This is a genomic window from Cupriavidus sp. NPDC089707 (assembly GCF_044748965.1).
Taxonomy (GTDB): Bacteria; Pseudomonadota; Gammaproteobacteria; order Burkholderiales; family Burkholderiaceae; genus Cupriavidus.
On record NZ_JBIVHB010000020.1, the window covers coordinates 1 to 114,459 of the forward strand.

At 66.3% G+C, this 114,459-nt stretch carries 99 protein-coding genes and 1 pseudogene (1 of these 100 only partly in view); 31 read left to right on the forward strand and 69 right to left on the reverse strand.

Annotation, left to right across the window (positions count from 1 at the left end; genetic code table 11):
- Together ACIP1U_RS24940 and ACIP1U_RS24945 are read left to right on the forward strand one after the other, a co-directional pair.
- Positions 1-368, forward strand: a 368-nt coding sequence (locus tag ACIP1U_RS24940; protein WP_400320739.1) for a hypothetical protein, incomplete at its 5' end; no start/stop codon positions are given.
- A gap of 193 nt (positions 369-561) precedes the next feature.
- Positions 562-747, forward strand: a complete 186-nt coding sequence (locus ACIP1U_RS24945; RefSeq protein WP_400320741.1) for a hypothetical protein — start codon at positions 562-564, stop codon at positions 745-747.
- Between the two features lie 257 nt (positions 748-1,004).
- Here ACIP1U_RS24945 and fdhF read toward each other — a convergent pair whose 3' ends face one another.
- From fdhF to ACIP1U_RS24970, 5 genes are all read right to left on the reverse strand, one after another.
- Positions 1,005-3,821 carry a formate dehydrogenase subunit alpha gene (gene fdhF / locus ACIP1U_RS24950; RefSeq protein WP_400320743.1) on the reverse strand — a complete coding sequence of 939 codons (2,817 nt, stop codon included), beginning with the start codon at positions 3,819-3,821 and terminating at the stop codon, positions 1,005-1,007.
- 9 nt (positions 3,822-3,830) lie between these two features.
- Complete coding sequence (locus tag ACIP1U_RS24955; protein ID WP_400320745.1) at positions 3,831-5,540, reverse strand: NADH-ubiquinone oxidoreductase-F iron-sulfur binding region domain-containing protein; 1,710 nt, start codon at positions 5,538-5,540, stop codon at positions 3,831-3,833.
- A gap of 180 nt (positions 5,541-5,720) precedes the next feature.
- Entirely contained in the window at positions 5,721-7,040 is a 1,320-nt protein-coding gene (gene oxlT, locus ACIP1U_RS24960; protein WP_400320747.1) for an oxalate/formate MFS antiporter, read from the reverse strand.
- A gap of 692 nt (positions 7,041-7,732) precedes the next feature.
- On the reverse strand, positions 7,733-7,951 hold the full coding sequence (locus ACIP1U_RS24965; RefSeq protein ID WP_400320749.1) for a hypothetical protein: 219 nt from the start codon (positions 7,949-7,951) through the stop codon (positions 7,733-7,735).
- Between the two features lie 139 nt (positions 7,952-8,090).
- A complete protein-coding gene (locus tag ACIP1U_RS24970) occupies positions 8,091-9,023 on the reverse strand; it encodes a LysR family transcriptional regulator (protein WP_400320752.1) in 933 nt (310 codons plus the stop codon).
- A 374-nt stretch (positions 9,024-9,397) separates the two neighbouring features.
- Between ACIP1U_RS24970 and ACIP1U_RS24975 the strand changes: the two genes are divergently transcribed.
- Entirely contained in the window at positions 9,398-10,339 is a 942-nt protein-coding gene (locus ACIP1U_RS24975; RefSeq protein WP_400320755.1) for a LysR family transcriptional regulator, read from the forward strand.
- A gap of 120 nt (positions 10,340-10,459) precedes the next feature.
- Positions 10,460-10,765 (forward strand): LysR family transcriptional regulator, encoded by a 306-nt coding sequence (locus ACIP1U_RS24980; RefSeq protein ID WP_400320757.1) that lies wholly within the window; start codon positions 10,460-10,462, stop codon positions 10,763-10,765.
- A gap of 105 nt (positions 10,766-10,870) precedes the next feature.
- Here ACIP1U_RS24980 and ACIP1U_RS24985 read toward each other — a convergent pair whose 3' ends face one another.
- The 3 genes from ACIP1U_RS24985 to ACIP1U_RS24995 all read right to left on the reverse strand — a co-directional run bounded on the left by ACIP1U_RS24985 (position 10,871) and on the right by ACIP1U_RS24995 (position 11,886).
- The gene (locus ACIP1U_RS24985) at positions 10,871-11,185 is read right to left on the reverse strand and encodes a HigA family addiction module antitoxin (protein ID WP_400320759.1); all 315 of its coding nucleotides are present in this window, start codon (positions 11,183-11,185) and stop codon (positions 10,871-10,873) included.
- Between the two features lie 11 nt (positions 11,186-11,196).
- A complete protein-coding gene (locus ACIP1U_RS24990; RefSeq protein ID WP_400320761.1) occupies positions 11,197-11,475 on the reverse strand; it encodes a type II toxin-antitoxin system RelE/ParE family toxin in 279 nt (92 codons plus the stop codon).
- 267 nt (positions 11,476-11,742) lie between these two features.
- Positions 11,743-11,886 carry a DUF2269 family protein gene (locus ACIP1U_RS24995; RefSeq protein WP_400320764.1) on the reverse strand — a complete coding sequence of 48 codons (144 nt, stop codon included), beginning with the start codon at positions 11,884-11,886 and terminating at the stop codon, positions 11,743-11,745.
- Between the two features lie 336 nt (positions 11,887-12,222).
- On the opposite strand from ACIP1U_RS24995, the gene ACIP1U_RS25000 reads away from it, so the two are divergent.
- Positions 12,223-12,753, forward strand: a complete 531-nt coding sequence (locus ACIP1U_RS25000) for a hypothetical protein (protein WP_400320767.1) — start codon at positions 12,223-12,225, stop codon at positions 12,751-12,753.
- A gap of 216 nt (positions 12,754-12,969) precedes the next feature.
- Here the strand turns inward: ACIP1U_RS25000 and ACIP1U_RS25005 are convergent, their stop codons facing one another.
- The 9 genes from ACIP1U_RS25005 to ACIP1U_RS25045 all read right to left on the reverse strand — a co-directional run bounded on the left by ACIP1U_RS25005 (position 12,970) and on the right by ACIP1U_RS25045 (position 24,826).
- Entirely contained in the window at positions 12,970-13,407 is a 438-nt protein-coding gene (locus ACIP1U_RS25005) for a PAS domain-containing protein (RefSeq protein WP_400320768.1), read from the reverse strand.
- 150 nt (positions 13,408-13,557) lie between these two features.
- Positions 13,558-14,808, reverse strand: coding sequence for a formyl-CoA transferase (gene frc / locus ACIP1U_RS25010; RefSeq protein WP_400320771.1), 1,251 nt, complete (start codon positions 14,806-14,808; stop codon positions 13,558-13,560).
- A gap of 40 nt (positions 14,809-14,848) precedes the next feature.
- Positions 14,849-16,588 carry an oxalyl-CoA decarboxylase gene (oxc, locus tag ACIP1U_RS25015; RefSeq protein WP_400320774.1) on the reverse strand — a complete coding sequence of 580 codons (1,740 nt, stop codon included), beginning with the start codon at positions 16,586-16,588 and terminating at the stop codon, positions 14,849-14,851.
- Between the two features lie 727 nt (positions 16,589-17,315).
- Complete coding sequence (gene pntB, locus ACIP1U_RS25020; RefSeq protein WP_400320776.1) at positions 17,316-18,713, reverse strand: Re/Si-specific NAD(P)(+) transhydrogenase subunit beta; 1,398 nt, start codon at positions 18,711-18,713, stop codon at positions 17,316-17,318.
- Between the two features lie 25 nt (positions 18,714-18,738).
- Positions 18,739-20,304: a Re/Si-specific NAD(P)(+) transhydrogenase subunit alpha gene (locus tag ACIP1U_RS25025; RefSeq protein ID WP_400320778.1), complete on the reverse strand. Its 1,566-nt coding sequence runs from the start codon at positions 20,302-20,304 to the stop codon at positions 18,739-18,741.
- 44 nt (positions 20,305-20,348) lie between these two features.
- Positions 20,349-21,131 carry a fumarylacetoacetate hydrolase family protein gene (locus tag ACIP1U_RS25030; protein ID WP_400320781.1) on the reverse strand — a complete coding sequence of 261 codons (783 nt, stop codon included), beginning with the start codon at positions 21,129-21,131 and terminating at the stop codon, positions 20,349-20,351.
- Positions 21,132-21,300: 169 nt separating this feature from the next.
- Entirely contained in the window at positions 21,301-22,533 is a 1,233-nt protein-coding gene (gene frc / locus ACIP1U_RS25035) for a formyl-CoA transferase (protein ID WP_400320784.1), read from the reverse strand.
- A gap of 313 nt (positions 22,534-22,846) precedes the next feature.
- Entirely contained in the window at positions 22,847-23,566 is a 720-nt protein-coding gene (locus ACIP1U_RS25040) for a GntR family transcriptional regulator (protein ID WP_400320787.1), read from the reverse strand.
- A 282-nt stretch (positions 23,567-23,848) separates the two neighbouring features.
- Positions 23,849-24,826 (reverse strand): 2-dehydropantoate 2-reductase, encoded by a 978-nt coding sequence (locus ACIP1U_RS25045; RefSeq protein ID WP_400320790.1) that lies wholly within the window; start codon positions 24,824-24,826, stop codon positions 23,849-23,851.
- 184 nt (positions 24,827-25,010) lie between these two features.
- Between ACIP1U_RS25045 and ACIP1U_RS25050 the strand changes: the two genes are divergently transcribed.
- From ACIP1U_RS25050 to ACIP1U_RS25060, 3 genes are all read left to right on the forward strand, one after another.
- A complete protein-coding gene (locus ACIP1U_RS25050) occupies positions 25,011-25,766 on the forward strand; it encodes a TerC family protein (RefSeq protein ID WP_400320793.1) in 756 nt (251 codons plus the stop codon).
- A 130-nt stretch (positions 25,767-25,896) separates the two neighbouring features.
- Positions 25,897-27,498 (forward strand): glucan biosynthesis protein, encoded by a 1,602-nt coding sequence (locus tag ACIP1U_RS25055; RefSeq protein WP_400320796.1) that lies wholly within the window; start codon positions 25,897-25,899, stop codon positions 27,496-27,498.
- 137 nt (positions 27,499-27,635) lie between these two features.
- Positions 27,636-28,328: a GntR family transcriptional regulator gene (locus tag ACIP1U_RS25060; RefSeq protein WP_029047007.1), complete on the forward strand. Its 693-nt coding sequence runs from the start codon at positions 27,636-27,638 to the stop codon at positions 28,326-28,328.
- Between the two features lie 19 nt (positions 28,329-28,347).
- Here ACIP1U_RS25060 and ACIP1U_RS25065 read toward each other — a convergent pair whose 3' ends face one another.
- The 7 genes from ACIP1U_RS25065 to ACIP1U_RS25095 form a co-directional block, all read right to left on the reverse strand.
- Positions 28,348-29,229 carry an EamA family transporter gene (locus ACIP1U_RS25065; RefSeq protein WP_400320799.1) on the reverse strand — a complete coding sequence of 294 codons (882 nt, stop codon included), beginning with the start codon at positions 29,227-29,229 and terminating at the stop codon, positions 28,348-28,350.
- Positions 29,230-29,464: 235 nt separating this feature from the next.
- Complete coding sequence (locus ACIP1U_RS25070) at positions 29,465-29,650, reverse strand: hypothetical protein (RefSeq protein WP_135702917.1); 186 nt, start codon at positions 29,648-29,650, stop codon at positions 29,465-29,467.
- A gap of 191 nt (positions 29,651-29,841) precedes the next feature.
- Positions 29,842-30,768, reverse strand: coding sequence for an SMP-30/gluconolactonase/LRE family protein (locus tag ACIP1U_RS25075; protein ID WP_400320802.1), 927 nt, complete (start codon positions 30,766-30,768; stop codon positions 29,842-29,844).
- A 52-nt stretch (positions 30,769-30,820) separates the two neighbouring features.
- Complete coding sequence (locus tag ACIP1U_RS25080; protein WP_400320805.1) at positions 30,821-31,801, reverse strand: Bug family tripartite tricarboxylate transporter substrate binding protein; 981 nt, start codon at positions 31,799-31,801, stop codon at positions 30,821-30,823.
- A 41-nt stretch (positions 31,802-31,842) separates the two neighbouring features.
- Entirely contained in the window at positions 31,843-32,787 is a 945-nt protein-coding gene (locus ACIP1U_RS25085) for an NAD(P)-dependent oxidoreductase (RefSeq protein WP_400320808.1), read from the reverse strand.
- On the reverse strand, positions 32,787-33,470 hold the full coding sequence (locus tag ACIP1U_RS25090) for an RraA family protein (protein WP_400320811.1): 684 nt from the start codon (positions 33,468-33,470) through the stop codon (positions 32,787-32,789). Before ACIP1U_RS25090 ends, ACIP1U_RS25085 begins: the two co-directional genes overlap by 1 nt.
- A gap of 46 nt (positions 33,471-33,516) precedes the next feature.
- The gene (locus ACIP1U_RS25095) at positions 33,517-34,494 is read right to left on the reverse strand and encodes a Bug family tripartite tricarboxylate transporter substrate binding protein (RefSeq protein ID WP_400320813.1); all 978 of its coding nucleotides are present in this window, start codon (positions 34,492-34,494) and stop codon (positions 33,517-33,519) included.
- Between the two features lie 96 nt (positions 34,495-34,590).
- Between ACIP1U_RS25095 and ACIP1U_RS25100 the strand changes: the two genes are divergently transcribed.
- Entirely contained in the window at positions 34,591-35,361 is a 771-nt protein-coding gene (locus tag ACIP1U_RS25100; RefSeq protein WP_400320816.1) for an IclR family transcriptional regulator, read from the forward strand.
- Positions 35,362-35,363: 2 nt separating this feature from the next.
- On the opposite strand, the gene ACIP1U_RS25105 is transcribed toward ACIP1U_RS25100, so the two are convergent.
- From ACIP1U_RS25105 to ACIP1U_RS25120, 4 genes are all read right to left on the reverse strand, one after another.
- A complete protein-coding gene (locus ACIP1U_RS25105; protein ID WP_400320818.1) occupies positions 35,364-37,655 on the reverse strand; it encodes a molybdopterin cofactor-binding domain-containing protein in 2,292 nt (763 codons plus the stop codon).
- 70 nt (positions 37,656-37,725) lie between these two features.
- Positions 37,726-38,724, reverse strand: a complete 999-nt coding sequence (locus ACIP1U_RS25110; protein ID WP_400320821.1) for an FAD binding domain-containing protein — start codon at positions 38,722-38,724, stop codon at positions 37,726-37,728.
- Positions 38,721-39,377, reverse strand: coding sequence for a 2Fe-2S iron-sulfur cluster-binding protein (locus ACIP1U_RS25115; protein WP_400320824.1), 657 nt, complete (start codon positions 39,375-39,377; stop codon positions 38,721-38,723). The genes ACIP1U_RS25110 and ACIP1U_RS25115 overlap by 4 nt, the downstream gene beginning before the upstream one ends.
- Positions 39,378-39,510: 133 nt before the next feature.
- A complete protein-coding gene (locus ACIP1U_RS25120) occupies positions 39,511-40,257 on the reverse strand; it encodes a helix-turn-helix domain-containing protein (protein ID WP_400320827.1) in 747 nt (248 codons plus the stop codon).
- A gap of 24 nt (positions 40,258-40,281) precedes the next feature.
- Between ACIP1U_RS25120 and ACIP1U_RS25125 the strand changes: the two genes are divergently transcribed.
- A complete protein-coding gene (locus ACIP1U_RS25125) occupies positions 40,282-40,416 on the forward strand; it encodes a hypothetical protein (RefSeq protein ID WP_400320830.1) in 135 nt (44 codons plus the stop codon).
- Positions 40,417-40,531: 115 nt separating this feature from the next.
- On the opposite strand, the gene ACIP1U_RS25130 is transcribed toward ACIP1U_RS25125, so the two are convergent.
- Complete coding sequence (locus ACIP1U_RS25130) at positions 40,532-40,879, reverse strand: hypothetical protein (RefSeq protein ID WP_400320833.1); 348 nt, start codon at positions 40,877-40,879, stop codon at positions 40,532-40,534.
- 286 nt (positions 40,880-41,165) lie between these two features.
- On the opposite strand from ACIP1U_RS25130, the gene ACIP1U_RS25135 reads away from it, so the two are divergent.
- Together ACIP1U_RS25135 and ACIP1U_RS25140 are read left to right on the forward strand one after the other, a co-directional pair.
- On the forward strand, positions 41,166-41,849 hold the full coding sequence (locus tag ACIP1U_RS25135; RefSeq protein ID WP_400320835.1) for a heavy metal response regulator transcription factor: 684 nt from the start codon (positions 41,166-41,168) through the stop codon (positions 41,847-41,849).
- A complete protein-coding gene (locus ACIP1U_RS25140; protein WP_400320838.1) occupies positions 41,846-43,264 on the forward strand; it encodes a heavy metal sensor histidine kinase in 1,419 nt (472 codons plus the stop codon). Before ACIP1U_RS25135 ends, ACIP1U_RS25140 begins: the two co-directional genes overlap by 4 nt.
- A gap of 198 nt (positions 43,265-43,462) precedes the next feature.
- Here the strand turns inward: ACIP1U_RS25140 and ACIP1U_RS25145 are convergent, their stop codons facing one another.
- The 7 genes from ACIP1U_RS25145 to ACIP1U_RS25175 all read right to left on the reverse strand — a co-directional run bounded on the left by ACIP1U_RS25145 (position 43,463) and on the right by ACIP1U_RS25175 (position 51,394).
- Positions 43,463-43,828 (reverse strand): hypothetical protein, encoded by a 366-nt coding sequence (locus ACIP1U_RS25145; RefSeq protein ID WP_400320841.1) that lies wholly within the window; start codon positions 43,826-43,828, stop codon positions 43,463-43,465.
- 48 nt (positions 43,829-43,876) lie between these two features.
- Positions 43,877-45,016, reverse strand: a complete 1,140-nt coding sequence (locus ACIP1U_RS25150; RefSeq protein WP_400320843.1) for a porin — start codon at positions 45,014-45,016, stop codon at positions 43,877-43,879.
- A 44-nt stretch (positions 45,017-45,060) separates the two neighbouring features.
- A complete protein-coding gene (gene yddG / locus ACIP1U_RS25155) occupies positions 45,061-46,005 on the reverse strand; it encodes an aromatic amino acid DMT transporter YddG (RefSeq protein WP_400320989.1) in 945 nt (314 codons plus the stop codon).
- Positions 46,006-46,184: 179 nt separating this feature from the next.
- Complete coding sequence (locus ACIP1U_RS25160; protein ID WP_400320846.1) at positions 46,185-47,693, reverse strand: aldehyde dehydrogenase; 1,509 nt, start codon at positions 47,691-47,693, stop codon at positions 46,185-46,187.
- Positions 47,693-48,601 carry a dihydrodipicolinate synthase family protein gene (locus ACIP1U_RS25165; protein WP_400320849.1) on the reverse strand — a complete coding sequence of 303 codons (909 nt, stop codon included), beginning with the start codon at positions 48,599-48,601 and terminating at the stop codon, positions 47,693-47,695. Before ACIP1U_RS25165 ends, ACIP1U_RS25160 begins: the two co-directional genes overlap by 1 nt.
- 47 nt (positions 48,602-48,648) lie before the next feature.
- Complete coding sequence (locus ACIP1U_RS25170) at positions 48,649-49,977, reverse strand: MFS transporter (RefSeq protein ID WP_400320852.1); 1,329 nt, start codon at positions 49,975-49,977, stop codon at positions 48,649-48,651.
- Positions 49,978-50,074: 97 nt separating this feature from the next.
- The gene (locus ACIP1U_RS25175) at positions 50,075-51,394 is read right to left on the reverse strand and encodes an NAD(P)/FAD-dependent oxidoreductase (RefSeq protein ID WP_400320855.1); all 1,320 of its coding nucleotides are present in this window, start codon (positions 51,392-51,394) and stop codon (positions 50,075-50,077) included.
- A 278-nt stretch (positions 51,395-51,672) separates the two neighbouring features.
- Between ACIP1U_RS25175 and ACIP1U_RS25180 the strand changes: the two genes are divergently transcribed.
- A complete protein-coding gene (locus ACIP1U_RS25180) occupies positions 51,673-52,404 on the forward strand; it encodes a GntR family transcriptional regulator (protein ID WP_400320856.1) in 732 nt (243 codons plus the stop codon).
- A gap of 149 nt (positions 52,405-52,553) precedes the next feature.
- On the opposite strand, the gene ACIP1U_RS25185 is transcribed toward ACIP1U_RS25180, so the two are convergent.
- Genes ACIP1U_RS25185 through ACIP1U_RS25200 form a run of 4 tightly spaced genes read right to left on the reverse strand, consistent with a single transcriptional unit; the run spans position 52,554 to position 57,302 of the window.
- Entirely contained in the window at positions 52,554-52,814 is a 261-nt protein-coding gene (locus ACIP1U_RS25185; protein ID WP_400320859.1) for a hypothetical protein, read from the reverse strand.
- Positions 52,811-54,100, reverse strand: coding sequence for a hypothetical protein (locus ACIP1U_RS25190; RefSeq protein ID WP_400320862.1), 1,290 nt, complete (start codon positions 54,098-54,100; stop codon positions 52,811-52,813). Before ACIP1U_RS25190 ends, ACIP1U_RS25185 begins: the two co-directional genes overlap by 4 nt.
- Before the next feature lie 2 nt (positions 54,101-54,102).
- Positions 54,103-57,039, reverse strand: a complete 2,937-nt coding sequence (locus ACIP1U_RS25195) for a metallophosphoesterase (protein WP_400320864.1) — start codon at positions 57,037-57,039, stop codon at positions 54,103-54,105.
- Positions 57,036-57,302 (reverse strand): hypothetical protein, encoded by a 267-nt coding sequence (locus ACIP1U_RS25200; protein ID WP_400320866.1) that lies wholly within the window; start codon positions 57,300-57,302, stop codon positions 57,036-57,038. The genes ACIP1U_RS25195 and ACIP1U_RS25200 overlap by 4 nt, the downstream gene beginning before the upstream one ends.
- A 526-nt stretch (positions 57,303-57,828) precedes the next feature.
- On the opposite strand from ACIP1U_RS25200, the gene ACIP1U_RS25205 reads away from it, so the two are divergent.
- On the forward strand, positions 57,829-59,082 hold the full coding sequence (locus tag ACIP1U_RS25205; RefSeq protein ID WP_400320868.1) for an alkyl sulfatase dimerization domain-containing protein: 1,254 nt from the start codon (positions 57,829-57,831) through the stop codon (positions 59,080-59,082).
- 61 nt (positions 59,083-59,143) lie between these two features.
- On the opposite strand, the gene ACIP1U_RS25210 is transcribed toward ACIP1U_RS25205, so the two are convergent.
- The 6 genes from ACIP1U_RS25210 to ACIP1U_RS25235 all read right to left on the reverse strand — a co-directional run bounded on the left by ACIP1U_RS25210 (position 59,144) and on the right by ACIP1U_RS25235 (position 67,041).
- On the reverse strand, positions 59,144-60,157 hold the full coding sequence (locus tag ACIP1U_RS25210) for a Bug family tripartite tricarboxylate transporter substrate binding protein (protein WP_400320871.1): 1,014 nt from the start codon (positions 60,155-60,157) through the stop codon (positions 59,144-59,146).
- 2 nt (positions 60,158-60,159) lie between these two features.
- The gene (locus ACIP1U_RS25215) at positions 60,160-61,497 is read right to left on the reverse strand and encodes a DUF1254 domain-containing protein (protein WP_400320874.1); all 1,338 of its coding nucleotides are present in this window, start codon (positions 61,495-61,497) and stop codon (positions 60,160-60,162) included.
- A gap of 13 nt (positions 61,498-61,510) precedes the next feature.
- Complete coding sequence (locus ACIP1U_RS25220; protein WP_400320875.1) at positions 61,511-62,833, reverse strand: DUF1254 domain-containing protein; 1,323 nt, start codon at positions 62,831-62,833, stop codon at positions 61,511-61,513.
- Between the two features lie 46 nt (positions 62,834-62,879).
- Positions 62,880-63,878, reverse strand: coding sequence for a Bug family tripartite tricarboxylate transporter substrate binding protein (locus ACIP1U_RS25225; protein ID WP_400320877.1), 999 nt, complete (start codon positions 63,876-63,878; stop codon positions 62,880-62,882).
- 95 nt (positions 63,879-63,973) lie between these two features.
- Positions 63,974-66,154, reverse strand: a complete 2,181-nt coding sequence (locus ACIP1U_RS25230; protein ID WP_400320880.1) for an acetate--CoA ligase family protein — start codon at positions 66,152-66,154, stop codon at positions 63,974-63,976.
- 80 nt (positions 66,155-66,234) lie between these two features.
- Positions 66,235-67,041, reverse strand: coding sequence for an IclR family transcriptional regulator (locus ACIP1U_RS25235; protein WP_400320883.1), 807 nt, complete (start codon positions 67,039-67,041; stop codon positions 66,235-66,237).
- A gap of 163 nt (positions 67,042-67,204) precedes the next feature.
- Here ACIP1U_RS25235 and ACIP1U_RS25240 point away from each other — a divergent pair, with 163 nt between their 5' ends.
- The 3 genes from ACIP1U_RS25240 (at position 67,205) to ACIP1U_RS25250 (ending at position 70,875) form a co-directional block, all read left to right on the forward strand.
- On the forward strand, positions 67,205-68,203 hold the full coding sequence (locus ACIP1U_RS25240; RefSeq protein ID WP_400320886.1) for a Bug family tripartite tricarboxylate transporter substrate binding protein: 999 nt from the start codon (positions 67,205-67,207) through the stop codon (positions 68,201-68,203).
- Between the two features lie 22 nt (positions 68,204-68,225).
- On the forward strand, positions 68,226-69,212 hold the full coding sequence (locus ACIP1U_RS25245) for a LysR family transcriptional regulator (protein ID WP_400320889.1): 987 nt from the start codon (positions 68,226-68,228) through the stop codon (positions 69,210-69,212).
- Positions 69,213-69,342: 130 nt separating this feature from the next.
- Complete coding sequence (locus ACIP1U_RS25250; protein ID WP_400320892.1) at positions 69,343-70,875, forward strand: diguanylate cyclase; 1,533 nt, start codon at positions 69,343-69,345, stop codon at positions 70,873-70,875.
- 170 nt (positions 70,876-71,045) lie between these two features.
- Here the strand turns inward: ACIP1U_RS25250 and ACIP1U_RS25255 are convergent.
- From ACIP1U_RS25255 to ACIP1U_RS25265, 3 genes and pseudogenes are all read right to left on the reverse strand, one after another.
- Positions 71,046-71,426: pseudogene (locus ACIP1U_RS25255) on the reverse strand (YihY/virulence factor BrkB family protein); the annotation flags it as partial.
- 146 nt (positions 71,427-71,572) lie between these two features.
- Positions 71,573-72,592 (reverse strand): Bug family tripartite tricarboxylate transporter substrate binding protein, encoded by a 1,020-nt coding sequence (locus ACIP1U_RS25260; protein WP_400320894.1) that lies wholly within the window; start codon positions 72,590-72,592, stop codon positions 71,573-71,575.
- 67 nt (positions 72,593-72,659) lie between these two features.
- Complete coding sequence (locus ACIP1U_RS25265) at positions 72,660-74,261, reverse strand: sulfatase (RefSeq protein ID WP_400320897.1); 1,602 nt, start codon at positions 74,259-74,261, stop codon at positions 72,660-72,662.
- A 139-nt stretch (positions 74,262-74,400) separates the two neighbouring features.
- On the opposite strand from ACIP1U_RS25265, the gene ACIP1U_RS25270 reads away from it, so the two are divergent.
- Positions 74,401-75,309, forward strand: a complete 909-nt coding sequence (locus tag ACIP1U_RS25270) for a LysR family transcriptional regulator (RefSeq protein ID WP_400320899.1) — start codon at positions 74,401-74,403, stop codon at positions 75,307-75,309.
- Positions 75,310-75,327: 18 nt separating this feature from the next.
- Here the strand turns inward: ACIP1U_RS25270 and ACIP1U_RS25275 are convergent, their stop codons facing one another.
- From ACIP1U_RS25275 to ACIP1U_RS25310, 8 genes are all read right to left on the reverse strand, one after another.
- The gene (locus ACIP1U_RS25275) at positions 75,328-76,365 is read right to left on the reverse strand and encodes a LacI family DNA-binding transcriptional regulator (RefSeq protein ID WP_400320902.1); all 1,038 of its coding nucleotides are present in this window, start codon (positions 76,363-76,365) and stop codon (positions 75,328-75,330) included.
- A gap of 703 nt (positions 76,366-77,068) precedes the next feature.
- Complete coding sequence (locus tag ACIP1U_RS25280) at positions 77,069-78,061, reverse strand: tripartite tricarboxylate transporter substrate binding protein (RefSeq protein ID WP_400320904.1); 993 nt, start codon at positions 78,059-78,061, stop codon at positions 77,069-77,071.
- Between the two features lie 42 nt (positions 78,062-78,103).
- The gene (locus ACIP1U_RS25285) at positions 78,104-79,207 is read right to left on the reverse strand and encodes a porin (RefSeq protein WP_400320906.1); all 1,104 of its coding nucleotides are present in this window, start codon (positions 79,205-79,207) and stop codon (positions 78,104-78,106) included.
- A gap of 100 nt (positions 79,208-79,307) precedes the next feature.
- Complete coding sequence (locus tag ACIP1U_RS25290) at positions 79,308-79,649, reverse strand: cupin domain-containing protein (RefSeq protein WP_400320909.1); 342 nt, start codon at positions 79,647-79,649, stop codon at positions 79,308-79,310.
- Positions 79,646-80,623 (reverse strand): zinc-binding alcohol dehydrogenase family protein, encoded by a 978-nt coding sequence (locus ACIP1U_RS25295; RefSeq protein WP_400320912.1) that lies wholly within the window; start codon positions 80,621-80,623, stop codon positions 79,646-79,648. Before ACIP1U_RS25295 ends, ACIP1U_RS25290 begins: the two co-directional genes overlap by 4 nt.
- 42 nt (positions 80,624-80,665) lie before the next feature.
- The gene (locus tag ACIP1U_RS25300; RefSeq protein WP_400320914.1) at positions 80,666-81,550 is read right to left on the reverse strand and encodes a 3-keto-5-aminohexanoate cleavage protein; all 885 of its coding nucleotides are present in this window, start codon (positions 81,548-81,550) and stop codon (positions 80,666-80,668) included.
- Between the two features lie 83 nt (positions 81,551-81,633).
- Positions 81,634-82,383 (reverse strand): SDR family NAD(P)-dependent oxidoreductase, encoded by a 750-nt coding sequence (locus tag ACIP1U_RS25305; protein ID WP_400320917.1) that lies wholly within the window; start codon positions 82,381-82,383, stop codon positions 81,634-81,636.
- A 40-nt stretch (positions 82,384-82,423) separates the two neighbouring features.
- A complete protein-coding gene (locus tag ACIP1U_RS25310) occupies positions 82,424-83,368 on the reverse strand; it encodes a dioxygenase (protein WP_400320920.1) in 945 nt (314 codons plus the stop codon).
- A gap of 443 nt (positions 83,369-83,811) precedes the next feature.
- On the opposite strand from ACIP1U_RS25310, the gene cqsA reads away from it, so the two are divergent.
- Together cqsA and ACIP1U_RS25320 are read left to right on the forward strand one after the other, a co-directional pair.
- Positions 83,812-85,116, forward strand: a complete 1,305-nt coding sequence (cqsA, locus tag ACIP1U_RS25315; RefSeq protein WP_400320923.1) for an alpha-hydroxyketone-type quorum-sensing autoinducer synthase — start codon at positions 83,812-83,814, stop codon at positions 85,114-85,116.
- Positions 85,117-85,125: 9 nt separating this feature from the next.
- Positions 85,126-86,454 carry a sensor histidine kinase gene (locus ACIP1U_RS25320; RefSeq protein WP_400320926.1) on the forward strand — a complete coding sequence of 443 codons (1,329 nt, stop codon included), beginning with the start codon at positions 85,126-85,128 and terminating at the stop codon, positions 86,452-86,454.
- 17 nt (positions 86,455-86,471) lie between these two features.
- On the opposite strand, the gene ACIP1U_RS25325 is transcribed toward ACIP1U_RS25320, so the two are convergent.
- Together ACIP1U_RS25325 and ACIP1U_RS25330 are read right to left on the reverse strand one after the other, a co-directional pair.
- A complete protein-coding gene (locus ACIP1U_RS25325) occupies positions 86,472-87,065 on the reverse strand; it encodes a uracil-DNA glycosylase family protein (protein ID WP_400320929.1) in 594 nt (197 codons plus the stop codon).
- A gap of 71 nt (positions 87,066-87,136) precedes the next feature.
- On the reverse strand, positions 87,137-88,084 hold the full coding sequence (locus ACIP1U_RS25330; protein ID WP_400320931.1) for an IclR family transcriptional regulator: 948 nt from the start codon (positions 88,082-88,084) through the stop codon (positions 87,137-87,139).
- A gap of 142 nt (positions 88,085-88,226) precedes the next feature.
- Between ACIP1U_RS25330 and ACIP1U_RS25335 the strand changes: the two genes are divergently transcribed.
- A complete protein-coding gene (locus ACIP1U_RS25335) occupies positions 88,227-89,885 on the forward strand; it encodes a GMC family oxidoreductase (protein WP_400320933.1) in 1,659 nt (552 codons plus the stop codon).
- A gap of 118 nt (positions 89,886-90,003) precedes the next feature.
- Complete coding sequence (locus ACIP1U_RS25340; RefSeq protein WP_400320935.1) at positions 90,004-91,320, forward strand: MFS transporter; 1,317 nt, start codon at positions 90,004-90,006, stop codon at positions 91,318-91,320.
- A 34-nt stretch (positions 91,321-91,354) separates the two neighbouring features.
- Here the strand turns inward: ACIP1U_RS25340 and ACIP1U_RS25345 are convergent, their stop codons facing one another.
- The 3 genes from ACIP1U_RS25345 to ACIP1U_RS25355 form a co-directional block, all read right to left on the reverse strand.
- On the reverse strand, positions 91,355-92,494 hold the full coding sequence (locus ACIP1U_RS25345) for a DSD1 family PLP-dependent enzyme (protein ID WP_400320938.1): 1,140 nt from the start codon (positions 92,492-92,494) through the stop codon (positions 91,355-91,357).
- A 90-nt stretch (positions 92,495-92,584) separates the two neighbouring features.
- The gene (locus ACIP1U_RS25350) at positions 92,585-93,337 is read right to left on the reverse strand and encodes a BON domain-containing protein (protein WP_400320941.1); all 753 of its coding nucleotides are present in this window, start codon (positions 93,335-93,337) and stop codon (positions 92,585-92,587) included.
- A gap of 137 nt (positions 93,338-93,474) precedes the next feature.
- Positions 93,475-94,146, reverse strand: coding sequence for an alpha/beta hydrolase (locus ACIP1U_RS25355; protein WP_400320943.1), 672 nt, complete (start codon positions 94,144-94,146; stop codon positions 93,475-93,477).
- 495 nt (positions 94,147-94,641) lie between these two features.
- Here ACIP1U_RS25355 and ACIP1U_RS25360 point away from each other — a divergent pair, with 495 nt between their 5' ends.
- From ACIP1U_RS25360 to ACIP1U_RS25375, 4 genes are all read left to right on the forward strand, one after another.
- Positions 94,642-97,101 carry a DUF3772 domain-containing protein gene (locus ACIP1U_RS25360; protein ID WP_400320946.1) on the forward strand — a complete coding sequence of 820 codons (2,460 nt, stop codon included), beginning with the start codon at positions 94,642-94,644 and terminating at the stop codon, positions 97,099-97,101.
- Positions 97,102-97,276: 175 nt separating this feature from the next.
- The gene (locus ACIP1U_RS25365) at positions 97,277-97,465 is read left to right on the forward strand and encodes a hypothetical protein (RefSeq protein WP_400320949.1); all 189 of its coding nucleotides are present in this window, start codon (positions 97,277-97,279) and stop codon (positions 97,463-97,465) included.
- A gap of 159 nt (positions 97,466-97,624) precedes the next feature.
- Positions 97,625-97,978 (forward strand): mechanosensitive ion channel protein MscS, encoded by a 354-nt coding sequence (locus ACIP1U_RS25370; protein WP_400320951.1) that lies wholly within the window; start codon positions 97,625-97,627, stop codon positions 97,976-97,978.
- Between the two features lie 2 nt (positions 97,979-97,980).
- A complete protein-coding gene (locus ACIP1U_RS25375; RefSeq protein WP_400320953.1) occupies positions 97,981-98,565 on the forward strand; it encodes an SAM-dependent methyltransferase in 585 nt (194 codons plus the stop codon).
- Positions 98,566-99,571: 1,006 nt separating this feature from the next.
- Here the strand turns inward: ACIP1U_RS25375 and ACIP1U_RS25380 are convergent.
- The 4 genes from ACIP1U_RS25380 to ACIP1U_RS25395 all read right to left on the reverse strand — a co-directional run bounded on the left by ACIP1U_RS25380 (position 99,572) and on the right by ACIP1U_RS25395 (position 105,936).
- Positions 99,572-102,688 carry an efflux RND transporter permease subunit gene (locus ACIP1U_RS25380; protein WP_400320956.1) on the reverse strand — a complete coding sequence of 1,039 codons (3,117 nt, stop codon included), beginning with the start codon at positions 102,686-102,688 and terminating at the stop codon, positions 99,572-99,574.
- 6 nt (positions 102,689-102,694) lie between these two features.
- Positions 102,695-103,855, reverse strand: a complete 1,161-nt coding sequence (locus ACIP1U_RS25385; protein WP_400320959.1) for an efflux RND transporter periplasmic adaptor subunit — start codon at positions 103,853-103,855, stop codon at positions 102,695-102,697.
- Positions 103,856-103,857: 2 nt separating this feature from the next.
- Complete coding sequence (locus ACIP1U_RS25390) at positions 103,858-105,321, reverse strand: TolC family protein (RefSeq protein ID WP_400320962.1); 1,464 nt, start codon at positions 105,319-105,321, stop codon at positions 103,858-103,860.
- Positions 105,322-105,534: 213 nt separating this feature from the next.
- Complete coding sequence (locus tag ACIP1U_RS25395) at positions 105,535-105,936, reverse strand: cobalt-zinc-cadmium resistance protein (RefSeq protein ID WP_400320965.1); 402 nt, start codon at positions 105,934-105,936, stop codon at positions 105,535-105,537.
- Positions 105,937-106,287: 351 nt separating this feature from the next.
- Here ACIP1U_RS25395 and ACIP1U_RS25400 point away from each other — a divergent pair, with 351 nt between their 5' ends.
- Both ACIP1U_RS25400 and ACIP1U_RS25405 read left to right on the forward strand, forming a co-directional pair.
- Complete coding sequence (locus ACIP1U_RS25400; protein ID WP_400320967.1) at positions 106,288-106,875, forward strand: nucleotidyltransferase domain-containing protein; 588 nt, start codon at positions 106,288-106,290, stop codon at positions 106,873-106,875.
- The gene (locus ACIP1U_RS25405) at positions 106,841-107,302 is read left to right on the forward strand and encodes a hypothetical protein (RefSeq protein ID WP_400320974.1); all 462 of its coding nucleotides are present in this window, start codon (positions 106,841-106,843) and stop codon (positions 107,300-107,302) included. Before ACIP1U_RS25400 ends, ACIP1U_RS25405 begins: the two co-directional genes overlap by 35 nt.
- Before the next feature lie 165 nt (positions 107,303-107,467).
- On the opposite strand, the gene ACIP1U_RS25410 is transcribed toward ACIP1U_RS25405, so the two are convergent.
- The 3 genes from ACIP1U_RS25410 to ACIP1U_RS25420 all read right to left on the reverse strand — a co-directional run bounded on the left by ACIP1U_RS25410 (position 107,468) and on the right by ACIP1U_RS25420 (position 111,025).
- Positions 107,468-109,096, reverse strand: a complete 1,629-nt coding sequence (locus ACIP1U_RS25410; RefSeq protein ID WP_400320977.1) for a rhodanese-related sulfurtransferase — start codon at positions 109,094-109,096, stop codon at positions 107,468-107,470.
- Positions 109,093-109,710: a cysteine dioxygenase gene (locus tag ACIP1U_RS25415; RefSeq protein WP_400320979.1), complete on the reverse strand. Its 618-nt coding sequence runs from the start codon at positions 109,708-109,710 to the stop codon at positions 109,093-109,095. The genes ACIP1U_RS25410 and ACIP1U_RS25415 overlap by 4 nt, the downstream gene beginning before the upstream one ends.
- A 103-nt stretch (positions 109,711-109,813) precedes the next feature.
- Positions 109,814-111,025: an acyl-CoA dehydrogenase family protein gene (locus ACIP1U_RS25420; protein WP_400320981.1), complete on the reverse strand. Its 1,212-nt coding sequence runs from the start codon at positions 111,023-111,025 to the stop codon at positions 109,814-109,816.
- 228 nt (positions 111,026-111,253) lie between these two features.
- Here ACIP1U_RS25420 and ACIP1U_RS25425 point away from each other — a divergent pair, with 228 nt between their 5' ends.
- The 3 genes in view from ACIP1U_RS25425 to ACIP1U_RS25435 are tightly spaced (at most 57 nt apart) and all read left to right on the forward strand, a layout consistent with a single transcriptional unit that may run on beyond the window.
- Positions 111,254-112,351 (forward strand): LLM class flavin-dependent oxidoreductase, encoded by a 1,098-nt coding sequence (locus ACIP1U_RS25425; RefSeq protein ID WP_400320983.1) that lies wholly within the window; start codon positions 111,254-111,256, stop codon positions 112,349-112,351.
- 57 nt (positions 112,352-112,408) lie between these two features.
- Positions 112,409-113,422 (forward strand): ABC transporter substrate-binding protein, encoded by a 1,014-nt coding sequence (locus tag ACIP1U_RS25430; protein ID WP_400320984.1) that lies wholly within the window; start codon positions 112,409-112,411, stop codon positions 113,420-113,422.
- A gap of 3 nt (positions 113,423-113,425) precedes the next feature.
- A protein-coding gene (locus tag ACIP1U_RS25435; protein ID WP_400320987.1) for an ABC transporter permease crosses the window boundary here: on the forward strand, positions 113,426-114,459 show its 5' portion. 22 nt of this gene lie beyond the right edge of the window; 1,034 of the gene's 1,056 nt are visible here — the first part of the coding sequence; it begins with the start codon at positions 113,426-113,428; the stop codon falls past the right edge of the window.

The window sequence follows — 114,459 nt, forward strand, 5'->3', positions numbered from 1 at the left end:
GGTCGCGCTCGCTCGCCCGCAATCCGTTTGTATCGCCTGAGTTCAGCCTCACCAAGGAGCCCCTGTTTTCAATCTCGATTTATGCAACAACGCCGATCAACTGTAGCCTTCGTTGGGAAATTTTTGAGACTCCGGCCTGCCGTGATTCCTGCAAGCCTGCCGCGCCAAGCTTGGCCGTACTTCCCGCCTTCATCGCCCGCTCCACTTTCAAGACTCAGCGATTTCCCAGGGAACCGCGTTCCTGCAAGCTTCGCTTTCCCAACAGGAATGCGACATGTCTTATCGTCTTGATGGCTCATCCAGGAAATACCGGTTTCGTCATCGGAGTTCCGGTGACCGGGCGTGGAAACCCGAGTAGCAGGAGATAGGACATGCGTTGCTCATCTGACGCGCAACGTGTTTGTACTCGCATGGACGTGTCTGGTTCCACGGCGGGTCGAGCGGGACAGCCGCAAGGCTGGGCCGGTTTGCCTATCTCCGACCGGTATTTCCACCCTCGCCTCTGACCCGCCACCCTCACTTACCTGGGTGGCGTGCACCCCACTTAGTGAGGAGTCATCCATGACGATCGATCCAGTCGAGACCAATGTTTGCCTGCATCAAATCCGCGCCGGCATTGAAGGCGTGCTCGCGCTATTAGAACAGCTGAGCGTACGTTCCGAAGAATGCTTCAGTGCGCTGTGCTTGCTTGGCATGGTGCAGGCGAGGCTGGCCGAGTTGATGGACGCGGATCCGCTTGCAACGTAGTGGTGCAAAGATGGCGGGAGGCCTGCTTTTGGCTGCCCGCCTGTAGAAGTTGAGCGACAAACTTGCCTGAACTCCCCTACCCATTTTCCGCATTTTCTCCAGATATTCCGGATTTGCCCGATCGGTCCACGGCACAGCCATTTCCATGATCCATCCGGATGCATCAATGCGTTGATGGCGCGGCGATGATCGGTCTCCCGCGCGGGAGACGGGCCGGGGGCGAGGGCCGAAGGGTCAATTGCCACAGGCCCCCAGCCCTAAACAGCCTCCAGTATCTGCCCGCCCCCATAGCTGGACTGCACCGGCACCTGCCCGCCCACCGTCATCCTGATCGCGCAGTACTTGAACTCCGGGATCTTGCCGAACGGGTCCAGTGCTGCGTTGGTCAGCTTGTTGATCGCCGCTTCGTAGTAGCAGAACGGCACGAACACGGCGCCGCGTGGCGTGCCGGCGTCGGCGCGCGCATACAGCGTGACTTCGCCGCGTCGCGACGACAGCGTGACCACATCGCCGGGCTTGCCGCCCAGTGCATCGAGATCCAGCGGATGCACCAATGCCACCGGGTCCGGCTCGATCGCATCGAGCACGCCTGCCCGCCGCGTCATGCTGCCGGTATGCCAGTGCTCCAGCTGGCGCCCGGTGATCAGCACCATCGGGTAGTCCGCATCGGGTCGCTCCGCGGCCGGAATGATGTCGGCGGGCACGAATCGGCCACGGCCGGTGGCGGTCGGGAAGCTGTCCGTGAAAATCACGGGCTCGCCCGGATCACCCTCTTCCATGCATGGATAGGTCACGGCGTGCTCGCGCTCCAGGCGCTCCCAGGTCATGCCGCCAATGCTCGGCATTGCCTTGCGCATCTCGTTGAACACGTCCACCACGCTGTCGTAGTGCCAGTCCAGGCCGAGCTGCGCCGCCATCTGCCGGATGATCCACAGGTCCTGCCGCGCCTGCCCGGGTGGTTCGAGCGCCTGCCGCCCGAGCTGCACGGTGCGGTCGGTGTTGGTGAAGGTACCGGTCTTCTCCGGGAACGCCGATGCCGGCAGCACCACGTCCGCCAGGTACGCCGTCTCGGTCAGGAAGATGTCCTGCACCACCAGGTGATCGAGCGACGCCAGCGCCTCGCGCGCATGCTCGGCGTCGGGGTCGGACATCGCCGGGTTCTCGCCCATGATGTACATGCCGCGCACTTCGCCGCGTTCGATCGCCTGCATGACCTCCACCACGGTCAGGCCTGGCTGGCGGTCCAGCGGCATGCCCCATAGCGCCTCGAAACTGGCGATCGCCACCGGATCGTCGACGCGCCGGTAGTCGGGATACATCATCGGGATCAGTCCTGCGTCGGAGGCGCCCTGCACGTTGTTCTGCCCGCGCAGCGGATGCAGCCCGGTGCCGGGCCGGCCGATCTGGCCGGTCATCAGCGCCAGCGCGATCAGGCAGCGCGCGTTGTCGGTGCCGTGCACGTGCTGCGACACGCCCATGCCCCACAGGATCATCGAGCCCTTCGAGGTGGCATAGAGCCGCGCGACTTCGCGGATGGTCTCGGCGTCGATGCCGCAGATCGGCGCCATCAGCTCCGGACTATACGCGGCAACATTGCGCTGCAGTTCGTCAAAGCCGATGGTGCGGCTGTCGATGAAGTCGCGGTCGACCAGCCCCTCGTTGACGATCACATGCATCATCGCGTTAAGCAGCGCCACGTCGGCATCGGGCTTGAACTGCAGGAAGCGCCAGGCGAAGCGCGCCAGGTCAGAGCGGCGCGGATCGGCGACGATCAGCTTGGTGCCGTTCTTGACGGCGTTCTTGATCCAGCTGGCCGCGACCGGATGGTTCACGGTCGGGTTGGCGCCGATCACGATCACGACCTCGGCCTTGTCGACATCCATCACCGGGTTCGACACCGCACCCGAGCCGATGCCCTCCAGCAGCGCCGCCACCGACGAGGCATGGCACAAACGCGTGCAATGGTCGACGTTGTTGCTGCCGAAACCGGTGCGCACCAGCTTCTGGAACAGATAGGCCTCTTCATTGCTGCCCTTGGCCGAGCCGAAGCCCGCCAGCGCGCGCTTGCCATGCGTGTCGCGGATCCGCGCGAGCTTGCCGCCGGCGAGCGCCAGCGCCTCTTCCCAGGTGGCTTCACGGAACACGTCCATCACATGGTCGGGGTCCATGACAAAATCGCCGCTTTTGGGCACGCCCGCGCGACGCACCAGCGGCACCGTCAGCCGCTGCGGGTGCTGCACGTAGTCGAAGCCGTAGCGGCCTTTCACGCACAGCCGCTGGTGGTTGGCAGGGCCGTCGCGGCCTTCCACGAACAGGATACGGTTGTCCTTGACGTTGTAGGTCAGCTGGCAACCCACACCGCAATACGGGCACACCGATTCAACCTGCTTGTCGGGAACAGCCAAAGCCACGTCGCGCGCGGGCATCAGTGCGCCGGTCGGACAGGCCTGCACGCATTCGCCACAGGCGACGCAGGTGGAGGCGCCCATGGGGTCGTCCATGTCGAACACGATGCGGGCTTCGTCGCCGCGCAAGGCCAGTCCGATCACGTCGTTGACCTGCTCGTCGCGGCAGGCACGCAGGCAGCGGGTGCACTGGATGCAGGCATCAAGGTTGACGGCGATGGCCGGATGCGACAGGTCCGCCGCCACGCGCGCGCGCGGGGCGAAGCGCGGCTTGCCGACTTCCAGCTTCGCGGCCCACTGGTCGAGTTCATTGTGGCGGGTGTATTCCGTTTCCGGCATGTCCGACTGCAGCAGCTCCAGCACGGTGCGCTGGGCGCGGCGGGCGCGCTCGGATTCGGTCTGCACCTGCATGCCTGCGGCGGGATAGCGGCAGCAGGACGGGGCCAGCACGCGCTCGCCCTGGATCTCCACCATGCAGGCGCGGCAGTTGCCGGCGGGCTCGAGGCCGTCCTTGTAGCACAGGTGCGGGACGTCGAAGCCTTCGCGCTGCGCGATCTTGAGCAGGCTTTCGCCGGGCTGCGCGGTAACTTCGCGGCCGTTGAGCGTGAAGCTGACGGCTGGCTCGGCGGATTCGACAAGCGCGCGTTCGGCGCGGGTCAGTGCATTCATGTCAGTGTCTCACGCGAGTTCGTGCGGGAAGTACTTGATCACGCAGTCGACGGGATTAGGCGCGGCCTGCCCCAGCCCGCAGATCGATGCATCGCGCATCACCGCGGACAGGTCGTCCAGCGCGGCCAGGTCCCACTTCTGCTGCCGGATCAGGTCGAGCGCCTTGGCCGTTCCGGTGCGGCACGGCGTGCATTGCCCGCACGACTCATGCTTGAAGAAGTGCATCAGGTTGCGCGCCGCCTGCGTGGCGCTGTCGTGGTCCGACAGGATCACCACCGCGGCCGAGCCGATAAAGCAGCCATAGGGCTGCAGCGTGTCGAAATCGAGCGGGATATTGCCCAACGACGCGGGCAGGATGCCGCCCGACGCGCCGCCCGGCAGGTAGGCGTAGAACGCGTGGCCATCGAGCATGCCGCCGCAGTATTCGTCGATCAGCTCGCGCACGGTGATGCCCGCTGGCGCCAGGTGAACGCCCGGCTTCTTGACGCGGCCCGAGACCGAGAACGAACGCAGGCCCTTGCGCCCGTTGCGTCCCTGCGCGGCGAACCACTCCGCGCCCTTCTCGATGATGTCGCGCACCCAGTACAGGGTCTCGAAGTTGTGCTCGAGGGTGGGCCGGCCGAACAGGCCCACCTGCGCCACATACGGCGGGCGCAGCCGGGGCATGCCGCGCTTGCCCTCGATCGACTCGATCATCGCCGACTCTTCACCGCAGATATACGCGCCCGCGCCGCGGCGCAGCTCGATCACCGGCAGGCCGGGAACGGGCGGATCGTCCCGCAGCTGCCGCAGTGCCTCGGCAAGCAGCGCACGGCAGCCGGCATATTCGTCGCGCAGGTAGATGTAGATCGCCGATACGTTGACCACCGTCGCCGCGATCAGCATGCCTTCCAGGAAGCGGTGCGGATCGCGCTCCAGGTAGACGCGGTCCTTGAAGGTGCCAGGCTCGCCTTCATCGATATTCACGGCCATCAGGCGCGGCGCGGGTTCCTTCTGCACGATGCGCCATTTGCGGCCAGTGGGGAAACCCGCGCCGCCCAGGCCGCGCAGGCCGGAATCTTCCATCGTGCACAGCACGGCGTCGGGATCGAGAGTGCCGTCGGCAAGCGACTGCAGCAGTCCGTAGCCGCCGCCGGCACGGTACGCGCCGTAGCCGATATGGGGCTCAGGCTCGTGACGCACGGCCTTGGCCCGCACCGCGGCGGCCACCGTATCGGCGGTCGCACCGTCCACGGGGTTCTGCCCGACCAGCGCCGCGGGCGCCTTCTCGCAGCGGCCGATGCACGGCGCGGCGACAACGCGCACGTCGGTGCCGAGCAAGGCGGGCAGCTTGTCGATCAGCGCCCGGGCACCAGCCAGTTCGCAGGCGATGCCCTCGCACACGCGCACGGTCAGCGCGGGCGGCGCGGCGATCTGTCCGTCCGCATCCTCGCGGACCACGTCGAAATGGTGATAGAAGCTAGCGACCTCGTACACCTCGGTCATCGACAGCCTCAGCTCGCTCGCGAGCGCCACCAGATGCGGCATCGCAAGCTGGCCATAGCGGTCGTTGATGCAGTGCAGGTGTTCGATCAGGAGGTCGCGGCGGCGCGGCATGTCGCCCAGCGCCCCGCGCACTTCGGCCAGCGCGGCCGCGTCGACCTGACGGCCCTTGGGCTGGCGGCGCTTGCGCTGCCGGCCGAGCCCTGTCGCTTCAAGGGGGATAACAACCTGGTTCATGGCGGTGCCTGGATCTTTCGTGGATGTCGGAGGGCCGATCAGGAAGGTGCCTCGCGGGCCACCCTCCTGTCGAGCTTCATTTTTCTCATATTGTGCTACCGGGACGGGCGGCCGTGCAGGCATCGCGGCCGCCTGGCCCGGATACTACCGGCGCCCGGGGGCGCCGCAAGGCTCTCTTCATCAGGTCAGGTCTTCCGGCACGGCGCGGTAGCCCATCGGCGCCGCGGTGTAGGCATGCACATACTTGCGGGCATGCGCCTCGCGCATCGGCTTGAGCACGAACAGCGCCAGCACCGCCGACAGCGCCGCCATGCCCGAGGCGAGCATGAACACCGCGTGCCAGTCGCCGGTAGCGGCGGTAATCACGCTGGAGAACGGCACCAGCAAAGCGGCCGTGCCCTTGGCGGTGTACAGCAAACCGGCGTTGGTGGCGGCGAACCTGGGCCCGAAGGTATCGCCACAGGTGGCCGGGAACAGGCTGTAGATCTCACCCCAGGCAAAGAACACGATGCCGGTCAGCACCACGAACGCCACCGGGTTGTGGCCGTACTTGGACAGCAGCAGGATGCCGACCGCCTCCACCGCGAAGGCGAAGAACATGGTGCGCTCGCGGCCGATATGGTCGGAGATCCAGCCGAAGAACGGACGGGTCAGGCCGTTGAGCACGCGGTCGATGGTCAGTGCGAAGGTCAGCGCGGGCAGCGTCAGGCCGAGGATCGACACCGGCGAATCATGCAGGCCGAAGTCCATGGCAATCGGGCCCAGTTGCGCGGTGGCCATCAGCCCGCCGGCGGCCATCATCACGAACATGGCGTACATGACCCAGAAGATGGGGGACTTCAGCACCTGGCGCGGCGTGGCGTTGTAGGTCGCGGCGGCCTTCAGCGTGGTCTTGACCTCGCTGAGGATCTTGGCCGACGGCGGATACAGGGCCAGGCCGAGGATGAAGACGATCAGGCCCTGCCCCAGCCCGAACCACAGGAAGGTGGCTTCATAGCCCGAGGTCTTGATCATGTTGGCGATCGGCACCACGGTCAGTGCGGAACCCGCGCCAAAGCCCGCCGCGGTAATGCCCGCCGCCAACCCGCGCCGGTTGGGGAACCACTTGAGCGCATTGCCCACGCACGTGCCATAGACCGCGCCGGCACCCACGCCGCCGATGGCGGCCGCGAAATACAGCATCGGCAGCGAGGACGCCACCGAGTTCAGCGCCCACGCGACGGCGCACAGCAGGCCGCCGCCCACCACTACCGGGCGCGGGCCATATTTGTCGACGAGGTAGCCCTCGATCGGTACCAGCCAGGTTTCCGTCACGACGAAGATGGTGAATGCCACCTGGATCGCCGTGCGGCCCCAGTGGTATTTATCGTCGATCGGGTTGACGAACAGCGTCCAGCCATACTGCATGTTGGCGATCATCGCCATGCAGATCACACCGAAGACCAATTGCACCCACGGCGACGCAAAGCGCGACGTGGACTCCCTTTGCTGCAGTTCCATGATGTCTCCTTATAGCGGCAAGCCGCCAAGGTGGAAGATTGGGCGCCTGAAGACGCCTCTGCGTGACTCTCGGTCTCGAACAGCTTAGCCGTTCTAGCGCTATACGGTATGTGATATATCACACAAGTCAAGCGTATTCGTTGCGGCCCTGCAGCAAACGCGTCCGCAAGCCACGCCGGCATGGCCGATGCTGCAGCGCCACTGTTGCGCGCGAAGCATCAACGGCCGTGCCGCTGGTACCGGGAATCCTTGGAAATCAAGCAGTTGCCTTGAGTCGACGCATCAATCCGCGCGCCGGTGGCAACCATCAGCATGCCGGGGATTGCGGCGCTGGGAAACCCGGGAAAGCAGTCAGTTGGGGAAAGTCCCTAGTTTGATACATTTAGAACAACGTGACGTTCGCTTGGCGCCGGGATGGTGAATTGCCAGGCTGGTGGTTGTGGTACCGGACAGGAAAGGAAGAAGGCACGCGCCAGCACGGAAGGCTTGGCGGGACTGTTAGCGCGCTTCAGCAAGACAGTGCGCAGGACAGCGCACAGAAGAACGGAGAGATGGCGGCCGTGGGTCTCATCAAGCGACGCTTGAGAGGACAGGCTTGGCGACAAGGGATGCCGGCCGCTACATCCTTGTCAAACGCGCACAAGCACTAGCCCATGCGCGACACGCACAGGCGGCGCCCGGCGCAGCGCGGATCAGGCGTACGCCAGTTCGCCGGCAGCGGGCACGACACGCGCCTGGCGTGCCCGGCCCACTCCGTCGCTTTCCTGGCTCGATCCCAGTCCGGCAAAGCGGCCATGTTCCTGCGCGGTCACCAGCACGTCCATCGGCAGGCGGGTAGCCAGCAGGATGGTCATGGCGACACCGCCGGCAAGCGCGGCCAGGCCAAGGACGAAGAGCAGTGCGACTTCCATTTGAAAACTCCAGTTGCGTTGTGGTCAGGAGTTTTCATTATATGCTGCGCCGCACTATGTGTAAATATCCTGTATGTAATATATCAGTAGAGAGTTTGCTCCAATACAACAGCGGTTGGGATGGCGATCTCGCATCGGTTCACACGGTGATGATGTCCCGGCGTGCCACTGTCGCCGTGGCCGGGGGGTCGTACTCCAGGCCGCGCAATGCGTCCCAGATCGCGGCGGCGTTGGGCTTCAGCGACCGGCTCTTGCGCCGCACCAGCATGACGGTCGACGTCACCTGCGGCCGCAATGGCCGCATCACGGCGGCCGGGCTCAGGCCGGCTGCCTGCGCGCGCGACGGCACTACGCCGATGCCAAGCCCCAGCGCGACCATGCCGAACACCGCGGCAAAGTGCCCAAGCAGCTGCAGCGAACTGGTCCGCACGTGGTAGCTGCTGAGCGCTTTCTCCACCGCCGGCTGCATGCCGCACTGCTGGTCCAGCGTCAGCACGCTGGCATCGCTGAGCTCGCCCCACCCTACCGAGTCGCGCGCCGCCAGCGGATGCTGCGCGGGCAGCACGGCGTGATAGGGGTCGATGCACAGCGGCTCGCAGTACAGGTCATCGGCGGCGTGCGGATCGGTGGCGATGCCGAAGTCGACCTCGCCGCTGCGCACGCTCTGCAGCACCGATTCCTGCGAGCGGTCCTTCAGGTGGATCGCGATCGCGGGCCACGCCTGCCGGCAGCCCGCCAGCCACGCCGGCAGAGACATCGAGCTGAGCACAGGGTCCGACGCGATCTGCACCAGGCCCTGGCATGGGCGGCTCGCGCTCTGGCTGTCGCGCAGCGTCTGCTCGACTTCCTCGATCAGGTGGCAGATGCGCTGCGACAGGTGCAGGCCGGCTTCGGTCAGTTCCACCTGCCGCGTGGTGCGGTCGAACAGGCGCTGGTCGATTTCTTCTTCCAGTTCGCGCACGCTGCGGCTCACCGCGGACTGCGTCAGGCCGAGTTCGGCGGCCGCGCGGGTAAAGCTCTTGTGCCGCGCCACCGCGGCGAACGCCTTCAACTGGGGCAGCGAGATGTTCATGGCCGCCCTCCCTGAGACGCGACGGCGTGGCTCAGGCGCAACCCGTGGTCGGGCGCGACGGGATGTCGCGGTGCGGGCATCGATGCATGCGGTCGGGTCATGGCAGTCTCCTTGATGGGGCGTGGCTGTGTGCAGCCATCGTTTATGTGGGTAAGGATTGGCTTGTGTCGCGCAGTCGTTGGGCCTGATGTCATGGCAACGGCCTGCCTGCATGCGGGCCGTGCTTGCGGGGGTGCTTGGTCACGATGAGATCGGCGCCTGACATTGCGACATGCAAATCCGGGATTGATGCTACTTGAATCTAAGATCAGCACTGCATAAAGTTTTTTATCGTTTGTATTGATGACCGTTTATATATTGCACGGGACGATTGAATGAAGAACGCCACGCTGCGGCAACTGAAGGTCTTTGAAACCGTCGCCCGCCATATGAGCTTTTCGCGCGCCGCCGAGGAGCTGCACCTGACGCAGCCGGCCGTGTCGACCCAGGTCCGGCAGCTGGAACACCATGTCGGCCTGCCGCTGTTCGAGCAGCTCGGCAAGAAGATCTACCTGACGCCGGCCGGGCACGAGATGCTGCACTACAGCCGCAGCATCATCCAGCAGTTCCGCGAGGCCGAAGACGCCATGTCGCAGCTCAAGGGCATCTCCGGCGGGCGCCTCAACGTGGCGGTGATCAGCGCCGGCGACTATTTCTTTCCACGGCTGCTGGCGGAGTTCATGGAGCGCCATGAAGGCGTGACGCTGAACCTTGCGGTGCACAACCGCGAAGAATTGCTGCACCAGCTGGCCGGCAACCTGACCGACCTGGCGGTGATGGTGCGCCCGCCTGAAGGCATGGACACCATCAACGAAGCCTTCGCGCCCCACCCTTACGTCATCGTCGCGGCACCCAGCCATCCGCTGGTGGGCAAGCGCAACATCCCGCTGGCGGATCTGGCCGACGAGGCCTTCGTTTCGCGCGAAAAGGGCTCTGATACGTGGAATTCCATGCAGGAAGGCTTTGCCGGGCGGCTGTCCAACCTGCGCATCGCCATGGAGATCAAGAGCACCGAAACCATCAAGCAAGCGGTGATCGCCAACATGGGCATCGCATTCCTGTCCGCGCACACGGTCGGGCTCGAATTGCAGGCGGGGAAGCTGGCCGTGCTCGATATCGAGGGTTTTCCGGTGATGCTCAACTGGTATGTTGTGCATCGCAAGAACAAGCGGTTGCCGCCGGTGGCGCTGGCGTTCAAGCAGTTTCTGATGGAGGAAGGGGCCGGACTGATCCAGCGGATCACAGGCGTGGAAGGGCTGATTCGCCTGGACGCCTAGCAGTTTTCACCTATAAACGATAATTTATGGTTAGACGATGAAACTTTAATTATCGTAAATCATTGCCCATCCCTATGCTTGTCTCAACCCCACCGCTACAGCGCATCGAGGAGACAAGCCATGAACCAGGTCCAGACTGACAGCCGCCCCGCAGCCATCACGGTCGGCACCGACAACCAGCCCATCCCGCGCGAGACGCAGCTCGCGGCCTATAACGCCGCCTTCATCGAACTGGACCTGAGTTTCCGCTGGGACGCTGAGATGTACGAATGGTTGTGCGGCATCGAATGCGAAAAAGCCCGCGTCGCACGCTATATCGAAGAGCACCACGCCCACTTGCTCGCCGCCTATGATGCGAGCTTCCTCAGCGGGCTGATCTTCGAGAAAAAGAACGAATACCTGCGCGCGGTCGGCCATCTCAACTGAGCGGTCCGATCGGTTACAGGCGAGGCGCATGGGCGGCCTCGCCTTTTTTATTCCGGCGCTTGTCGCCGCTCCCGCGTTGGCATTGGGCCTCGTACGCGGCGAAGCTCACGCCGCTATGTCTTCCGCTTCGGCAGTCCGCCGGATCAACCGCTTGATACGCGGACGAGGCCTTTGTGCCGCAAGCCAAAGGTCATAGGCCATCTGCATGCCGCTCCACATCTCGCGGCTTGCCCCAAGCGCGTCTTCGAGCCTGATGGCAATGTCAGGGGTGATCGACGAGTGCCCGTTAAGGATCCGCGAAAGCGTTGCACGCGTTACGCCGATATGCGCGGCAAACGCCGTGATGGTCATGTCATCTACACCTTCGAGCCAGTCGGCCAGCACGGTTCCGGGGTGAGGCGGGTTGTGCATGCGCTTCATGATGCAGTCCTTCAATGGTAGTCCTGGTAGTCGACGACGATGGCATCTCTTCCCTCAAACCTGAACGTCAGCCGCCAGTGGCCATTGACAGAGACGGACCAATGGCCATCCAGATCGCCGCATAACGGATGCAATCGCCAGCCGGGCACAGCCATGTCTTCCGGCCGGATGGCGTGGTCTAACGCACCGAGCTGCTTGCGCAACCGATCTGCGTGATGCGGTTGAATTCCTGCCTTGGAGCCGGTCTCGAAAAAGCGCTGGAGCCCGGCATGGGCGAAGCTCTTGATCATCGAAGTCTTAGATATCCGGTATTGTATAGCGTATAGATACACTATACAAGCTCATCGAATCCTGAACTGAATTGGATACACCGTCGGAGACAGATTGATCACGTTTGAAGAGTCTGGCCATCCATACCGCATGCGTGTATCAGATCCGCGCCGATCGCTCCCGACCATAGCCTGCGGGCCTACGCCCAGCAATCGGATTGGACCGCGCCGATGCAAAGGCACGTACTTGGGATGACGGAATGCTACGGTGGCCCTTGGACAGGCGCATCAATTGACCTTCGCCACCATGAGGAAAAATATCCCCAGGAAGGCAAACAGCGCCGGAAAGCCAAGCCCGAACCACCACCAGAACATTCGCCGGTAGGTGCGCGGCAGTTGCGGCGCTGTGCATGCGAGCGCCACGTCGCGCATGCGCTTCTGCAGCCAGACCACCGGCAACCAGCAGGCAATGGCGACGGCATACAGGATGCAAACAGCGCCGCTGGCGCTGCTCGTTGCACCACATCGAAACGCTGCCCGCGCGCCTCCTGGAAAATGCCGACCAGGTTGACCACCGCATCGACGCCGCCCACCACCGGCATCCAATCCGCGGGGCTGTCATGCGCGCGAAGTCCGCCTCGGCGACGGCATGAAATTCGCTTGCCATGGGGGTGTCGCCGCCGCGCGGCGCTTCCGGTGCGGCCAGCGCAGCCATGTGCCGCGCCCCCGCCACCCATGGAACCCACTCGCCACCAAAGCCGCACAGACATGCCTGCCGATAAAGCCGCCGGCACCGAGCACCAGCACGCGACGGATGCGGCCACCATCCTGCACCGCGCCGCGGTGTCCGGCGCCTGCGCCAGCCTGCTGTCCTCCGGCATGCTCGCCTGCGGCGGCACCGTCGATTGCGGCAGCGCCTTCGCGCCGGTCAATGCGGTCAGCCACTGGATCTGGGGCGAACGCGCCATGCATGCCAACCGGCCGTCGGTCCGGCATACCGTGCTGGGTTACGTGATCCATCATGCGATGTCGGTGTTCTGGGCTGTCTTCTATGAAGCCGCGGTGGCACGGCATCAAACGCGCGGCGCCCTCGGCACCCTGGCGCTTGGCGGTCTCGGCGTGGCAGGCCTGGCCTGCCTGGTGGACCTGAAGTGTACGCCGCACCGCCTAACGCCCGGCTTCGAGCGGCGCTTGTCGCCGCCCATGCTGACGCTGGTCTACCTGGCCTTCGGGCTGGCCCTGCCGCTGGGGTCGCTGCTGGGGTCGCTGCTGGTGCGGCACGCGGCACGCAAGGGGTGAGCCCGCAGGGGGCGCAAAGATCGTTCCCGCGTGCCGCAACACGGCGCGCGGCACGCACGCGGGCAGCCGGCAAGGAGACCGGGAACCGATTGCAAAACTTACGCGCTGATCGTCGTAAGATGCGGCGATTCTGGTGCGGAGAACGCGAAAATCCCCCCTCTCCCATCTATGGAGAGAGGGGCGCAGACCGGCGGTAAAAACGCTTGGCCCGGCGAATCAGGCCTGCTCCTTGACCTGGCTCTCCAGTTCGACCAGCCGCTTCTTCAACGCCCGCTCTTCCTGGAAGCGCACGGTCTCATCGCGGATCAGGGCGACGATGCCGGTGATGGTCCCCGCGTCATCCTTGAGCAGCGCCACGGTAAAGGCGATCGACAGGACCTTGCCGTCCTTGTCGACCGCGGGCACCTTGAGCAGGTCATGGCCGTAGCGCGTGATGCCGGTGGCCATGGTCTTGTCATAGCCTTCCCAATGGCGCCCGCGCAACCGTTCGGGAATGATCAGATCGAGCGACTGGCCCATGGCCTCGGCCTGGGTGTAGCCGAACATGCGCTCGGCGGCGGGGTTCCAGAGCGTGATGGCGCCCTTGGCGTCGGAGATGATGATGGCGTCGCCGATGGCGGACACCAGTTGCGCGTAGTCGATGGGTTCTGGCATGGGGATTCCCTCTCTGTCGGTCATTGCCGGTTGGGGTATGTTGCCATCAAGGTAGCGCGGCACGGGGCCACGCTGCAAGCAAAAATGCCGGGGCGGCGCAGTTGGCGCGGCCCCGGCGTACGCCCCGGCACATGTGCCGGGCAGGCGGCGTCAGATCACCTGGGACTCGCGCAGGCGCTTGATGTCGTCCGCACCGTAGCCCAGGCCGGCCAGCACTTCTTCACTATGCTCGCCCAGCAGCGGCGAACCCGTGATTTCCGGCTTGAGGTCGGAGAACTTGATCGGGCTGCCCACCGTCAGGTAAGTACCGCGCTCCTTGTGCGGCACCTCGGTGATGCTGCCGCTGGCGCGCAGCGACGGATCCGCGGCGATCTCTTTCATCGACAGCACCGGCGAGCACGGGATATCGTGCTTGCGCAGGATGTCGACCGCCTCGTACTTCGTCTTGTCGGCGAGCCAGTCCTCGATGGTCTTGAAGATATCGAAGATATGCGGCTGGCGTGCCTTGGCGGTGCTGTAGTTGGGATCGTCGATCCATTCCGGCTTGCCCAGGGCCTTGCAGATCGGCTCCCACGCGTGGCCCTGGATGGTGAAGTAGATATAGGCGTTGGGGTCGGTCTCCCAGCCCTTGCACTTCAGCACCCAGCCGGGCTGGCCGCCGCCGCCAGCGTTGCCGCCGCGCGGCACCACGTCGCTGAAGCTGCCATGCGGGTATTGCGGGTACTCTTCCAGGAAGCCCAGGCGGTCCAGGCGCTGCTGGTCGCGCAGCTTGACGCGGCACAGGTTCAGCACAGCGTCCTGCATCGACACCGCCACCTTCTGGCCCTTGCCGGTCTTGTCGCGGCCGATCAGTGCGGTCAGGATGCCGATGGCCAGGTGCATGCCGGTGTTGGAATCGCCCAGCGCCGCGGCGGACACCGTCGGCGGGCCGTCCCAGAAGCCGGTGGTCGACGCCGCGCCGCCCGCGCACTGCGCCACGTTCTCATAGACCTTCAGGTCTTCGTAATGGTGACCGTCGCTGAAGCCCTTGACCGAAGCCACGATCATCTTCGGGTTCAGCTCGTTGATGCGCTCCCACGAGAAGCCCATGCGGTCCAGCGCGCCCGGGCCGAAGTTCTCGACCAGCACGTCCGACTCGCGGATCAGCTGCTCCAGGATCTTCTTGCCATCCGGCTTCTTCGTATCCAGCGTGAGCGAACGCTTGTTGCTGTTGAGCATGGTGAAGTACAGCGCGTCGACATCGGGGATATCGCGCAGCTGCGTGCGCGTGACATCGCCGGAACCGGGGCGTTCCACCTTGATGACGTCTGCGCCGAACCACGCCAGCAGCTGCGTGCACGCGGGACCGGCCTGGACGTGCGTGAAGTCGATGATCTTGATGCCGTTGAGTGGGAGGTTCACTTTCGTCTCCTATTGGATTAGGGGGTGAAATTCGGGTCGATTACTTCTTGGCCGAGCTTTGCGGATTCAGATTGGTCAGGCGACCGCTTTCGGTGCCAGCAGCCGGGTCGATGACGGCATTGACCAGCGTGGGCTTGCCCGACCGCAGGGCTTCGTTCACCGCGGCTTCGAGTTCCGCCGGTGTGGTGACGTTGGCACCGACACCACCGAACGCTTCCATCATCTTGTCGTAGCGCGCGCCGGGAACGAACGTCGTGACCGCCGGATCCTTGCCGCCGGTCGGATTCACGTCGATGCCCTTGTAGACGCCGTTGTTGTTGAAAATGACGATGCAGACCGGCAGGTTGTAACGACAGATCGTCTCGACTTCCATGCCCGAGAAACCAAACGCACTGTCACCGCACAACGCCAGCACCGGCTTGCTGGTCTCGACCGCCGCGGCGACCGCGTAGCCCATGCCCACGCCCATCACGCCCCAGGTGCCCACGTCCAGTCGCTTGCGCGGCTCGTACATGTCGATCACGGCACGGGCGTAGTCCAGCGTGTTAGCGCCTTCGTTGACGAACGAGATGCCCGGGTTGGCCTTGACGACATCCTTCAGTACGCCCAGCGCGCCGTGGAAGTTCATCGGCGACGCATCCCTGGCCTTGACCAGGGTCTCGGCCATCTTCGCCAGGTTCGTGTCCCTGCGGTCAGCCACCGCGTTCAGCCACTCGGCGCCCGGCTTGGCAAAGTCGTTGCCGATCTTGTCGAGCAACGCCGACACGCACGAACCAATGTCACCCACTACCGGAGCGGCGATGGCGACGTTGCTGTCCATCTCGGTCGCCGCGATGTCGATCTGGATGAATTGCTTCGGCTTGCCCCAGGTCTTGCCCTTGCCGTGCGACAGCAGCCAGTTCAGGCGGGCGCCGACCAGCAACACCACGTCGGCTTCAGCCAGCACATACGAGCGTGCGGCCGAGGCCGATTGCGGGTGCGTATCGGGCAGCAGGCCCTTGGCCATCGACATCGGCAGGTACGGAATGCCCGTCTTCTCGACCAGCGTGCGGATATCCGCTTCGGCGCGCGCGTACGCGGCACCCTTGCCCAGCAGGATCAACGGACGCTTGGCGTTCTTCAGCAGCGCGACGGCACGGTCGATCGAGTCCGGTGCAGGCAGTTGCCGCGGGGCCGGATCCACCACCTTGATCAGCGACTTGCGGCCCTTCTCGGCTTCCATCGACTGGCCCAGCAGCTTGGCCGGCAGGTCCAGGTACACACCGCCCGGACGGCCCGACACGGCGGCACGAATGGCACGCGCGATACCGACACCAATGTCTTCAGCGTGCAGCACGCGGAAGGCAGCCTTGGCGTGCGGACGGGCGATGGCCAGCTGGTCCATCTCTTCGTAGTCACCCTGCTGCAAATCGACGATCTCGCGCTCGCTCGAGCCGCTGATCAGGATCATCGGGAAGCAGTTGGTGGTCGCATGCGCCAGTGCCGTCAGCCCGTTCAGGAAGCCGGGCGCAGACACGGTCAGGCAAACGCCCGGCTTTTGCGTGAGAAAGCCGGCAATCGCAGCTGCGTTGCCTGCGTTCTGCTCGTGACGGAAGCTGATGACGCGCATGCCGTTGGCCTGCGCCAGCCGAGCCAGATCGGTGACCGGAATGCCGGGCAGGCCGTAGATGTTTTCGATGCCGTTCAGCTTTAGCGCGTCGATGACCAGATGAAAACCATCGGTTTGTGCCTGATGTTCTTCCGCGGCGTGACGCTGCAGCTCGTTTCCAACTTCTGCCATGGTTGCTTCCTTCTATACGAATTGACTGGGGTTGGATTTCTTCTACTTCAGGGTGTCTTCCGCGGTGGTGTCTCGGCCCGCTTCGCTACGACTTTGGACATGCTTGGTCTCCTCTTGGACTCGTGTTCGTGATGCGCGGGGGCTGTCCCCTTGCTTCAACCTCTGCCGGTTCGTTCGACCGGTCTTGATGACATACGGTATGTGATATATCAGATAACGGCAAGCTATTTTCCTACTCTGCGACGAACTTTCGTCAGTGCACCGCAGCAAATCGGTTTCTATCTCCGGTCAAATCAGCGTAACTCCTTAATCTGTGCAATTCATTCCTCTTTTGCAGAGATTCAGGAGTTCCATCCGCCAGCTAAACGCGCTTCGGTGCTCAGCCAATAGATATATTACATACCAAATTTTCAGGCACTTTGAGGCCCCTCAGAAATGCCTTGCGAGGTTCTCATGCCTGCCCGCAGGCGCTTTCGCCTGACGGCCTGGCGCAAGCGCCAGCCTCCAAAAACTTCAATGCATCAGTGCCCAGCCTAATCACTGTGCCTGGCCTTTACGGCACATGAATCCTTGGATTGATGCTAACTGAAGCTTAATTAGTCTTGGCTTAAAGTTTTTTTATCGTATCTATTCATGACCGCTTATATATCGCGGAACTGTCATGAAATTCGGGTGCAGGGATGCCATCGTGGACCACCTGTTGCATCCCGCCCCCCTTGGAAAACCCCTACGCCGGCGTTTCCTCCAGTTGCCGCAGCAACGCATCGACACTGCCCTTGGCATCGCCGAACCACATCCGCGTGTTGTCCTTGTAGAACAGCGGGTTGTCGACCCCCGCGTAGCCCGCCGCCATGCTGCGCTTGGACACCACCACGGTCTTGGCCTTCCACACCTCCAGTACCGGCATGCCGGCAATCGGACTGGCGGGGTCCTCCAGCGCACCGGGGTTGACGATGTCATTGGCGCCGACCACCAGCACCACGTCGGCCCTCTCGAAGTCGTCGTTGATCTCTTCCATTTCCAGCACGATGTCGTACGGTACGCGCGCCTCGGCCAGCAGCACGTTCATGTGCCCCGGCAAGCGGCCAGCCACCGGGTGGATGCCGAAGCGGACGTTGACGCCCTGCGCACGCAACCGCCGCGCGATCTCGCTGATGGTGCCCTGCGCCTGCGCCACCGCCATGCCGTAGCCCGGCACGATGATGACCTCGTTGGCATCCTTGAGCAGGCTGCTGACTTCCTCGCTCGACACCGGCAGCACCTCGCCCTGCTCCGCCGCAGCGCCCTGCGCCTGCACCGCGCCAAAGCCGCCCAGGATCACCGACAGGAACTTGCGGTTCATCGCCTTGCACATGATGTAGCTGAGGATGGCGCCGCTTGATCCCACCAGCGCTCCGGTGATGATCAGCAGATCGTTGCCCAGCATGAAGCCGGTTGCAGCCGCCGCCCAGCCGGAGTAGCTGTTCAGCATCGACACCACCACCGGCATGTCGGCACCGCCGATGGCCAGCACCAGGTGCGCGCCGACCAGCAGCGCGATCACCGTCATCGCGGCCAGCGGCACCAGCCCCTGCTGCGGATCCGGCGCGCTGAGGAAGGCATAGCCCAGCCACACGCACACCACCAGCGCGCCGGCGTTGAGCACGTGGCGACCCGGCAGCAGCATCGGCTTGCCGCCCATGGTGCCCTGCAGCTTGAGGAAGGCGATGATCGACCCGGTAAAGGTGACCGCGCCGATCAGGATGCCAAGGTAGGTCTCGACCTCATGGATCGCCTTCTCCGCGCCGGCCAGCGTGGTCGGTTCGAGGTAGTTGGCGTAGCCGACCAGTACCGCGGCCAGGCCGACGAAGCTGTGCAGCACCGCCACCAGCTGCGGCATCTGCGTCATCTCCACGCGCTTGGCCAGCACCGCGCCGGCGATGCCGCCCACCAGCATCGCGCCGATGATGATGGCGGCGCCATCGGGCGTGCCGGCCAGCACGGTGGTCACCACCGCGATCACCATGCCGGCGATGCCGAACAGGTTGCCGCGTTTGGCGGTGGCAGGATGGCTCAGCCCGCTCAGGCTGAGGATGAACAGCGCGCTGGCGCCAAGGTAAGCGATATTGCTGATTCCGGAAGGCATGGCTCGATCTCCTTTGCCCTTGTGTTCAGTCGCGCTGGAACATCTTCAGCATGCGCTGCGTAACCAGGAAGCCGCCGGCGATATTGATGGTCGCAACCAGCACCGCGCAGCCCGCGATCACCGCCGTCAGCAACGACGGCTTGCCCAGTTGCACCAGCGCCCCCACCACGATGATCCCGCTGATGGCATTGGTCACGCTCATCAGCGGCGTATGCAGCGCGGCGGTGACGTTCCACACCACCTGGTAGCCAACGAAGATCGCCAGCACGAATACGGTGAAGTGCGCCATGAAGGCGGGCGGCGCCACCGCCCCGAGGGCCAGCAAGCCGATCGCCGCCACCGCGAGCACGGCGAGCGTCACGCCGGTGCGGTTCGGCGGCGGGGCGGCTTCCGCCTGCACCGGTGGCGACGCGGCGGCGGGCGCCTGCTGCTGCGGTATCGCCACCGTCAGCGGCGGCGGCGGCCAGGTCACCACGCCCTGGTGCTGCACCGTGGCGCCGCGGATCATCTCGTCGTCCATGTTGACCACGAGCTGCCCGTCCTTGCCCGGCGTCAGCTCGGTCAGCAGGTGGCGGATATTGGTGGCGTAGAGCTGGCTCGACTGCGCCGCCATCCGGCTCGGCAGGTCGGTATAGCCGATGATCGTCACGCCGTCGCGGCGCACGCTTTCGCCCGGCACGGTGAGCACGCAGTTACCGCCCTGCTCGGCGGCCAGGTCCACCACCACGCTGCCAGAGCGCATGAGCCCGACGGTCTCGGGTTCCAGCAGCTTCGGTGCCGGCTTGCCCGGGATCAGCGCGGTGGTGATGATGATGTCCACCTCGCGCGCCTGCTCCGCGAAGAGGCGCATCTCCGCCTCGATGAAGGCGGGGCTCATCTCCTTGGCATAGCCGCCGCTGCCGCTGCCGTCCTCTTCGATCTCGACGGTCAGGAACTCGGCGCCGAGGCTCTCGATCTGCTGGCGCACCACCGGCCGCGTATCGAAGGCCCGCACCACCGCGCCCAGGCTGCGCGCCGCGCCGATCGCCGCCAGCCCCGCCACGCCCGCGCCGATCACCAGCACGCGCGCCGGCGGGATCTTGCCCGCGGCCGTGATCTGGCCGGCAAAGGGCCTGCCGAAGGCATGCGCGGCTTCGATCACCGCGCGGTAGCCCGCCATATTGGCCATCGAGCTGAGCGCATCCAGCTTCTGCGCGCGCGAGATGCGCGGCACGCAGTCCATTGCCAGCACCGTGGCGCCGCGCTGCGCCAGCCGCTCCAGCAGCGCCATCTGCTGCGCCGGCCAGACAAAGCCGATCAGCGTGGCATGCTTTTTCAGCAGCGCCGCCTCTTCCACGCCCAGGCTGGGGTGGACCTGCGGCGGGCGCACCTTGACCACCACGTCGACCGACGCCCACAGGCTCGCCGCATCGACGATGGCGGCACCGGCCGCGCGGTAGTCATCGTCCGAGAACGAAGCCTCCCGGCCCGCGCCGGTTTCTACCGCAACCTGGTAGCCGAGCTTGAGCAGTTCCTTGACCGAGTCCGGGGTAGCGGCAACGCGCCGCTCGCCCGGATGGACCTCGCGGGGCACACCGATCGTCATTGGCATGGCATTCACCGTCATCGAGTTTGGTTGGGTTGGTTTGGTCGCGCTCAGCCACGCACGTGGTTGACCAGCGAGCCGATGCCCGCGATCGACACCTCCACCACGGCGCCGTCCTTCATCGACCCCACGCCCAGCGAGGTGCCGACCGCAATCACGTCGCCGGGCATCAGCGTCAGGTCCTGCGAGATGCGGCTGACCTGCTCTTCCGGCGAGAAGATCATGTCCGACAGCGGGTAGTTCTGCCGCTCCACGCCGTCGAGCCGCGTCACCACGCTGGCGGCACGCCAGTCAAAACCGGTGACGATGGCCGGGCCGATGCAGCCGAACGTGTCAAAGCCCTTGGCGCGCGTCCATTGCGGAAAATTGGGATCGGCGGTGATCAGCTCGGCCGCGGTCACGTCGTTGACGATCGTGTAGCCAAAGATGTGGGCGCCGGCCTCCGCCACCGACACGTTGCGTGCCTTCTTGCCAATGACGATGCCAAGCTCGCCCTCGTAGACGATCTTGCCTTCGTAGCTCTTCGGGCGCTGCACGGCGTCGTTGGGGCCGGCCAGCGACGATGCGGGCTTGATCAGGAACAGCGGGTGCGTGGGCACCGGTTTTTCCAGTTTGCGGGCGAGCGCATGGAAGTTGTTCCACAGCGCCACGACCTTGCCGGGCTCGCAGGGCGCGACCAGCGTCAGCGCGGCGAGTTCGTGCACGGCGCCGGTGGGTGCGGGATGACTGAAGCCGTCGCGATCGTATTCGACCACGCGATTTTGGTCGGGGCCGTCGAGGCGGCCGTGGCCGATGCTGCCGTCGGCGCGGCGAAAGCGTATCCAGGTTTGCACGGCAATACTCCTTGCGCAGGCAAAGGCGGGCCCTGCCTGCGCCGATATCGGTTGCAGGATTTGATCGCGGAAGAATGAGGAATGTCGGCAGGGGCCGGCCTGCCGCGCTCGTCGCCCTCGCCGTTGCGGAGACGACGGGCGCCGGCAAGCGCCCCTCAGGCCAGGTGCGTCATACCGCCCCGGCCAGCTTCATCGCCGAGATCTGCGCGGGCGTGCGGCCCAGCCATTCGAGGATTTCGTCGGTATGCTCGCCCAGCAGCGGCGAGCGCTCCACCTGCACTGGAGACGCCGACATCGTGATCGGGCAACCCAGCTGCACGTAGTTGCCGCGCTGCGGATGCTCCAGTTCGACCAGATAGCCGCGCTGGTACAGCGACTGGTCCTCGATCAGGTCCTTCATCGACAGGATCGGGCCGCACGGTACATCCACCTCGTTGAGCGCGGCCATCACCTCGAACTTGCTGACCTTGCTGGTCCATTTCTCGATCACGGCGAAGCAGTCGGCCAGGTGCTTGAGGCGTGCTTCCGGGGTGGCGTAGTCCGGGTCGGTGATCAGGTCCTCGCGGCCGCACAGGCGCATCAGCGGCTCCCAGCCCTGCGGCTGGATGATGACGTAAACATAGTCGTTGGGGCCGCCCGGCGCGCAGCGCAGCGCCGCGCCCGGCTGGCCGCCGCCCGAGGCATTGCCGGCGCGCGGCACGTGGTCGCCGAATTGCTCGTTCGGGTATTCGCGCAGCGGGCCGTTGTCCAGGCGCTGCTGGTCGCGCAGCTTGACGCGGCACAGGTTCAGCACCGCATCCTGCATCGCCACCTCCACGCGCTGGCCGCGGCCGGTGTGCTCGCGCTGCAGCAGCGCGGCCAGGATGCCGACCACGCAATGGATGCCGGTGCCCGAGTCGCCGATCTGCGCGCCGGTCACGGTCGGCACGCCCTCGGCATCGCCGGTGGTCGAGGCCGAGCCGCCCATGCACTGCGCCACGTTCTCATACGCCTTGCAGTCGGCATAGGGCCCCGGGCCGAAGCCCTTGATCGAGGCATAGACCAGCCGCGGGTTCAGGTCCTGCAGGTGCTCCCAGTCGAAGCCGGCACGCGCCAGCACGCCGGGCCCGAAATTCTCGATCAGCACATCGCTGCGCTGGACCAGGTCTTCGAGCAGCGCCTTGCCTTCGGGCGTCTTCATGTTGAGCGTCAGGCTGCGCTTGTTGGAGTTGAGCATGGTGAAGTACAGGCTGTCGGCGTTGGGCACGTCGCGCAGCTGGCCGCGGGTAATGTCGCCGCGGCCGGGCATCTCCACCTTGATCACGTCCGCACCCAGCCACGCCATCAACTGCGTGGCCGAGGGGCCTGCCTGGACGTGGGTCATGTCCAGGATGCGCACACCTTGCAGTGCCTTGGTTTCCATTGCGAAAGTCTCCTCGGGCGATGGTTTTTTACTTTTAGATGGATTCAATGCTGATTTTGTCTCTTCTGATGACATACGGTATGTGATATATCATAAGAGAGCAAGGGAAGTTTGGTGAATGCTGCAGAAATATCGACGATGCGGCGCAGCATAAGCGGAGAATGAGGCGCTTGATGCAAACCGTGCCTCAGGCACTAGCGCTGAATTCCCACATTGATATATCACATACCATCTGGCGAAATGGGGCACACGTCAAGCATCAAACAAAAACGGCGGACCGAAGTCCGCCGTTTGTTGCCCTGCCCCGCCCGCCTCAGTCGAGGAAGTCGCAGTGTTTCTCCACGTAGTCCGCGAGGTCCAGCGAGTGCTGCCGTACCAGCCGCTCGGCCAGCTCGGTATCGCGCTTTTCCAGCGCTTCGATAATACGCAGGTGATCCACGATCGACCTGGCCGCCCGGTCGCTCTGCGAGATCGTCATCTTCCGGATGGCGCGCACGTGGATAAAGATATTGCGGATCGTGTCCATGATGATCTGCGACCTGGACAGCTGCACAATCGCCTGGTGGAACGCGATATTGGCGTCGGAATACTCTTCGATATGTTCTGCCGGCGTGGAATCGCGGAAGCTGTCGAACATGCGGCGCAGCTGGGCGATTTCCTGGTCGCTGGCATTCTGCGTGGCCAGCCGCGCGGCCATGCTCTCCAGCGCCGCCCACATCTGGATCATCTCGACAATCTCGCGCTTGGTCTTGCGCATGATGTAGATGCCCCGGCGCGGCACGGTGCGCAGGAAGCCTTCCTGCTCGAGCAGCGTCATGGCTTCGCGGATCGGCGTGCGGCTGACGCCCATGGCTTCGCTCAGCACCCTTTCGTCGAGCCGGATCTCGTCGTGCGACTGGTAGATGTCGGCGTCGGCGATGGCCTGCCGCAGCATGGCGTAGGCCTGGTCGCGCAGGCTGGCGCCGGCGTTGATCGGTTGCACGGACAAGGTCAGCCCGTTGGGCTGGACGATGGATTGTGGTTGCGCAGACATGGAATATGCTCGTGTGAGACCCGCGGCGCGGCGGCCGGGATGGCTGCCCGCCACATTTCCGCACAGCTTAGCAAAACGCCCGACTCATTACGAAAATGCATCAAGCAATACGTTGCGATCATGCATCGGCACCGTCAGCGTGCGGTCTGTCGTATATGGTATATCACAATCGTCTTGCCATTTCTTGCCCAAAAGCGGGCCAGTCGCAACATTGGCGCCGCCCGCTCTCGCAGCGGGAGGGCCAAACCCGTGGCCTCTCCCGTCATCCACCCCCGCCGGCGGCTACGCCGCAAGCTTCGCCATCGAGTCGCGCTGTTTGATCAAACCCAGCACGGCATTGCACATCGGCGTCGGCTGCCCGACCAGCCGGCCCATTTCCTGCACCACGGTGAGCAGTGGATCGATTTCCATGGCCCGCCCCGCCTCCAGGTCCTGCAACATCGAGGTCTTGTGCGCGCCCACCGCACCCGCGCCGTCGATGCGCCGCTCCACATCGACGCGGAACTTGACCCCGAAGCGCTCGGCAATGCCCTGCGCCTCCACCATCATCTGGCGTGACAGCGCGCGCGTGGCCGGGTCAGAGGTAATGACATCGAGCGTGGCATGGGTCAACGCGCTGATCGGGTTGAAGCAAAGGTTGCCCCACAGCTTCAGCCAGATTTCGTCGCGGATGTTGTCGCGCACCGGCGCCTCGAGGTCGGCCGCCATCATCAGTTCGCTGAGCCGGGTCACACGGGTCGAACGGCTGCCGTCCGGCTCGCCGAGCGGAAACTTCTTGCCATACACATGCTTGATCACGCCGGGCGCAACAATCTCGGCGGCGGGATAGACCACGCAGCCAATCGCCCGCTCGGGGCCGAAGCCGCGCCATTGCCGGCCGGCCGGATCGACGCTTTCCAGCGTCGATCCGGCCAGCTCGCCACCGTGCTTGTAGAAATACCAGTAAGGAATGCCATTGACGCCGGTCACGATCGCGGTTTCCGGCCCCAGCAGCGGCTGGATCAGGTCGACCACGCCGGGCACCGAGTGCGCCTTCAGCGTAATGAAGACATAGTCCTGCGGCCCCAGTTCGCGCGGATCGCTGGTGCAGCGCACCCGCGCCGCACGTTCCTCGCCGTCGATCAGCAGCCGGACCCCGTGTTCCTGCATCGCCGCCAGGTGCGGGCCGCGCGCGACGAAGCTGACATCGGCCCCCGCGCGCGCAAGCTGCGCCCCGACATAGCCGCCGATGGCGCCTGCGCCGTAGATACACACTTTCATTTGCTGTCTCCTTGATGGCTCGAATTGGATCTTTTGATATATCACATACTATATTCCACTTAGATGCAAAACAACCTTTATCTTTGCGGACACATTTGGGCAAGCGGCGCTGCGCTAACATGTTGCCTCGTGCGCCTGGAACGATGCCCGGGCGCCGGTTGCTGACTGACACCGGAGCCCATTCATGGAATCGTCGCTGGCATTGCTGCAGGATCCCGCCGCTTGGGCGGCGCTGGCCACCTTGGTGGCCATGGAAATCGTGCTGGGGATCGATAACCTGATCTTCATTTCGATCCTGACCAACAAGCTGCCCATAGAGATGCGCGAAAAGGCGCGCAAGATCGGCATCACGCTGGCGCTGCTGATGCGACTTGGCTTGCTGGCCACCATCGCCATCATCGTCAAGCTGACCGAACCGGTCTTCACGATCCTTGGCCAGGGGCTGTCGTGGCGCGACATCATCCTCATCGCCGGCGGTGCCTTCCTGGTGTGGAAGGCCACCCGCGAAATCCATCACCACGTCACCGTGGACCAGGAAGGCGAAGACAATGGCACCGGCAAGGTGGTGCACAGCTTTGCTGCCGCGATCGGCCAGATCCTGCTGCTGGACCTGGTGTTCTCGATCGACAGCATCATTACGGCGGTCGGCATGACCGAGCATGTCCAGATCATGTTCGTCGCGGTGATCGCCGCGGTGTTGGCGATGCTGTTCGCCGCCACGCCGCTGGCGAACTTCATCAACCGCAACCCGACCATCGTGATGCTGGCGCTGGCATTCCTGATGATGATCGGCATGACGCTGGTCGCCGAAGGGCTCGGCCATCATGTGCCCAAGGGCTATATCTATACGGCGATGGCGTTCTCGGCCGCGGTGGAAGGGCTGAACATGCTGGCGCGGCAGCGGCGCCAGGCGCGTCGCGCGCGCGGCGAGCCCCATTGAGCGCAGTGGCGCCACGATGTGACGCATGTGCCGCCGCAGGCTGTAACAGACGGTGTCCGAACTTTTCCCGGGAAACGCCGTCTTTTAGAGTTCTGCTCAACTCACGGACAAGAAAGGACGCTTTCGCCATATGATGAACCGCCGAACCCTGCTGGTCTCCGCCACCGCCTCCGCTGCCCTGGCCGCGCTGGGCATTACCCCATCGGTGCTGGCAGCCAGCCGGATCAAGCTCGGCGACGCCCAGCCGTTCGGCTTCGACGCCCTGATCGAGCGGGCGCGCGCCCTGGCTGCCAAGCCTTATGCCCCGCCGCCCTCGCCGCCTGCCGACGTGCTGTCACGCATCGACTACGATGCCCATGGCAAGATCCGATTCCGCACCGACGATGCGCTGTTTGCCAAGGGTCCGGGCCAGTTCCCGGTCACCTTCTTCCATCTCGGCACTTTCTTCCGCACCCCGGTGCGCATGCATGTGATCGAGCGCGGCAAGGACGGCGCCGGCCGCGCCCGCGAGATCGTCTATGACGATGCCTACTTCGACATGCCGGCCGACAGCCCCGCGCACAAGTTGCCGCCTGGCAGCGGCTTCGCCGGCTTCCGTTTCCAGGAAAGCCGCCTTGGCGACCAGAAGACGCGCGACTGGCGCAAGAACGACTGGGTCGCCTTCCTGGGCGCCTCTTACTTCCGCGCCATCGGCGACCTGTACCAGTACGGCCTGTCGGCGCGCGGCATCGCCATCGACGTGGCCGAGGCAGGAAAGTCCGAGGAATTCCCTGCCTTCACCCATTTCTGGTTCGAGACCCCGGAAGGCAACGGCGATACCGTCACGGTCTACGCCCTGCTCGACGGCCCCAGCATCTCCGGCGCCTACCGCTTCGTGATGCAGCGCGCCAAGGCCGTGATCATGGACGTGGAATGCGCGCTGTTCCTGCGCAAGGACGTAGCGCGGCTTGGACTGGCGCCACTGACCTCGATGTACTGGTTCTCGGAAAGCATCAAGGGCATCACCGACTGGCGTCCTGAAGTCCACGACTCCGACGGCCTCGCTATCTGGAACGGCGCCGGCGAGCATATCTGGCGCCCGCTCAATAACCCGCCCCAGACCACGGCATCGGCATTCTCCGACGACAATCCCAAGGGTTTCGGCCTGCTGCAGCGCGACCGCCTGTTCGACCACTACCAGGACGGCGTCAACTACGAACGCCGTCCGAGCCTGTGGGTCGAGCCGCGCGACGGCTGGGGCGCCGGTGCCGTGCAACTGGTCGAGCTGCGCACCGACGACGAGATCCACGACAATATCGTCGCCATGTGGGTCCCCAAGGCGCCCGCCAAGGCCGGCGCCACCTACCGCCTGCGCTATCGCCTGCACTGGCAGGCCGACGAACCGAACCCGTCGCCGCTGGCGCGCTGCGTGGCCACGCGCCTGGGCAACGGCGGTCAGCCCGGGCAGCCGCGGCCCAAGGGCGTGCGCAAGTTCATGGTCGAGTTCAAGGGCGCGCCGCTGGAAAAGCTGCCGTTCGGCGTCAAGCCCGAAGCGGTGCTGACCGCTTCGCGCGGCACCTTCTCCTACGTCTTCACCGAAGCCGTGCCCAACAACGTGCCCGGCCACTGGCGCGCCCAGTTCGACCTGGCCACCGACGGCAAGGGGCCGGTCGACATCCGCCTGTTCCTGCGCCTGAACGGCAAGCCGCTGTCCGAGACGTGGCTGTACCAGTACCACCCGCCCCAGGCTTAGACCCCATTTCACAATGAAGAAGGGGCGGGTTCAAGCCAGGCGCCGCTTTGCAGGATATTGCGACGCCGTGATGTCAGGCGCGCTTGAGCGGGTATGATGGCTGGCTACGACAGTCAAACCGCACCAGCCAGCCTCACATGATTTCTCAAGAGTTTGCCGGTGCCGCCGACGGCGGCCAGGCTGCATCGCTCCCGCGCTCGGAGCGCGCCTACCAGCAACTGCGCGCCGCCATCCAGGCGGGACAGCTATCTCCCGGTACCCGGCTGCGCGAAGTAGAACTGGCGGAATCGCTGGGGTTGTCGCGCACGCCGGTGCGCGAAGCCCTGTCGCGGCTGGAGTCGGAAGGCCTGGTGGTCAACGAGCCCAACCGGGGCATGATGGTGACCCAGCTCGACGCCAGCATGGTCAGCGAGCTGTATGTGATGCGCGAGGTGCTGGAAGGCACTGCCGCGGCACTGGCCGCGCGCCATGCCACCGATGTGGAGATTTCGCTGCTGCGCGATATCGTCGAACGCGACCTGGCATTCGCCGACGATCCGGACCGGCTGGCGCAGAACAACCGGCTGTTCCACGAAACCCTGCACCGCTGCGCCCACAATCGCTATCTGCTGAAGAACCTGCGGTCGCTGCACGAATCGATGGCGCTGCTGGGGCGCACCACGCTGGCAGTGCCCGGCCGCGCGCGCAGCTCCTATGAAGAGCACACCGCCCTGGTCGAAGCCCTGGAAAAGCGGGATCCGGCGCAGGCCGAGCAGATCGCCCGGCGCCATATCCAGCAGGCCTACAAGGTGAGGCTGTCGCTTTGGATCCAGGAACAGTCGGGCAGCTGAGCCTCCGGGCTTGAGGGTGTCAGGCAGCCGCCTGCGCCGTGCGCAGCGTGCCGACGCTCAGCACGGCCAGCGCCAGCAGAATCAAGACCACCGCATACAGGGTCTGCGGCGCGATCAGCTCCCCACCCAGCCAGGCGCCCATCGCCAGTGCCACCGGCGGATTGACGTAGACATAGCTCGCCGACAGCGTCTGGCTGACCGTGGCCACCAGGTACATATAGGCAGAGAACGCCACCAGCGAACCCGCCACCACCAGGTAGACCCAGGCCCAGCCGGCCTGCGCGCTGATTGACGACAGCGACGCCGGCCACGGCTCTTGCCGCAGCGCCGAAAGCCCCATCAGCACCACACCGCCGATCAGCATCTCCGCGGCAAAGGCCGCCGCACCCTGCGGCAGTTCGAGCCGGCGCACCAGTTGCGAGCCGAACGACCAGCTTGCCACCGCCAGCATCAGCGCCACCACGCCGCCCGTGCTGACGCGGAATTCCGCTCCGGCGGTCAGCACCAGGATGCCCGCGCTGCCGATCGCAATCGCCAAATACTCGTACCACTTCGGTCGCTGGCCGAAGCAGGCTGCCCAGATCAGCGCAAAGATCGGCATCGAGCCGATCATGACCGTCGTCGCGCCCGACGAGATGGTCTGCTCGGCAATCGCGGTCAATCCCATGCCGCCTACCAGCAGGAACAGCGCCGGCACCGCGCAGTTGCGCAGCAGCCGCCACGACGGCATCGGCGTGCCGCGCCACGCCAGCCAGGCGGTCAGCAGCAGGCCCGCGCAGAGAAAGCGCGTACCCGTCATGAACAGCGGCGGAAAGCTCTCCAGCGTAAAGCGGATCGCCAGGTAGGTCGTACCCCAGACCACGTAAGTGATCAGCAGGCACACGATGACAAGCGGGGGCATGGTCGCGGACGGTTCTGCAAAGGCATCCAAGATAGCCTCCGGCTGCGCCGCGACAAAATGAAAAGGTCTGGCAAGCCTTGTCAAAGTTGCTCACAAGGCATATCCGCCTGCATGGGATCAATGAGCAGGCAAAACAAAACCGGCCGCCGTCTTGCCCGTGGCGGGCGCGCGTCTGGCCGGTTCTACAACGCAGCCACCAAGGGCCGCGGGTACTGCAATACCGCTGGGAAACTGCTTAGCCGTTGGCGTAGACCACCTTGGCCTTGCGGGCTTGCGACTGCAGGCGGGCGATGACTTCCTGCACTGCGGCGATGGCGCGCTTGGCGTCGTGCACGAAGCCCAGGCTTTGCTTGCCGAGCTCACGCTCGATGAGGTCACGTTCCAGTTGATCGGTCAGCTTGATGTCGGATTGGGTGTTCATGGCTTCCTTCCTTTAGGGGTTACCCTTATGGGGTTTTCCCGAATTGTAGCAAAGGAATTGTCGCATTGCAGCATTAGGTGATAGTACGTATGCGGGAAAGCAACGAACCAAAGTGAGAAATGGCGCTCTCGACACGCCATACCATTAGTTGCCGAGGCCAGTCCTCCAATAAGTGCGCCCTCGTGCCCGGCTCACCTCACCAAGCAGCCTGACTTCACGCCGGACACCGACATGCCAATTTGGAGAATCTCGCCAGCAGTGGAATCGGTAACGTAAAGCGTGCTTCGATCCGCTCCGCCAAAGGCAACGTTCGTCAGCGAATGCCCGGGAGACCCTCGGATCACCTCGACTGGCTCGGCGCGATGATTGAGCACCCAGACATAGGCAAGTCCCGGATTGGCGACAAGGAGGCGGCCATCGACGTCCATGGCGAGGCCGTCCGGCCCGCTGGGACCATATGACGTAAAGAACTGCCCGACCTTGGATACGCTGCCGTCCTCCTGCAAGGGCATGCGCCACACGCAGTTGCCCCGGGTGACGGCGACGAACAGGAAGCGCTCGTCTGGCGACAGCACGATGCCGTTCGGGCTTGGCACATTGTCGAGCAGCAGTTCGAGCCGCCCTGCCCGGGTCAGGCGATACACCCGGCCGCTGGGGTCATGCAAACCCGTTTGACCCTGATCGGTGAAGTAGATGTTGCCCTGCGAATCCAACGTCAGGTCGTTGACGCCCTTGAAGCTTTCGGTATTACGGCGTGACAGGTACGGCCGGACACTGCCGGCGCGCAGGTCGACTTCCATCAGCCCGTTGCGGTAGTCCGTGACCAGCACCAACAGACTCCCCGGATCCAGGAACTTCATTCCATTGGGCTCGCCGTCCCATTCGGCAACCAAATCCCAATCGCCCTTCTGGTCGATCCTGAAGATCCGGCCATTGGGGATATCGGTGACGTACAGGTTGCCGGCATCGTCGACGACCGGTCCTTCCAGGAAGGAATCGATCTCGCGACCGCCCTGGTTCGCCCTGGACCATTCGCTTCGCCGCGGATGGCGATAGCGCGCAGGAAGGCTGGAATACGACGCTGCCTCGCGGATGACCGGTGAATTCAGTAAGAACATGTCTCGACACCTGTTGTTCGCTGTTGTTTGTCTTTTAGCGGCGGTGCGCCCATTACTGCTTCTGAAACCCCGTACCACGGGCAACCTTCCCCCAGAATGCGGTCCTGCCGGCCATTTCGGTCCTGAACGCTCCGGCATCCCAATAGCCCGGCTCGGCACCGATACTCTCAGCATAAGCCTGCATGTCTGGCGTGGCCATGGCCTTGCCGACCTCCTTCTGCATGCGGTCGAGCACGTCGGCGGGCGTGCCCTTGGGCGCCCACAAGCCGGTGAAATTGGTGACACCGTAGCCCTTGACACCAGCCTCGGCAAAAGTGGGCACGCTGGCCAGCGCGGGCAGGCGTTTCGTGCCGCTGACCGCCAGCACCGCCAGCTTGTTGCCCTTGACCTGCCCGATCACGCCCGGAATCGAAGCCATCTGGAAATCGACGGTACCGCTCAGCAGCGCGACGGTTGCTTCGCCGGCGCCTTTGAATGGCACGTGCATGAAATGCGTTCCGGTGGCCAGGCCAAGGGCTTCGCTGGCGAAATGCGGCGTCGAGCCTGGCCCGCCCGATCCGTAGGAAACCTTGTCGTCGGACTTCGCCGCGGCAATCAGGTCGGCCAGCGTCTTGTACTTTCCGTCAGCCTTGACCACCACGCCCATCGGGGCGAACACGTATGCCGCGACGGGTTGCAGGTCCTTTGCCGGGTCGAAAGGAAGCGACTTGAAGATGTGGGGCAACAGCGCGTAGGTCGTATCGTTGGCGAGCAGCGTGTAGCCATCCGGCGCGGCGCGTGCGACCTGGGCCGAGCCGATCGTTCCGGTCGCGCCGGCCTTGTTCTCGACATAGAAGCTCCGCCCCGTCTGCTCGGAGAGCCGCTGCGCCATCTTGCGGGTGACTGCGTCCACGGCGCCGCCAGGCGGGTAAGGAACGATGATCTTGACCGGCTTGGCTGGCCAACCCTGGGCTTGCACCGCCATCGACATGGCGGCGAGCACGGCAATTGCCAGCGCACGGAGCAGCGAAGCTCCGACGTGCTTGTGTTTCATGTTGTCTCCATTCAGCGAACGTTCTTATCGGGGTACTGGGGCTAGTGCTGTCCAAGCGCCGGCTCGGCCAGCTTGTCCAGAACCGCCAGGATATTGTTCGCCGCTGCGACACCCATATTGACGTAGGCCGCACTGGTCACGCCACCGATATGCGGGCTGAGCACGAAGCCCGGCTGTCCCTGGAAACTATGCGGCACCTGCATCGGCTCGCGCGCAAAACTATCCAGGCCGGCAGCAGCCACGTGGCCCGAGCGGACGACTTCCAGCAGCGCCGCTTCGTCAATCAGCCCGCCGCGCGCGGTGTTGATAAGGATCACGCCACGCTTGCACCGTGCCAGTGTGCCGGCATTGACCATTTCCCTGTTCTCGGCCGTCAACGGGCATTGCAGCGAGATGACATCCGAGCCGTCCCAAATGCTTTCCAGCGGGACAGCCTCGATATAGTCCGGCAGGTCCGCGGCAAACGGATCGAAGCCGATCACCCGCATGCCGATGGCATCGCACATTCTGGCGAACCGTCGCCCGATCGCGCCGAGGCCAATGAGGCCGATGGTGAGGCCGTTCAATTCCAGGCTCTTGTGCGTGGCTTTGTCCCAGTGGCCGGCATGCATGCGCGCATCCAGTTGCACCACCGACTTGGCGCACGCAAGCATCAGCGCCAGCGCGTGTTCCGCCACGGCAGCGGCGTTTGCCCCGGCGGCGGCGGTCACCTTGATACCACGCGCCTCGGCTGCGGCCTTGTCGATGGTGTCGGTGCCGGTGCCGTGTTTCGAAATCACGCGCAAGGCGGGGGCGGCGTCCATGACTTCTGCCGTCACGCAGCCGTAGCGCACGATGATGCCGACAGGGTTGTGCTTCGCCGCCAGTGCGACCAGGTCGGCGGTCTGGGGCGTCTTCCCGGCGAATACAACCTCATAGCCACCGAGCAGCGCGAGGGCTTCCGGTGCCAGGTCCGCACCCGTGACGATAATGACCGGCCGCTTCATCACAATGCTTCCCCCACCTTGAGGACGCCGGCGGTCACCAGCGATGCCAGCAGCCAGGGCGCGGTGGTGTTGCCCTCCTTGATCTGGGCAATGCGCGCGGCTTCAGCCTCTTCCTTCTTCGCCGCGGCATCGAGCAGGGCTTCGATCTTCTCGCGCTCCACCACGACCAGGCCATCGGCATCGCCACAGATATAGTCGCCCGGGTTCACCGTCACGCCCCCGACGGAAATGGGATGTCCGATGCGGCCGCCGACTTCCTTGGTCGGCCCATTGGGATTCGTGCCCACCGAAAAGACCGGGAACTGCATGTCGTCCAGCTCAAGGCTGTCCCGGACCGCGCCGTCGATGACGACACCGGCAAGGCCACGCTGGCGGGCGGCATGCATCATGATGGTTCCCATCAGCGCCGAGGTCTGGTCGCCCTTGCCGTCCACGACCAGCACATCGCCCGGCTGCGCAAGCGCCAGTGCCGCATGGATCATCAGGTTGTCGCCCGGACGGACTTCCACGGTGAATGCCGGGCCGGCGACTTTCATGGTCGGACGCAAGGCCTTGATCCGGCCGTGCAAGGCGCCGCGCCGTCCGCCGACATCCGACAGGATCGCAGGCTGGAATCTGGCGGCACGGGCGACGATGTCGGCGGGCACGCGATCGAACGATTTGATGATGTTGGGCAAAGTCATGGAGAGCTCCAGCAATTTGAGAGGGATAGGTGGATACGCGGGTCGGTCAATCCAGCTTCGTGCCGGAGGTCTTGATGACCGCGGCCCAGCGTCCGATGTCCTGTTTGATCAGCGCCGTGAATGCGTCGGGCGTGCCACCCAGCACCGACGCGCCTTGTTCGTTCAGCTTCCTGGCGAGCGCCGGGGACTGGAGCGCCTTGTTGAACTCGGTATTCAGGCGCACGACGATTTCTTTCGGTGTCGCGGCAGGCGCGACGAAGCCGAACCAGGTCGCCGTCTCGAAGCCGGGATAGCCCGACTCGGCAACGGTCGGCACCTGGGGCAAGTCTGGCAAGCGCTTCCCTGACGTCACCGCAAGCGGCCGCAGCTTGTTGTTCTTGATATGCCCTAGCAGCGTCGGCACGGACGCCATGTACAGGTCGACCTGCCCGCCCATCAGGTCGTTGACCGCCTGTGCGGCGCCCTTGTACGGCACATGGGTGAACTTCACTTTCGCGGTACCTTGCAGTTGCTCGCCACCCAGGTGCGCAACGGTGCCATTGCCCGGCGAGGCAAAATTCAACGATCCGGGCTTTGCCCTGGCGGACTGGATCGCGTCCTTCATCGTCTTGTATGGCGAGTTGACGTGCGTCACCAGCACCAGCGGTGCGGACGCCACCAGGCTGATCGGCGCAAGATCCTTCAACGGGTCATAAGGCAGCCGTTCGTACAGCGAGGGATTGATGGCCAGGTTGCTGGTCTGACCCATGGCGATGGTGTAGCCATCGGCGGGCGCCTTGGCCGTTGCGTCCACGCCCAGGTTGCCGCCGGAGCCCGGCTTGTTCTCTACGACAAAGACCCAGCCGGTCGCCTTGGCGACGGTATTGGTCACTTCCCGCGCGATGATGTCGGTGCCTCCGCCGGCGGGAAACGGGACGATGACCCGGATCGGCTTGCCGGGATACTGCGGCGCGGCATGGACAGTGGCGGATGCCATCAGGAGGCCTGCAAGGGCCAGAGCGCCGCGACGGGATATTGCCTTCATGGGTGTCTCCGAATCTGGTTTCGTTGTGATTCGGATTGTGGTGCGTCGTTTCACGGCATACAATGCCGTTTCACACAGTGCACCGCATTTCGTGCCATGAACCCAAAAAGTGACACATATACCGCTTCATCAGGCGATGAAGGCCCAAATGCCGTGATCGCTGTGACGCGCGCCTTGCGCGTGCTGGAAGCCTTTGGAGTCAACGATCCGCAACTGTCGCTGGCCGAATTGAGCCGGCGCACGGGCATCCACAAGACCACGGTGCTGCGGCTGGCCCGCACGCTGGCGGCGGACAACTACCTGGTGCAGAAGGAAGACGGCAGCTGGCGGCTCGGCCGCGCGGCGGGCTGGCTGGGCGCGTGCTACCAGGCAACGTTCAATGTGCAGGAAGTGGTGGAGCCTGTGCTGCGGGAACTGACGATCAAGACCGGTGAAAGCGCTTCGTTCTACGTCCGCGAAGGCCGGCAGCGAACCTGCCTCGTCCGCGTCGAAGGCCCGCAGGCCATCCGCCATCACGTCAGGATCGGCGCGGCACTGCCACTGGACAGCGGCTCGCCCGGCCGGGTCATCCTGGCGTTCTCAGGTGAGCCAGGCGAGCTTTATGAAATGATCCGGCGCCGCGGATTCCACCTGTCGCTCGGCGAGCGCGAGCCGGAAGTCTCCAGCGTCTCCGCACCGGTGTTCGGATTGCACTGGCGCCTGCTGGGTTCGATGTGTATTTCCGGACCGACTTCACGGCTCAGCGAGGAGCGCTTGCTGGAACTGGCGCAGACCGTGGTCGACGCCGCGAACAAGCTGTCGTATGCGATGGCAGGCAGCCAACGGCCTGCCATGCAGATTGAAAAGCCCTCGACCTGGCATCCCTGACGCTATGCACCCTGTTCCGCAGCCTGCAGCCCGGTAAGCAGCTTGTCCAATGTCACCGGGAACTCGCGCACCCGCACCCCGGTGGCGTTGTAAACCGCATTCGCCACCGCTGCTCCCGCGCCGCACACGCCCAGTTCCCCCAGCCCCTTGACGCCCAGCGGGTTGGCATTGAAGTCGGGTTCCTCCAGGAACACCACGTCCATCTGCGCCACATCGACGTTGACCGGCACGTGATATTCGGCAAGATCGTGGTTGATGAAATTGCCGTATCGCGCATCCAGCAGCGTCTGCTCCATCAGGGCCGCGCCGATGCCCCACGCCATACCGCCAAGTATCTGTGAGCGCGCCGTCTTGGGATTCAGGATGCGGCCGGCCCCGATGACAGCCAGCATGCGCCGCATGCGCACTTCACCGGTATCGGCATCGACGGCCACCTCGGCGAAATGCGCGCCATAGGCATGCTGCGAGTACGCTTTGTACGCCTCGTCCATGCCTGCCACCCGGCCTTCCGCCTGCAGTCCGCCGGGCGCGACACGCGGCAGCAGGTCGTCCAGGCGCTGCGTCCGCCCGTTCAAGGTGATTGCGCCATTGGCGAAGCGCACATCCGTGGCGGCGCCTTCGGCCGGCGCCACACCGTCCCGCCCGCGCGCGGCCGATACTATCCGGCGCTTGAGCTGGCCGCAGGCATCAGCAACCGCGGAACCGGAGCTTGCCGCGCCCCAGGACCCGCCAGACCCCGCCGTGCGAGGAAACCGGCTGTCCCCCAGTTCGACCCGCACCCAGTTCAGGGGTACGCCCAGGCTCTCGGCCGCGATCTGCGCCAGGATGGTGTAGGTGCCGGTGCCGATGTCGGTCATATCCAGGCGCACCGTGACGCGCCCGCGAATGTCCATGGCCACCTGCGCCGCCGCGGCGCCGAGGTAGTTCGGCCGTATTGCCGCCGCCATGCCCATGCCCACCAGCCAGCGCCCCTCGCGCACGCTGCGCGGCGCCGCCCGTCGGCGCTGCCAGCCGAAGCGCCCGGCGCCAGTGCGCATGCAGTCCACCAGGTTTCGGGTCGAATAAGGCAGGCCGGTCTCGGGCTCGCGGCCGGGCTCGTTGCGCACGCGCAGTTCGATGGGATCGAGCCCCAGGCGTTCGGCCAGTTCGTCCATGGCGCACTCGAAAGCCTGCATGCCTGGCGCCTCGCCTGGCGAACGCATCCATTCGCCGCGATTCAGGTCCACCGGCACCAGCCGGTGGCGCGTCGTGCGGTGGGGCGCGGCGTACAACGCGCGAGCAAACACCGCGGTCTGCTCGCAGAATTCCTCGAACCGGCAGGTGGCCGACCAGACTTCATAAGCCATCGCCGAGAGCCGGCCGTCGCGGTCCGCGCCCAGGCGTACACGGTGCGACATGGCCGCGCGGTGACCGGCATTGGCGTACATTTGCTGGCGCGTCAGTGCGATCTTCACGGGCCGCCGCAATTCGCGCGCTGCCAGCGCAGCCAGCACGGTGTCGGCATGGACGATCAGCTTGGCACCAAAACCGCCGCCGGTGAAGGGGCTGACGATGCGCACGCGTTCCGGCGGGATACGCAGCGTGGCAGCCAGCCCTGCCTGGAAATTGCTGACGGTCTGCGTCCCGGTATAGACGGTCAGCCCGGCATCCGACCATACCGCCATCGTGGCGTGCGGCTCCATCGGGTTGTGGCTCTGGTACGGCGTGGCGTATGTCACGTCCAGCGCAACAGCGGCCTGGGAAAACGCACTCTCGAAATCTCCCGTCGCGCTGTCGGGCGCAAAACCCGCGTTGGTGCGCGGTGGCTTGTAGGCTTCGGCCAGCCTGGGCGCCAACTCGAATTCACCCTTCGCGGCCTGGTAGCGCACCTGCACCAGCGCGGCGGCGGCGCGCGCCGCTTCGAAGGTCTCCGCCACGACCAGCGCCACCGGCTCGTCGTAATAGCGCACGTGGTCCGATGCCAGGTATGGCCGGGCGCGCGTAAACACGTCGCGCGGTGTGGGCGGTACCGATGGCCCGAACGGCGGCTGCGCCGGCGCGTTGAGATGCGTCATCACATGGAGCACCCCGGGCGCCTGCCGTGCTTGCCGGGTATCGATGGCAAGGATGCGGCCGCGAGCGACCGTGGCGCCCACGATATAGCCGTAAGCCGGCGGCGCGGCGCCGGCCACCCGCTGCTCGTAGGCATAGGTGGCGCGGCCTGTCACCTTCAGCCTGCCGTCAACCCGGTCGACAGGCAAGCCCACCGGAGCGCCCGGTCCCCTGCCAGCACTACCCTGCATATTCGTCGTCATGCTTTCTGTCCCTCTCTATTGCCATCGGGGCAGCCCACTGGCTACCAGCGCATCGGATTACCAGCCTGCGTCATGCCCGCTTCGGGGCGGCCATCGCGGCGGCAGTCAAGGTCTGCCGCAAGGTATGCGCGGCCAGCGGAATCTTGAAATCGTTGCCGCCATGGCCGCGGGCGCCCGCCAGTGCCGCATCAGCGGCCGCCCGCCAGCTTGGCGCTTCCGCCAATTTGCCGGCCAGCACCTGCTCGGCGGCGTCCGCCCGCCAGGGGCGCGGGGCCACGCCGCCCAACGCGATACGCGTCGCCTGCACGCGGCCGTCTCTCAGGTCCAGCACCAGCGCCACCGACACCAGCGCAAACGCATACGAAGCACGGTCGCGCACCTTGCGGTATAGCTGCCGGCCGGGCGGCGGCGGCGGCAGGGTGACCGCGGCGATCATCTCGCCATGCCCGAGCTGGGTTTCGATATGTGGCGTCGCGCCCGGCAAGCGGTGCAGCTCGCGCAAGGCAATGACGCGCCCGCCGCCCCGCGGCAATACGGTGTGCACCTGCGCATCCAGCGCCACCATCGCCACGGCCATGTCCGACGGGTGCACGGCGATGCAGGCATCGCTGGCGCCCAGGATGGCATTCATGCGGTTGTGGCCCTCCATCGCCGCGCAACCGCTGCCGGGCGTGCGCTTGTTGCAGGGCATATGCGGGTCGTAGAAATAGGCGCAGCGCGTACGCTGCAACAGGTTGCCCGCGGTCGAAGCCTTGTTGCGGATCTGCCCCGACGCACCGGCGAGCAGCGCCTGCGACAGCAGCGGATAGCGCGCCCGCACGCGGGGATCGGCCGCCAGATCGCCGTTGCGCACCTGTGCGCCGATGCGCAGCCCGCCCTCCGCCGTCTCGTCGATCGCTGCCAGCGGCAGGCGGCTGAGGTCGACCAGATGGCGCGGCTGCTCGATGCGCAGCTTCATCAGGTCGAGCAGGTTGGTGCCGCCGCCAACAAAGCGAGCGCCGGCCCGGGAGGCCACGGCCTGCACGGCTTGCGCCGGATCTTCCGCGCGTTCGTAGGTGAAGGGGGTCATGAACGTCCTCCTTGCGCAGCGTCGCGGATGGCGGCGACGATGTTCGGATAGGCTGCGCAACGGCACAGGTTGCCGCTCATGCGCTCGCGTATCTCAGCCTCGTCGAGCGGGAACTCACGCGCAGCAACATCACTGCTTGCATGGCTGGGCCAGCCGGCGCGAACCTCGGCCAGCATCCCCACGGCCGAGCAGATCTGCCCGGGCGTACAGTAGCCGCACTGGAAAGCATCGCGCGCGATAAAAGCGGATTGCACCGGATGCAGCGCATCGCCGTCGGCCAGGCCTTCGATGGTGGTGATCTCGTCGCCTTCATGCATGACCGCCAGCGTCAGGCACGCATTGATACGGCGGCCGTTCACAAGCACGGTGCAGGCGCCGCACTGGCCGTGGTCACAGCCCTTCTTGGTGCCAGTCATGGCCAGCTGGTTGCGCAGCGCGTCCAGCAGGGTCGTGCGCACGTCCAGCTCGACCGCGTGTTCCGCGCCATTGATACGCAGCGTGAGCGGCCGCACTGGCACGGCGGCCGCCGGCGCACTCGGGCCCGATGCGGCCTGGCTCGGCCCGGGACCGACTGCGAAGAACACGCCGCTTGCCGCACTGGCCCGCAGCACAGCGCGGCGACCCGGGTTTTGCGGATGGTCTGCCTGATCCATGGTCTGCTCCTGATATGGACAAGGTCTGGCTTGGCCTGGCCTTGCCGCGCGGCGCGACAGACTTCCCCCGCGGAAGCCGTCACAGCCAGCCCTGGCAGTATGTCGGACGCTGCGGCAGCGCTTCTTTCAGATATCAGGAGGAAATATCAGAATCCTGGCCCATGTGCGTCTGATCCATTTGCGTCCGATAGCTGCGGGGCGTCGTGCCGGTCAGGCGTTGAAAGGTGGACGTGAAATGGCTCTGGCTGGAAAAACCCAACTCCAGCGCGAGGGCGCTGATCGGCATCGGACTGCTGCGCAGCAGGCATTGCGCGCGCCGCACGCGCCGCGCGATGACGTAGGCATGTGGCCCCATTCCCGTTTCCGCCTTGAAGCGGCGCGCGAAGGTGTCCACCGGCATGCCGGCCACGCCAGCCAGGTCGCTCAGTGAAAGCGACGTGTCCAGCCGCGCGTCGATGTAGTCTGTCACGCGCGCCAGCAACCGTTTGCCCAGCCCCGGCATGCGGCGCACCGGTGCCGCCGGCATGGCGCCGGCGATGCGCAGCGACACCAGCGCGACCAGGTGCTCAAGGTAGACGGCTTCCGGAACACGGCCCGCGGCCATCTCCGCGCTGAGCGATTTCAGCAATGCCTGGACCACGGCGTCGGCCGTGTCGTTGATGCGCATGGACAATTGCGCCAACCGGTCGCAGCCCGGCAGGTTCAGCGCGGGATCGATCCATAGCGCCGTATACACCAGGTCAGCGTCGCGGAAATGGCCGCTGCGCTCGGCGTGAGCGGGCACAAAACTAAGCGTCCCCGGCCTGTCGCGCCCGTCGTGCATCACACGGCCTTCGCTGGAAACACAGGTGCGCCCGGTCGTCCCGGACTCGGTCAGCACGATCAGGTGGCGCGGAGCACTCCAATGGAATTCCGCCTCGCCGCAGACCCAATGGCGATGGTCGAGGACCAGGCCGCCATCGAGCAACGAAGTCGTGCACGCGGCAGCAGTCCTGGCCTGGCGGGCCTGCAGTCGGCCGTGGCCGATGGCAGGGGTTAGCGTCATCATTGCTCCTCATAAGACGGCCCGGCGGCATTGACGAAAGCCGCCGGTTGATTCTATCGCTTGAGTGCGGCTTGAATGCGGATTGAGTGCGGCTTGAGCGCGCGCGAGCTCAGCCGTTGGCGTCGGCGGGCCGGGGCTGGCTGCGCGCGCCATCGGTGAACGTGTCGCGCTGGCCAAGCACGCGGGCGCCATCGCTAAACACATCGAAACGGCTCTTGGCTGCTGCCGCGCTCGCGGCTCCGTCGGTGTACGGGTCAACCGGCCGCGGCGCGGCCCGCGCCGACAATGAGATGCTTGCGCAGGCCATCATCAGCATGGTCGGGATCAGGGCATGCAGCAGCGTGCGCCGAGGCGTGCTGCCGCGGAGCCACAGCATGCGCGTCCAGCGCGCACGTGCGCCGCGCGCGGTACGGCGGCCTGCGCTGCCGTGATGGTCGATTCTCTTGGTTGGGATCATGGAGGGACTCCTGTTTGTGAAGGTGAATCGGCCTGGCCAGGCACAGATACAGTCTATGGAGCGTTGCCGACGCCACCCTGACGCGTTGCTGACAATTGCGACAGGCACGGCGTGCGCCGGCGGCTTTCGCGGCCAAACCGTCTCTTTCACAGGCACGCCGTGCCTGCGCGGCGGGCGCTGGCGGCATGGCTGCACTGGTTCGGTGCAGCAACATCGCAACTGACAGGATTGACAGGTTCGATCCGGAGACTTCCTCTATATTGCTTAGATTCAGAGGACTGGACCCATGAAACTCCTGCTGGTCGAAGATGAAATCAAGACAGTCGATTACCTGCGCCGCGGCCTGTCCGAGAACGGCTATGTCGTCGATACGGCCAACAACGGCGTGGACGGCCTGCACCTGGCCTGTACCGAGCCCTACGATGCCATCGTGCTGGATGTCATGCTGCCGGTCATGGATGGCGTCTCGCTGCTGAAGTCGCTGCGCCGCGAGCAACTGACGCCGGTGCTGATGCTGACTGCGCGCGATGACCTGGACGACCGCCTCAATGCCTTTGACGCCGGTGCCGACGACTACCTGTCCAAGCCCTTTTCCTTCCTGGAATTGCTCGCGCGGCTCAACGTGCTGACGCGGCGCGGCCGCCAGACCGAGCCTGCGCAGCTGACCGTGGGCGACCTGCGCATCGACCTGCTGTCGCGCCGTGCCACGCGCGGCACGCGCCGCCTCGACCTGAGCGCGCGCGAGTTCACGCTGCTGTCGGTGCTGGCGCGGCGGCACGGACAGATCGTCTCCAAGACCGCGATCACCGAACTGGTCTGGGACATCAGCTTTGATTGCAACACCAATGTGGTCGAGGTGGCCGTCAAGCGACTGCGCGCCAAGCTGGACTGGCCCGGCGAGCCCAAGCTGCTGCATACCATCCGCGGCATGGGCTACGTGCTTGAACTGCGCGACGGCCTGCTGGCATGACCCGGAAACGTTCTATCGCGGTGCGGCTGGCGGCCATGTTCGGCCTGGCCGCGGCGCTGGTCTTCACCGTCACCGGCCTGGTGCTCTACCGCGTGCAGTGCCTGGAGCTGGAAAAACGCCAGCTTGGCGAGATCCGTGCCCGCTTCGACCTGGCCGGCTCCAAGGCCGCGGGCATGGGCACTGAACAGCAGTGGGAGCGCTTTGGCGCTATGCTGCGCACCCTGACGCCGGCCGACCATAGCGTGCGCTATGTCGTGGAAAGCGCCGATCCGCGCTTCAGCTACGGCGAACCCTTCCCGCGCGGCGCCGAGGCCACGCCGCGCGCGCCGGACGTGTGGGAGGTGGAATTCGACGACAACCGCTTCCTGGTGCTCAAACGCCGCATCCCCGCGCTGGAGGAGCGCCCCGAGGTAGTGCTGGCCGTGGCAGTGGACCAGGCGGCGTTTTTCGAGACCAGCCGCACGCTGGGGATCTCACTGGTGGTGTCATCGGTGCTGGGCGTGATCGCCGTGAGCCTGCTCGGCTGGCGCATCGCCAAGGCTGGCCTGGCGCCGATCGAACGGCTGTCGCACCACGCCAGCGCGCTCGACCCCAAGCAGCTCGAGCGCCTGCCCGATGCCGACCTGCCCGCCGAACTGTGCGGGCTGGTGCATGCCTTCAACGGCGCGCTTGACAAGCTCGAGCACGCCTACCAGCAACTGTCCGCCTTCAATGCGGACGTGGCGCATGAACTGCGCACACCGCTTGGCAATGTCATCGGCCAGACCCAGGTGGCGCTGTCCCGCCCGCGTAGCGTCGCGGAACTGGAAGAGATCCTGCAGTCCAATCTGGAAGACCTGGAGCGCCTGAGCCACATCGTCATCGACATGCTGTTCCTGGCGCAGTCCGACCGCGGCGCGCTGGCCCGCGACCTGGTGGAAGTGTCCGTGGCGCAAGAGGTGCGGCGCAGCGCGGACTTCCTCGACATGCTGTTCGAGGAAGCCGGCTCCACGCTGCTTGTCAGCGGCGACGCGAGGGTACGCGTCAATGTGTCGCTGCTGCAGCGCGCGCTGACCAATCTGATGAGCAATGCCCTGCAGCATGGCCGGCCGGGACGGCCAGTGGCAGTCACGATCGAACGGGCCGAGGGAACGCTGACCATCTCGATACGCAATGAATCCGACCGCCTGTCCACCATCCAGCCCGGCCGTCTGTTCGACCGCTTCTATCGCGCCGATGCCGCGCGCAGCGACAGCCGGCTGAACCACGGCCTGGGGCTGGCCATCGTCAAGGCCATCGCCACCATGCACGGCGGCAGCGTGTTCGCGCAAGTGCGGCGGGACACGATCCGGATTGGCATGACGCTGCCGATCAGCGATTCCGCGCATGACGCCCCCGCGCCGGCACGGCCGTTGCCGCGCCCCGCCGTGGTCTGATTGCGGCCGGCGTGGTGTCGGCGCACAAGGCCCCCGCGGCAATAGCGGCGGCAATCGCAATGCCGGGGGGTGTCACGCTTGATTGCATTCGGCACGGCACCAGGTTCCGCAAATGCTTTATCTCGGCGTGCCGCTCATGAAGCGGCCTGCTCCTGATAGTTCCCAAGCATGGACGGCATATGGAAGGCAGTTCACTGATCACGACCATGGCGAAGGCGTAGGTCGTCGCCTGTCAATGGCTGCACCGTTCTGCTTAAATGCCCTTGCGAAAAATTTCACTTCCGCCTCGATAGCGGACAGGCGCTGTTGCTGAATGCGACACTCTATCGACGAGCCTTCGGTGGCACTACCGACTTCGAATCGTTCGAGTTCATCTACGACACCTACTTCCGCATGCGCGAGCGGGACGTTCTCGCCATTGACGTCTACGGGAAGTTCAACTGGGGCGACGTGCCCTGGAGCATGATGTCGAAGCTCGGTGACAACCGCCGCATGCGGGGCTACTTCCTTGGCCAGTATCGCGACAAGGCAATGCTCACCGCCCAGGTCGAATACCGCTGGCATGTCGGCGGTCGCCAGGGAGCAACGCCCCGGATCGATGGACCGGAAGTCTCAGAAGAAGTGCCGGATCCCGGTGCGCAGCAGCAACTGATTCCGGCTGGAGGAGACGTTGGCCGCACCGGCGATATACGCGGCATCAAGAACCGTACCGGTGGCATCGCCGCCGACGCGCTGGTACATCCCCTGCAGATAGACATCGGTCCGCTTCGATAGCTGATAATCCGCCATCATGCCGATCGAATTGTAAGTGGGATGCTGCTTGCCGGATGTCGCATTGACGCTGGCGCGCGTATAGGTGTACATCACCCCCGCCCAATACGAGGCGCCAAACTGGTATTTCGCGTTGACCTCGAAGTTCTGGAACCTGAGTGAAGACAGTGTTCCCACCGGCGGAACGATCGGCCCGACATAGCCAGAGCTTTGCGGATTTTCCACATCGGTATTGGAATACACCACGCCCAGCGCAGCCTTGCCGATGGCATAGGTGGCCCCGGCACCAAAGATCCTCAGCCTGCTGCCCAGCAGGTTCTGGTCACCGCTGTTGTTGATGGCACCGTAGGACGTGGCCGACGGATTGTCGGCCCGCAGATAGGCTGCCGACACGACCAACCCGCCATTGGCATATTGGGCGCCAACACTGTACTGGCGATTGTTCGACCAGCTGGCGTCATCGCTGAAGCTGTACGTTGCGCCGAATTTCAGCCCACCCAGCGTCGGACTGGTGTACTTGACGGTGTTATTGACGCGGAATGTGTTGATCAGGTTGTCGTTATCGTACGGGTGGGCAAACATGTAGCCGCCCCACGTGCCACCCGCGGAATTCTGCGCCAGGAAGTCGACCACCGAGTCATATTGCCGGCCAGCGGTGAGCGCACCCACACTGTCACTGGAAAGACCCACGTATGCCTGCCGTCCGAACAGGAGACCGCCCTGGTACGCGCGGCCGCTATCCACGTCGAATCCGTTCTCAAGCTGGAACACGGCCTTGACGCCGCCGCCCAGGTCCTCCGTCCCTTTGAGGCCCCACCGGCTGCCATGCGGAAATCCGCTTGCCATCTCCACCATGCTGTGGCCACCGACGTTGCTCGTATAGTTGAGGCCCTCGTCGAGCACTCCATACAAGGTCACCGAGCCTTGTGCGAATGCCGGTGCAGACAACGCACACAGCAAGGCGGACAATCGAATCTTCATCTTTGTCTCCCCGGACATATTCTTGTCCTGTTTCTGAATGGATTTCACTGCCCATGGGCGCGTTCATGCGATGCGCCCGGTTCCGGCGATGCCGGTGCCTTGGAACGTTGTCCGCGCGTAGCGAGCCAACAGAGGATGGAGCCGGCGCAGACCATGGATGCGCCCTTCCAGAACGCGATCGACAGCGGCGTGCGCAACATCATCGCCGCCAGCGCAGCGGAAAGGACCGGGATGAAATAGGAGGCGCCTGCAAGCACCGTGACGTTGCCGTGCAGGATGCCAACGTTCCAGGCCGCATAGCCGAACCCCATCGCGGAGGCTGCCAGCGCCAGATAGAGGATGGCCTGGTAGCTGAACACCATCGCCCCGCCGTCGTCGGTGAAATACTTGATCCACAGGCTCAGCGCCGTCAGCATGAAGAACAGCGTGATGCCATTCTTGCCGCCTGCGATACGGCTGGTCACGGTGCAATAGGCGGCCCAGATCACGGCGCCCAGAAAGGCCAGCCCGTAGCTGAGGGGGTTGTCCTGGATATTTGCCGCCATCCCGGTGAAGTCCAGTCCCTGGTCGCCGCCAAGTACCCAGCAAATGCCAAGAATGGCAATCGAAAAGCCGGGAACGATCAGCAGGTTCGATTTCTGGCCGTTGAACGCAATGGCGCACAACATGGTAAAGGTCGGCCACAGGTAATTGACCATGCCGACCTCGATTGCCTGCCTGCCGCTGTTGGCATAGCCGATGGACAGGGACAGGCACAGCTCGTAGGAAACGAACAGGATGCTTCCCCATACGAGGTAGCGCCGCGGAAATTCACTCAGCCTGGCGAAACCGACGGTCAACCAAAGCAAGGCCGAGGCAACGGTATAGATCATGGCCGCGCCGCCGGTTGCGCCCAGGCTTTCACTGACGCCACGAATCAGGCCGACGATCGAACTCCATAACAGGATCGCGATAAGCCCGATGAGTGTTGCCTGACGCTTGCTTCGGATGACACCTGCTTGCATTGACTGATGACCTTATAGGGGACGGTAGAGGGACGGTGGAAGGACAAAATGCCGGAGCCGACTCCAGCGAGTCGCGCATGATACGTGGGTTGCGAGGCGGCCGGGCATCGCGCGAGCGCCATGCCCGGCCCCAACGGGACTCCGGGCATGGCTTGCCATTTCACTTAGCTGTTGCCCGCCTGGTCCGGTACGTCGATCCAGATGGTCTTCTGCTCGGTGTACTGGTCATGCGCCCAGATCGATTTGTCGCGGCCACCGAAGCCCGATTCCTTGTAGCCGCCGAACGGCGTGGTGATGTCACCCTCGCCGAAGCAGTTCACCGTCACCACGCCCGCACGGATCTCCCGCGACAGCCGGATCGCATGATTCAGGCTGCTCGTATAGACGGAGGCCGCGAGTCCGTAGACGGAGTCATTCGCCAGCGCGATGGCTTCGTCGACACTGTTGAACGTCGTAACCGAAAGGATGGGACCGAAGATCTCTTCCCGGAACAGCTTGCTGTCCTGGCCCACGCCGTCGACCACCGTCGGCTCGACGAAGATGCCGCCCTCCGTGCCGCCGCCGAAGGCCACCCGCAGTTGCTCGATGCCGGCCTGGTCGAGATACGAGCGCACCTTGCCAAAATGGGCTTCGCTGACCAGCGCACCGATCCGATGCTCCGGATCGAGGGGATTTCCCATCTTCCATTCGCGCATGTGAACACCGATGCGCGACAACAGTGCATCCTTGATGCCGGCATGCACGATCAGGCGCGACGAGGCCGAGCAGTTCTCGCCCATGTTCCAGAAGGCCCCGTTGACCACGTGCTGCGCGACGACATCCAGATTCTCCACATCGCTCAGCACCACCGCGGGATTCTTGCCGCCGCACTCGAGCACGATGCGCTTCAGGTTCGAATCGGCCGCGTACTTGAGAAACAGCCGGCCGGTAGCCGTCGAACCGGTGAAGCTGACCATGGAAACATCCATGTGCGTCCCCAGCGGCTCGCCCACCTCCTTGCCGCCGCCGGGCAGCACATTGAACACGCCGGCGGGCACGCCGGCCTCATGCGCAAGCTCGGCCACGCGCAATGCCGTCAGTGTGGTTTCCTTGGCCGGCTTGACGATGATCGAGCAGCCCGCGGCCAGCGAAGGGCCGATCTTCCACGCCAGCATCAGCAGCGGAAAGTTCCACGGCAGGACTAGGCCCACCACGCCGATGGGCTCGCGCACCACCAGCGACAAGGCGCCCGCCCCTACCGGAGCCGTGCTGTCATAGATCTTGTCGATCAGTTCGGCGTGCCAGCGGATCGTATGGATGGTCTCGGGAATGTCGGTGTTCTGGCATTCGCGAATCGGCTTGCCGCTGTCGAGGCTTTCCATCACCGCCAGTTCATGCGCGTGCCGCTCCAGGAGGTCGGCAAAGCGCAGCAGCACGGCCTTGCGCCCGGACGGGGAGCGGCGGTGCCAGCGCCCGTCCTCGAAGGCGGCCTTGGCCGTCGCCACGGCGATATCCACATCGCGAGCGTCACAGGCGGCGATACTGGCCAGCACTTCCCCGGTTGCGGGATTGGTGGTCTGGAACGTTGCGCCCGACACCGCGGGCACATAGGCGCCATCGATAAACGCCTGCGTCGGCAGTGCGATATCCCGGGCGATCGCGGCATATTCCGCTGCTGTCAGTAGCCGCGCCATCAGACCTTCCCCTCGACGGCCGCAGCGACCTCCTGCCTGAGCCTGGCGACGATCGCCTGCAACGCCTGTTGTTCGCCTTCGTCGAGCCCCTGCAGCGGGGCGCGCACGCCGCCCGGACGCAGGCCGGCGAGCTGGCAGCCGAATTTGATGGACTGCACGAATTTCCCACCCTCCAGGAAGTCCATCAGCGGCAGCATCGCCGCCATGATGCGACGGCCCTTGTCGAAATCCTTCTCGATGACACAGGCCTCGTAGAGCGCGACATGCTCGCGCGGGAGAAAGTTCGAGCCGGCGCAAACCCAGCTGCGCGCGCCCCAGGCAAAGAACTCCAGCGCCTGGTCGTCCCAGCCGCATGAAATATCGATGTTCTTGAACTCCGTTGCCAGCATATGCAGCTGCGCGGTCTGGCCCGAGCTTTCCTTGATGGCCACGAAGTTGCCGGAAGCCGCCGAGACAGTGCGGAAGAACTCACGGCCCATCGACACCCCCATCCGGCCGGGATAGTTGTAGAGCATGATAGGCAGGCCAGCGGCGCGGTCGACGGCGAGCGCGTGGGCGGCGTTTTCCTGCTCGGTCGGCAGCGCGTACGGCGGCGAGCCAACCAGGATGGCGTCGGCGCGGATGGCCTTGGCCGCCTTGGCATACTCGACCGAATCTTCGGTGCGCACTGCGCCGGTGCCGACGACCAGCGGCACGCGCGTACCGATGACTTCCCTGGCGAGCGCGGCAAGGTCAAGGCGCTCCTGTGCCGTATGCGCGTAGTATTCGCCGGTCGAGCCCCCGATGATGATGCCGTGGACTTTTGCCTCGATCAGCGATTCGAGGACTTCCGCAAAGGCGGCGTTGTCGATCTTGCCGTCTGCCGTCAAGGGCGTAATGGCTGGCGTATAGATGCCTTCGAATTTCATGGTTTCTCCGTGGTGGATCAGGAAGGATGTTGGTGATGAGGAGCGGCTTAGCGATTCAGCGATGCCGCTTCCTGAAGGCTGAGCGAGCGCGTTTCCGGAGCCAGCGCCAGCGATACCAGCAGGCCGAGCAGCGTGACCGCGGCGGCAGCGAACATGGTGTTGCCGATGCCGACACTCTGCAGCGAGATCGGCACCAGCCACGTGCCAACGGCCGCGCCGATGCGAGACAGCGAGGCGCCCATGCCGACCGCGGCGGAGCGGATCTCGGTGGGAAACAGTTCATTCGGATAGACCAGCTGCAGTACCTGGGCGCCGCCGATAAAGACCGCATACGCGCCGAACAGGACCAGCACCAGCATCTCGGCGCCGCTGGAGAACGCGCCCAGCCCCAGCAACGCAAGACCGGACCACAGGAAGCTATGGATCAGCATGCTGCGCCGGCCGATGACATTGATCAGCCGCGTGGCGATGATGCAGCCCACCACGAACAGCAGCGTGATGGCCACTGAGCCATACGACGCCCATGCGCCCTTCAGGTTGAGTGCCTGCAATACCGTCGGCGCGAACGCATACACGGCAAAGACAGGAATGACCGAGCAGCTCCAGAACACCGACACGAACAGCATGCGCTTGCCGTAGCCCGAGTGCAGCAGGCTCAGGATCGATACCTTTTTCTCGGCCGGCTGTTCCGGCAAATTCCGTAGCGAAAACGACGGGCCATAGACCTGCTTGATGACGCGCTCGGCCTCCGCGGTGCGCCCCTTGCTCAGCAGCCAGCGCGGCGATTCAGGCGTGCCGATGCGCAACAGCACCAGGACCACGCCGATCGCTGCCGGGCTGGCCAGCACCAGGCGCCATGCATCGGGCCGCCCGCTATCCAGGATCGCGTTTCCGACGATATAGGCAAGCGCGGCACCGGCGAACCACAGGATCGTCAGCATCGCCAGCCGTGGGCCGCGGTACTTCTTCGGCAAGAACTCCACCAGCAGGGATCCGGCGACCGGATATTCAAAGCCGACACCCACGCCGATCAGGAAGCGGAAGAAAAACAGCGCCACGCCCGAATCGGCCCAGAACTGCGCCACCGAGCACAGCACGAAGATCGTCGGCCCGAAGAAATACAGTTTTTGCCGGCCCAGATACCCGGTCAGCACGCCGCCGAGAAAGCCACCGCAAAAGATTCCGAGCAAGGCGGACGCCGCCACCATGCCTTGCCAGAAGCTGCTCAGTTCGAGCGCGGACGACAGCGGCACCATCGCCACGCCGATAATGCTCAGGACGTAGCCGTCCAGCACCCAGCCCCCGCCTGAGCGCACGCTCAGCAGTTGGTGGAAGCCATTCAACGGCACGTCTTCGATCGATACATTGTTTGCCACGCTTTGTCTCCTGCAATGCCCAGACCGCCTGGTGGAATGCGGAATCCGAGTCTTTTTAATGAAAGCCGAGGGGTCGTCGAACCCACGGATAGAGCGATCAGACCTCCCTGCCCGCGCGCCGCTGCCCCAACCAGAGATTGGCGTTCACGCCCACGGACAGGAGCGGCTCGGGCGGATTCCGGTTTGGCCCCGGCGATGCCAGCAGGAAGTCGATCAGGTCGTTGCGCTCGCCGGCGAGGTAATCCGCCAGCAAGGTCCCGGTGACGGTGCCGCGCGTCACGCCCAGGCCGTTGCAGCAAAGCGCGCCGTAGACATTGGGAGCGAGCTGGCCGAAATGGCCCATGTGATTGCGCGAGAGCGCCAGCGAGCCGCCCCACGTATATTCAAATTCGACGCCGGGCAGCATCGGGAACCTGCGCTCGAAGGATTCCCGGTGGGTCCTGACATAGCGGTCCAGGTATTTCTGCTGGCTCCGTCCGTCACGATTGAAGCTGAAGCTGTTCCTGACCAGGATGCGGTTGTCGTGGGTGCGGCGCAGCGTCGTCCCGAACGGGTCCGCGGGAATCAGGCCCCAGAACGGCTTGCCGCCGAGGCGCGCCTGCTCGGCCTCTGTCAACGGCCGGGTCAGGCTTGCGTAGGTGAAGATCGGCAGCATGGTCCCTTGCAGGAAGCCGAAGCGCATGCCGAAGGCGTTATTCGTGAGGATCAGCTGGTCCGCGACGATGCGGCCCTGCCGGTGTGACAGCACGATCTTTTCGCCGTATTCCACATCGGTGATGGCGGTGTGCTCGTAGAGTTCCACATTTGCGGGAAGGCTGTTGGCCAGACCCTTCACCAGCGCCGCCGGCTGGATCAGCGCGGTGCCGGGGGTGAACAGCGCCTTCCGGTAGTAGGACGTGCCGATGTGATCGGGCAAAGCCTCGCCTTCGATCATCTCGTACGGCTGGCCAAGCTTGTCCAGGCCGCGGCGATAGGCTTCCAGTACGGCGACACCGCGGTCTTCGATCGCTGCCTGGTACTTGCCGGAGGCCCGGAACTGGCAGTCGATCTGGTGTGCCTCCACCAACGACCTGAGGATTTTCTGCCCCGTCAGGTTCAGTTTCAGGCTGGTCTTCGCCGTTTCGATCTCGCCGATGTAGTCCTCTGCCCCGATGTCATGGGGCAGGTCGATCGCAAAGCCCGCATTCCGCCCGGAGGCGCCCAATCCCACCTCCTGGGCCTCCACCAGCACCACCGCATCGCCCGGGAAGTTGAGCGCCAGTTGCCGGGCCGCGGCGAGGCCGGTGAATCCGGCACCGATTACCACCCACCGCGCCTTGGTCTCTCCCGCATGCGATGGCTTCGGCTTGCGCGGCTGGCTCAGATGAAACCAGCCGCAGGTCGAATCGTCGGCGGGAATGGAAGTTACTTTGGTCATCTCGAAAACTCGCTGTCGCCCTTGTCTCCACCGCTCGCGATCCGGCGCCGAAGCGCGTGTCGTTTGTCGTCGTGGCTATTGTCTACAAATTGTAGACATAGAATATTCATACGCTAGACAGCTTGCCATCCGGGTAAACGCGACAACGAATCGATGGATATGAGCCTTATGAGGCATATGAAAGATATGAGGCATCTGCAGCCAGCAAGTCGGGCTGGCAGCGCTCCACCGGCGGTGTGCGATAAAATGTCTACGATTGATAGACAAAGGCGATGAACATGGCGAAGACAAAGGCAGCCGCCGAGAACGAGTCCCAGCTGGCCGATCCCTCCGTTGACCGGAAGGCGCTGCTGAGCGAAGCCCTGCGCAGGCGAATCGTCAGCATGGAGATGGCGCCGGGCGCCGTGGTGGATGAACTGGCGTTAAGCGAAGAGTTCGGCTTGTCCCGACCGCCTGTTCGCGAACTGATGCGGCAGATGGCGGCCGAGGGATATATCGAACTCGAGGCCAACCGGGCGGCGCGCGTGTCGTCGATGAACCATCAGTCGCTGCGGAATTTCTTCCTGGCCGCGCCGCTGATTTATATCGCGACCACGCAACTGGCCGCGTCGAATGCGACCCATGCCGAGATCGATGAACTGAAGAGGATTCAACTGCGGTTCCGCGAAGCCATCGAGAAGAACGATGTCGAAAATCGCGTGCTGTACAACGACCAGTTCCATCTGCAGATCGGCAAGATGGCGCATAACCCCTACCTGATGCCCAGTCTGCGTCGGATCCTGATCGACCATGCCCGGCTCGGCAAGATCTTCTACCGCCATCCGACCACGCACGACATGGAGGCGGATCTCGGCAAGGCGGCCGGCCAGCATGAACAGATCATCGAGGCGATCGAGCGTCACGATGCGGAAGCCGCCGGAAATATCGTGCGCGCGCACATGGACCTGTCCCGCCGAAGGATGACGGAGTACGTCGCGCCTGTCGGCGTGGAGGTGCCGCTGGCGTACTGACGCCGGGTCTGGCCGCGCCGTATGGCTAGCGCCGACAGCCATTTGCCGAGTGACGGTCAGCGGCGCAGCATCATGTCCGCGCCGGCGTGAAGCCGATCCTGACGATCTGCCAGTCGTCGATCGGCCACCGGTGGATTCTTCTGCGGCCCCTATTCCGTAGCAAACGTGACGCGCTTGCGCAGGTAGCCGCCGCCCTCGCGGCGCGTGCTGGTCTGGCTCACGATTAGCCAGTCGCGCAAATCACTTACGTCCTCATCGGTCTGTACCGGGAAGACGGCATCATTCGGCACCGTGCAAGCGTGGCGCAGCAGCGAATAGACGAGCATGTCGTCCATGCCGCGCTTGTAAAGCTTGCCATAGCGGATCTTGTTCAGGACGTTGAAAACCTTCATCACGCCGACCACCATCAAAGATGGATATTGCTGTCCTTGGTCGCGATCTGCTGGCCGGTGTAGCGCACCAGTCCGCTGGCATCGAGCTTCTGTACCTGGACGCCTGTGAAGTCGATGGCTTTGACGATGGCGGTATTGCGGAACGAGAGCGAGCCGATGTTGCTGGTGACGAAGGTGGCTTTTTCGCCATTGAGGTTGTCGATCAGAACGTTAGCCGAGTTGAACCAGTAAGTTGCTCTTGGGATGGTGCAGTTGCGGATAACAGTGGTGTCTTCACCACCCATGATCCAGCAGCCGGAAGTCTTGTCATCAACTTGCTTTGGCAGGTACCTAGATGATTGGTCGTCTCGGCCGCATTCCACATTCTCGAGCACAACGGACCTCAGGTTCTTTCGATTCTCAGGCGAGACAGCGCAATCGAGTGAGCGATAGAGTTGGTAGTAGTTTTCCTCAGCATTCACGTTGACTCCCCGGAACCGGCTGTTGCGGATGGTAATGGAGCGCGCATTGGCGAACATGTCGGTCATGGCGCCCGCCTGCACGCCCTCGATCAGCACGTCGCCCTGCACGTCGGACAGGCCGATTTCGAGAATGTCGAACTTGCTGTTGCGGATGGTCAGGCTTGTGGAATAAGACGGACCCAGGTTCGCTCCGCTCTTGAATATACAGTTTTCAATCGATACCGTAGCATAGACTCTCTTGCCATTGATTGATTCGCCATTGTTCACCCGGACCGATTCGAATCTGCAGTCGCGGTAGGTAACGACGCCATTGCCAGCCACACTCATGTACTGGCCGGTACAGCGCTCGTACGAAACATCTTGATTAAAGTAGATGGCGCCATAGTGGTTGGGATCGGGATTCTTGCCACCAAAATCGCATTCGACAAAGCGCACATTTTTGCTGACGGTGCCTGCCATTAGATAAGCTTCGCCTAAGGTGTCGCTTTGCGTAAACAGCACATCCTCCATGGAGGATGCCTGGAAATTCGATCCCGGAAACTGGCAGTGCTCGAACACGCAATTGCGGATGCGTGCCAAGTGGACGACGCCATAGAAGATGCAGTCGTAGAAGTGGATGCTCTCCCATTCCTTTTGATAGAAGTCCGTCCCACCGACGCCAAAGTCGGCGCCGCTGATCTTCAGTCGTTGATCTCCCAGCGCGGCCCGGCGCTGTTCGGGGTTCATCAGCAGCGCATATTCGCGCGGCAAGTCTTCGATTCGCTTGGCGGTCATGCGAGAGCATCCGGTGATGGTGAGGCTTGCCATGCCGAGCATGGCGAGAAAGCAGCGGCGAGTGGTCATAGTCACTCGACTTTTGTCACGCTTCTGGGGTCGGGATAGCGGTCACGAAATGTTGCATTTAGCCAGGGCCAATCCGGCACTTCCCCTTGCTCGCTTATCCGCCGGCACAACATTGGGATAGGCCCGATACCAGTCTTCCGTATGGTGAAGTCGACTGGGAAGAACCACGAATCGAGCTTGAAATGATCCGCCGGAAGCCCCTTGGGTGCCTGGAGCTTGACCTCGCAGAACCAGCGGGTCGCTTTCGAGTTATGTAGATCGGCAATGTTCTGCAGGCTGTCGGCTGCCAGCGTCATTCTGTAGACGCCACTTTGCGGCGCCGCTGCCGGAGCCTCGTAGGCCGATCCCCTGGCGGAACGCAGGAATGTCAACGTCGTATCAAAGGCTGTCCATGTGCCACCGTCAGGTTGCCCAGGGAGCTTGCCAAAACCCCACAACCGAACCGCTGCAATGCACGCCAGCTGTTGCGTCTTCGGGCCGACCACCATGAAGAAGCTATTCCCCTTGGCGGGCTCCCAATGGAGCACCCGCTCGATCTTGCTGATGTGCATATAATCCAGCGCCACCGCCAGCCGCGGTTGCGCGCTGCCTTCGGTATGGGCCACCTGGAGAAAGGGGGCTTTGGCCGATGGATCGTAGAGCGTGCCGGAGGGCGGGGTGAGCGTCCAGCCGCCCAGCTCGCCGTTCAGGTTCTGCACGCCGATCGGTCCGCCGCAGGAGCTGACCACGAACTTGGTCTTGCCGGCCTCGGTGGCATTGGCCGCATGCCCGGGCTGCAGGCCCGGGTCGAAGGCGCTCTCGATCTTCACGGCGTCGCCACTGCGCGCCGTGGTGTAGATGCCGGCACGATGCGAATGCCCGCTGAAGTGCACGTCCACGCCGCCGTTGCGGGACTGGTTGGCACAGTTGTCGAAGAACCAGCGAACGTTGCGCTCGCAGCTGCCCATGTTGTTGAAGTTCCAGCCGCCGCTGTTCTCGCCCGGCATGGTTTTCTCGGAGAGGAAATCAGCGGGTACGATGCGCCGGTCGGGGGCGGAGAATGCCACCTTGGGGTCATAGTTGACGAAGGTGAAGTGCGAGAAGAGCAGCGTCTTCGCCTGGTACTTGCTTTTGGCCAGGCGGGTGGTCCAGTCCAGCAGGATGCGCTGCGCCTCACTGATAGCCTGTTTGGCGCGCGGCAGGATGCCAGCCCCTTGCTTATCGGCCTGTAGCGGCCAGAAACCCGCCAGATTGATGTATTCCTCCTCCGCGCCCCAATCCAGGCCAAGCATGCACTGGCCGCCATAGAAATGGCGCCAGTCGGACAGTGGGGTGAACAGCGTAAAGAACCAGTCGTAGTGGTCGGCAGCAAAGTTATTGGTGGTGAGGACCTGGGGGTAGGTCGGCCCGTAAGCCAGGCAGGCCTCGTAGATGGTCAGGTTGTGATCGGCGGCAATGCCATCGTTGGCCTTCGCCTCAGCGAACTCGCTGGCGCGATCGAAGTCGTTGTAGGCACTTACGGTGCCGGCGGCCGTAGCCAGTATCCCTGGCTCGATCTGCCGCTTGCCGTGAGGGCCCTTGAGTGAGCCGGTGGTTTCCAATGCGCCCATTGCCATTACCCAGGCGTTCTGTCGCGGCGAGATCCCATAGGGCACCTGATAGGCCTCATGGTTGCCGGTGGTTAGGAACACCGGCAGGTTCAGGTCGCGACAGGCGTGGCGCAGCAGCGAATAGACGAGCATGTCGTCCATGCCACGCTTGTAAAGCTTGCCGTCGCGGATATTGTTCAGGACGTTGAAAACCTTCCATTGTTCGCCGATGTCGTTCGCTGGCACGGCGCCGGGGTCCAGGTTGCGGTTGAAGTCCAGCAAGTCCCCGGTGATGACCAGCGCATCCGCTTTGGGCGTTTGCTTGTTTCCGGTCGCAAAGCGCTTCACGAGCGCATGCAGCGCTGCGAAACTGTTGCACAGGCGGGAAGCTGGCGGGGCGTCCGGCGTACCGGGCGCGGCGGCGCCGCCGGGCAATTCCAGCAGATGGGCGGGCGACTTTGCCAGCGCGATCTGGCGCACGTTGACATGGACATCGGACAGATGGCCAATCCTGAGTTGCGCGGCCTTGCCGCGGATCACCGGGTGCCAGGCCATCAGCCGGTGCTTGCCGTCCGGGATCTGCCTTGGCAGCGCGTTGCCAGGCAACGCCGACGACAGGTCAAACTCGTACAGGCTGGGATAATGATTGCGCTGCGAATTGGCCTTCTGCCGGTCCAGGAACTCAAGGATGACCTGGTCCTGGTACTCCCACATCTCGATGCCCGCCAGTTCGGGACGCTGCGCATACTTTTGCGGCACCGGCACCATCCAGGCGAAGGTGTGCATGGCGCTCAGGCCCGCTCCACCCGGCAGCCTGGACAGGTCAATTTCGATCTCATAGATGTGGCTGAGTCCCGGATACATCTTCACCGTGTCAGGACGAATGATGGCCACCGGCTCGCCGTGGCGATTGACCATCAGTCCGCCCCGGAAATTCCCGACCTGCCACACGCGCACCGCCGTCATGGCCAGGGAGGCGGCTTTGCCGTCGGCAAACAGCATCGTGTCCTTGGGTTCCCTGGTCGGCTGCTTGCCCTTGATGGGGTACAGGCGCAGATGACGATCGACGAAGACGGCCCCGTATTTTGCGTTGAGCACCTTGTTGCCGAAGTACTCGTGAGGCTGCAACGGCGCGTCGAAACCGACGCCAAAATACCGATTCGCTAGAGCCTCGGCGGCAATGAAGATGCTGCACGTGTTCTGTCCCGGGGGAAGGATGAGCGGCGTGCCGAGGTTCGGACTGAGGATCACCGCGCGGATCGGCGCCTTCTCCTCGCAGTCCACGCAGCCTTCGATCTTGGGCTCGTGGGTGACAGCGGTGCAGGCGATGCGTACTTTCTCGGCGGCGGTGAGTTCCTGATTGGTAGTCATGACGCAATTCTCGATTTCAGATCGTCGGCAAAGCGCTGGCGCATGCCCCGCAGCGCCGGCAGGTCAAGGTTGGCGGCGGGGCCACCCAGGCCCCAGCGCTCGTCGGGCGTCTTGAACTCGACCGTATAGGAGAACAGCTCGTTCAGGTCCACAGTGCCTTGCACGCGTGCAACGGTCAGGGCGACCTGGCCGAGGATCTCGGGTAGGCCATCACCACGCAGGGTGACAGTGCGGAAGGACGGCAGCGGCAGTCGGTTGTCCATTGGCAGCGCTCCAACGAAAGACGTGGGGCCCGCGCAAAGCTCGATACCAATCAACGCCAGACGCGGGCTAGCCTTTCAGGCTACCCGGCAAATACCGGACTGCAATAGGAGAAATCCTAAAATTGCGAGACATCTTGAAGCAGCACTGTCCAACGGCGGAGGAGCCTGGGCGAGCCTTATTCAGCGCGCTTCCAAGGGATGATGAGCCTGGGCTGAGGCCCCGCAGGGGCATAAACCCACGGTTAGCGCCGCGGGTAATCCGGGCTTCGCTGCCGCCATACCGCGCAGCGCACCCTCCGGGAACTACCGCGCAAGGCCTGCTGCTAACCACGGGTTCACGCCGCCGCCGCGTGATCGCCGGCCGCGCCGCGCCGGCGCTGGCGGCGCGGGCAATGCGCTGGCGCACGCGGGGAGTTTCCCCAATCCCCACGCACCACCCGCTTGCGCGACATTGCCGTTCAGGGCAAGCCGCACCGTCCAGCGGATGGCGGCCTGCCACATCCATCTTTTGCTCAGGGAGTCACGCATGCAGGATTTCGAGGACAGGCCCGTCGCGCTGGTGACCGGCGCCGGGATCGAACCGATCGACGACGGCATCTGGCTGTTGCACGGGCAGGGACAGAGCTTCGTCGCCGACGTTGGAGGTGGACTGCTGGTGGTCGACAGCGGCCCGGGCGGCCGCGTCACCGCAGGCATGATCGAAGCGCTGCGCACGCAGACCAGCCTGCCGGTTCTGGCGCTGTGCTACAGCCACGGCCATATGGGCTACAACGCCGGCGTGCAGCAATGGCTTGACCATGCCGCCGCGCGCGGCGAGCCGGCGCCGCGCGTGCTGGCCCACGTCAACGTGCTGGCGCGCCAGGCGCGCTATCGCGAGACCGCGCGCATGCAGGAACGGATGGCGGAGATCCAGTTCCGCCGCCCGGCCGGCGCGCTGGCGGGCAAGCTCGGCCACACCATGCCGGCCGAGACCTTCGCAGAAGGCCTGACGCTGGGCCACGGCGAGCGCCGCGCCGAACTGCTGTGGGCGCCCTCGGAGACCGACGATGCGATCGCGGTCTGGCTGCCGGGACGGCGCGTGCTGTATGGCGGCCCGGCCGTGATCGATTCCATCCCCAATGTCGGCACGCCCTTCCGCACGCTGCGCGATACCGTGCGCTGGGCCGAGACGCTGGAGCGCATGGCCGCGCTGCAGCCGCGCACCGTGGTGCGCGAGTTCGGGCCGACGCTGCAAGGCGCCGCCGAATGCGAACGCGTGCTGGGCCAGACCGCGCGCGCGCTGCGCTGGCTGCGCGCCGAGGTGGTGCGGCTGATGAACGCCGGCTGCAACGAGCGCCAGATGCTGGCCGCACTGAAACCGCCGGCGGAGTTGTTCGAGCAGCCGTGGATGCGGCCGACGTACGGCGATCCGAGCTATATCGCGCGCGATATCTACCGTTCAGAGAACGGCTGGTGGGACCGCAACGCGACGACCCTGCATCCGGCCGCGCCGCAGGATGCCGCCACGGAAATCGCCGCGGCGGTGGCCGACCACGGCGCGCTGATCCGCCATGCGCAAGCCCTGGCCGGGCGCGGCGACACCCAGCTCGCGCTGCATGTGATCGACGTGCTGGCGCTCGCCCCGGGCGATGCGCCCGCGCTGGCCGAGGCGCGCCGGCTCAAGGCCGGGTGGCTGCGCCAGCGCGCCGGACAGGTCAGAAGCTATGTGTCGCGCAGCCTGTACGGCGCCGCCGCCGACATGCTGGAACACGGCGCGACCGACACCTTCGGCATCCACTGAACGCCCGCGTGAATGCCTGCATTCACGCCTGCACGCACGCCTGGATGTGGCGTGCGTGCCGCTACTCCAGCACCACGCCACTGGCCTTGATCACCGCGGCCCACTTGCGCACTTCCGCATCGATGAACCGCGCAAAGCCAGCACTGTCGCCCGGCTCGGGCTGCAATCCCAGCGCCGCCAGCTTGTTGCCCACCTCCGCGCCGGACAGCACCGCGCTGGCATCCTGGTTGAGCTGCCGCACGATCGCGTCGGGCGTGCCGGCCGGCGCCATCAGGCCGAACCAGCCGTAGCCGGTCACGCCGGGATAACCCTGCTCGACGAAGGTCGGCGCATCGGGATAGACCGGCGTGCGCTGTTCGGACGCTACCGCCAGCACCCGCAGCTGCCCTGCCTTGATGAACGGCAGCGCCGTCGTGATGGCGGTGAGCGTGGCGTCGACGCGGCCGGCCAGCAACTCGGTGTAGGCAGTGGCGTCGCCGCGGTAGTGCACGTTCAGCACCTTGAACTTCGCCTGTGTGCCGAACAGTTCCGCCGTCAGGTGCGGCCCGGACCCGGCGCCGGGCGAGGCGAAGGTGACACCATCCGACTTGGCGCGCGCCAGCTTCACGAAATCCGCGACCGAACGCGCCGGCGAATCCGCCTTGACGATCAGGAACACCGGCCCGAGCACGCGCGGCCCCACCGCGACGAAGTCCTTGTGGATGTCGTATTGCTGCGGCAGCTCGGCCGCCGTATTGATGGCGAACGGCGCGGCGGCCCACAGCAACGTGTAGCCGTCGGGGGCGGCGCGTGCCAGCGTTTCGTTGGCCACCCGGGTGCCGGCGCCTGGCTTGTTCTCGACCACGAACTGCTTGCCATACTTGCGGCTCAGCGCTTCGGCCAGCAGCCGCGCCGAGGTGTCGTTGGACCCGCCGGGGCCATACGGGGAGATCAGCCGCACCGTGCGCGCGGGATACGTCTGTCCCTGCGCCTGCGCCAGCGCGGCCAGCGGCGCCAGCGCGGGCGCCGCGCCCAGCATCATCACGCCGCGAAGGCGTGCCAGCATCTTCCTGCGCGATATCTTGTCGGCAGTCATCGTCATGCCTCCGCGGCCTGGATGCCCGGATACGAAAAGGTCTTGCCAAGGTGCGCCTCGCCCGGTACGTAGAGCCGCAGCGCCACGTAGAACGGCCCTGCCGGTGCCGGCAGCCAGTTGCCGTGGCGCGCCGCGTCGCGTGGCGCCACGGCACCCAGGTGCAGCCGCAGGCTGCCGTCCGCCTCGTAGCGCAGGCTCGGCGAACGGTCGCCCAGCGAATACCGGTCGATCGGGTTCTCCACCAGCATGCAATCGCCCTTGTCGTACATGGTCAGCGACCAGAACGCGCCCACCTGCGGCAGCTGGCCCGCGGGGAACACCAGCTCGTGCGGCTCGCTGCCGTCGAGCGGGCGACCGTGCGCGTCGCAGTCGGCGATGATGTACATGGCCTCTTCCATGCCGAGCGCGCCGATGTAGTTGCGCGCCACCTGCGCGCGCTCGGCATAGCGCTTGCCGAACGACGCGCCGATCTCGATCGGCAGGCTCCAGCCGCCGCCCAGCGCGGACGGCATCGGCGTGGCCAGTTCAGCCAGGACTTGCCCCATGGCAGCGGCCAGCAGCGCCACCTGCGCTTCTTTCAGCGGCACGCCCTCGTTCGCGGCACCGAGGCCGAGCGCGGCGAACGCCTGCACGGTCGCCGCCTCGTCCGCTGGCGGCGGGCTCTCGCGCAGCGCGCGGTTCACCACTTCGGCGTAGCGCCGCACCCGCTGCGGCGACGCGCCAAGGTGTTCGTTGGGCTGCATGCCCACATCGTAAGTGCGCACCGCGTCGCCGCCGTCCGGCAGCGTCAGCCGGATGCGGTCCTGCAGCGCATGCACCGCGGGCAGGTCGTCAGTGCCATCCACCAGCAGCCGGCCCAGCAGCCACACCGCATCGGTCGGACAGGCGATGGCGGTGGCCCCGGCCGGCGCTTCGCCCTGCCAGCCGGGGCCGTGCAGCAGGAAACGCCCGGCCTGCGTGCCGGTGGTGCGGCTGCCGATGTAGGCAAACGGGTTGGTATAGAAATCGAGCAGCCCGAGCACGTAGTAGCGACCGGCGCTGTCCGGCACTTCCAGCAGCAGCGGCCCCTGCGACAGGTCTAGCCAGGCGTTGCTGTAGAGCGTGTCGTTGTTGGGCGTCACCACCTGCCGGTGTTGCGGGCCGAGCAGCTGGCGCGTGTGGAAGACATGGTTGACCCAGCGCAACGTGCCGTCGGGGCGCTCGTCGGCAAAGGCGCCTTCGCGCCGGCGGCGCGGGCAGGTGGCGGCGCGCATGCGCGCCATTTCGTAGAGCGGCAGGGTGTAGAGCACGGCCTCGCGGGCCAACGCGGGTGTGCCGAAGTCGGCGGGGGATGACGTCATGGAATTTCGCTCCTCAGGCAATCCGGCGCACCGGCGGAATGCGGTACTCGCCCGCGATGAAGGCCGGCGCGGGATGGTACAGGCGCAGGATCAGGTAGAACGGACCCGCGGGTGCCGGCAGCCAGTTCTCGGGCTGCCCGGGCCGCCAGTGCGAGATCGGGATGACCAGGCTCCCGTCGGGCTCCATGCGCAGGCCCGGCGTGCGGTCTCCCACGGCATAGCGGCCGATCTCGTTGGCGCTGAAGAAGCGGTCCTCGCCGTACAGGGAGACCGACCAGAACGCCTGCGCCGGCGGCAACATGCCTGGCGGGAAGCGCAGTTCGTACGCGTGCGCTCCATTCAGCGGCTGGCTGTCGGCGTCGAAATCGGCCATCGCATAAATCGCTTCGTCGGCGCGCAGCGCACCGAGGCCCTTCATCGCGGTGCAGGCGCGCTGCAGCCAGTCATCGCCATAGGTGCCCAGCTTCAGGCTGTAGCCCCAGCTCTTGCGGCCCTGGCTGCGCGTATGCGCCTCGATCAGTTGCATGGCCTGGCGGTATGCGTGTTCCAGGCCAGCGCGGATCTCCGCGCGCAATGCCGTCACGTCGATCTCGCCCTCCAGCTTCAGGCCGGCCTTGCGCAGCAGCGTGAACGCGCCCAGCTCGCGTTCCGTGGGCGGGTACTCGCGCAGCGCGTTGAACAGGTTCTGGAAGAAGTCGAGCGCTTCATTGCCAGTCTCGCACCAGGCGCGCACGCATTGCGGCATCGTCTTGCCCGGCGCGTCGAGCGCAAACCCGCTTTCAAACGCCTTGGCCGCGGCCAGGTCGTCGGGGCCCTGCACCAGCACGCGGCCCAGCAGCCACACCAGCGAGGTCGGGCAGGCCACCACATGTTTTTTGCCTTCAGCGTGCTGGCCCGGGCCAACCAGCGTCACCGTGCCGCCTTCGACCGGCACGTTGCGCGGGCCCAGGTTCTCGAAGTTGTTGGTGCAGGCATCCAGCAGCTCCACCACGTAGTAGCGGTCGCGCTGCGGCAGGGTCGGCAGCGGCGGTACGCGCAGCGTGACCGGCCCATCGGCCAGGTTGACCCAGCCGCAGAAATACAGCAGGTCGTTGGCGGGCGTGACGATGTCGCGGTCTTCATGCGTCCACTGGCGCTCGCTCGCCGACAGCGTGTTGACCGGAGCGCGACCATAGCCGGTGGCCTCGCTGACCGCGGTCTGCACCTTGCAGGTACGGATCGTTTCGACCAGCGGATAGCCGTAGATCGCCACCGGTATGGCGGCGGCGGCGACCAGCGCTTCCTGGCTGGAACTGTAGACGGGTGCGGCGAAGAACTGTGGCGCGGGATGGTTCATGCAGGAGCTCCTGAAAATGGGCGAAAGAGTGGGAACGCTTGGCGGCTCATTCCTGGGCCGCGCCGCTCGACTTGACCAGCGCGGCCCAGGCGGGCACATCGCTGCGCATCTGCGCGGCAAAGGCGCTGCGCGGCTGGGGCGTGTAGCGCATGCCGAGCGCGTCGGCCTGCGCCTTGATGGCGGGATCGCGCATCGCGGCGAGCGTGGCGCGTTCGAGCTTGTCGACGATCTCGACCGGCGTGCGCGCGGGGGCAAACAGTGCGAACCAGCTGTCCACGCCGAACGCCACGCCGGCTTCGGTAAAGGTCGGCACATCGGGCAGCGCTGGCGAGCGCTCGGATCCGGTAACCGCCAGCGCCCGCACCTTGCCGCTGCGGATCAGCGGCAAGGTGCCGGCCAGGTCGGACATGGCCACGGGCAGCGTGCCGCCCATCACGTCGGTCAGCATCGGGCTGACGCCCTTGTACGGGATGTGGCGCAGGCGGATGCCGCCCAGCACGTTGAGGCTTTCGCCGGCGAGATGGCCGCCGGAGCCGTTGCCCCATGAACCGTAGGTCAGGTCGGCGCCTGGCCGCTTGGCCGCGGCGAGCAGCGCGGGCAGGTCGCGGCCGGTAAAGCCGGGCCCGGCGATCAGCACATTGCCGCCGTAAAAGAGCCGGCTGATGGGCACGAAGTCGCGCAGCGGGTCATAGGGCAGCTTCGGGAAAATGGCCGGCGCGATCGCATGGGTAGCGGAAATGCCGACCACCAGCGTGTAGCCGTCCGGCGCGGCGCGCGCGACCTGTGCCGAGCCGATGGTGCCGGTGGCGCCGGCCACGTTCTCCACCACCACGGTCTTGCCCAGTTCCTTCGACAGGCCCGCCGCCAGCAGCCGGCCAACCACGTCGGTGCCGCCGCCCGGCGGGAACGGTACCACCAGCCGGATCGGCTTGTCGGGATAGGGGCCGGCGTGCGCGGGGGAAGCCACCCCGCACAGCGCCACGGCGAGCGCGCCCAGTCCGCGCAGCGCCATGCGCCGCGCCGGCACGTGCGTGTGCATTTGCATGCTTGTCTCCTGTCTTTTGATTGAGGTACTGCGTTTTGCCGCGGGGGCGGCGCCCGTCTGCGCAGGCATCCTGTCCACCGCGTTGCGCGCCGCCGCTATGAAGCGCTGCGACGGTCCGGGCGAAGCGTGACCACCGCGTCGGCGGCGACCAGCCCCTGCGCGGTGACGATGAATGGATTGATCTCGAGCGTGTCCAGGCGCTCACCCAAGTCCGCGGCGAGTTGCGACACCGTGGCCAGCACCTGGGCCGCGGCATCGAGGTCCACTTCCGGGTTGCCGCGATGCCCTTCGCACAGCGCGGCGGCACGGCTGTCGCGCAGCATTGCACGCGCCTGCGCGCGCGACAGCGGCGCCAGCCCGCAGGCGGTCTGGCGGAAGATCTCGACAGCAGTGCCGCCGATGCCCGCCAGCGCCACCAGTCCGAACACCGGATCGCGCCGCACGCCAACCATCACCTCGCCCCAGCCGCGCACCATGCGCGCCACCAGCACGCCTTCGAATGGCACCGGCGCTCCGCTTTCGGTGCGCGCCAGGGCGACCGCTTGCGCCATGCGGGCAAAGGCGTCGCGCACCGCCTGCGCATCGGCGAGGTTGAGGGCCACGCCGCCGACATCGCTCTTGTGCAGGATCTCGCGCGAGCACAGCTTCACCACCACGGGATAGCCAAGACCCTCGGCGATGCGCACCGCCTCTTCCGCATCGCGCGCGAGCCCGTGCGGGGCCACCGGCACCCCGGCGTCGGCGAGCAGGCGCATGGCCTCGGATTCAGACAGCGCCGTGGCGTCGGGCGGCAGGTCGCATGGCAGTGCATCGCTCATGCCCTGCCGCGGCTCAATTTCAGACGACATACCCGCGCCGCTGGCGGCTTCCAGCGCCGCCGCCCGCGCCAGCGTGGCGACGGCTTCGACCGCATGGCCCGGTTCGCGGAACACCAGGCAGCCGCGTGCTTCCAGCCATGCGCGCTTGTCGTCGTCGACGATGCCGGCCAGCAGCAGCGGTGCGGCATTCGCGTCTTCGCTCAACGCGCCGATGGTCTGCTGCAGCTCCGGCCACAGCCGCGGCGCATTGGCACCCCCGGCCAGGAAGGCCGCGACGCAGCCAAAGGCACCGCTGCGCGCCACGCCCGCGATGGCATCCATGAACACGCGCGGCTGCGCCACCACCTGCCCCGTCACGTCGATGGGATTGGCGGTGCTGGCGAACGGGATCGCGGTGCGCAGCGCCTCGGCCGCGTCGTCCGGCATCGGCGGCAGCGGCAAACCCAGCTGTTCGGCGCGATCGGCCATCATGATGCCCACGCCACCGGACACGGTGACGATCGCCAGCGGCGTGGCGGCAGCGGCGCCGCCCCCTTCCGGGTGCTGCCAGGCCGCCGGCCGCCGCCCGCGGGACAGCACGTAGCCGAGCCGGAAGAACTCTTCCAGCGTATGGGCCCGGTGCACGCCGTAGGCGTCGAACACCGCCTGGTAGACCGCGTCCTCGCCGGTCAGGCTGGCCGTGTGCGACTGCGCCGAGCGTGCGCCGGCCGCCGTGGTGCCGACCTTGGTAACCACCACCGGCTTGCCCGCAGCGCGCGCCGCGGCCAGCGCCTGGCGCAGGCGCGCGCCGTCGCGGCAGCCTTCGATGTAGGCAAGGATCACGCGGGTGTTCGGGTCATTGGCCAGCCATGCGATCACGTCGGCCACCTGCAGCCCGGCCTCGTTGCCGGTGGTGACCCAGTGGCTCAGGCCCAGCCCTGCCTCGCGCGCCAGCGCATACGCATAGGCACCGAAGGCGCCGCTCTGGCTCACCAGGCCCACTTCGCCGACCGGCGGCACGCCGCTGAGCGGGATCGGCGAGAAGGTGGCGAACATGCGCTCGCGCAGGTTCATCGCGCCCAGGCAGTTGGGGCCCAGCAGCGTCACGCCCGCATCGCGCGCGCTGCGGGCCAGCATGTCCTGCATGCGCACGCCGCCCTCCCCGGCTTCCGCGAAGCCGGAAGTGAAGACCACCGCCGCGCGCGTGCCGTTGCCGGCCAGCTGCGCCATCACGTCCTGGCTGGCGCTGGCGGGCACTGCCACGATCGCCAGGTCGACGGGCTCGCCGATGTCCGCCAGCGAGCCATAGGCGCGCAGGCCCTGCACCTCGGCAGCGGACGGGTTGACCGGATAGACGCGTCCCGCGTAGCCCAGCTCGCGCAGCAACCGGATCGGCATGCCGCCCACCTTGTCTGGCTGGGTGGAAGCACCGACCACCGCGATCGAACGCGGGTACAGCAGGGAATTCAGGTCAACCATGTGGCAGTCTCCAGGTCTTGTTTTCTGGTTCGTTTCGATCGGGCGTGGCCGGCTATTTCTGGCCAGCTATTCCTGGCCGGCTATTGCCGCAGGCCGGTGGCGGCCTCGATGGCGCGGACCATCTCCATCAGCAGCGGCGCCACCTTTTTTTCCATCATCCCGCGCTTCACCTGCGAGCCGGGCACGGCGCAGTTGAACAGCAGCGGGCGGTTCAGGTACTTGATGCGCGAATAGACGCCCACGCCGTACACGCCGATGCCGGCGTCGCCCTCGTTGAGCGCGAAGCCGCGCTTGGGGTAATGCGCCACGTTGTGGCACAGCGTGTCGTAGAACGCCGCGTATTCCTCGGGCCGTTCCTCGCGGGCGGCCACCATCAGGCTTTCGAACTGCGCCTTCGACAACGTGCACAGGTAAGCCCGGCCCATGGCCGTGCTGAGCACCGAGCGCACGGCGCCGGTGCCCGGCCGCGCCGGCGTGCCCTCGTTGTGGGTGCAGGACTGCAGGTAGGTCACGTCGAGCCGGTGCGCCACGCCCATCGACGCAGCGCCCTCGATGCGGTCCGCCAGCGCCTGCATCAGCGGCCGGGCCACGTGGCGCACCTGCAGCCCGGCCAGGTACGGATAGCCGAGCGCCAGCACCTGGGCGCTGACGAAGTACTTGTCGAGCTTGGGATCCCAGTCAAGGTAGCCCAGCTCGAACAGCGTGCGGCAGATGCGCGAGACGGTGGCGCGCGGCAGCTGCAGCCGCTGCGCCAGCTCGCCGTTGCCGAGCGGGCGCGGCTCGTCGATAAAGCAGCGCAGCAGGGCAAAGCCCTTGGCCAGCAGGCCGCCGAAGGACGGATCCTCGCGGCGGCGCTCGGCGATGAATTGTTCGACTGGCAGGTTCATGGCGTTTTCCTCTTTACCCAGTCTGGACAGCGCGCCATCCAGTGTCAAAAAGCGGAATCAATTTCCAAATATTGGAAATATAGATCATCGTGTTGACCCCTCGCCGCGGCCCCAATAAGGTTCTCCCAGCCTCGGACATAGATTCGAACAGGAGACAAAAGCCATGAAGAACCGCACTCTGGCCCGCCGGCGGCGTGCCGTGCTGATCACAGCCGCAGCCCTGTGCCTGCTGCCGTTTGGCGCAAGCGCCGAGGGGGCTTACCCGACCAAGCCCGTGCGGCTAGTGGTGGCGTACCCGGCAGGCGGCCTGACCGACACGCTGGCGCGCGCGCTGGCGGAAGGTCTCGGCAAGCAGCTGGGCCAGACCATCGTGGTCGAGAACAAGGGCGGCGCGGGCGGCATTATCGGCACCGACCAGGCGGCCAAGGCGGCGCCTGACGGCTACACCCTGCTGCTGACCATCCCCGGCCCCATCACGGCCAACCTGGCGCTGTACAAGAAGCTGCCCTACGATCCGCGCACCGACCTGCGCCCGATTTCCGACATCGCCACCGCGCGCACCGTGCTGGCGGTCAATGCTTCCCTCCCGGTCAAGACCGTGGCCGAACTGATCGACTATGCGAAGAAGGAACCCGGCAAGGTGCGCATGGGCTCCTGGGGACCGGGCACCCAGCCGCATACCATCCAGACCTACCTGGCCAAGAAATATGGTGTCGACATCCTGCACGTGCCCTACCGCGGCGAGGGGCCGATGGTGACCGACCTGCTGGCCGGCCAGGTCAACGTCACGGTGGGCTCGGTCACCGCGCTGCAGCAGCACTTTGCAGGCGGCAAGCTGCGGCCGCTGGCCGTGACCGGACCGCGCCGCGCCAGGTCGCTGCCCGACGTGCCCACCTTTGCCGAGGCCGGCTATCCCGACGAGGCCTACCGGCTGACCGGGCCGATCACGCTGATGGCGCCGGCCAGGACGCCCCAGCCCATCATCGACCGCCTGGGGCGCGAGGTCAGCGCGCTGGTGAAGAGCCCGGCCTTCTCCAAGCGCATCGAGGACATGGGCGCCGAGCCTATCGGCAACACCCCGCCCGAGGCGCTCAGCGCCTACACGGCCTACCTGCCGGTGGTGCTGAAGCTGACCGCCGACACGGGGGTCACGCTGGACTGACGCCGCCACCGGAGCGCCTGCCATGCGGCTCAGTCAGATCCAGGACTTCATTGCGGTGGCGGAAGGCGGCAGCATCCGTGCCGCGGCCAGGACGCGCGACGTGTCGGCGCCCGCGCTCACCAAGAGCATCCGGCAACTCGAAGACGAACTGCATGTGCCGCTGCTCACGCGCACCACGCGCGGCGTCGTGCTGTCGAACTACGGCGAGGCGTTCCTGCGCCGCGCACGCCTGATCGCGGCCGAGGCCCGCCGGGCCACTGAAGAGATGACACAGATGCTGGGCGCCCGCACCGGCACGGTCCGCCTCGGCGTCACGGGCGGACCGGCTCACCTGCTCGTGCCCGCGGCGCTGAACCGCTTCCGGCGACAGCACCCGGAGGTCGAGGTCTGCATCGACAGCGGCCGGTATGCGATGCACCAGCAGGATTTGCGCGCGGGCCTGATCGACATGGCGGTGAGCCCGGTTCCCGACGAAGGCACCGACAACGACTTTATCTGCGAGCCGCTCTACAACAACGACTCGGTGGTGGTGGCGCACCAGGAGCATCCGCTGCGCCATGCGCGCTCGCTGCGCGAGCTGGTGGGATCCGAATGGATCCTGACGACCGCCGGCATGCACGGGCCGGGCGCGGCCATCATGGATGCCTTCCGGGCGCGCAGCCTGCCGCTGCCGCGCGTGGCGGCGCGCTGCGATACCTTTGGCATGATCCAGGCGCTGCTGCAGGACCGGAAGCTCCTGTGCATGGTGGCGCGCCAGCTGATGTACCCGGCGCGGGCCCCGGCCGGATTGGCAGTCCTGCCGATCGAGGACGTCCTGCCGAGCCACACCGTGTGCCTGATCTACCGCGCGGATTCGCCGATGCCCCCCGTCGTCGCCAGCTTTGCCGCGCAGCTCAGGCGCGAGGCGCACTACCTGGTCAACATGCCCGACAGTCCGCTGCGCCGGCCCGGCGCTGCGCCGCCAGCGTGCGAGCCGGCGCCCTTCGCAAGTGGCGATCTGGTGACTTGAAACCGGGTCGGGCACGCACCGGGCGATGTGCAGGCCGTTAAACTCAGTTGTGACATTTTTCCCACGGTTCAATCGAGGTACCCGCAGGCACTACAATGCTGCAAAAAATGCACCGGCAGCGCCTGCCTCCATGATCGACCTTGCAAGACGACGCCTGCGCGTACGCCTGAACCCCGCCGCGATGATCGTCCCGGCGACCATTGCCCTGGCGGTTGCCATCGCCGGCCTGGGCGCCGCCGCACTGGCCCAGATGCGAAGCGACGCCCAGGCCAGCGCCAGCGAAGCCTCGGCCAACCTGGCGCTCACGCTGGAGCGCAGCATCTCGCGCAACCTGCATCTCTACCAGTTCGCCATCGCCGGGGTCGCCGATGCCATGCAGGACCCGGAAGTGATGCAGCTGCCGACCGCCCTGCGCCAGCGCGTGCTGTTCGACCGTTCGATCAACGCCGAGGACATGGGGTCGCTGCTGGCCACCGATGCCAGCGGCAAGCTCGTGCTCGATTCGCACAAGTGGCCGCCCCGCGCCGTGAACCTTGCGGACCGCGATTATTTCCAGGCCCACGTGCACAACGCCAACGCCGGCATCTTCCTTAGCCAGCCGTTCCAGCCACGGCTCACTCCGGAGAACAAGTCCATCGGCCTGAGCCGCCGGGTGTCGGGGCCTGATGGCGCCTTCCGCGGCATCGTCGTCGGCACCCTGCGCCTGAACTACTTTCGCAAGCTGTTCAACGGCGTCAGTCTCGGCTCCGGCGGTACGCTGACGCTGCTGCGCACCGACGGAACCATCATCATGCGCCGCCCATACGATGATTCGTCGGTGGGTCGCAATATCTCGGCCAGCCCTTCCTTCGCGCCGCTGCTGCGGGGCACCGAAGGCAGCTTTATCGGCGTCGCCGCGGTCGACGGCGTGCGGCGGCTGTACAGCTACCGGCGCCTGCCCGACTTCCCGCTCATGGTGGTGGTCGGGCGCTCGGTCCACGACGTGCTGGCCCCCTGGTACAAGCGCGCATGGTGGTTTGCCGGCCTGATCGCCGTGGTCGATGCGCTGATCGTGGCGCTGGCGGTGCTGCTGTCGCGCCAGTGGCGCCGCCGCCTCGACATGGAAGCGCACCTTCGGCTGATGGTGAATACCGATGGCCTGACCGGCCTGGGCAGCCGGCGCGCGCTGGACGACGCCGCCGACAAGGAATGGCGGCGCTCTCGCCGCGACGGCCAGCCGCTGTCGCTGCTGATGGTCGATGTCGACCACTTCAAGCAGTTCAACGACCGCTACGGCCACCTTGCCGGCGACGATGCGCTGGCCGCGGTCGGCGACAGCATCCAGAAACAGATCCGCCGGCCGGGCGACTATGCCGGCCGCTACGGCGGCGAGGAATTCGCGATCCTGCTGCCCGGCACGCCTGCAGCCGGCGCCGCCAGGGTCGCCGAGGCCATTCGCCATGCGGTGCAGTCACTGGAGATCCCGAACACGGACAGCCCGCTTGGCGCTGTCACGGTCAGCATCGGCGTTGCCACCAGTTCGGCCAGAGACGGGGACGCCCCGCCGTTCGCGGACCTGCGTGCCTTCCTGCATGGCGGGGACCAGGCGCTCTACCTGGCCAAGCGCGACGGCCGCAACCGCGTGGTGGTATTGGGCGAAACCACGCCGGTGCTGGCCATCTGATGCGGCGCCAGCCCCGCGATGCAGCGCCTCAGTGCGTCCGGTGCAGGTAAGCTTCGACGTAGCTCACGCCGAACTTGATCAGGTCGCGGGTATCGCCTGAATGATGCCCCGCCTCGGAGCAGACACCACCGGCGCCTGCGCCAGTTCCCGCAGGCGGTTCCGCAATGCCTGCTTGACTGCAGCTCGGCAAACACCGTGGTCGCGCCGACCAGCAACGCCACCACGCCGAAGATGGCGGTGATCGTACTGGCCGCCGGCTCGCTGACCGCCACCAGCATCCCTTCGACCACCTCCGCCCCTTCCGCGCCGATCAGCCCGTTCAACTCGCTGACCACCTCGCCGCGCGCCGCTTCCGCGCCGAATATCACACCCGCCACGGTGATGACGATCATCAGCAATGGGGCAATCGAGAAGACGGTGTAGTACGCCAGCGCCGCGCCCATGCTCGGGGCATAGTCGTCGATCCAGGAGTTAATGCTCTCGCGAATCAACGCGAAGGCGGCGCGCGGCGACACGGGGCATGCGGGGTTCTGTCGCGACGTGTCCTGCATGGCTATAGCAAATCCCATTCCAGAGCACCGGGCGCCCGCAATGCGGCCCCTGGGGCGACATCCTGCAACGGGCGCTCCCAGAATTACCAGGCGCGCGCTTTCACCTGTGCGGCATGTGCCTGCCAGAATACCCGGCGGGCTTCCGATCAATCCAGCGACACCCCCAGCTTGCGGATCAACTCGCCCCAGCGCTTGCTGCCTGCCGCCAGCCACGCCGTGGCCTGGGTGCCGTCTGTGGCCTGTGGCCTGACACCTTGCGCCAGCAGCTTCTTCTGAAATCCCTCATCCGCGAAGATCGTCTTCAGCTCCTGTTCCCAGCGCGCGCGGATCGGCGCGGGCGTGCCGGACGGCACCAGCATTACGAAAGCGAACTCGGCGTCGAAGCCGGATACGCCGGTCTCCGCCACGGTGGGCACGTCGGGCAGCAAAGGATCGCGCCGCAGCCCCGATACCGCCAGCGGCACCAGCTTACCGCTGCGGATGTACTGCACCGCGGTCGGCGTCGCCAGGAAGCCAGCCGGCACCTGCCCCGCCAGCACGTCGCTGAGCGCCGGGGCGTTTCCCTTGTAAGGAACGTGCGTGCCCTGGATTTTCGTGCGCGCCTTCAGCATCTCGAAGGCGATATGCCCCGGCGACGCGATTCCCGCCGAGGCATACGACAAGTCCTGTGTCTTCGCCATGGCCAGAAATTTGTCGAGGCTCGCGACCTTGATGGCCGGGTGCGTCACCAGAACCTGGTTGAAGGTGCCGGCCAAGCCCACCGGCTGCAGGTCGCGCACCGGGTCGAACGACATCTTGCGGTAGGCGAACGGGTTGACCGTCACCAGCGTATCGGTCGACATCAGCAGCGTGTAGCCGTCAGGGGTGGCGCGCGCCGCGGTCTCGGCACCGACGTTGCCGCCGGCACCAGCGCGGTTTTCCACCACCACCGGCTGCTTCAGGTCGCGGCCCGCACGCTCGGCCACCAGCCGGGCCACGGTATCGAGCGGCCCGCCGGCCGGGAAATTGACGATGATGCGGACCGGCCGCGACGGGTAGGCGTCTTGCGCGCGCGCGGGCAAGACGGCCAGCAATGCGAGGCCGGCAACGGCGGCCAGCCAGCCGCGCCGGGGGCGACACGAAGCGGTGGGGAAACCAATGGGCCGGGTAGCCATGGGGCGAGTCATGCGTTGTCTCCGTTTCTCTCGTTATCGATGTGGCTGTCCTGGCAGCCGGCCAGCTGGCCTGGATGCGTCAGGCCAGTGCGGTTGGGTTCGGGCTGGCGTCGCTATGCCCGATCATCGTCAGCACCAGCTGGTGCAGCAATTCCTGGCGTACGCCCGCCAGCGCGGGTTCGTGCCACAGGTTGTGCGATTCGGTCGGGTCGCTCTCCAGGTCGTACAGTTCGCCCCAGTCCGCGCCTTCATAGAGGCTGAGCCGATAGCGTGCGGTTTGCAGCGTGCGCATGCGGGTGCGCATCGGGAAATCGAAGAGCGTGCGCTGGTTTTCCTCTTCGACCAGCACAGCCTCGCGCGGCAGCGCCTCGCCCGCCATGGCCTGCAGCAGCGACAAGCCTTGCATGCCGTTGTAGGGCAGGCAGCCGGCGCGCGCCAGGATGGTCGGGGCGATGTCGATGGTGGAACACAACACCTGGCTGCGCACGGCCGGTGCAGTGTCCGCGGCCCGCGAGGCCGGCTCGGACCACAGCAGCGGTGTGCGGATCAGGCCCTGGTAGTGCAGCGGCCCCTTCCACAGCAACTGGTGGTCGCCGAAGAAATCGCCGTGGTCGCTGGTGAACAGCACCACGGTATTGCGGTCCAGCCCCAGGGCCGCCAGCCGGGCCATCACACGGCCGATGGTGTCGTCGATATGCGCGATCGAGCCATAGTTCAGCGCCAGTGCCTCGCGCGCCTCGCGCTCGGTGCAGGCGAACATCGCCGGCGTGTGCTTGACCGCGCGACCGCCATCGCGCTGTGCGTGCATCCATTTGAGGTGAGGCGGGGCCAGCGCGGGATCGTCATGAAACGACGCGGGCAACGCCATGTCCTCGGGCCGGTACATGCCCCAGTAGCGGCCGGGCGGCGTGAACGGGTGGTGCGGATCGGGAAACGAGCACTGGATCATGAACGGCGCGTCGGCCCCGGCGTATTGCTCCAGCAGGTCGATGGTGCGGTCGCCGATCCAGGCGGTGGTCGACAAAGTCTCCGGCACGCGTGTGCGCCACGCCTGCCGTGCGGCGCAGAGCGCGTATTCCGGCGTCGGGATGGCGTGCTGCTGCCCGCACAGCGCAGCCACTTCCGGGTGGTGCAGTTCAAGCCAGCGGCGGTAATGGCCGCCGGCTGTGTCGCCATGATCGATGACCAGCTGCACATCGCCGAAGCCATAGAACGGCAGCGACATGTCGAAGCCCGCGTCATCGCGCCACGCCGGCGCCCATTCCTGGTCGAAGCGGCCAGCCTCGGGCCGGCGCGCCTCGCCATCGGTGCGCGGATCCTGCGGGCGCGGCCACACCGGCGGCAGCCCCGTCATGTTCTGCAGGTGCGACTTGCCGACCAGTCCGGTGCGGTAGCCCGCCTCGCGCAGCCGCTCGACGAAGGTGACCTGCGACAGCGGCAGCGGAATGCCGTTATGGCGCGCACCATGGGCCGACGGCATGCGCCCGGTCATCAGCGACGAGCGGTTGGGCATGCAGATCGGCGAGGCTACGTAGCAGCGCTGCGCCACCCAGCCTCCCAGTCGGTCGATATTGGGCGTGCGCACGACATCGTTGCCATAAATGCCGAGGTGGTCGGCGCGGTGCTGGTCGGTGATGAAGAGCAGGAAATTAGGGCGAGAAAGCGGTGTCGGGTCGGACATGTGGGGCAACTCAGGGGGCGATCGGGGACGCTGTCAGGGCGACATGGCGCCACGTGCGAAAAGTATGGCACCGGCCACGATGACATGGAAATGATTAAAATGGCGGCTGCTATAACATCATTGGCATACCGAAAACACCATGGACTGGAGCCAGCGGCTGCGCATCCGGCAACTGCATGTACTGGTGGCGCTCTACGAAACCCGCAACGTCAGCCATACCGCGCAACGGCTCAGCATGACGCAGCCGGCACTGTCGCGCTGGCTGGCCGAGCTGGAAAGCGAGCTCGGCGTCGCACTGTTCGAGCGGCATTCACGCGGCCTGGTGCCGACGCGCTTCTGCGAAGCGCTGGTGGTCCACGCGCGCACCATCCTCAGCGAGATCGAACGCACCCAGGCCACCATCCGCGTGATGGCGGACGGCGCAGCCGGGCAGCTGGCGATCGGCGCAACTCCCACGGTGGCGGTCGACCTGCTCCCTGCGGCGATCCGGCACTTTCGCGAGGCGTTTCCCGAGGCGCATCTGACGCTTTCCGAGGGCACCGTGGAAGACATGCTGCCGGCTCTGCGCGAAGGGCGGCTGGATTTCGTGGTCGGGCGCACCGAGGTGCAGGGTATCGACGCGCCGCTGCGCTGCGACCTGCTCTATCCAGAGAGCATCCGCGTCATTGCCGGCCCGGCACATCCGCTGGCGCGCCGGCGCAAGCTGCGCTGGGACGAGACGCGCGCTTATACATGGATCGGCCCGCCCGCCACCAGCCAGATCCGGCGCGAGCTGGACTACGAACTGGCGCTGGCGGGTGAACCGGCGCCGACGGTGCGCATCGAGAGCGCCACGGTGCTGGCGAACGTGGCGTTGCTGCAGCAAAGCGAATTGCTGGCGGTAATGTCGGGGAGGATGACCGAGTTCTTCCGCGCCCTGGGGCAGGTGGTGCCATTGCCGCTGCCGTACCGGCGCGAAGGCACGGTGGGCGTGCTGCGGCACCGCGACGCCGAGCAGACGCCGCTGCGGCAGGCTTTCCTGGCCGCGCTGGTGGCGGCGGCACGCTAGCGCTGCCGCCCTCTCCGGCTATGACGCGTCGCCGCGCGGCGCGGCAGTAGACCCGCGCACGATCAGCTGCGGCGTCAGCTGCACCGTGACGGCATCGGATCCCGGCTTGTCGATCTGCCGGAGCAGCAGCCGCGCCGCCTCTTCGCCCATTTCGTGGACGGCGATGCGCACCGTAGTCAGCGGCGGGGTCAGCGCATCGGCAAATGGCATGTCGTTGTGGCCCACTACCGAGATGTCGGCGGGGCAATCCAGTCCGCGTGCGCGCAGCAGGTCGTAGCAGCCCATCGCCACCAGGTCGTTGCCCGCGGCGATGGCCGTGACCGCCGGATAGGCTTCCAGCAGTTGCGCGCACGCCAGCTTGCCGGCCTCGCGCGAATAGCTGGCAGCCTCGATCACATGCCAGGCGTCGCGGCGCAGGCGGTGCCGCCTGACCGCCTGGACAAAGCCCTCGCGCCGCAGGAAGCCGGTGGACAGCGCGGCCGGCCCGGCGATGTGGCCGATATGGCGATGGCCCAGGCCGACCAGGTGGTCTACGGTCAGCCGCATCGCCAGCAGGTTGTCGCTGACCACGCACGAGACCCGTCCGGTCTCTTCGCCGCGGTTGACCGTGACGACGGGGATATGCTGCCGGATGCAGTAGTCCAGCACCGCGTCCTCGCGCTCCGCCGTCGCCAGCACCAGCCCTTCGACCTGCCGGCCGATCATCTGGTCGATGATGAAGCGCTGCCGGCTCTTGTCGGTGCCGGCGTTGACGACGATGGGCACGTAGCCCTGCTGCGCCAGCACCGACTCGATCCCCGCCAGGATCGGCGGGAACACCGGGTTGGCGATATCGGGCAGCACCACGCCCACCAGCCCGGAGCGCTGCGTGCGCAAGCCCGCTGCAATGCGGTTGGGGCGGAAGCCGCGCGCCTCGGCCACCTCCAGGATGCGCGCAGCGACGTCCTGCGCCACCAGGTGCCGCGTGGCCGGGTTCATGACACGCGAGACCGTCGAGTAGTGCACGTCGATCTCGGCGGCCAGGTCTTTCAGGGTAAGGCGCTTGCGCTCGGACATGACGGAAGGAAGTGGGCGGTGGCCCGGGAATGGCTGGATACGACATTTTAAGGTGCATTGGCCCGGGGATTGGGGCCGGGGCCTCAATGAAGTCCAGCGCTTCACTTCGAGGAAGTGTCTGCCGTCATCCCAACGTGGCCGCGGCTGGACATCTGGCGGATATTTGATGCGCCCGGTTCCGCCCTAAAGGGCGGGTAACTCTTTGTCCGAGCGACAAAGAGTCACCAGAAAGCGCGTTGACTGCCCTGGGCGGGCGGCCACTTTTATCGTAGTGGGCTGTGGCTTTCGTATGGGGCTGCGCTTCGTCGCAGAGCAGGGCTGCCTGCCGCCGTGGTGCGCCACCCTGGCTGGGATTGACGCGGTGATTGAACGAGCCCAGAGTTGTGCGTGGCCCCTGCTGCTGATGTCAACGTAGGAACGCACGCGGCTGCGCTGCGCGCCGGCAGTATCTCAGGTCATGGACTCGGGCACGGAACGCGTCGCTGCGCTCGCTTGGCGCTATCGCTGGTGAACCCAACAGCTTGTTCGAGCCGCTTGTTTGCTCCCCTCTCCCGCGCGCGGGAGAGGGGCCGGGGGAGAGGGCAGGAGCCTCCACGACGTACAGCGCTTCACTTCGTAGACATGCCAGCCCTCTCCAAACTCCCTCCCGCCTGCGGCAGGGGAGCATCCGATCGGCACGCTTGTGCCACGGCGATGCCCAGCCCTACTCTCCGGCCCTGACGCCGGACTGCCGCACCACCGGCGCCAGCTTGCCGATTTCCGCCTGGATATGCGCGGCAAACTCCTGCGGTGATGAACGCCGCGGCTCGGCGCCCTGCGCGGCCAGGCGCTCGCGCACGTCGGGGGATGACAGCGCCTTGCCGATCTCGGCGTTGAGGGCGTCGACGATCTCGCGCGGCGTTCCGGCGGGGGCGAGGATGCCGAACCACGAATCGAAGGCATAGGCCGGAAAGCCCGACTCCGCGACGGTCGGGATATCCGGCAGCGCGCTGGCCCGCCTGGCTGTGGTCACCGCCAGGGCGCGCAGCTTGCCTTGCCTGACGAACGGCATGGCCGAGACGGTGGGCGCGAACATCATGTCGCCGCGGCCGGCCATGACGTCGGTAAGCGCTTCGCCCGTGCCCTTGTACGGGATATGCGTAATGTCGATGCCGGCCTGCATCTTGAACATCTCGCCGCTGAGGTGCGTGGAGCTTCCGGAGCCCGCGGAGTCAAAGTTCAGTGCGCCCGGCATGGCTTTGGCCGCCGCCACCACATCGCGCACCGATTTGTACTTGCTGGCCGCATTGACCACCAGCACGTTGGGCACGCTGGCCACCAGCGAGACCGGTGCGAAATCCTTCACCGTGTCATAGCCGAGCCTGGGATACAGCGTGGCGTTGATCGCGTGCCCGACCGATACCAGGATCAGCGTGTAGCCGTCCGGCGCCGCCTTGGCCACGCCGGTGGCGCCGACGGTGCCGCCCGCGCCGGGCCGGTTGTCGACGATCACCTGGTAGCTGCCGCCTTCGGCCATCTTGCTGCCGAGGATCCGCGCCAGGATATCGGTGGCGCTGCCGGCCGAGAACGGCACCACCAGCCGGATCGGCTTGCTGGGGTACTGGGATTGCATACTGGCGGCGGAGGCGGCGGGGGCAGCCGCCAGCATCAACGACGAAGTCAGCGCCAGCGCGGCGCCCTGGATGGATCGAATCATTCTTTGTCTCCTCACTGCCGGTCGGGACGCGTGTGCCGCGCCTCAGAAGAAATGCCGCATGCCGAGCGCGAAGGTCTGCGGGTCGGCGCCCGCGCTCACGCCCAACTCGTTGATGGCAAAGTCATAGATCGCGTTGCGCTTGTTGTTGATGCGGCTGTAGTAGGCATACAGCGCCGTGCGCTTGGATAGCGGGTAGTCGTAGCCCACCGTGACCTGTGTCGCGCCCGTCTCCGCGCCGCTGCGGAAGAAGCCGACGGTCTCGGTGGCGTTGCCGGCGCCGTTGCTGGCTAGGCCGAAGCCGACCCGCACGCTGCCCGGCCCCAGCTTCTGCACCACTGACGCGTAGTAGCCGTTGCGCGTCAGGTCGCCGGTGGCGGTGCGGTAGTGCAGCCGTTCATAGAGCAGCGCGACGGTGGTGCTCGGGAACTTGTAGGAAACGCCGGCCTTCATCGCATCGTCGTTGCGGCCCGCGGTCTGGTAATGCTGGTGGATTTCATAGGCCAGCACCACGTTGAGCGGACCGTTGTCGTAGGCGGCGGAGAACGAGTACAGCCCCGGGTTGCGCGGCACCGTGGTCTTTTCCTCGTTGACGCCCCACGCGGCCGCACCGCTGAAGCCCGCCAGCGATGGCGTCTTGTAGACGATGATGTTCTTCTGCCGGCGGTCGAATGCGCTGGTGTCCTGCACGTTGTCCGAACTCGACGTAGAGCCGTTGCCGATCAGCGCCATATAGCCCGCCGTGGTCGGGTAATACGGGTCGTAGGTCGAAGTCGCCTCGGTATAAGGCGTCTGCCAGTGCCCCATGAACAGCGTGCCGGCGTTGCCCTGCAACCCGATGCGCGAGTTGCGCCCCGCGATCTGGCCCTGGCCGGTGTCAAGCGAGACGTTGCTCTCGATCTGCCAGATCGCCTTGAGGCTGCCGCCCAACCCTTCCTCGCCGCGCATGCCGAACACGGAACGGTTGTTGGTCAGGCGGCCGACGCCGCCAAGGCGCGTGCCGTCGGTCGCCGTATTGGCATAGGAATACTCCAGCGCGGTGTTCAGGCGCCCGTACAGCGTCACGGACGACTGCGCGCCGGCGTGGCCGCTGCAAGCCGCGCCCACGGCCAGCAGCAGCAAGCGGCTGCGTTTCGGAACGGATGTCATTGGTCTACCCCTGTGGTTATGGTCAGTCTTTTTGTAGTCACATTTGTGGTCAGGGCCGTGTAATTCTGCATTGCAATCGTTTGCATTCAAGCCCAGGCAATCAGGCCTTCGGATACGGCATCGCCAGCAGCAGCAAGGCGGGCCGGTTGCCAGGATTGGACACCTGACGCGCCTCGCCCGGCGCAAGCCGCACCGAGTCGTACTGCCCCAGCGTGACGGCCTCGTCCGGCGTGCGCACGCGGACTTCGCCTTCGAGCACGACGTAGTGCTTTTCCACCGGCGAGGCGTCCAGCGCGGTATGGCCGCCGGGCAGCAGCACCGAGACCCCGAGCCACAGTGCCTCGGACGGCCCGGCCTCGTGCCCCTGCAGCCGCAGGCAATGCATGCCGTCGTGGTGGGGCGGGAAATACGCCGGCGCCTGGGCAAACCGGGTTGTGTTCATGGCTTGAGCACCACGCGCTCGGTGGCGCCTTGCAGGACCGCGCGATACGCGTCCTTGGCATTGGCCAGCGTATAGGTGTAGCCGGACAGCACCGGGAACGGCCGCAGCGCGCCCGAGGCGAACATCGGCGCGAGCTGGTCCAGGATTTGCGCGCAGGCGCCGCTGTCCAGCGCCAGCGTGTCGACGCCGACGTACGTATGCTGGCCGCGGTAGAAGGCGAAGATGTCGAACGGCACCGGCTTCTCGATGGTCGAGATAAAGATCTGCGCCGCGCCGATGGCCATCGCCTGGTTGGCTTGCTCGAAGTACGGGCTGCCGACGGTGTTGTAGACAATGTCGGCGCCATGGCCGCCGGTCTCATCGCGCACCACTTCTGCGATCGCTTCGCGGCTGGCGTCGATCATGCGCACCGCGCCGCTGGCGTGGCCGCGGTAAGGCTCTGCCGTGCGCTCGACGGCAAAGACGCGCGCGCCCAGCGCCGTGGCAATCTGGATGGTGGCCTGCCCGACCTTGCCGTTGCCTCCGCAGACCAGCACGGTGCTGCCGGCCTGCGGCATGCCGGCGCGGCGCAGGCCTTCATAGGCGGTGATGAACGGCACGCCCACGGCGCCGGCCTCCAGCAGCGACACCGAGGCCGGCTTGGCGCGCACCGCGCTGGCCTGGATACGCAGGTACTTGCCATGCGTGCCGTCGCGGCGGATGCCCAGCTCGCCGCCGCTGCCCCACACCTGCAGCCCCAGCAGCGCGGTGGGCCCGTCGATCACCAGGCCGGCATAGTCGCGGCCGGGCGTGCGCGGCCACACCGCATGCGGCATCAGGCCCAGCGTAGCCTTCACGTCGCTAGGATTGACCCCGGCACTGGCGACTTCGATGATGCATTGGTCCGCAGCGGCATGCGGGCGCGGCACGCCGAGCAGTTCGAGCTTCAGCGCCTCGATGTCGGCGGCTTTCTGGTTCACGCGGATCGTGTTCATAAGGTTTGTCCTTTCAGGAATCGGCAATTCGGTTGGCGGGACTCAGGCTTCGCGCAGCCCCAGCGTGCGGCGCGCCTCGCTCGGCGACGCGATCTCGCCGCCAAGCGAGCGCACGATGTCGCGGGCCTTGGCGACCAGCGCGGCATTGCTCGGGGCCAGCACGCCCTTGTCCAGGTAGATGTTGTCTTCCAGGCCCACGCGCACGTGGCCGCCGGCCAGCCATGCCTGCGCCACGATCGGGAATTCGGCGCGGCCGATGCCGAAGGCAGACCAGTGCGCCCCGGCGGGGAGCATGTTGCGCGCATAGAAGATCGTCTCGGGCGTGGGCGCGAAGCCGTACTTGACGCCCAGCACGAAGGTCCACAGGCCAGGCCCGTCGAGCACGCCGTCGCGGATGAAATCGAGCGCCATGTTCAGGTCGCCCGAATCGAAGATCTCCAGCTCCGGCATGACGCCGGCGGCGCGGATCGCGGCGGCCATCTTGCGCACGTTGGCGGGGGTGTTGATGACCACGTCGCCGCCGGAATTCATGGTATTGAGGTCGAGCGAACACACGTCCGGACGCAGCGCGGTGATGTGCTCGACGCGCTTGCCCGGATGCAGCAGCGTGGTGCCCGGCGCCGCCACGCGCGGCTCGTCCTCGCTTGGCACGAAGCGGCCACCGGGACCGGTGGTGAGGTTGATGATCAGCGTGCGGTTCCGCGCGCGGATGCGGTCGATGACGTCGGCGTAGTACTCGAGCGCCATCGACGGGCGGCCCGTTTCGGGATCGCGCACGTGGATATGGGCCGCGGCGGCGCCGGCTTCGGCGGCTTCGAGCGCTGCGTCGGCGATCTGCGCCGGCGTGACTGGCAGGCCGGGATGCTGCTCGGGGGTGACGATATTGCCGGTCACCGCGCAGGTGATGATGGTCTTGCGTGCGTGCATGAGCGAACGTTGCGAATGTTGTGAATGTTGTGAATGTTGTGAATGTTGGTTCGGAACAAAAGAAAACGGAGCGCGGCGCCGGCCTAGCCGAGCTGCCGGCCGCCGTCGACGACGATGGTGGTGCCGGTGGCAAAGCGCAGCGAGGTCGCGCACGCGGCGATGGCATCGGCCACGTCCTGCGCCTGGCCGATGCGTTGCAGCGGCGTCGTCCTGGCGGCGCGCTCGTTGAAGCCGCTGTCGCGGCCGGGCACGAACGCGCTGTCGACCACGCCGGGCGAGACGTTCAGCACGCGGATCTGCGGCGCCAGTGCGCGCCCCAGCGACATCGCCATGACGTCGAGCCCGGCCTTGGCCGCGCAGTACGCCACGTTGCTGCCCTGCCCGTTGCGCCCCGCGATGGAGCCGACATTGACCACCAGCCCCTCGCCGTTGGCGCGCAGGTGCGGCGCGAAGGCGCGGATCGCGGCGAACTGGCCGCGCCAGTTGATGGCGAAGAGTTCATCGATCAGCGCGTCGTCGAGCGCATCGAGGTCGGCATGCGGAATCGCCCGCGTAAAGCCGGCGGTATTGACCAGCATGTCCACACGGCCGTAATGGCAGATGACTTCGTCGGCCAGCGCGCGCAGCGAGGCGCTGTCGGCGACTTCCGCGACGGCGGCAAGATGGTTGCCGGCCGGCAGCGCGGCCGCTGCGCTGGCAGCCTTGTCGGCGTCGCGTCCGGTCAGGACGATGCTCGCGCCAAGGCGGGCCAGCGTTTCACCGGTGGCAAAGCCGATGCTGCCGGTGCCGCCGAGGATCACGGCAACCTTGCCGGAAAGGGAGGATGGGCTCATGTTCGGAGTTGAATTTGCGTGAAAGGAAAACGGCTGGCGCTCAATCGATCGGCGGCTTGGGAAAGGTCTGCTGCCCCGGCTCCAGCGTGAAATCGAAGTCCAGCGTGTAGAACGGCGCCGGCACGTCGCCCCACGGGCTGCGGCCCTGGTCGTGCAACCGCAGCGTGCCGACCAGTTGGTGGTGCACGCCGAAGGTGACATCCGAGGCGAGCTTGTCTGCCTCGTCGGCAAACACCTGCGTCACCAGCGTCCGGTAGCCCTTTGCCGCGACGATGAAATGGATATGCGCCGGCCGGTACGGATGGCGATGTTGCGCGGCCAGCAGCGCGCCGACCGGGCCATCGGTCGGTACCGGGTAGCCGGCCGGCCGCACCGTGCGGAAGCGGTAGCCGCCGTCGGCATCGGTATGGAAGCAGCCGCGCAGGTTGCGGTCGGGCTGCGTCGGGTCCTGGTTGTCGTACAGGCCGACCGTCGAGGCCTGCCACACCTCGACCAGCGCGCCGGCCAGCGGCGTGCCGTCGGTGCCGCGCACGGTGCCGCTGACCAGCAGCGGCAAGCCGGGCGCATCGTCCTGCACCACGCAGTCGCCGCAGGCATAGCGCGGCGCGTTGGCGCGGTAGAACGGCCCCAGCAAGGCGCCGGGCGTGCGGCCGTCGCGGGTGCTGTTGTTCATCACCGTCACCAGCGTCGACAAACCCAGCACATCGGCCGCCAGCACGACCTCGTTGTGCGTGGCGTGCGTCGCGTGGCCAAGGCTGGCGAGCCAGCCCAGCGCGAATTCGAACTCTTCGTCGGTCAGGCGCGCCTCGCGCAGGAAGCCGTGCAGATGCCGGACCAGCGCATCCATGACGAAGCGCAGGCGTGGGTTGTCGGTATCCGCCATGGCGGCCTGGACGATGCCGGTCACCGAATGCTCGTCGTCTATCAGCGTGGGGCGCGGGGCCGGCCATACCGGCGATCCCTGCCGCGCGAGCGATGTTTCCATGTCATGCCTCCGTTGCAAACGTTTGCAGTATTATCGGCGGCCGGCGCGGGAGGTCAAGGTGAAAGTTGAGGGCATCGGGCGCCCGATGCTCCGCTCGCCGGGGGAAATCGCAATCAAAACAAGCCGCTACGGCCCCTGTTCAGGACAAACCCTAGGCGGCTTCCGCCCACGCGGAGGGTGGCAAATGGCGTTCCAGTTGCCTATATATGCCTCATCAGGCACTGATCAGCGACGGGCCGCGCCACAATGCATCCGCGGCGTGGCCCTTCGCGCTCAAACAAGCGTTGAACTGGTGGAAGCCCGGTCACAATCGACATCCAGGACTTGGCACAGTGATCGCTTAGTGCAGACGCCCCGACTTGCCTGCCATGCCCAGATCCCTGGCAATGCTCAATGCTGCCAGCGATCCCCTTCGACCAGCCCTACCGACCAGAGGAAAACCGATGTTCTCCGCCGCCCAGCGTCCCCAGCCGACGCATTCTGCTCCCTGCTCCCCCCGCGGCATGGCCACGCCACCGCTGCCGCAGTGGATCGCAGCACGCATGTCAGAGCACTTCGATACCCGGCTAGGCAAGCTCTGGGGCGGCGACCACCTCTTGCATGGGCGCAAACCCGGACCCGATGCGCTGCACCTGAGCAGCAACGACTACCTGTGCCTGCTGGGCGAGCGGCCGCTGCTGGAGGCGCAGGCTCGCGCGCTGCTGGACGAGCAGCCGGAGCTGTTGATGTCGTCCGTGTTCCAGTACGGCGATACGCCGCAACGGCACGTCGAGCGCAAGCTGGCCAACCTGATGCAGGCCGAGGACGGGCTGATCGCCCAGTCGGGCTGGGCCGCCAACGTCGGCCTGGTGCAATGCATCGCCGGGCCTGGGGTGCCGGTCTATATCGACATGAACGGCCACGCCTCGCTGTGGGAAGGCATCACCGCCGCCGGCGCGCAGGCCGTGCCGATCCGCCACAACGACGTGGCCCATGCGCGCCGGCAGGCCGAGCGCTTCGGCCCCGGCGTAATCATGGTCGACGCGGTGTACTCCACCACCGGCGCCGTGGCGCCGCTGGAGGAATATGTCGCAGTGGCGGAAGCGACGGGTTCTGTGCTGGTCGTGGATGAGTCGCACTCGCTCGGCACCCACGGGCCGTCGGGCGGCGGGCTGGTGCCGGCGCTGGGGCTGTCGGAACGGGTGCATTTCCGCACCGCGTCGCTGGCCAAGGCCTTTGCCGGGCGCGCGGGCTTTGTCACCTGCTCCAGCAGGTTCAAGGACTTCTTCGCGGTCGAGTCGCGGCCGGCCATTTTCAGTTCGGGGCTGCTGCGCCACGAGATCGCGTGGTTCGAGGCCGCCATCGACTTCATCGCCGCGGCGGACCACCGGCGCGAACGGCTCCATGCGCTCACCCGCGAAACCCGCGAAGCGATCAGTGCGCTTGGGTACAACATCAGCAACGGTTCCGAGCAGATCATCGGGCTGGAGGCCGGCAGCGAACCGCAGGTGATGGTCCTGCGCAACGCGCTGCAACAGCGCGGCATCTTCGGCGCGGTATTCTGTTCGCCGGCAACCCCCAAAAATCGGGCATTGATGCGACTTACCCTGCATGCGAAACTTAGCGCCGGTGAAATCGACCGGCTGGTCGGCGTCCTCGCCAGTATCCGCGACGAGGTGCGCCTGGAAGAATGGTCATCCACGCGCCGCAGCCGGCGCAAATCCCTCAATCCCAGAGAGGAGCTCGCCGCAAGCTCCCGCGAGGAGTAGCCGTTGGAGATGGAAGCAGAGTTGGCCGACACAGGCCGCAAGCGCCGCACCGGCTTGTTCAGCCTTTCCGGTCTTTCGGGCCTTGCCCGCCGGACCTGGCAGTCGGTGTTCGATACCGCGGCGCGGGCCATCCTGCTCGACGAGGAAAGCGTTATCCGCCTGCGGCGGATCCAGATGGTGGGCGCGCTGGGGGTGATCGGGCATCCGCTCTACTACCTGATCTGGTCCTACGTGTTCCCGCAGCCCTACGAGAACCTGTGGCTGCGCCTGGTCTGCACCGCGCTGTTCGTGCCGCTGCTCTTTGCCAGCGCGTTCTCGCACCGGCGCTGGCTGCCGCCATACGCGCTGTTTGCGATCACGGTGGGCATGCCATTCGCCTTCATCTTCCTCTACCTGGAGAACGGCGGGTCGATGGCCTGGGCCGAGTCGGTCATCATCGCCGTGGTGATCCTCTACCACTTCAATACGGCATTCGCGACCATTTCGCTGCTGTCCGGCGCGGCGGCGGCGGTGGCGCTGTTCGTGCTGGCCGGCAATTCCATGGGCGGGATCCCGTGGGAGCCGGTGCTGCTGCAGTTGCCGATCATCGGCTTCGTGATCTCGGTGCTGGTGGTGATCAAGCTCGACCGCCAGCTGCTGATCGAGCAGAAGCGGCGCGGCATGGCGGCGGCGCTGGCCACCGTCGCGCATGAGCTGCGTACGCCGCTGACCAGCCTGAGCATCAGCGCGGGCGGCCTCAAGGCGCGGCTGCCGGCAGCGCTGGACCAGGACGCGCCGCGCCGCGAGGGGCTGATGCAGGCGGTGGCACGCATGGAGTCCGACATCGCGCATATCAGCAACAGCATCGAACTGCTGGTCGCCAACTCCAAGAACCCGGAAAGGGCCACGCGCGAGCTGTTCGAACTGGGTGGCGTGATCCGCGACACCATTGCCCGGTTTCCATTCGAGCAGCCGGGCCGCGACATCGTCACGATCGATCTGCCCGGCCCGGTGCGCGTGCTCGGCAACGCACAGCTGTTCGGGCTGGTCATGACCAACCTGCTGAAAAACGCGCTCGAAGCGATCAAGCGCGCCGGCAAGGGCGATATCCAGATTCGCTGCGAGGTGCGGCCGGACGCGGTGCACGTCACCTTCCGCGACACCGCGACCGGAGTGCCGCCGCAGGTGCTGGCGCGCATGTTCCAGCCCTTCTTTTCTTACCCGGCGCACCGCGGCACCGGCATCGGGCTGGCGTTCTGCCAGAACGTGCTGGCCAGCTGGGGCGCCGGCATCAGCTGCCGTTCCGTCGAACACGAATTTACCGAGTTCGACATCCGCTTCCCGCACAAGGACCACTGAGGGACCACTGAGCGGCATCAGCCAGACAGCGCCTGCGCTACCTGTTGCCGCAGCAGCGGCAGCACGTCGGTATCGAACCACGGATGGCGCCGCAGCCAGAAGCGGTTGCGCGGGCTGGGATGCGGCAGCGGGAAGAAACGTGGCAGGTAGTCGGCGCAGGCGGCGACGGTATCGGCCAGCGTCGCTCCGGCCCGGCTGCCGAGGTAATAAGCCTGTGCATGGCGGCCGACCAGCAGGGTCAACCGGATGTCCGGCATGGACGCCAGCAGCGGCGCATGCCACAGCGGCGCACATTCGCGCCGCGGCGGCAGGTCGCCGCTGACACCCTTGCCCGGATAGCACAGCCCTATCGGCACGATCGCCACCTTGCCGGCGTCATAGAACTGTTCCGGCGTCAGCTGCAGCCAGCTGCGCAGCAGGTCGCCGGATGGGTCGTTCCAGGGGATGCCGGTTTCATGCACGCGCCGTCCGGGCGCCTGGCCGACGATCAGCAGCCGCGCACGGGCGCCGGCCTGCACCACCGGCCTGGGCTCGTGCGGCAAGGCGCAGGCGCGGCAGGCGGCGATGTCGGCGAGGAGCCGGTCAAGCTTGACGGAGCGGGTACGAGGCAAATCAGAGGGCCGGGGCGATGCGAGAAGCTTCCCAGTGTAAGCGCTTCCCCCGGCAGGACAGGTGCCTCGCGCTACGGCGCGCAAAGCACCCGCGCCATCTCGTCGGCGGCGCCCTGCAGCATCGGCACTGCCTTCAGCAAGGCATCCATCGACACGCGCGCCGTCGGCGCATGGCAGGCGATGGCGGCTACCACCTGACGCCGCGCCCCCTTCGACCCCGGCACCGGCCCCCACTCCGGCCCTGATCCCGGCCCTGATCCCGGCCCTGATCCCGGCCCCGATTCCGGCCTCCGCTCCAGTACCGGCACCGCCACCGCGCACATGCCGCGCACGAATTCCTCATGGTCGACGCCGATCGCGCGCGTGCCCAGCCGGTCCAGCTCCGCCTCCAGCGACGCCATGTCCGACAAGGTGCGCGGCGTATTGCGCGTCAGCGCCAGGCGTCCGAGCATCTGGCGCCGCTCCAGCCGGCTCATTGCCGCCAGGAACAGCTTGCCACTGGCGGTGCAATGCAGCGGCACGTGGATACCTGGCGACAGCTGCAGCCGCAGCGGTTCATGCGTCTCGACGCGCTCCACGTACAGCACGCGGTCGCCGTCCAGCGCAGTGAGGTTGCAGGTCTCGCCCAGGTTTGCCACCAGCCGGGCCAGGATGGCGCGGCATTCGCGCAGCACCTGCGGGCTGCGCAACGTCTGCAGCGCCAGCGCGCTGGCGCCGGGCCCGGGCACGAAGCCGCGCTCTGCCGGCATCCTGACCACGAAGCCGGCGCGCTCCATCGCGGCCAGCAGCCGCATCAGCGTGGCCTTGGGCACGTGCAGCCGCTGCGACAGCTGCGACAGGGTCTGCGGATGCTGGGCGCGGGCAAGACTGGACAGCACCGTCAGTGCGCGCAGGCTGCGGGCGTCGTCATCGCCGGCGCCAGCCGCGCCCGCGTCAGTGGCCATCGGTGTGGCCAGCGCGCCGCCGACGGCCTCTGCTGCACTGCGATTCTGAAACGGGATTGACACGTTCTGTTTCACAACCGGCGTCTCCTCGCGATTGGGCTTTCCATTCCACTTTTGAAAAATAAAATCCGGAACAGAACGTTTCAAATTATAGATCGATGCCGGAGCGCGGGACAGCTTGTGGGACATGCGCCGGCCATAAAAGGAGACAGCGACGATGTCGCAAAGCGTTGACTACATCGTGGTAGGTGCCGGCTCGGCCGGCTGCGTGCTGGCCAACCGGCTCAGCGAAGACGGCCGCCATTCGGTCTGCCTGCTCGAAGCCGGGCCGCCAGACCGCTACCCGTGGATCCATATCCCGATCGGCTATGGCAAGACCATGTTCCACAAGAAAGTGAACTGGGGCTTCTATACCGATCCCGACCCCAACATGCTGAACCGCCGCATCTACTGGCCGCGCGGCCGCACGCTGGGCGGCAGCAGCGCCATCAACGGCCTGATCTACGTGCGCGGCCAGCGCCAGGACTACGACCACTGGGCCGAACTGGGCAATGCGGGCTGGGAGTGGGACGCCTGCCTGCCCTACTTCCGCAAGCTGGAGAACAACGACCTCGGCGCCGGCCCGACGCGCGGCACCGCGGGGCCACTGAACGCCACCTCGATCGACCGCCGGCACCCGCTGGTGGATGCCTTCATCGACGCCGGCCAGGCGCTGGGCCTGCCGCGCAAGACCGATTTCAACGACGGCGACCAGGAGGGCGCGGGCTACTACCAGCTCACCACGCGCAACGGCTGGCGCTGCTCCACCGCGGTGGCCTACCTGCGGCCGGCACGCACGCGCACCAACCTGCGCGTCGAGACCGACGCCCACACCACCGCGGTGCTGTTCGAGGGCAAGCGCGCCGTGGGCGTGCGCTACGTCAAGGACGGCCAGCCCTATATTTTGCGGGCGCGCCGAGAGGTGATCCTGTGCGCCGGCGCGCTGCAGTCGCCGCAGCTGCTGCAACTGTCCGGCATCGGCCCCGCACCGCTGCTGCGGGAGATGGGCGTGCCGGTGGTGCAGGCGCTGCCGGGCGTCGGCGAGAACCTGCAGGACCACCTGCAGATCCGCCTGATCTACGAGGTGGCGCAGCCCATCACGACCAACGACCAGTTGCGCTCGCTGGCGGGCAAGGCGCGCATGGGGCTGGAATGGCTGCTGATGCGCAAGGGGCCGCTGGCGATCGGCATCAACCAGGGCGCCATGTTCTGCCGTGCGCTGCCGGAAAGCGCCACGCCCGATACGCAGTTTCACTTCGCCACCTTGTCCGCGGACATGGCCGGCGGCAACGTGCATCCGTTCTCGGGCTGCACCTACTCGGTCTGCCAGCTGCGGCCGGCATCGCGCGGCACGGTGCGCATCCGCAGCACCGATCCGTTCGAGGCGCCTTCGATGCAGCCCAACTACCTGTCCGCCGAGCTGGACCGTCGCTGCACCGTCGCCGCGGTCCGCTACGCGCGCCGCGTGGCGCAGGCCGAACCGATGCGCGGGCTGATGCAGCGCGAATTCCGCCCCGGCGCTGCCGTGCAGACCGACGACGAAATCCTGCACTTCTGCCGCGAGTACGGCGCCACCATCTTCCACCCGTCGGGCACCGCCAAGATGGGCCCCGCGCACGACCCGCTCGCCGTGGTCGACGCGCGCCTGCGAGTACATGGCGTGGGCGGGCTGCGCGTGGTCGACTGCTCGGTGATGCCGACGCTGGTGTCGGGCAATACCAACGTGCCAGTGGTGATGATGGCCGAGCGTGCCGCCGACTTTATCCGCGAGGATGCGCGGCGCGAGCCGCTGTCGGCGGAAATCGCCGAGCGCGCGCCAGTGGCGGCGGTCGCCTGAAGCCTTTCGACAAGCGCCACGGCCAGGCGCTGACAACGACAAAGGCCGATCCTGCAGTGCACGCGGCGTCCAATATGACGATTAGAGCGGACGCCTCCCACCACCCGAGGAGACAGCAATGACAAGCCCCAATGAACAGGCGGTGCGCAAGGTAGCGCTGGCGTCGGTAATCGGCGCCACCATCGAATGGTATGACTTCTTCCTGTACGGCGTGGTCGCCGGCCTGGTCTTCAACAAGCTGTACTTTCCCGGCGACGACCCGCTGGTCGCCACCATGCTGGCCTACACCACCTTTGCGGTCGGTTTTCTCACGCGGCCGCTGGGCGGCGTGATCTTCGGCCACTTCGGCGACAAGGTCGGCCGCAAGAGCATGCTGGTCATCACGCTGATGATCATGGGCGTGTCGACCTTCCTGATCGGGCTGGTGCCTACCTACGAAAGCATCGGCATCGCGGCGCCGATCCTGCTGTTGCTGCTGCGCGTGCTGCAAGGCATCGGCCTGGGTGGCGAATGGGGCGGCGCGGTGCTGATGGCGTACGAGTACGCGCCGCCGGAGCGGCGCGGCTTCTATGCCTCGCTGCCGCAGATCGGGCTGGCGATCGGGCTGTGCCTGGCCTCGGGCGTGGTGGCGCTGCTGTCGCTGACGCTGACCGATGCGCAGTTCCTGTCATGGGGCTGGCGCATCGCCTTCCTGATCTCGGCGGGGATGGTGTTCGTCGGCATGTATATCCGCCTGAACGTGAAGGAGACGCCGGAGTTCGCCCGCGTGAAGCAGCGCAACGCGGAAACGCGTATCCCGTTCGTCGACATGATGCGCCGCTACCCGGGCAATATCCTCAAGGGCATGGGAGCGCGCTATATCGACGGGGTGTTCTTCAATATCTTCGGCGTGTTCTCGATCAGCTACCTGACGCAGACCGTCAACATCAGCCGCACCGAAGCGCTGGTGGGCGTGATGGCCGCCGCGATCGCGATGTGTTTCTTCATCCCGTTCTTCGGCCACCTGTCCGACCGCATCGGCCGCACGCGCGTGTACTTCTGGGGTTCGCTGATCACGGCGCTGTCGGCGTTCCCGGCGTTCTGGCTGATGCTGAACAGCGGGCAGAGCATGATGCTGCTGTGGCTGTCGATCGTGGTGCCGTTCGGCATCTTCTACGCCGCGGTGTACGGGCCCGAAGCCGCGCTGTTCTGCGAGTTGTTCGATGCGCGCGTGCGCTATACCGGCATCTCCTTCGTCTACCAGTTCTCGGGCATCTTTGCTTCGGGCATCACGCCGATCATTGCCACCGCGCTGCTCAAATCGGGAGGCGGCAAGCCGTGGCAGATCTGCGCCTACGTGGCCTTTGCGGGGCTGGTGTCGGCACTGTCGGTGGCGTTGATCGAGCGGCGCGCGGGCGCTGAGCAGCTGCGCGAAGGCAACGCGCCGGCGCGCTGAGCGGGCCAGGCGGGCCAGGCGGCCCAGGCGAGCGTCAGCGGCTAAGCCCGCGCGCTTCGATGGCCCATACCGCTTCCACCCGCTCGCCGCGCACGCAGGCATAGGCATCGTGCAGGTTGGCGGTGGGATCGCAATGGCCCGGCACCAGCCACAGCCGCTCGCCCAGCAGGTCGCGGCTGTCGGCGCCGGTCACCGTCAGCACGCCGTGCTCGTCGTTGGCGGCAACGTACTCCAGCGCACCATCGGCATCGCCCGGCCACACGTGCGGCAGACCGGAATCGACCGCGACCGACTTCAGGCCCACATCGCACACGGCCACGCCGGCGCGCGCCGCGCTCATCACGGTCGATGCCACGAACAGGGCATGCAGCGGCCGCAGCGCGCCTTCCCATTCGAGCGAGCCGTAATGGCCGTCGAGAAACAGGTACGAGCCCGGCTGGATTTCGGTGTAGACGCCGCCCTCCAGGTCGAACTCTGCCGTGCCGGTGCCGCTGCCGGTTACCACCGGGCAGCGCAGCCCGCGCCGCTCCAGCGCGCGCAAATAGCCGGCGGTGGCCTCGGCCGCGCGCTGCGCGGCCTCGCGCCGCTGTGCCCATGCCTCGATATGCTGGATGCCTCCGTGATAGCCCTGCAGGCCGCCAAAATCCAGTGCGGCTTCGGCGTCGATCGCGTCGATCAGCGCCAGCAAGGCCTCGTCGCTGGCCACGCCGCAGCGGCCCTGCCCCACGTCGACCTCCGGCAATACCGCAATGCGCACGCCGGCGCGCGCCGCGGCGGCGCCGACCTGGCTGACCTGGCGCACGTCGTCCACGCAGATCGACAGGCGCGTGTGGCGGGCCAGTTCGGCCGCCATCGCGGCCTTGTCGGCGCCGACGAATTCATTGCTCAGGTGGATGCTGCCGATCCCGGCCGCGGCAAAGGGATACGCCTCGGACAGCTTCTGGCAGCAGATGCCAACCGCGCCCGCATCGACCTGCCGCTGCGCGATCGCCACGGACTTGTGCGCCTTGGCGTGGGGGCGCAGCGCTACGCCGGCGCGCTCGGCAAGCTCCGCCATGCGCGCCAGGTTGGCTTCAAAGGCATCGAGTTCGATCAGCAGCGCAGGCGTAGACAACGCTGACAACGATTGGCCGACCGCCGCGTACGGCGGCCTCAGAACGCTGGCTTCATGCATGGTGTGGGGCCCGGTGGCGGCAGTGCTTGCCGTGGGCCCTCACGATAACACCGGCGTGGCCTTGCGCACAGACTTGCGTGTGCAGCAGCGCTAGCGGCGCGTGGCCAGCAGGCGGTAGCCGCGTCCGCAGTGCTCCGCGGCAGCGGCGCGGGCCACGTCGGCATCGTCGAACAGGCCGGCCTGCGCGATCGACCTCACCATCACCGCCTCGCCGCGCTCGCTGGCGAGGAAACGCCCGTCCCAGCCTTGCACGATGTACAGCACGCCGCCGGCCGGAGACCCGACCTCCCGGCGCTGGCCGGTGGACTGGCCGATCCGCTGCTGACCCTGGCCCTCGCCACGCGCTGCGCCGGCGGCACGCTCGCCGATTCCGCCATTGCCGCCGCTTCCGGCGCTGCTGCCCGGCCGCGCCATCTGGATGTTATTGCGCACTTCACTGACGCCGAGCACATCCTCGGCCAATTGCTCAATGCGGAACTTGGCGTCGCGGTCCCGGACGGTGCCGGCCAGCGTGACAATGCCCGAGCCGACCTCGACGGTGACATCCGAGACATCGTCCTCGGCATGCGCGAGCCGTTCGCACAGGTCATCGCGAATGCGGGCGTCGGTGCGCTGGTAGCCTTTGGGCATGCGGCGCGATCCCGCTTGCGCGGCCCAGCGCGAAGGGCGCGTGGGCCGCTCGACGTCTTCATCCTCCATGCCATAGCGGGCCTCGCCATAGCCATACGGCGAGCCGCCGGTGTCGCCGCTGCGCCAGTGGCGTCCCTGGCGGGTATCGTCGGGCTCGTCGTAACCCCGGTGGCGCCAGGTTCCCCCGAATTCCGACGGTGCGTAGTCTTTCATGGATTGCCTCCGATCTGACGTCCTAGCCTGATATCGGTAGCAGGAAACATGCCCTTGCGCCCCGGTGTGCCCGGTACGGCCGCACGGCGCTCCGGGTAGCGCCGCGGGACGCAGTTTTTACACGCTGCGCAACAACGTCATGTGCTGCGCCCCTCCACGGCCGGCCGGTCGAGGTACTGGCCGACGATGCGCACCAGCAACGGCAGCTTGCCGGTAAAGAAATGATCGGCGCCCGGGACCACCACCACCGGCAACGCCTGCGGACGGGCCCAGTCGAACAGCGCGGCCAGTTCCGCGCGCTCGTCGCGCTCGCCATGCACCACCAGGCAATCGGCGGGCACCGCCGGCGTGTCATAGCTGCGATGGGCCTTGACCGTGCCATATGGCAGGCCGGTCAACACGAGGTGGCGGATCGGCACGCCCTGTGCCGCCAGCGTGGCGGCCACCTGCGCCATCACGAACGCCCCGAACGAAAAACCCGCCAGCGCCAGCGGCAGGCCGGGATGGTCGTCGCGCAGCTTCGCTACCACGGCCAGCATGTCGTCGGCCTCGCCGCGGCCCTGGTCGTGCTCGCCGCCCGAGCCCGCCACGCCGCGGAAGTTGGGCCGCACGGTCAGGAAGCCGCGCGCCAGCAGCGCCTTGGCCAATTGGTGCGGCACCTTGTGCGTGGCCGAGCCGCCCAGCAGCGGGTGCGGATGCGACACCACCGCGATCCCGCGCGGCGTGCCGGCGGGACGGTCGACCAGCATCTCGATCGGCCCGGCGGCGCCGGCCAGGCGTGCCGTTTCCGTGGCAGACGGTACTCCCATGAATGCTCCATGCAATATCGGTGGGGCTGCTTGCCAGCCCCGAAAAAAACGGGATGGTAATGCGATTGTGGCGAGCATGCCGCCCGCGTTGGCGGTGCCGATGGCATGGCTGCGCAAAATTCTGCCCTGCGGTGCCCCATGCGCCGCCTGCGCGGGGCATGTGACCTGAACGCTTTCGTATAATGGCCCGAACCGCGGCACCCACGAAACCCACGTAAGCGGGCCCGCCGCGTTCGGTCAGCACGACCCCGTGCCACGCATTGCCGGCCTGTGGCCTCGCCCACGGGCCTTTCTCGTGGCTGACCCAAATTCGCCGAAGCGGATGGCCTGCAGCCCTGTACGCTGCCATCCCTTCCCGTGTTCATCGCCGGTGACCCGGCCGTTCCGCAGCGCAATCGCGACGCAGCGCCATGTGGCCCTGCCCGCACCGTGCCTTGCCATTTTCATCCGCCGCCGGAGCGCCGCAAGCCGTCACCATCTCGACGAGAATCCGCCATGAGCAAAGCTTCACGGCTCGCACTGGGCCTTGCGCTCGCTGCGCTATGCCATCTGATGCCGGCGACGCTGCCCGCCGTCCATGCCGCAGAAACCGCATCGGAAGCCGAAGCCGCCGCGCAAGCGCCCGCGCTGACCCACGCCGAGGCCACCGCCGAACTCAAGCGCCTGCAGACCGAGCAGGACAGCGTCAAGCAGCAGGCCTCGGACCCCGACGGCAATACCAAGCTGCATGACCTGCAAGAGACGCTGCGGCAGCTGGATGCCGACGCCGACAAGCTCAGCGCCGCGCTGGCGCCGCAGCGCGAGCAGTTGCAGGCACAGCTCGACGTGCTCGGTCCGCCACCGGTCGACGGCACCACCAAGGAAGCCCCCGCGGTGGTGAAACAGCGCGCCGGGCTGAACACGCGCCGCACGCAGCTCGACGCCCAGCTCAAGCAGGCCGCGGAGAGCAAGGAGAATATCGCCAACCTGAGCGAGCAACTGGCCCGGCTTGAGCGCGGCCACCTGAAAGACCAGCTCGCGCTGCGCTCGGAAAGCATCCTGAACCCGCAGTTCTGGCAGCCGATGTTCAGCCCGCCGGCAGAAGACCAGGCGCGTTTGGACGGCTTCCGCGACCAGTTGGTGCCGATGCTGCAGCTGGCGTGGCAGCCGTCGCAGCGCGCGGCCACGGTGGCCCTGCTGCTGCTCGCGCTGGCGGTATGGACGCTGGGCCGGCGCCTTGCCGAGCGCGCGCTGGCGTGGTTCTGCCTGACCCGGCTGCCCGAGACGCGCCTGCGCCGCAGCGCGCTGGCGCTGGCGACCACGCTGGCAACGGTCTGCACGACCGGTCTCGCGGTGCAGCTGGTCTACCACGCCTTCGCGCGCAGCTATGAACTGCCGCCAGACCTGATGGCGCTCTACGCGCAGCTGGTCAAGCTGACGCTGACCAGTGCGCTGATCGTCGGGCTGGGGCGCGCGCTGCTATGCACGCGGCACCCCAGCTGGCGCCTGCCCGCGCTGGCCGATCCGGTCGCGCGGGCGATGAAGCCCTTCCCCGCCGTGCTGGCCGGCCTGTTGCTGCTGGCCGGCACGCTCGAGCAGATCAACCGCATCGCCGACACCACCGTGCAGGTCACGCTGCTGGGCCGCGGGCTGGTGTCGCTGGTGGTGGTGCTGACTATTGGCGCGGCACTGCTGCGCGCCAACCGCGTGCGCAATGAACTCGCCGCCGCGGGCGAACGCCCGGAGGCGCGCGCCACGCTGGCCGGCATGATCCACGCCGCCGTGACCGTGCTGGTGATCGTGTCAATGGTCGCGCTGCTGGCCGGCTATATCAGCTTCGCGCGCTTCCTGACCTATGAGCTGGTCTGGTTCGACATCGTGCTGTGCAGCCTGTACCTGCTGACGCAAGTCACGCGCGATGTCTGCGAGGCCGTGCTGTCGACCAACCACGCCAGCGGCCGCGTCATCAAACAGCTGTTCGGCGTCGACGATTCGCACCTGGAGCAGGCCTCGACCATCCTGTCGGGCATCGGCGCCAGCGTGCTGCTGCTGGTCGCGGTGGTGGCGCTGCTGACCGGCGGCTTCGGCACCACGCCGGCGGACCTGCTCAACAGCCTGCTGACGGTGCTGGGCGGCGAGAAGCTGCGCAGCCTGAACATCATGCCGGACCGCATCCTGAATGCGGTGCTGGCGCTCGGCGTGGGCATCTGGCTGCTGCGTTCGGTGCGGCGCTGGCTCGATGCGGAGCTGCTGCCCAAGGTGTGCAAGGAGCCGGGGCTGCGCGCGTCGCTGATCACGCTGTTCAGCAATGTCGGCTATGTGCTGCTGGTGCTGCTGACGCTGTCGCTGCTGGGCGTGCGCTGGGACAACCTGGCCTGGATCGTCAGCGCGCTGTCGGTGGGCATCGGCTTTGGCCTGCAGGAGATCGTGAAGAACTTTGTCTCGGGCCTGATCCTGCTGACCGAGCGCCCGGTCAAGGTCGGCGACATGGTCAGCCTGGCCGGCGTGGAGGGCGACATCCGCCGCATCAATGTGCGCGCCACCGAGATCCAGTTGGGCGACCGCTCCACCGTGATCGTGCCCAACTCGCAGCTGATCTCGCAGAACGTGCGCAACGTGACCATGAGCAACAGCACGCAGGGCGTGGCGTCGCTGCAGCTGACGTTCCCGCTCAATACCGATCCGGAACAGCTGCGCGACCTGCTGATCGATGTCTACAAGGAAAACGAATCCATCCTGGACGTGCCGGCGCCGTCGGTCATGTTCAGCCAGCTGGCGCCCAACGGCATCACGCTGTCGGTGACGGGCTACGTCAGCAGCCCGCGCATCGCCGCGACTACGCGCAGCGACCTGCTGTTCGAAATCCTCAAGCGGTTGCGCGCCGCGGACATCGCGCTGACCGAACCGCAATCGCTGCGGCTGGAGAACCTGCCGCCGTTCGGCGAAGCATCGCAGCGCGCGTACGCGGCGGGGTAACCGCCACGGGCAGCGACGTCAGCCGTCGCTGCCTGTCTTCCCTTCCCTTCCCCTTCCCCTTCCTCCCCCACCCCCACCGCCAGCGCCACCACCCAGCGGCGGATCACCTGCTCTTCCTGCGCCGTCAGGCCAACCGCCGGAGCAGCGTGGTGCCGCGCAGCACGCCGCAGTGGCGTTGTCCGAAACGCTGCTCGCCGAGCTGCGGATGGAACGGATGGCATGGGGGCCGGATTTCGCCAGGCTGGGGCTGGAGAGCATCGCCGTATCCGCCCTTTCCGCCCTTTCCGCCCTTTCCGCCCTTTCCGCCCTTTCCGCGCTGGCCGGGCTGGCCGGGCTGGCCGGACTGGCCCAAATTCAGCGCTGAGCGATTCCGGACAGGGGGCTGTCTTACGACTTGTTAAAAAACTGAATTGTTAAAAGCCGCCGTTACAAAGCTAACAAGTCGGGCTCCGCGGCGAAACACCTTGCCGGGCAGTTTGCATCCATCATTCAGGGACACAAGCTGCATCACAAGGAGTCCGACATGCGCCCCTCCACCCGAATCGTCGCCGCGGCCGCCCTGACCGTGGCCCTGGTAGCCGCCGGCCCCACGTCCGCGCGCGGCCGCCATCACGGCGGCGGGTCGAATGCCGGCGCGGTGCTCGCCGTCGGCGCGCTGGTCGGGCTGGCCTTCGGCGCCGCGCTGGCCTCGGCGCCGGTGGTAGCCGCACCCGTGGCAGTAGCGCCGCCGCCCGTCACCTATGCTCCCGCGCCGGTCTCGTACGCCCCGCCGGCGGTACCGCCGGGCTATTGCTATCGCGACTACGACCGCGTGTACGTGCCGTGCGGCCCGCAGCCATCCGGCTATTACCAGCAAGCGCCGTACTACGGCTATTGACCATGCCGGTCGACCGCGAATACTTCAGTCGGCTCTATGGCCGGCACGACGACCCCTGGGGCATCGGCACGCGCTGGTACGAGGCACGCAAGCGCGCGCTGCTGATGGCCACGCTGCCGCGCGAACGCTTTGCACGCGCGTTCGAGCCCGGTTGCGGCAGCGGGCATCTCACCGTCGAACTGGCGCCGCGCTGCGACGCGCTGGTGGCCATGGAACTGGCCGACAGCGCTGCCGGGCAGGCGCGGCAGCGGCTGGCGGAGTCCGCGCACGTGCAGGTGCTGACGGGCGAGTTGCCGCAGCATTGGCCCGAGGGAAAGTTCGACCTGATCGTTTTTTCCGAGCTGGGGTACTACTTTCCCAAGGCCGACTGGAGTGAGGTCGCGGCGCTTGCTGCGGGCGCGCTGACCGACGACGGCATCATCGTCGCCTGCCATCTCCGGCATTTGTTCGCCGAGCAGCAGATCACCGCGCAGGCGGTGCATGACGCGATCGGCGCGCAGCACGGGGTGTACCGGCATATCCATCACCAGGAGCCGGATTTCACGATGGATTTGTGGTCAAGGCAGTTGGAGATGCGGTTGGCTTGAGGGTTGATGGTGGGGTTGATGGTGGGGTTGATGGTGGGGTTGATGGTGGGGCCGGGGTGCGGCTGCGGCTGCGGCTGCGGCTGCGGCTGCGGCTGCGGCTGGCATCTGGCGGTGGTTGACGCGCCCTGTTCCGCCCTGAAGGGCGGGTAACTCTTTGTCCAAGCGACAAAGAGTCACCAGAAAGCGCGTTAACTGTCCTGGGCGGACAGCCACTCTTATCGTAGCGTGCCCGGGGCTTTCGTACGGGGCTGGGCTTTCTCGCATACCAGGACTGCCTGCCGCAAAGTGCACCACGGTGGCTGGGATTGACGCGGTGTTTGAACGAGCCCGGAGTTGTGCGTGGTCCCTACTGCTGGCGGCATGGTAGGGACGCCTGCGGCTGCGCTGCGCGCGGATCCTAGTTGGTCTGCAGGGCTTAGCGATATGACTATTACTGACGAGGTCCGCGACCTGCTGCGCGAATTGGCCGGCTTCACTTCGTGGAGGCTCCGGCCCTCTCCCCCGGCCCCTCTCCCGCGCGCGGGAGAGGGGAGGAAACACGGTAGGCCTGCACAAGCTGTTGGGTTCACCGGCGATATGGCCAAGCGAGCGCAGCGACGCGTTCTGAGCCAGGGCCAGTGACCTGGGAATGCTGCCGGCGCGCAGCGCAGCCGCAGGCGTTCCTACGTTGACCCTGGCAGCAGGGGCCACTCACAGCTCCGGGCTCGTTCAATCACCGCGTCAATCCCAGCCAGGGTGGCGCACCACGGCGGCAGGCAGCCCGGCTTTGTGAGGAAGCGAAGCCCCGTACGAAAATATTCGCGCACTACGATAAGAGTGGCCGCCCGCAGGGCCGTAAACGCGCTTTTTGGTGACTTTTTGTCGCTCGGACAAAAAGTTACCCGCCCAGGAGGGCGGAACCGGGCGCATCAACCACCACCAGATGCCAGCCGCAGGCACACCAAAAAAAACGCCCCATGCGCATATCACACATAGGGCGTCCCACTACCTAAACACCAACCAAATCCTAAACCGGCACATCCCTCGTCGGATCCGGCTTGCGATCATCAAACCATCGATACAACGTCGGCACCATCACCAGCGTCAGCAGCGTCGACGTAATCAGCCCGCCGATCACCACCACTGCCAGCGGCCGCTGCACCTCGGAGCCCGGCCCGGTCGAGAACAGGAACGGCACCAGCCCCAGCATCGCGATCGTCGCAGTCATCATCACCGGGCGGAACCGCTGCGTCGCCCCTTGCACCACCGCCTCATCGAGCGACAAGCCCGAATCGCGCAGCGTGCGGATGTACGACACCAGCACCACCCCGTTCAGCACCGCCATGCCCCACAGCGCGATAAAGCCCACCGACGCCGGCACCGAGAGGTATTCGCCGGTGACGAACAGCCCGATGATGCCGCCGATCGATGCGAACGGCAGCACCGTGATGATCAGCGTGGCAAAGCGCACCGAGTTGAACAGCAGGAACAGCAGGAAGAAGATCGCGGCGATGGTCACCGGCACGATGATCTTCAGGTGGCCCATGGCGCGTTCCATGTTCTGGAACTGGCCGCCCCACTCCAGGTAGTAGCCTTCCGGCAGCTTGACCTTGGACGCGGTGGCCTGCTGCAGCTCGGCCACGAAGCCGCCGAGGTCGCGGTCCTTCACGTTGATCATCACCACCACGCGGCGCTTGGCCATCTCGCGGCTGATCTGCGCCGGGCCGTCGTTGACTTCGATCCTGGCCACGCTCTGCAGCGGCACCTGCATGCCGTCAGGCGTGTTCACCAGCAGCTGGCGGATCGCCTGCACGTTGTTGCGGAAGTCTTCCGGCAGGCGCACGGCGGCGGCAAAGCGGCGCTCGCCCTCGAAGATGTCGGTGGCGCGCTTGCCGCCGATCGCGATCTCGATCACGTCGTGGATGTCGGAGACGTTCAGTCCATAGCGCGCAATCGCCTGTCGATCGATCTCGATCGACAGGTACTGCTGCCCCGAGACACGTTCGATACGGATATCCTGCGAGCCCTGGATGCCGCCGGCCACGCGCGAAATCTCGCCCGCCAGCTCGCGCAGCTTGTCCAGGTCGTCGCCGAACACCTTCACCGCCACGTCCGAACGCACACCACTGACCATTTCGTCGACGCGGTCGGAGATCGGCTGCGCCATCACGATCTGCACGCCGGGGATGGCCTTGAGCTTCTCGCGGATGGCGTTGGCGATATCGTCCTGGTTCCACCCGTCAGGCCACTCGTCGCGGTCCTTCAGGCTGGCGATCGGGGTCGATTCGTTCTGGCCCTGCGGGTCGGCCGGGCTTTCGCCGCGGCCCACGCCGGAGACCACCGACTTGACGCCGGGCACGCCCAGCACCAGCTTGTTGGCTTCCTTCTCCAGCTTGATCGACTCCTCCAGCGAGATGTTCGGCACGCGGTCGATCGCGGGAACGATCGAGCCCTCCTTCATCTCCGGAATGAACGACGTACCGAGCAGCGGCACGATCAGCAGCGTGGCGACGAACGCGCCGACCGCGCTGAGCACGGTCTTGCGGCTGTTGCCAAGCGCCCAGTGCAGCATGCGCAGGTAGTGCCGCTTCATGAAGGCAATCACGAACGTGTCATGCTCGGCGCCGCCCTTGAGCAGGTACGACGACAGCACCGGCGACAGCGTCAGCGACAGGAACAGCGAGATCGCCAGCGCGATCGAGATGGTGAACGCCAGCGGCGCGAACATCTTGCCTTCCATGCCCGACAGCGTCATCAGCGGCAGGAACACCAGGATAATGATGCCCACGCCGACGATCACCGGCGTGGCCACTTCCTGCACGGCCTTGACCAGGATCTCGGTCTTGGTCAGGCCCGGTTCCTTTTGGCCGAGCCGCTCGAACGCATTCTCGACCACCACCACCGAGCCATCGACCATAAGGCCGATGGCGATCGCCAACCCCCCAAGCGACATCAGGTTGGCCGACAACCCCATCTCGTTCATCACCATGAACGTCAGCAATGGCGTCAGCACCAGCGTGGCCAGCACGATGACCGAAGAACGCACATCGCCCAGGAACAGGAACAGCACGATCACCACCAGCACCACGCCTTCGAGCAGCACCTTGGTCACCGTCCACAGCGCGGAGTCGACCAGTTCGCTGCGGTCGTAGTACGGCACGATCTGCAGCTTGCCGGGCAGCATGCCGCGCTCGTTGATCTCGGCCACGCGCGCCTTCACGCGGCTGACCACTTCCTTGGCATTGCCGCCGCGCATCATCATGACGATGCCGCCGACGGCCTCGGTCTGGCCGTTCTTGACCAGCGCACCCTGCCGCACCTCATGGCCGATGGTGACGCTGGCCACGTCGCGCAGGTAGACCGGCGTACCGTTGACTTCCTTCAGCACGATGCTGCCGAGGTCGTCCACGCCCTTGGCCAGGCCCACGCCGCGAATCAGGTACTGCTCGGCGTAGTGCGGCAGCACGCCGCCACCGGAGTTGGCATTGTTGCGCGCCAGCGCCTGGTAGACCTGCTGGGTCGAGACACCGTAGTGGCGCATGCGCTCCGGGTTGACCAGCGCCTGGTACTGCCGCACGTAGCCGCCCTGCGAGTTGATCTCGGCCACGCCGGAGATCGAGCGCAGCAGCGGGCGCACCACCCAGTCCTGGGCAATGCGGCGCTCGGCCAGCTCTTCCTGCGTCAGCTCGCGGTTGCCGTCGTCGGCGCGGTCCAGCGTGTACTGGTAGACCTCGCCCAGGCCGGTCGAGACCGGGCCCAGCACCGGCGACACGCCTTCCGGCATGCGTCCGCCCACTTCAATCAGGCGCTCCATCACCAGCTGGCGTGCAAAGTACACGTCGGTGGCGTCGGTAAAGACCAGCGTGATCAGCGACAGACCCGCCTTGTTCAGCGAGCGCATCTCTTCCAGGCCCGGCAGGCCCGTCATTGCCATTTCCACCGGCACGGTGACAAAGCGCTCGACTTCCTCGGGCGAACGGCCCGCGGCTTCGGTCGCGATCTGCACCTGCACGTTGGTCACATCGGGGAAGGCGTCCACCGACAGCTTGGTGGCAGCGCGCAGGCCGAAGAAGAACAGCACCACCGCAAGCACGCAAACCACCAGCCGCTGTTTGATAGCGGCTTCCACTAGGGATTTCATCATGTCCGATTACCCTTGCTCGATGCGCTTGCGCTCGTTGTCCAGGTGGAACGCGCCATCGACCACGATGCGGTCGCCGGCCTTCACGCCGTTCTGCACCACGCGCATGCCGTCGCTCTCGGCGCCCAGCTTGACCTTGGTCAGGCGGAACTTGTTGCCCGGCATCTCGACGTAGACCAGCTCGTCATTGCCGTCACGCACCACCGCGGCCGCGGGAATCACCAGCTGGTCCTGCGGCTTGCCGGCGATCAGCATGCTGGCGAGCATGGCGGGCTTCAGGCGCCCCTCGCGGTTCTCCAGTTCTGTGCGGACCAGCACCGTGCGCGATTGCGGGCTGACCGTGCGGCCCACGTAGATCAGCTTGCCGGTGATGGTGTTGCCGCCTTTGCCGTTGGCCAGCGACGGCACCTCGATCTCCACGCTCTGCCCTTCGGCCACCTGCGCGGCCTGTTGCTCGGGCACCTCGGCCACAACCCACACGCGCGAGAGGTCAGCCACGGTGTAGAGGGCGTCGGCCGGCTGCACCACCTGGCCCTGCGCCACGTTGCGCTCGACCACGGTGCCGCTGATGCTCGAATACACCGGCGAATGCGAGTTGATGCTGCCGTTCCTGGCCAGCTCGGCGATCGAGCCCTGCGACATGCCCAGCACGCGCAGCTGGTCGCGGTAGGCGCGCATCTCGGCGGAGGCGATCGCCAGTTCGCTCTCGCGGCGCTGCAGTTCGCCGCGGCCGATCACGTCGGCGGCAAACAGCTGGCGCGCGCGCTCGGCGTTGCGCACCTGCAGGTCGTGCTGCGCCTCGCTCTTCAGGAACGACATCTGCGCCGCGCCCAGCTCGCTGCTGTGCAGGCGCGCCAGCACCTGGCCGGCCTTCACTTCCTGGCCCAGCGTGGCATACAGGTCGGTGACGCGGCCGGTCACGCTGGCGCCGATGCGCGATACGCGCTGTTCGTCGAAGTCGATGCGGCCGGACACGCGCAGCATCTCGCTGAACGGGGAGGTGGTGACCGGCGCCACCTTCAACGACTGCTGCAGGTTGCCTTCCGGCTGGATCACGCCGGGCGGCAGCTTGGGCGCTTCGGCAACGGGTTCAGGTTTGTCGGAACAGGCCGCCAGGCTGAACGTCAGGACGGCGGCGGCCGTCAGCGAAAGCAGGAAATTGGGACGCATGGTTATTTCTGGTCGATGGTGGAGGTCGGCGGCAGGCCTGGCGCGGCAGTGGCGCCCGGGGCGGTCGACATGAGCTTTTCGATCTGGATGGCGGCCAGTTGCTGCTCGTACTGGGCGGCGATCAGCTCGTTGCGCGCACTGCGCAGCACGCGCTGGGCATCGATGAAGTCAAGGATGCCGCGCTCGCCGAAGCGGTAGGCGGCCTCGGCCACGCCCAGCGCCGACTCGGCCTCGCGCACGATGCCGGACTCCAGCGCGGTCACTTGCGCCTGCGTGATCTCGTACTGGCGGTAGGCGGATTCCAGTTCCTGCGCCAGCTCGAACTCGCGCATTTCCAGCGCGCTCTGCGCCTGCGTCGCCTGCGCAGTGGCCTCGCCCACTGGGCCGCGGCGGCGGTCCCACAGCGGGATGGTCATGACCAGGCCGATCTGCGATACGTTGTTGTCGGGCTGGCGGTCGGTGCTGGCGCGCACCGCCACTTCCGGCCAGCGCAGCGAGCGCTGGTAGTCGACGCCCAGGCGGGCGCGCTCCAGTTCCGTGCGGCGCTGGACCAGCTCGGCATTGCTCGCGGTCATGGTGTCGCGCAGCACCGGCAGCGGCGGCACGTCCGGCGACTGTCCCAGCGTGCCGTCCAGCGAAAACTGGCCCGGCATGGCGCCGCCGACCTGCTGGCGCAGCGCGGCCTTGGCCTGGTTGACGCGCAGCTCGGCGGTCTGCTGGTTCTTCTGCGAGGCCAGCAGTTCGGTCTCGGCCTTGATCAGTTCATAGCGCGGCGCTTCGCCCACTTCCACCCGCAGGCGTGCGCGCGAGTGGATCTGCCGCATCATCGCCAGGTCTTCTTCCGCGGCATGCAGCTCGCTTTCGCGGCGCAGCACGTCGTAGTAGGAGGTCTTGACGCGCGCGGCGAGGTCGGCGCGGAAGCCCTGGCGAGCCGCCTGCGACGACTCCAGGCCGCGCGACGCCATGGCCTCGCGCAGGCTGCGCTGGTGCGGGTAGTCCAGCTTCTGCACCACGGCGTAGCTGGGGGCATTGCCGCTGGTCACGCCGGGCTGCTTGCCGGACAGGCGGCCATACATCACTTCGACCTGCGGATTGGGATAGGCGCGCGCGCTGCTGATGGCGGCGCTGGCGGCATCGACATTGGCCTCGGCCGCGGCGACGCCCTTGTTGGTCGACTGCGCCATGTCGAGCAGCTGCGGCAGCGAGAAAGCGGGGTCGGCCGCGACGCCGGCTGGGCGTGCCGAATTTGCCTTCGGCACGGCTGTGGCGGCCAGCAGTTCCGCGCCGGGCGTGGGCAGCAAAGCGGAAGACTTCGAAGAAGGCTTTGAGAGCGGTGCGGCCGGGGCGGCGGGAACAGTGCCCGCAGCCTTTGCCGGCGCGGCGCCCTGCTCAGCGGCATGGGCCGGGGCAGCGGCGAACGCGAGCAGCGAAAGCGACGCGATCAGGGTCAGCTTGGTTGTTGTCATGAGTCCGGAATGCAAGCAATACGACGCCTGCGCCATGGCCGCGGCGCGCCCCGGCGCGAGTCACGGCGGGACGGACAACGGCAGCGGCTTACCCGCGCGCGGTAGCGGCGGGCAGGCTGGCGGTATCAGGCAAGGGGGCGCGGCCCGCGGCACGGCAGCTGCGGAGGCAGCGCGTGCGCGCGGGGGAGCGGCAAGGCGTGGAACGCCCGGCGCTCAGGAAAGGGAAATCGGCGGCCGGAAGAAGGCCGAAGGCGGCGGTTCAGCGCGGCCTGGGGGATGTTGCGCGACATCCCCGATGGGCAGCAGCAGCTTTACCGGGGGCAAGGCAAAGAGGGCGCTGGATTCCTCGATTTCATCCAGCAGGTCCAGCGGGTCGAGCAGGTCGGCCGACCAGATATTGCAATATCCGGGAGGCGGGTCTTCGCAGATATCGTCATCATGCAGGCCATCATCACCGGGGACGATGACGCGGCCCATGTCGTCCACCGACTGCAGCGCGGCCAGTTCGGTACTGGCCTGGACCTCCGGCTGCACGGACGCGCGCGCGTCCGCCACTGCCCCAAAGGAGAGCAGCGACAGGCACATGGCAGTCAGCAGCAGGAACATCAATCGCATGAGTCGGGGGCTTGGAGCACGAGGCGAAAGCGCCATTTTGACAAGGCGCGCGCCGTGCTGCGGTACAGCATTGTAACGTAACGATTACGATTGACAGAGAATCGTTACGTTCGTTCCCCAGAGAAGACAGAAGATGGGCTGTGGAAGTTGGAAATTGGGCATTTGCTGCAGGCGGGCGAAAACCTGAGGCGCTAGCTTAAGTCGTTGACTCAAGGGCTATCCCATCGCAACGAGGAGCCGGCCTGATCCACATTGTACGTTAGACAGCGTTACTGTCTATTACACAGCAAAACTGTATGTAGTACAGTATCGCTGTTCAATAGACAGTTAGATGCTATGCGAAACGCTCTTTTGGCCGAGCTCTTTGGGGGCGAGCAACGCTTCGCCCTGCTTCGGGCGCTCTACATGAGTCCCGGGAAGCAATATGCACCCGCGGAACTGGCCCGGCTTACCGGAGCAGACAGCGGAAATGTGACCCGTTGGCTAAGGCGATGGGCCGAAGTGGGGCTTGTAGTACGCCATCAGGATGGGCGAAATGTGCTTTATCGCGCATCCGAATCCCCTGCGTTGGTAGGGCTGACCGATATCGTACGGCGCAGCGATGCGGTACTTGACGACATCAGGGCGGCACTCCCGGAGGAGACTGAGGTGGCCGCGATATTCGGATCGGTGGCACGCGGCGAGGAGAAGGCAGAGTCAGACCTTGACGTATTGGTGCTGGGCGAGGACCTCAGTTCAATCCGCATCAACGCCCTGTTGAAAGCTGTGGGACGGAAGCACGGCCGCGACATCCATGCGTCGGTCTTCTCGCGGTCCGAGTTCGAGGAGATGCTGGCCGGCGGCAACAGTTTCGCGGTCGGGGTAATGCAACAGCCGATGATTTTACTGATAGGAGAATTGGCCCATGGCGGCACGAAAGCCATCAACGCTGGCACTTGAGGAGCCGCAAGTTGTCCGAGCGGAGCGGATGCAGAACAAGCAGATGGTTCAGGAACTCTTGCGCGCGGCCGTGCAGAAATTCCAGGACACCAAAGTCGGTGGCGTTTCCGACCCGACAAAGTTTGAAGCCGCTTACGACGCCATCCTGTTCGCGGCGCTTGCCGTGTTTGCCGCCCAAGGCTTCCGGCTATCCGCGGCACATGGCCACCATCGAATCGCACTGGAGGGCCTGGTCGGATCCCTCGAAGGCGGGCAGTTGCTGCTGGACGAACTTGATGGCCTGCTATCGATCCGCAATTCGAAGTACACGGGATTTGCCACGGTCAGGGCACCCGACCTGCGCCTGGCCCTGGCACTTGCGGAGCGCATGCTGAACGAGACCTCGCAATGGCTGCATGCGAATCACCCGGAGATGCTGAAGGCTTGACAGGCCGACGCCAACGGGTCCCCACTTGCGTGACCTGGACCGACATGAGGTCTCCAGCGCGCACGCGACCGTTGTCGCGTGGCTGTGCGCGGAGCCAGGCCTGGCCTCAGCTCCGGGAGCGGGGGCGGCACGAGCACGTGTGCGCGCCGCCCAAACCAACGCCGCTCAAACCACCCTGAACCCGTGCGTGCCATCGCGCTCCAGTTGCGCGATCAGCCCGAACTCCCAGTCGAGGTAGCCCTGCATCGCCTCGCGCGGATTGTCGGTGCCTTCATACGGCCGGCGGTAGCGGTCGGTGCGCTCAGACGCCAGGTGCGTCTCGCCGGATTCCAGCGGCAGCCCGGCCGCGATCCACGCCTGCGTGCCGCCTTCCAGCACCACTACCTCCGCATCGGTCAGCCGCTGCAGGTCGGCGGCGGCAAAGCGCGCGAGCAGGCTGGAGCCGCAAGTCAGCACATAGCGCCGTGCCGGCGGGATGCGCGCCAGCGCATCGGCCAGTTGCGCGCGGATGACGAAGCAGGCGCCGGGGATATGGCGCTTCACGTAGTTGGCGCTGGCGGTGAAATCGAGCACCGCGGTGCTGCCGTCCGCGCGCTTGTCGAGCCACGCGGCCAGTTCGGCGGGCGTCACCGTCGGCACGGCTGGCGGCACCGGCACCTGGGCCTCCACCGCGCCGGTCTCGCCGCGCGCGGCCGCATCGGCCGGCTCCACCACCCAGACCTCCCAGCCCATCTGCGCCAGCCATGAGCCCGTCATGCTGGCGCGCACGTCGTCGTCATCGGCGAGCACGATGCGCGCGCCGCGCACCGGGGCGTTGTGGTCGGTCTCTTGCACCAGCTGCCCGCCCGGCGCATTGACGAAGCCAGGCAGGTGCCCGTCGGCGAATTCCTCGGGCGTGCGCACGTCAAAGCGGTACACGGTACGCCCCGGCTCCTGCAGCGATGGCAATGCGGCAAGCGCGATGCGGCGCACGCCGGCGCGGTCGGCGATCTCGCGCGCGCCGCGGCGGGCGCTGTCGCGGTTGTCGCTGTTCACCCCGGCAGGCGCGCGACGGCTGGCGCCGTGATCGAGCTGCTGGCCCGCCAGCGTCCAGCCGATGGTGCCGTTGCGCAGCGCCGCCACCGGGTTGGGAATGCCGGCATTGACGAGAGACTGCGTGCCGATGATGCTGCGCGTGCGGCCGGCGCAGTTGACGATCACCTGCGTACGCGGGTCGGGCGCCAGCTCGCGCACGCGCAGCACCAGTTCGGCACCGGGCACGCTGGTGGCAGTGGGAATGCTCATGGTCTGGTACTCGTCAAAGCGGCGCGCGTCGACGATCACCGCGTCGGCCTTGCTGTCGATCAGCGCCTGCACTTCCTCGGCGGACAGCGACGGCGTGTGGCGCTTCGCCTCGACCACTTCCCCGAACGACTTGCTTGGCACGTTGACGTCGCGAAACACTTCACCGCCGTCGGCGATCCAGGCGGCCAGCCCGCCTTCAAGCCGGTGCACGTTGGTATAGCCCAGCGTTTGCAGCACCGACGCCGCGCGCGGCGCCAGGTCTTCCCCGGCGTGTTCGCCGTAGACCACGATCAGCGTATCGCGGCGCGGGATGCGCGGCCACGCTTCCAGCTCGAGCTTCGACAGCGGGAAGTTGGCGGCCCACAGCGGATGCGCCTGCGCGAAGGGATCTTCCTCGCGCACGTCGATCAGCGCGATCTCGGCGCCGGCCAGCAGGGCCTGGCGCACCTGCGCGCGGGTGAAAGTCGGGGATGCCGTGGTGGCGGCTGGCGTGGCGTGCTGGATGGTCATGACTTCGAGACTTCGCGGGAACGGTCCCACAGGTTAGGCAGGGTCGGGTTGGAATACCCGGAGACAAATGGCTTGCGCGTGCCGTCCTCGGCGTAGGCCGAGCGGCGCACCGCGCCGATATTGGCGCCGTACACGTGGATGCTGACCGAGACGCGGTCGTCATGCACGTTGTTGACGCGATGGATGTCGCCCACCGCCGGCGACACGGCTTCGACCTGCCCGGGCAGCAACCGCACGGGCTCACCGTGCGGCACGGGGCGGCCGGCGGCGTCGAGCACGAAGGCCTGCGAGTCTTCCGCGCCGCGCAGCATGCCGATCAGGCCCCATACGGTGTGGTCGTGGATGGGCGTGCGCTGCCCCGGGCCCCAGACAAAGCTGACGATCGAAAAGCGCTCGGCGGAATCGCAATGCAGCAGGTGCTGCTGATAGTACTCGGGGTGCGGCTCGGCCCAGGCCTCGGGCAGCCAGTCGTCGTTTGCCACCAGCCGCGCCAGCAGCGCCCCGCCCTCGCGCAGGATGCGCGGCTCGTCGGGATGCTGGTCCAGCAGCGCGGCCAGGCCGGTGATGAATTCGCGCAGCGGTGCCAGCCCGCTGGCTTCGGGGGAACTGCTCATAAATGCCTCCGGGGGTGATTCTGTCTTCGGGCCCTCTGTGGGGCGCTGCCGCTGCAAACATAACACGGCGCGGCGGCCGCGTTCATGCCCGCGACGCATGCCCCTACAGGCCCAGGTGGTGCTTGCCGGCGGCGACCAGGATCGAATCGTTCTGCGGCGTATGGATGCGGCTGCACAGCACGTCGCGATAGTGCCGTTCGAGCGGATTGTTGCGGCTCAGGCCGTGGTTGCCGGCGAGCTGCAGCGCCAGTTCCACCGCGCGGATCGCGTTGCCGGTGACGGTGAACTTGAGCAGGCCGCTGTCGGCGCCGGCGGGCGGCGCATTGGCGTCGGTGCGCGCGGCGGCATCGTCAAGCAGCACCTGGTTGGCCCGCAGCAGCGCGGCGATCTCGCCGATGGTTTCCTGCACACGCGGCAGCGTCGCCAGCGGCGCGCCCAGGCTGCCGGGTGCGCGCTCGTGTACGAAGCCGCGCACCCACGCCTGCGCGGCACGCGCCACGGCGTCATAGAGGCTGCCGAGCAGCACGGTCATCCACGCCTGCTGGTCGGCATTGGCGTCGATGTCGGCCTGGCTCGCACCTGCCGGCGCCCATGCGGCGGGCGGGCGGATATCGACGGCGTGGTCGGGCGGGATCCAGATATTGTCGAGCACGGTCTCATGGCTGCCCGAGGCGCGCAAACCCAGGTGGTTCCAGTTCTCGACGATGCGCACGCCGGCCACGCCCGCGGCCGGCCCCGGCACCAGGAAAACGCCCACGCGCGGCTGCGGCTCGTCGGTGCGTGCCCATACCGCCAGCCAGCGCAGCGCCGGAATGCCGGTGCTGTACAGCTTGCGGCCGCTCAGGCGCCAGCCATCGGCCACCTGCGTGGCGATGGTGTTGGGCAAGCCGCCGCGAGCCGGCGAGCCGAGTTCCGGCTCGACGCGCAGCGCGTTGATCAGCGCGCCGTCCTGCACGGCGCTGGTAAAGACCTGCTCGCGCACCACGTGCGGCCAGTGCGAATCGGGGCGCGCGATGGCGCGATGCTGCAGGTAGGTCATGGTCAGCACCAGCGCCGTGGCCGGATCGCCACCCGCGACGGCCGCGATGATGCGGCGCGCCTGTGCCAGCCCTGCACCGCCGCCGCCATAGTCGCGCGGCACCGCCTGCGCGATCAGGCCATGCACGTGCAGTTGCGGGAAATTGTCATGCGGGAAGCTGGCCGCGGCGTCGTGCGCGGCGGCGCCGGCGGCAAAGCGCGCCGACAGCCCGGCCAGCACTTCGCCAAGACGCGCGTCGCTGGCGGGCAGGCGGCGCAGGGAAGACATCGAAGACATGGAACGGAACTCCGGGAGGGATGACTGGCAACGCAGAGCCGCAAGGGCTCGATCGCTACGAATGCCGCATAGCGTAGCGCTGCCGCCGCGTTCCGGAAACGACGCTTATTGAATATGGTCCGTCGTTTTTATTCGTTAGTCGCGGCGCGCCGCTGGCGTACTTTGCTCCCCAGTCCATGCAAAACCCGGGCGGCACGCCGCCGCCATCACCGAGTCAGGAGCGTACAAATGAGCGTCGATTTCATCGGCATGATCCAGAGCCAGAAGCAGTCCGAGATCCATCCCCCTTCGGGCCCCGTGATCGACCGCGATTATGTGCGCGACTTTGCGCAGGCGCACGAGCAGGCCGGCTTTGACCACATCCTGGTGCCGCATCATTCGACCGGGCCGTCGGCCACGCTGACGATCGCGTATGCCGCAAGCGTGACCGAGCGTATCCATTTCATGCTGGCGCACCGGCCCGGCTTTACCGCGCCGACGCTGGCGGCGCGCCAGATCGCCACGCTCGACCAGTTCAGCGGGGGGCGCCTGGGCGTGCATTTTATCTCCGGCGGCTCCGACAGCGAGCAGCAGCGCGACGGCGATTTCCTCGACCATGACCAGCGCTACGCGCGCACCGACGAGTACCTGCACATCCTGCGCCGCATCTGGACCGAGCCGCGGCCGTTCGACCATGCTGGCGATTTTTACCATTTCACGCAGGGCTTTTCCGAAGTCAAGCCGGCGCAGCAGCCGCATGTGCCGATCTACTTCGGCGGCGCATCGGAAGCGGCCGTGACGGTCGCCGGCAAGCATGCCGACGTCTATGCGCTGTGGGGCGAATCGCTCGACCAGGTGCGCGAGCTGACCACCCGCGTGCGTGCGGAGGCGGCCAGGCATGGCCGCACCGTGCGCTTCTCGGTCTCGTTCCGTCCGGTGCTGGCCGAGACCGAAGAGAAGGCGTGGGCGCGCGCCGACAGCATCCTGGAGCGCACCCGCGCGCTGCGCGTGCAGGCCGGCTACAGCCGTGGCGGCCCGCAGCAGAGCGAAGGCGCGCGCCGGCTGCTGGCCGCCGCCGACCAAGGCGACCGCGTCGACCAGCGCCTGTGGACCGCGATCGCGCGCGAGACCGGCGGGCGCTCCAATTCCACCGGCCTGGTCGGCACGCCCGAGCAGGTAGCGCAAGCACTGCTGGCGTACTACGAACTGGGCGTGACCACCTTCCTGATCCGCGGCTTCGACCCGCTCGAAGACGCCATCGACTATGGCCGCGAGCTGATCCCGCGCGTGCGCGAACTGGTGGCGCAGCACGATGCCGCCAGCCAGGCGGAACGCCGCGCCGCCTGACCACTGCAGCCATACGCCACAACAACACACCCACAACAAGAATCGGGGAGTCTCTCCATGAGCCAGAAGCACAACGACGCCGACCCGCGCCGCCGCAGCGTGCTGCGCCTTGCCGGCGCCGCCGCGATCACCGCGCCCGCATTGATCCTCGGCCGCCAGGCCTGGTCCGCGCCGCGCAAGCTGACCTTCGCCTGGAACCAGAACTCTTTCTGCCTGACGCCGGTCGTGGTGGCGCAGGAGAAGGGCTTCTTCGAGAAGAACGGGCTGCAGGTCGACCTGATCAACTACAGCGGCTCGACCGACCAGCTGCTGGAATCGATCGCCACCGGCAAGGCCGACGCCGCGGTGGGCATGATCCACCGCTGGCTCAAGCCGCTGGAGGCGGGCTTCGACGTCAAGATCATCGGCAGCTCGCACGGCGGCTGCGTGCGGCTGGTGGGATCGAAAGCCGCGGGCGTGACCAGCCTGCAGCACCTCAAGGGCAAGACCGTGGGCGTCAGCGACCTGGCCGCGCCCGGCAAGCACTTCTTTACCATCCTGCTGGCCAAGAACGGCATTGACCCGGACAAGGACATCACATGGCGCCAGTATCCGGCCGACCTGCTCGGCGTGGCGGTCGACAAGGGCGAGATCCAGGCCATCGCCGACGGCGATCCCAACCTCTACCTGCTGGAGAAGCGCACCAGCGGCGCCTACGTGGAGCTGGCCACCAACCTGACCGGCGAATATGCGCGCAAGGTGTGCTGCGTGGTCGGCGCCCGCGGCGAACTGGTGCGCAATGACCGCCCCGCCGCCGCGTCGCTGGCGCGCGCCATCGTGCAGGCCACCGATTACGTCAATGAGAACCCCAACGAGGCCGCCAGGGTCTTCGCCAGGTACTCGCCCAAGATCAACCCGGACGACCTGCGCAAGCTGTACGCGACGCTGACCTACAACCACCACCCGACCGGCGCCGACCTGCGCGACGAGATCGCGTTCTACGCCGACGATTTCCGCCGCATCGGCGTGCTGAAAAAAACCACCGATGCCAAACGCCTGGCGCAGCATGTGTACGCCAACGTACTGGGGTAAGCGATGACGACAAGCCAACCTGCTTTCGATGCGCGGCTGGCGCGCCAGCCGGCCGCCGCGCCTTCCGACACCGCCGCGCACGACGCCGCGCCGGCACGCATCTGGCCCGTTGGGCTGCTCGCGGCGCTGGCATGGGCCGCCTTCGGCGCGCTGACGTGGCGCTGGCCCAACCAGGTGGTGGGCTTCAGCGACTGGGCCTATACCGGGGAACTGGGCCTGGCTGCGCTGTCAGCCGCCGTGCTGCTGGCGTTGCTCGCCTTGGGCGGCCAGCATGTGCGCGCACTGCAGCGGCCGCTGGCCGCGCTGCGCACGGCGGGCCCATGGCTGGCCGCAGTGCCGGCGGTGCTGTCCGCATGGGAGATCCTGACCGCCAAGACCGCGATCCTGCCGACGCCGTTCTTCGCGCCGCCGCAGGCGCTGATCGAGGTCTATGTCGATGACTGGCGCCGGCTCGGCGACAGCGTGCTCAACACGCTGAAACTGCTGGGGCTGGGCGTGGCGTATGGCGGGCTGGCGGGCTTCCTGGTCGGCGTTTCCATCGGCTGGTCGCGGCGCATCGGCTACTGGGTCCATCCGGTGCTGCGCGTGCTGGGGCCGCTGCCCTCGACCGCGCTGTTGCCCCTGACCTTTTACTTCTTCCCGTCGAGCTATTCGGCGGCCGTGTTCCTGATCGCGCTGGCGACCGCCTTCCCGGTAGCCGTGCTGACGTGGTCCGGTGTCGCCGGCGTCAACAAGAGCTACTACGACGTGGCGCGCACGCTTGGGGCTTCGGGCTGGTTCCTGGTGTTGCGCGTGGCGATTCCCGCGGCGCTGCCGCAGGTGTTTGTCGGGCTGTTCATGGGGCTGGGCGCGTCGTTCTCGGTGCTGGTGACAGCCGAAATGATGGGCGTGAAATCGGGGCTGGGTTGGTACCTGACCTGGGCGCAAGGCTGGGCCTCGTACGTGAACATGTATGCGGCGCTGATCTTGATGGCGCTGCTGTTTTCCGGGGTGATTACGTTGCTGTTCGTGGCGCGGGACGGGGTGTTGTCGTGGCA

Coding starts and splice junctions, on each gene's coding strand:
- ACIP1U_RS25005 (WP_400320768.1), bottom strand. CDS start 13,407: ATGCCAGAACCCATCGACTACGCGCAACTGGTGTCCGCCATCGGCGAC.
- ACIP1U_RS25290 (WP_400320909.1), bottom strand. CDS start 79,649: ATGAACACAACCCGGTTTGCCCAGGCGCCGGCGTATTTCCCGCCCCAC.
- ACIP1U_RS25160 (WP_400320846.1), bottom strand. CDS start 47,693: ATGGCGCGGCTACTGACAGCAGCGGAATATGCCGCGATCGCCCGGGAT.
- ACIP1U_RS25140 (WP_400320838.1), top strand. CDS start 41,846: ATGACCCGGAAACGTTCTATCGCGGTGCGGCTGGCGGCCATGTTCGGC.
- ACIP1U_RS25415 (WP_400320979.1), bottom strand. CDS start 109,710: ATGAGCAGTTCCCCCGAAGCCAGCGGGCTGGCACCGCTGCGCGAATTC.
- ACIP1U_RS25040 (WP_400320787.1), bottom strand. CDS start 23,566: ATGTCTGCGCAACCACAATCCATCGTCCAGCCCAACGGGCTGACCTTG.
- ACIP1U_RS24995 (WP_400320764.1), bottom strand. CDS start 11,886: ATGCGCGACGTGGCGCTCGCATGCACAGCGCCGCAACTGCCGCGCACC.
- ACIP1U_RS25190 (WP_400320862.1), bottom strand. CDS start 54,100: ATGACCACTCGCCGCTGCTTTCTCGCCATGCTCGGCATGGCAAGCCTC.
- ACIP1U_RS25085 (WP_400320808.1), bottom strand. CDS start 32,787: ATGAAGCGGCCGGTCATTATCGTCACGGGTGCGGACCTGGCACCGGAA.
- ACIP1U_RS25385 (WP_400320959.1), bottom strand. CDS start 103,855: ATGCGTCCCAATTTCCTGCTTTCGCTGACGGCCGCCGCCGTCCTGACG.
- ACIP1U_RS25300 (WP_400320914.1), bottom strand. CDS start 81,550: ATGCACGCACGCAAGACCATCATCACCTGCGCGGTGACCGGCAATATC.
- ACIP1U_RS25055 (WP_400320796.1), top strand. CDS start 25,897: ATGATGAACCGCCGAACCCTGCTGGTCTCCGCCACCGCCTCCGCTGCC.
- ACIP1U_RS25130 (WP_400320833.1), bottom strand. CDS start 40,879: ATGATCCCAACCAAGAGAATCGACCATCACGGCAGCGCAGGCCGCCGT.
- ACIP1U_RS25135 (WP_400320835.1), top strand. CDS start 41,166: ATGAAACTCCTGCTGGTCGAAGATGAAATCAAGACAGTCGATTACCTG.
- ACIP1U_RS25410 (WP_400320977.1), bottom strand. CDS start 109,096: ATGACCATCCAGCACGCCACGCCAGCCGCCACCACGGCATCCCCGACT.
- ACIP1U_RS25110 (WP_400320821.1), bottom strand. CDS start 38,724: ATGACCCCCTTCACCTACGAACGCGCGGAAGATCCGGCGCAAGCCGTG.
- ACIP1U_RS25070 (WP_135702917.1), bottom strand. CDS start 29,650: ATGAACACCCAATCCGACATCAAGCTGACCGATCAACTGGAACGTGAC.
- ACIP1U_RS25265 (WP_400320897.1), bottom strand. CDS start 74,261: ATGTCCGACCCGACACCGCTTTCTCGCCCTAATTTCCTGCTCTTCATC.
- ACIP1U_RS25025 (WP_400320778.1), bottom strand. CDS start 20,304: ATGCCAATGACGATCGGTGTGCCCCGCGAGGTCCATCCGGGCGAGCGG.
- ACIP1U_RS25430 (WP_400320984.1), top strand. CDS start 112,409: ATGAGCCAGAAGCACAACGACGCCGACCCGCGCCGCCGCAGCGTGCTG.
- ACIP1U_RS25405 (WP_400320974.1), top strand. CDS start 106,841: ATGGCGGCACGAAAGCCATCAACGCTGGCACTTGAGGAGCCGCAAGTT.
- ACIP1U_RS25200 (WP_400320866.1), bottom strand. CDS start 57,302: ATGGACAACCGACTGCCGCTGCCGTCCTTCCGCACTGTCACCCTGCGT.
- ACIP1U_RS25125 (WP_400320830.1), top strand. CDS start 40,282: ATGGAATTCCGCCTCGCCGCAGACCCAATGGCGATGGTCGAGGACCAG.
- ACIP1U_RS25150 (WP_400320843.1), bottom strand. CDS start 45,016: ATGAAGATTCGATTGTCCGCCTTGCTGTGTGCGTTGTCTGCACCGGCA.
- ACIP1U_RS25295 (WP_400320912.1), bottom strand. CDS start 80,623: ATGAACACGATCCGCGTGAACCAGAAAGCCGCCGACATCGAGGCGCTG.
- ACIP1U_RS25105 (WP_400320818.1), bottom strand. CDS start 37,655: ATGACGACGAATATGCAGGGTAGTGCTGGCAGGGGACCGGGCGCTCCG.
- ACIP1U_RS25260 (WP_400320894.1), bottom strand. CDS start 72,592: ATGACTCGCCCCATGGCTACCCGGCCCATTGGTTTCCCCACCGCTTCG.
- ACIP1U_RS25235 (WP_400320883.1), bottom strand. CDS start 67,041: ATGAACCTGCCAGTCGAACAATTCATCGCCGAGCGCCGCCGCGAGGAT.
- ACIP1U_RS25000 (WP_400320767.1), top strand. CDS start 12,223: ATGCCTGCCGATAAAGCCGCCGGCACCGAGCACCAGCACGCGACGGAT.
- ACIP1U_RS25380 (WP_400320956.1), bottom strand. CDS start 102,688: ATGATGAAATCCCTAGTGGAAGCCGCTATCAAACAGCGGCTGGTGGTT.
- ACIP1U_RS25090 (WP_400320811.1), bottom strand. CDS start 33,470: ATGACTTTGCCCAACATCATCAAATCGTTCGATCGCGTGCCCGCCGAC.
- ACIP1U_RS25370 (WP_400320951.1), top strand. CDS start 97,625: ATGCGCCCCTCCACCCGAATCGTCGCCGCGGCCGCCCTGACCGTGGCC.
- ACIP1U_RS25075 (WP_400320802.1), bottom strand. CDS start 30,768: ATGTTCTTACTGAATTCACCGGTCATCCGCGAGGCAGCGTCGTATTCC.
- ACIP1U_RS25215 (WP_400320874.1), bottom strand. CDS start 61,497: ATGACGTCATCCCCCGCCGACTTCGGCACACCCGCGTTGGCCCGCGAG.
- ACIP1U_RS25210 (WP_400320871.1), bottom strand. CDS start 60,157: ATGACTGCCGACAAGATATCGCGCAGGAAGATGCTGGCACGCCTTCGC.
- ACIP1U_RS25245 (WP_400320889.1), top strand. CDS start 68,226: ATGCGGCTCAGTCAGATCCAGGACTTCATTGCGGTGGCGGAAGGCGGC.
- ACIP1U_RS25420 (WP_400320981.1), bottom strand. CDS start 111,025: ATGTCTTCGATGTCTTCCCTGCGCCGCCTGCCCGCCAGCGACGCGCGT.
- ACIP1U_RS25360 (WP_400320946.1), top strand. CDS start 94,642: ATGAGCAAAGCTTCACGGCTCGCACTGGGCCTTGCGCTCGCTGCGCTA.
- ACIP1U_RS24985 (WP_400320759.1), bottom strand. CDS start 11,185: ATGAAGCGCATGCACAACCCGCCTCACCCCGGAACCGTGCTGGCCGAC.
- oxlT (WP_400320747.1), bottom strand. CDS start 7,040: ATGGAACTGCAGCAAAGGGAGTCCACGTCGCGCTTTGCGTCGCCGTGG.
- ACIP1U_RS25270 (WP_400320899.1), top strand. CDS start 74,401: ATGGACTGGAGCCAGCGGCTGCGCATCCGGCAACTGCATGTACTGGTG.
- ACIP1U_RS25165 (WP_400320849.1), bottom strand. CDS start 48,601: ATGAAATTCGAAGGCATCTATACGCCAGCCATTACGCCCTTGACGGCA.
- ACIP1U_RS25230 (WP_400320880.1), bottom strand. CDS start 66,154: ATGGTTGACCTGAATTCCCTGCTGTACCCGCGTTCGATCGCGGTGGTC.
- ACIP1U_RS25195 (WP_400320864.1), bottom strand. CDS start 57,039: ATGACTACCAATCAGGAACTCACCGCCGCCGAGAAAGTACGCATCGCC.
- ACIP1U_RS25390 (WP_400320962.1), bottom strand. CDS start 105,321: ATGACAACAACCAAGCTGACCCTGATCGCGTCGCTTTCGCTGCTCGCG.
- frc (WP_400320784.1), bottom strand. CDS start 22,533: ATGGAAACCAAGGCACTGCAAGGTGTGCGCATCCTGGACATGACCCAC.
- ACIP1U_RS25335 (WP_400320933.1), top strand. CDS start 88,227: ATGTCGCAAAGCGTTGACTACATCGTGGTAGGTGCCGGCTCGGCCGGC.
- ACIP1U_RS24980 (WP_400320757.1), top strand. CDS start 10,460: ATGAACCAGGTCCAGACTGACAGCCGCCCCGCAGCCATCACGGTCGGC.
- ACIP1U_RS25145 (WP_400320841.1), bottom strand. CDS start 43,828: ATGCCAGCGGTATTCGACCTGGGCGGTGAGCATTGCCTTGTCGCGATA.
- oxc (WP_400320774.1), bottom strand. CDS start 16,588: ATGGCAGAAGTTGGAAACGAGCTGCAGCGTCACGCCGCGGAAGAACAT.
- ACIP1U_RS25340 (WP_400320935.1), top strand. CDS start 90,004: ATGACAAGCCCCAATGAACAGGCGGTGCGCAAGGTAGCGCTGGCGTCG.
- ACIP1U_RS25250 (WP_400320892.1), top strand. CDS start 69,343: ATGATCGACCTTGCAAGACGACGCCTGCGCGTACGCCTGAACCCCGCC.
- ACIP1U_RS25180 (WP_400320856.1), top strand. CDS start 51,673: ATGGCGAAGACAAAGGCAGCCGCCGAGAACGAGTCCCAGCTGGCCGAT.
- ACIP1U_RS25225 (WP_400320877.1), bottom strand. CDS start 63,878: ATGCAAATGCACACGCACGTGCCGGCGCGGCGCATGGCGCTGCGCGGA.
- ACIP1U_RS24955 (WP_400320745.1), bottom strand. CDS start 5,540: ATGAACCAGGTTGTTATCCCCCTTGAAGCGACAGGGCTCGGCCGGCAG.
- pntB (WP_400320776.1), bottom strand. CDS start 18,713: ATGCCTTCCGGAATCAGCAATATCGCTTACCTTGGCGCCAGCGCGCTG.
- ACIP1U_RS25050 (WP_400320793.1), top strand. CDS start 25,011: ATGGAATCGTCGCTGGCATTGCTGCAGGATCCCGCCGCTTGGGCGGCG.
- ACIP1U_RS25045 (WP_400320790.1), bottom strand. CDS start 24,826: ATGAAAGTGTGTATCTACGGCGCAGGCGCCATCGGCGGCTATGTCGGG.
- ACIP1U_RS25240 (WP_400320886.1), top strand. CDS start 67,205: ATGAAGAACCGCACTCTGGCCCGCCGGCGGCGTGCCGTGCTGATCACA.
- cqsA (WP_400320923.1), top strand. CDS start 83,812: ATGTTCTCCGCCGCCCAGCGTCCCCAGCCGACGCATTCTGCTCCCTGC.
- ACIP1U_RS25425 (WP_400320983.1), top strand. CDS start 111,254: ATGAGCGTCGATTTCATCGGCATGATCCAGAGCCAGAAGCAGTCCGAG.
- ACIP1U_RS25350 (WP_400320941.1), bottom strand. CDS start 93,337: ATGAAAGACTACGCACCGTCGGAATTCGGGGGAACCTGGCGCCACCGG.
- ACIP1U_RS25175 (WP_400320855.1), bottom strand. CDS start 51,394: ATGACCAAAGTAACTTCCATTCCCGCCGACGATTCGACCTGCGGCTGG.
- ACIP1U_RS25345 (WP_400320938.1), bottom strand. CDS start 92,494: ATGCATGAAGCCAGCGTTCTGAGGCCGCCGTACGCGGCGGTCGGCCAA.
- ACIP1U_RS25095 (WP_400320813.1), bottom strand. CDS start 34,494: ATGAAGGCAATATCCCGTCGCGGCGCTCTGGCCCTTGCAGGCCTCCTG.
- ACIP1U_RS25280 (WP_400320904.1), bottom strand. CDS start 78,061: ATGATTCGATCCATCCAGGGCGCCGCGCTGGCGCTGACTTCGTCGTTG.
- ACIP1U_RS25275 (WP_400320902.1), bottom strand. CDS start 76,365: ATGTCCGAGCGCAAGCGCCTTACCCTGAAAGACCTGGCCGCCGAGATC.
- ACIP1U_RS25320 (WP_400320926.1), top strand. CDS start 85,126: ATGGAAGCAGAGTTGGCCGACACAGGCCGCAAGCGCCGCACCGGCTTG.
- ACIP1U_RS25310 (WP_400320920.1), bottom strand. CDS start 83,368: ATGGAAACATCGCTCGCGCGGCAGGGATCGCCGGTATGGCCGGCCCCG.
- ACIP1U_RS25305 (WP_400320917.1), bottom strand. CDS start 82,383: ATGAGCCCATCCTCCCTTTCCGGCAAGGTTGCCGTGATCCTCGGCGGC.
- ACIP1U_RS25115 (WP_400320824.1), bottom strand. CDS start 39,377: ATGGATCAGGCAGACCATCCGCAAAACCCGGGTCGCCGCGCTGTGCTG.
- ACIP1U_RS24990 (WP_400320761.1), bottom strand. CDS start 11,475: ATGATCAAGAGCTTCGCCCATGCCGGGCTCCAGCGCTTTTTCGAGACC.
- ACIP1U_RS25100 (WP_400320816.1), top strand. CDS start 34,591: ATGAACCCAAAAAGTGACACATATACCGCTTCATCAGGCGATGAAGGC.
- ACIP1U_RS24965 (WP_400320749.1), bottom strand. CDS start 7,951: ATGGAAGTCGCACTGCTCTTCGTCCTTGGCCTGGCCGCGCTTGCCGGC.
- ACIP1U_RS25060 (WP_029047007.1), top strand. CDS start 27,636: ATGATTTCTCAAGAGTTTGCCGGTGCCGCCGACGGCGGCCAGGCTGCA.
- ACIP1U_RS24975 (WP_400320755.1), top strand. CDS start 9,398: ATGAAGAACGCCACGCTGCGGCAACTGAAGGTCTTTGAAACCGTCGCC.
- ACIP1U_RS25205 (WP_400320868.1), top strand. CDS start 57,829: ATGCAGGATTTCGAGGACAGGCCCGTCGCGCTGGTGACCGGCGCCGGG.
- fdhF (WP_400320743.1), bottom strand. CDS start 3,821: ATGAATGCACTGACCCGCGCCGAACGCGCGCTTGTCGAATCCGCCGAG.
- ACIP1U_RS24945 (WP_400320741.1), top strand. CDS start 562: ATGACGATCGATCCAGTCGAGACCAATGTTTGCCTGCATCAAATCCGC.
- ACIP1U_RS25080 (WP_400320805.1), bottom strand. CDS start 31,801: ATGAAACACAAGCACGTCGGAGCTTCGCTGCTCCGTGCGCTGGCAATT.
- ACIP1U_RS25065 (WP_400320799.1), bottom strand. CDS start 29,229: ATGCCCCCGCTTGTCATCGTGTGCCTGCTGATCACTTACGTGGTCTGG.
- ACIP1U_RS25375 (WP_400320953.1), top strand. CDS start 97,981: ATGCCGGTCGACCGCGAATACTTCAGTCGGCTCTATGGCCGGCACGAC.
- ACIP1U_RS25285 (WP_400320906.1), bottom strand. CDS start 79,207: ATGACATCCGTTCCGAAACGCAGCCGCTTGCTGCTGCTGGCCGTGGGC.
- ACIP1U_RS25355 (WP_400320943.1), bottom strand. CDS start 94,146: ATGGGAGTACCGTCTGCCACGGAAACGGCACGCCTGGCCGGCGCCGCC.
- ACIP1U_RS24970 (WP_400320752.1), bottom strand. CDS start 9,023: ATGAACATCTCGCTGCCCCAGTTGAAGGCGTTCGCCGCGGTGGCGCGG.
- ACIP1U_RS25220 (WP_400320875.1), bottom strand. CDS start 62,833: ATGAACCATCCCGCGCCACAGTTCTTCGCCGCACCCGTCTACAGTTCC.
- ACIP1U_RS25395 (WP_400320965.1), bottom strand. CDS start 105,936: ATGCGATTGATGTTCCTGCTGCTGACTGCCATGTGCCTGTCGCTGCTC.